100 protein-coding genes and 5 tRNA genes (1 of these 105 cut by a window edge) are annotated in these 115343 nt (G+C 38.9%); 45 read left to right on the top strand and 60 right to left on the bottom strand.

Annotated elements, in window-relative coordinates; genetic code table 11:
• The 8 genes from HME9304_RS12250 to HME9304_RS12215 all read right to left on the bottom strand — a co-directional run.
• Positions 1–127 carry the 5' end (the start) of a type I phosphomannose isomerase catalytic subunit gene (locus HME9304_RS12250; RefSeq protein ID WP_112378867.1) on the bottom strand. Its footprint begins 842 nt before the window's first position, so the window shows 127 of its 969 coding nt (coding positions 1–127); the start codon lies at positions 125–127; its stop codon lies beyond the left edge, outside the window.
• Between the two features lies 1 nt (position 128).
• Positions 129–536: a 6-pyruvoyl trahydropterin synthase family protein gene (locus HME9304_RS12245; protein ID WP_112378866.1), complete on the bottom strand. Its 408-nt coding sequence runs from the start codon at positions 534–536 to the stop codon at positions 129–131.
• Positions 526–1065, bottom strand: coding sequence for an isopentenyl-diphosphate Delta-isomerase (gene idi / locus HME9304_RS12240; protein ID WP_112378865.1), 540 nt, complete (start codon positions 1063–1065; stop codon positions 526–528). Before idi ends, HME9304_RS12245 begins: the two co-directional genes overlap by 11 nt.
• A gap of 72 nt (positions 1066–1137) precedes the next feature.
• Positions 1138–2061: a PorP/SprF family type IX secretion system membrane protein gene (locus HME9304_RS12235; RefSeq protein WP_239023265.1), complete on the bottom strand. Its 924-nt coding sequence runs from the start codon at positions 2059–2061 to the stop codon at positions 1138–1140.
• 38 nt (positions 2062–2099) lie between these two features.
• Positions 2100–10220, bottom strand: coding sequence for an HYR domain-containing protein (locus HME9304_RS12230; RefSeq protein ID WP_112378863.1), 8121 nt, complete (start codon positions 10218–10220; stop codon positions 2100–2102).
• 280 nt (positions 10221–10500) lie between these two features.
• Positions 10501–12459 (bottom strand): OmpA family protein, encoded by a 1959-nt coding sequence (locus HME9304_RS12225; protein WP_112378862.1) that lies wholly within the window; start codon positions 12457–12459, stop codon positions 10501–10503.
• Positions 12460–12471: 12 nt separating this feature from the next.
• Positions 12472–13422, bottom strand: a complete 951-nt coding sequence (locus HME9304_RS12220) for a PorP/SprF family type IX secretion system membrane protein (RefSeq protein ID WP_112378861.1) — start codon at positions 13420–13422, stop codon at positions 12472–12474.
• Between the two features lie 14 nt (positions 13423–13436).
• Positions 13437–16223: a gliding motility-associated C-terminal domain-containing protein gene (locus HME9304_RS12215; protein WP_112379812.1), complete on the bottom strand. Its 2787-nt coding sequence runs from the start codon at positions 16221–16223 to the stop codon at positions 13437–13439.
• A gap of 1390 nt (positions 16224–17613) precedes the next feature.
• Between HME9304_RS12215 and HME9304_RS12210 the strand changes: the two genes are divergently transcribed.
• Positions 17614–19203, top strand: a complete 1590-nt coding sequence (locus tag HME9304_RS12210) for a peptide chain release factor 3 (protein WP_112378860.1) — start codon at positions 17614–17616, stop codon at positions 19201–19203.
• A gap of 31 nt (positions 19204–19234) precedes the next feature.
• Here HME9304_RS12210 and HME9304_RS12205 read toward each other — a convergent pair whose 3' ends face one another.
• The 25 genes from HME9304_RS12205 to HME9304_RS12085 form a co-directional block, all read right to left on the bottom strand.
• A complete protein-coding gene (locus HME9304_RS12205) occupies positions 19235–19720 on the bottom strand; it encodes a hypothetical protein (RefSeq protein WP_112378859.1) in 486 nt (161 codons plus the stop codon).
• 21 nt (positions 19721–19741) lie between these two features.
• Positions 19742–20053: a DUF3467 domain-containing protein gene (locus tag HME9304_RS12200; RefSeq protein ID WP_112378858.1), complete on the bottom strand. Its 312-nt coding sequence runs from the start codon at positions 20051–20053 to the stop codon at positions 19742–19744.
• A gap of 56 nt (positions 20054–20109) precedes the next feature.
• The gene (gene rpoC / locus HME9304_RS12195) at positions 20110–24408 is read right to left on the bottom strand and encodes a DNA-directed RNA polymerase subunit beta' (protein ID WP_112378857.1); all 4299 of its coding nucleotides are present in this window, start codon (positions 24406–24408) and stop codon (positions 20110–20112) included.
• 57 nt (positions 24409–24465) lie between these two features.
• A complete protein-coding gene (gene rpoB, locus HME9304_RS12190; RefSeq protein ID WP_112378856.1) occupies positions 24466–28275 on the bottom strand; it encodes a DNA-directed RNA polymerase subunit beta in 3810 nt (1269 codons plus the stop codon).
• A gap of 128 nt (positions 28276–28403) precedes the next feature.
• Positions 28404–28784: a 50S ribosomal protein L7/L12 gene (gene rplL, locus HME9304_RS12185; protein WP_112378855.1), complete on the bottom strand. Its 381-nt coding sequence runs from the start codon at positions 28782–28784 to the stop codon at positions 28404–28406.
• A 52-nt stretch (positions 28785–28836) separates the two neighbouring features.
• A complete protein-coding gene (rplJ, locus tag HME9304_RS12180; protein ID WP_112378854.1) occupies positions 28837–29352 on the bottom strand; it encodes a 50S ribosomal protein L10 in 516 nt (171 codons plus the stop codon).
• Between the two features lie 26 nt (positions 29353–29378).
• Complete coding sequence (gene rplA / locus HME9304_RS12175; RefSeq protein ID WP_112378853.1) at positions 29379–30068, bottom strand: 50S ribosomal protein L1; 690 nt, start codon at positions 30066–30068, stop codon at positions 29379–29381.
• Positions 30069–30087: 19 nt separating this feature from the next.
• Entirely contained in the window at positions 30088–30525 is a 438-nt protein-coding gene (gene rplK, locus HME9304_RS12170; protein WP_097047425.1) for a 50S ribosomal protein L11, read from the bottom strand.
• Between the two features lie 154 nt (positions 30526–30679).
• Positions 30680–31231, bottom strand: coding sequence for a transcription termination/antitermination protein NusG (gene nusG / locus HME9304_RS12165; protein ID WP_112378852.1), 552 nt, complete (start codon positions 31229–31231; stop codon positions 30680–30682).
• Positions 31232–31237: 6 nt separating this feature from the next.
• A complete protein-coding gene (gene secE / locus HME9304_RS12160) occupies positions 31238–31426 on the bottom strand; it encodes a preprotein translocase subunit SecE (RefSeq protein WP_055393636.1) in 189 nt (62 codons plus the stop codon).
• 164 nt (positions 31427–31590) lie between these two features.
• A tRNA-Trp gene (locus HME9304_RS12155) sits at positions 31591–31663 on the bottom strand.
• A 119-nt stretch (positions 31664–31782) separates the two neighbouring features.
• The gene (tuf, locus tag HME9304_RS12150; RefSeq protein WP_112378851.1) at positions 31783–32970 is read right to left on the bottom strand and encodes an elongation factor Tu; all 1188 of its coding nucleotides are present in this window, start codon (positions 32968–32970) and stop codon (positions 31783–31785) included.
• Positions 32971–33127: 157 nt separating this feature from the next.
• Positions 33128–33199: transfer RNA gene (locus tag HME9304_RS12145), tRNA-Thr, on the bottom strand.
• Between the two features lie 81 nt (positions 33200–33280).
• Positions 33281–33353: transfer RNA gene (locus HME9304_RS12140), tRNA-Gly, on the bottom strand.
• Between the two features lie 79 nt (positions 33354–33432).
• Positions 33433–33514: transfer RNA gene (locus HME9304_RS12135), tRNA-Tyr, on the bottom strand.
• Between the two features lie 22 nt (positions 33515–33536).
• A tRNA-Thr gene (locus HME9304_RS12130) sits at positions 33537–33610 on the bottom strand.
• A gap of 100 nt (positions 33611–33710) precedes the next feature.
• Positions 33711–34013, bottom strand: coding sequence for a ribosome hibernation-promoting factor, HPF/YfiA family (hpf, locus tag HME9304_RS12125; protein ID WP_112378850.1), 303 nt, complete (start codon positions 34011–34013; stop codon positions 33711–33713).
• A 57-nt stretch (positions 34014–34070) separates the two neighbouring features.
• Complete coding sequence (locus HME9304_RS12120) at positions 34071–34961, bottom strand: tyrosine-type recombinase/integrase (protein WP_112378849.1); 891 nt, start codon at positions 34959–34961, stop codon at positions 34071–34073.
• A gap of 93 nt (positions 34962–35054) precedes the next feature.
• Complete coding sequence (gene rpsU, locus HME9304_RS12115; protein WP_055393644.1) at positions 35055–35249, bottom strand: 30S ribosomal protein S21; 195 nt, start codon at positions 35247–35249, stop codon at positions 35055–35057.
• Positions 35250–35366: 117 nt separating this feature from the next.
• Positions 35367–36536, bottom strand: coding sequence for an acyl-CoA dehydrogenase family protein (locus HME9304_RS12110; RefSeq protein ID WP_112378848.1), 1170 nt, complete (start codon positions 36534–36536; stop codon positions 35367–35369).
• A gap of 9 nt (positions 36537–36545) precedes the next feature.
• A complete protein-coding gene (locus HME9304_RS12105; RefSeq protein WP_112379811.1) occupies positions 36546–37415 on the bottom strand; it encodes a ComEA family DNA-binding protein in 870 nt (289 codons plus the stop codon).
• A 10-nt stretch (positions 37416–37425) separates the two neighbouring features.
• Positions 37426–39030, bottom strand: a complete 1605-nt coding sequence (locus tag HME9304_RS12100; RefSeq protein ID WP_112378847.1) for an alanine/glycine:cation symporter family protein — start codon at positions 39028–39030, stop codon at positions 37426–37428.
• Positions 39031–39115: 85 nt separating this feature from the next.
• On the bottom strand, positions 39116–40126 hold the full coding sequence (locus tag HME9304_RS12095) for a potassium channel family protein (RefSeq protein ID WP_112378846.1): 1011 nt from the start codon (positions 40124–40126) through the stop codon (positions 39116–39118).
• Positions 40127–40128: 2 nt separating this feature from the next.
• Entirely contained in the window at positions 40129–40356 is a 228-nt protein-coding gene (locus tag HME9304_RS12090; protein WP_112378845.1) for a PspC domain-containing protein, read from the bottom strand.
• 8 nt (positions 40357–40364) lie between these two features.
• A complete protein-coding gene (locus HME9304_RS12085; RefSeq protein ID WP_112378844.1) occupies positions 40365–41645 on the bottom strand; it encodes a DUF2851 family protein in 1281 nt (426 codons plus the stop codon).
• Between the two features lie 367 nt (positions 41646–42012).
• Between HME9304_RS12085 and HME9304_RS12080 the strand changes: the two genes are divergently transcribed.
• From HME9304_RS12080 to HME9304_RS12060, 5 genes are all read left to right on the top strand, one after another.
• On the top strand, positions 42013–43287 hold the full coding sequence (locus HME9304_RS12080) for a M14 family metallopeptidase (RefSeq protein ID WP_112378843.1): 1275 nt from the start codon (positions 42013–42015) through the stop codon (positions 43285–43287).
• Positions 43288–43348: 61 nt separating this feature from the next.
• A complete protein-coding gene (locus HME9304_RS12075) occupies positions 43349–46579 on the top strand; it encodes a SusC/RagA family TonB-linked outer membrane protein (protein ID WP_112378842.1) in 3231 nt (1076 codons plus the stop codon).
• Positions 46580–46583: 4 nt separating this feature from the next.
• Complete coding sequence (locus HME9304_RS12070; RefSeq protein ID WP_112378841.1) at positions 46584–48017, top strand: SusD/RagB family nutrient-binding outer membrane lipoprotein; 1434 nt, start codon at positions 46584–46586, stop codon at positions 48015–48017.
• A gap of 56 nt (positions 48018–48073) precedes the next feature.
• Positions 48074–49666, top strand: coding sequence for an N-acyl-D-amino-acid deacylase family protein (locus HME9304_RS12065; RefSeq protein ID WP_112378840.1), 1593 nt, complete (start codon positions 48074–48076; stop codon positions 49664–49666).
• Between the two features lie 38 nt (positions 49667–49704).
• The gene (locus tag HME9304_RS12060; protein ID WP_112378839.1) at positions 49705–51213 is read left to right on the top strand and encodes a glutamate racemase; all 1509 of its coding nucleotides are present in this window, start codon (positions 49705–49707) and stop codon (positions 51211–51213) included.
• Positions 51214–51251: 38 nt separating this feature from the next.
• On the opposite strand, the gene HME9304_RS12055 is transcribed toward HME9304_RS12060, so the two are convergent.
• The 5 genes from HME9304_RS12055 to HME9304_RS12035 form a co-directional block, all read right to left on the bottom strand.
• Positions 51252–51566, bottom strand: a complete 315-nt coding sequence (locus HME9304_RS12055) for a rhodanese-like domain-containing protein (RefSeq protein WP_112378838.1) — start codon at positions 51564–51566, stop codon at positions 51252–51254.
• A 178-nt stretch (positions 51567–51744) separates the two neighbouring features.
• Complete coding sequence (locus HME9304_RS12050; RefSeq protein ID WP_112378837.1) at positions 51745–52362, bottom strand: thioredoxin family protein; 618 nt, start codon at positions 52360–52362, stop codon at positions 51745–51747.
• A gap of 7 nt (positions 52363–52369) precedes the next feature.
• A complete protein-coding gene (locus HME9304_RS12045) occupies positions 52370–52927 on the bottom strand; it encodes a TlpA disulfide reductase family protein (protein WP_112378836.1) in 558 nt (185 codons plus the stop codon).
• 91 nt (positions 52928–53018) lie between these two features.
• On the bottom strand, positions 53019–54209 hold the full coding sequence (locus HME9304_RS12040; RefSeq protein WP_112378835.1) for a DUF1501 domain-containing protein: 1191 nt from the start codon (positions 54207–54209) through the stop codon (positions 53019–53021).
• 10 nt (positions 54210–54219) lie between these two features.
• Positions 54220–55596: a DUF1800 domain-containing protein gene (locus tag HME9304_RS12035; protein WP_112378834.1), complete on the bottom strand. Its 1377-nt coding sequence runs from the start codon at positions 55594–55596 to the stop codon at positions 54220–54222.
• 175 nt (positions 55597–55771) lie between these two features.
• On the opposite strand from HME9304_RS12035, the gene HME9304_RS12030 reads away from it, so the two are divergent.
• The 13 genes from HME9304_RS12030 (at position 55772) to HME9304_RS11965 (ending at position 68624) form a co-directional block, all read left to right on the top strand.
• Positions 55772–56218: a MarR family winged helix-turn-helix transcriptional regulator gene (locus HME9304_RS12030; protein ID WP_112378833.1), complete on the top strand. Its 447-nt coding sequence runs from the start codon at positions 55772–55774 to the stop codon at positions 56216–56218.
• Position 56219: 1 nt separating this feature from the next.
• Positions 56220–56852, top strand: a complete 633-nt coding sequence (locus HME9304_RS12025) for an NAD(P)H-dependent oxidoreductase (protein WP_112378832.1) — start codon at positions 56220–56222, stop codon at positions 56850–56852.
• Positions 56853–56887: 35 nt separating this feature from the next.
• Entirely contained in the window at positions 56888–57463 is a 576-nt protein-coding gene (locus HME9304_RS12020; RefSeq protein ID WP_112378831.1) for a YceI family protein, read from the top strand.
• A 207-nt stretch (positions 57464–57670) separates the two neighbouring features.
• Complete coding sequence (locus tag HME9304_RS12015; protein WP_112378830.1) at positions 57671–59428, top strand: Ig-like domain-containing protein; 1758 nt, start codon at positions 57671–57673, stop codon at positions 59426–59428.
• 260 nt (positions 59429–59688) lie between these two features.
• Positions 59689–59898, top strand: coding sequence for a GIY-YIG nuclease family protein (locus tag HME9304_RS12010; protein ID WP_206170469.1), 210 nt, complete (start codon positions 59689–59691; stop codon positions 59896–59898).
• Positions 59899–60014: 116 nt separating this feature from the next.
• The gene (locus HME9304_RS12005; RefSeq protein WP_112378829.1) at positions 60015–61412 is read left to right on the top strand and encodes an anthranilate synthase component I family protein; all 1398 of its coding nucleotides are present in this window, start codon (positions 60015–60017) and stop codon (positions 61410–61412) included.
• A 2-nt stretch (positions 61413–61414) separates the two neighbouring features.
• Positions 61415–61984 (top strand): anthranilate synthase component II, encoded by a 570-nt coding sequence (locus tag HME9304_RS12000; RefSeq protein ID WP_112378828.1) that lies wholly within the window; start codon positions 61415–61417, stop codon positions 61982–61984.
• Positions 61985–62101: 117 nt separating this feature from the next.
• On the top strand, positions 62102–63094 hold the full coding sequence (gene trpD, locus HME9304_RS11995) for an anthranilate phosphoribosyltransferase (protein ID WP_112378827.1): 993 nt from the start codon (positions 62102–62104) through the stop codon (positions 63092–63094).
• A 149-nt stretch (positions 63095–63243) separates the two neighbouring features.
• On the top strand, positions 63244–64029 hold the full coding sequence (gene trpC / locus HME9304_RS11990; RefSeq protein ID WP_112378826.1) for an indole-3-glycerol phosphate synthase TrpC: 786 nt from the start codon (positions 63244–63246) through the stop codon (positions 64027–64029).
• Between the two features lie 205 nt (positions 64030–64234).
• Positions 64235–64957 (top strand): phosphoribosylanthranilate isomerase, encoded by a 723-nt coding sequence (locus tag HME9304_RS11980; protein WP_112378824.1) that lies wholly within the window; start codon positions 64235–64237, stop codon positions 64955–64957.
• The gene (gene trpB, locus HME9304_RS11975; RefSeq protein WP_112378823.1) at positions 64954–66135 is read left to right on the top strand and encodes a tryptophan synthase subunit beta; all 1182 of its coding nucleotides are present in this window, start codon (positions 64954–64956) and stop codon (positions 66133–66135) included. Before HME9304_RS11980 ends, trpB begins: the two co-directional genes overlap by 4 nt.
• Before the next feature lie 199 nt (positions 66136–66334).
• On the top strand, positions 66335–67096 hold the full coding sequence (gene trpA / locus HME9304_RS11970; RefSeq protein WP_112378822.1) for a tryptophan synthase subunit alpha: 762 nt from the start codon (positions 66335–66337) through the stop codon (positions 67094–67096).
• Positions 67097–67127: 31 nt separating this feature from the next.
• Complete coding sequence (locus tag HME9304_RS11965) at positions 67128–68624, top strand: M20/M25/M40 family metallo-hydrolase (RefSeq protein ID WP_112378821.1); 1497 nt, start codon at positions 67128–67130, stop codon at positions 68622–68624.
• Here HME9304_RS11965 and HME9304_RS11960 read toward each other — a convergent pair.
• From HME9304_RS11960 to HME9304_RS11940, 5 genes are all read right to left on the bottom strand, one after another.
• A complete protein-coding gene (locus tag HME9304_RS11960) occupies positions 68621–71179 on the bottom strand; it encodes a phosphoenolpyruvate carboxylase (RefSeq protein ID WP_112378820.1) in 2559 nt (852 codons plus the stop codon). The genes HME9304_RS11965 and HME9304_RS11960 overlap by 4 nt on opposite strands.
• Before the next feature lie 117 nt (positions 71180–71296).
• Positions 71297–71995, bottom strand: a complete 699-nt coding sequence (locus tag HME9304_RS11955; protein ID WP_112378819.1) for a uracil-DNA glycosylase family protein — start codon at positions 71993–71995, stop codon at positions 71297–71299.
• Between the two features lie 78 nt (positions 71996–72073).
• On the bottom strand, positions 72074–72835 hold the full coding sequence (yaaA, locus tag HME9304_RS11950; protein ID WP_112378818.1) for a peroxide stress protein YaaA: 762 nt from the start codon (positions 72833–72835) through the stop codon (positions 72074–72076).
• An 88-nt stretch (positions 72836–72923) separates the two neighbouring features.
• Complete coding sequence (locus tag HME9304_RS11945; RefSeq protein ID WP_112378817.1) at positions 72924–73952, bottom strand: RluA family pseudouridine synthase; 1029 nt, start codon at positions 73950–73952, stop codon at positions 72924–72926.
• Between the two features lie 2 nt (positions 73953–73954).
• The gene (locus HME9304_RS11940; RefSeq protein ID WP_112378816.1) at positions 73955–74542 is read right to left on the bottom strand and encodes a PASTA domain-containing protein; all 588 of its coding nucleotides are present in this window, start codon (positions 74540–74542) and stop codon (positions 73955–73957) included.
• A gap of 80 nt (positions 74543–74622) precedes the next feature.
• Between HME9304_RS11940 and HME9304_RS11935 the strand changes: the two genes are divergently transcribed.
• The 5 genes from HME9304_RS11935 (at position 74623) to HME9304_RS11915 (ending at position 80372) form a co-directional block, all read left to right on the top strand.
• Entirely contained in the window at positions 74623–75597 is a 975-nt protein-coding gene (locus HME9304_RS11935) for a D-alanine--D-alanine ligase (RefSeq protein WP_112378815.1), read from the top strand.
• 33 nt (positions 75598–75630) lie between these two features.
• Positions 75631–76101, top strand: a complete 471-nt coding sequence (coaD, locus tag HME9304_RS11930) for a pantetheine-phosphate adenylyltransferase (RefSeq protein ID WP_112378814.1) — start codon at positions 75631–75633, stop codon at positions 76099–76101.
• Positions 76102–76285: 184 nt separating this feature from the next.
• Positions 76286–78127: a PAS domain-containing sensor histidine kinase gene (locus tag HME9304_RS11925; protein WP_112378813.1), complete on the top strand. Its 1842-nt coding sequence runs from the start codon at positions 76286–76288 to the stop codon at positions 78125–78127.
• The gene (locus HME9304_RS11920) at positions 78114–78527 is read left to right on the top strand and encodes a response regulator transcription factor (protein WP_112378812.1); all 414 of its coding nucleotides are present in this window, start codon (positions 78114–78116) and stop codon (positions 78525–78527) included. Before HME9304_RS11925 ends, HME9304_RS11920 begins: the two co-directional genes overlap by 14 nt.
• A 69-nt stretch (positions 78528–78596) precedes the next feature.
• Positions 78597–80372 carry a M14 family metallopeptidase gene (locus tag HME9304_RS11915; protein ID WP_112379810.1) on the top strand — a complete coding sequence of 592 codons (1776 nt, stop codon included), beginning with the start codon at positions 78597–78599 and terminating at the stop codon, positions 80370–80372.
• A gap of 1 nt (position 80373) precedes the next feature.
• Here HME9304_RS11915 and HME9304_RS11910 read toward each other — a convergent pair whose 3' ends face one another.
• Positions 80374–80961 (bottom strand): NUDIX hydrolase, encoded by a 588-nt coding sequence (locus tag HME9304_RS11910; protein WP_112379809.1) that lies wholly within the window; start codon positions 80959–80961, stop codon positions 80374–80376.
• A gap of 7 nt (positions 80962–80968) precedes the next feature.
• Between HME9304_RS11910 and pyrE the strand changes: the two genes are divergently transcribed.
• A complete protein-coding gene (gene pyrE / locus HME9304_RS11905; RefSeq protein ID WP_112378811.1) occupies positions 80969–81610 on the top strand; it encodes an orotate phosphoribosyltransferase in 642 nt (213 codons plus the stop codon).
• Between the two features lie 6 nt (positions 81611–81616).
• The gene (locus HME9304_RS11900) at positions 81617–82012 is read left to right on the top strand and encodes an SRPBCC family protein (RefSeq protein WP_112378810.1); all 396 of its coding nucleotides are present in this window, start codon (positions 81617–81619) and stop codon (positions 82010–82012) included.
• Here the strand turns inward: HME9304_RS11900 and HME9304_RS11895 are convergent.
• The gene (locus HME9304_RS11895; protein ID WP_112378809.1) at positions 82009–82752 is read right to left on the bottom strand and encodes a biotin--[acetyl-CoA-carboxylase] ligase; all 744 of its coding nucleotides are present in this window, start codon (positions 82750–82752) and stop codon (positions 82009–82011) included. The genes HME9304_RS11900 and HME9304_RS11895 overlap by 4 nt on opposite strands.
• A gap of 81 nt (positions 82753–82833) precedes the next feature.
• On the opposite strand from HME9304_RS11895, the gene rsfS reads away from it, so the two are divergent.
• The 6 genes from rsfS to HME9304_RS11865 are packed head-to-tail and all read left to right on the top strand — an operon-like array spanning position 82834 to position 87544.
• On the top strand, positions 82834–83211 hold the full coding sequence (gene rsfS / locus HME9304_RS11890; RefSeq protein ID WP_112378808.1) for a ribosome silencing factor: 378 nt from the start codon (positions 82834–82836) through the stop codon (positions 83209–83211).
• A 4-nt stretch (positions 83212–83215) separates the two neighbouring features.
• Positions 83216–85162, top strand: coding sequence for an ATP-dependent zinc metalloprotease FtsH (gene ftsH / locus HME9304_RS11885; RefSeq protein WP_112378807.1), 1947 nt, complete (start codon positions 83216–83218; stop codon positions 85160–85162).
• 53 nt (positions 85163–85215) lie between these two features.
• Positions 85216–85824 (top strand): LUD domain-containing protein, encoded by a 609-nt coding sequence (locus tag HME9304_RS11880; protein ID WP_112378806.1) that lies wholly within the window; start codon positions 85216–85218, stop codon positions 85822–85824.
• Between the two features lie 5 nt (positions 85825–85829).
• Entirely contained in the window at positions 85830–86633 is an 804-nt protein-coding gene (locus HME9304_RS11875; protein ID WP_112378805.1) for a phosphatidate cytidylyltransferase, read from the top strand.
• On the top strand, positions 86623–87288 hold the full coding sequence (locus tag HME9304_RS11870; protein WP_112378804.1) for a phosphatidylserine decarboxylase family protein: 666 nt from the start codon (positions 86623–86625) through the stop codon (positions 87286–87288). The genes HME9304_RS11875 and HME9304_RS11870 overlap by 11 nt, the downstream gene beginning before the upstream one ends.
• Positions 87281–87544: an acyl-CoA-binding protein gene (locus HME9304_RS11865; protein WP_112378803.1), complete on the top strand. Its 264-nt coding sequence runs from the start codon at positions 87281–87283 to the stop codon at positions 87542–87544. Before HME9304_RS11870 ends, HME9304_RS11865 begins: the two co-directional genes overlap by 8 nt.
• On the opposite strand, the gene HME9304_RS11860 is transcribed toward HME9304_RS11865, so the two are convergent.
• From HME9304_RS11860 to HME9304_RS11815, 11 genes are all read right to left on the bottom strand, one after another.
• Positions 87541–88809, bottom strand: coding sequence for a sterol desaturase family protein (locus HME9304_RS11860; RefSeq protein ID WP_112378802.1), 1269 nt, complete (start codon positions 88807–88809; stop codon positions 87541–87543). The two genes, HME9304_RS11865 and HME9304_RS11860, sit on opposite strands and share 4 nt — an antisense overlap.
• Before the next feature lie 52 nt (positions 88810–88861).
• Positions 88862–89014 (bottom strand): hypothetical protein, encoded by a 153-nt coding sequence (locus tag HME9304_RS17005; RefSeq protein ID WP_164674840.1) that lies wholly within the window; start codon positions 89012–89014, stop codon positions 88862–88864.
• A gap of 88 nt (positions 89015–89102) precedes the next feature.
• Positions 89103–89432, bottom strand: a complete 330-nt coding sequence (locus tag HME9304_RS11850) for a hypothetical protein (protein WP_112378800.1) — start codon at positions 89430–89432, stop codon at positions 89103–89105.
• 239 nt (positions 89433–89671) lie between these two features.
• Positions 89672–89923, bottom strand: coding sequence for a hypothetical protein (locus HME9304_RS17100; RefSeq protein ID WP_262510364.1), 252 nt, complete (start codon positions 89921–89923; stop codon positions 89672–89674).
• A gap of 164 nt (positions 89924–90087) precedes the next feature.
• Positions 90088–90315, bottom strand: coding sequence for a hypothetical protein (locus tag HME9304_RS17095; protein WP_206170467.1), 228 nt, complete (start codon positions 90313–90315; stop codon positions 90088–90090).
• 16 nt (positions 90316–90331) lie between these two features.
• Positions 90332–90724, bottom strand: a complete 393-nt coding sequence (locus tag HME9304_RS17090; protein ID WP_206170466.1) for a GHMP family kinase ATP-binding protein — start codon at positions 90722–90724, stop codon at positions 90332–90334.
• 7 nt (positions 90725–90731) lie between these two features.
• Positions 90732–92120: a Gfo/Idh/MocA family protein gene (locus HME9304_RS11835; RefSeq protein ID WP_112378798.1), complete on the bottom strand. Its 1389-nt coding sequence runs from the start codon at positions 92118–92120 to the stop codon at positions 90732–90734.
• Between the two features lie 39 nt (positions 92121–92159).
• Positions 92160–94454 (bottom strand): FdhF/YdeP family oxidoreductase, encoded by a 2295-nt coding sequence (locus HME9304_RS11830; protein WP_112378797.1) that lies wholly within the window; start codon positions 94452–94454, stop codon positions 92160–92162.
• 83 nt (positions 94455–94537) lie between these two features.
• A complete protein-coding gene (locus HME9304_RS11825; RefSeq protein ID WP_112378796.1) occupies positions 94538–95422 on the bottom strand; it encodes an MBL fold metallo-hydrolase in 885 nt (294 codons plus the stop codon).
• A gap of 52 nt (positions 95423–95474) precedes the next feature.
• Positions 95475–95990, bottom strand: a complete 516-nt coding sequence (locus HME9304_RS11820; protein ID WP_112379808.1) for a PepSY domain-containing protein — start codon at positions 95988–95990, stop codon at positions 95475–95477.
• Positions 95991–96186: 196 nt separating this feature from the next.
• Entirely contained in the window at positions 96187–98811 is a 2625-nt protein-coding gene (locus HME9304_RS11815; RefSeq protein ID WP_112378795.1) for a valine--tRNA ligase, read from the bottom strand.
• A gap of 196 nt (positions 98812–99007) precedes the next feature.
• On the opposite strand from HME9304_RS11815, the gene HME9304_RS11810 reads away from it, so the two are divergent.
• Positions 99008–99394: a DUF1573 domain-containing protein gene (locus tag HME9304_RS11810; protein ID WP_112379807.1), complete on the top strand. Its 387-nt coding sequence runs from the start codon at positions 99008–99010 to the stop codon at positions 99392–99394.
• A 55-nt stretch (positions 99395–99449) separates the two neighbouring features.
• Here the strand turns inward: HME9304_RS11810 and HME9304_RS11805 are convergent, their stop codons facing one another.
• A complete protein-coding gene (locus HME9304_RS11805; protein WP_313789975.1) occupies positions 99450–100781 on the bottom strand; it encodes an aspartyl protease family protein in 1332 nt (443 codons plus the stop codon).
• 149 nt (positions 100782–100930) lie between these two features.
• On the opposite strand from HME9304_RS11805, the gene HME9304_RS11800 reads away from it, so the two are divergent.
• The 9 genes from HME9304_RS11800 to HME9304_RS11760 all read left to right on the top strand — a co-directional run bounded on the left by HME9304_RS11800 (position 100931) and on the right by HME9304_RS11760 (position 109732).
• The gene (locus tag HME9304_RS11800; RefSeq protein ID WP_112378793.1) at positions 100931–102121 is read left to right on the top strand and encodes a pyridoxal phosphate-dependent aminotransferase; all 1191 of its coding nucleotides are present in this window, start codon (positions 100931–100933) and stop codon (positions 102119–102121) included.
• Positions 102121–103137, top strand: coding sequence for a UDP-N-acetylmuramate dehydrogenase (murB, locus tag HME9304_RS11795; RefSeq protein WP_112378792.1), 1017 nt, complete (start codon positions 102121–102123; stop codon positions 103135–103137). The genes HME9304_RS11800 and murB overlap by 1 nt, the downstream gene beginning before the upstream one ends.
• Before the next feature lie 196 nt (positions 103138–103333).
• Positions 103334–103900 (top strand): RNA polymerase sigma factor, encoded by a 567-nt coding sequence (locus HME9304_RS11790; protein WP_112378791.1) that lies wholly within the window; start codon positions 103334–103336, stop codon positions 103898–103900.
• Positions 103897–104655, top strand: coding sequence for an anti-sigma factor (locus HME9304_RS11785; protein WP_112378790.1), 759 nt, complete (start codon positions 103897–103899; stop codon positions 104653–104655). The genes HME9304_RS11790 and HME9304_RS11785 overlap by 4 nt, the downstream gene beginning before the upstream one ends.
• A gap of 75 nt (positions 104656–104730) precedes the next feature.
• Complete coding sequence (locus tag HME9304_RS11780) at positions 104731–104940, top strand: membrane or secreted protein (RefSeq protein ID WP_112378789.1); 210 nt, start codon at positions 104731–104733, stop codon at positions 104938–104940.
• A 35-nt stretch (positions 104941–104975) separates the two neighbouring features.
• Positions 104976–105536 (top strand): RNA polymerase sigma factor, encoded by a 561-nt coding sequence (locus HME9304_RS11775; RefSeq protein WP_112378788.1) that lies wholly within the window; start codon positions 104976–104978, stop codon positions 105534–105536.
• Positions 105537–105599: 63 nt separating this feature from the next.
• Positions 105600–106475 carry a lipoyl synthase gene (lipA, locus tag HME9304_RS11770; RefSeq protein WP_112378787.1) on the top strand — a complete coding sequence of 292 codons (876 nt, stop codon included), beginning with the start codon at positions 105600–105602 and terminating at the stop codon, positions 106473–106475.
• A gap of 27 nt (positions 106476–106502) precedes the next feature.
• Entirely contained in the window at positions 106503–107513 is a 1011-nt protein-coding gene (gene gap / locus HME9304_RS11765; protein ID WP_112378786.1) for a type I glyceraldehyde-3-phosphate dehydrogenase, read from the top strand.
• A gap of 44 nt (positions 107514–107557) precedes the next feature.
• Positions 107558–109732 carry a hybrid sensor histidine kinase/response regulator gene (locus HME9304_RS11760; RefSeq protein ID WP_112378785.1) on the top strand — a complete coding sequence of 725 codons (2175 nt, stop codon included), beginning with the start codon at positions 107558–107560 and terminating at the stop codon, positions 109730–109732.
• Here HME9304_RS11760 and lpxK read toward each other — a convergent pair.
• Complete coding sequence (gene lpxK / locus HME9304_RS11755; RefSeq protein WP_112379806.1) at positions 109729–110724, bottom strand: tetraacyldisaccharide 4'-kinase; 996 nt, start codon at positions 110722–110724, stop codon at positions 109729–109731. The genes HME9304_RS11760 and lpxK overlap by 4 nt on opposite strands.
• A 48-nt stretch (positions 110725–110772) precedes the next feature.
• Between lpxK and HME9304_RS11750 the strand changes: the two genes are divergently transcribed.
• From HME9304_RS11750 to HME9304_RS11740, 3 genes are all read left to right on the top strand, one after another.
• A complete protein-coding gene (locus tag HME9304_RS11750; RefSeq protein ID WP_112378784.1) occupies positions 110773–111867 on the top strand; it encodes a Nif3-like dinuclear metal center hexameric protein in 1095 nt (364 codons plus the stop codon).
• A 3-nt stretch (positions 111868–111870) separates the two neighbouring features.
• On the top strand, positions 111871–112650 hold the full coding sequence (locus tag HME9304_RS11745; protein WP_112378783.1) for a zinc ribbon domain-containing protein: 780 nt from the start codon (positions 111871–111873) through the stop codon (positions 112648–112650).
• A gap of 66 nt (positions 112651–112716) precedes the next feature.
• Positions 112717–113097, top strand: coding sequence for a DUF4174 domain-containing protein (locus HME9304_RS11740; RefSeq protein WP_112378782.1), 381 nt, complete (start codon positions 112717–112719; stop codon positions 113095–113097).
• Here the strand turns inward: HME9304_RS11740 and HME9304_RS11735 are convergent.
• Together HME9304_RS11735 and HME9304_RS11730 are read right to left on the bottom strand one after the other, a co-directional pair.
• Positions 113094–114449, bottom strand: coding sequence for an FAD-dependent oxidoreductase (locus HME9304_RS11735; protein WP_112378781.1), 1356 nt, complete (start codon positions 114447–114449; stop codon positions 113094–113096). The genes HME9304_RS11740 and HME9304_RS11735 overlap by 4 nt on opposite strands.
• 318 nt (positions 114450–114767) lie before the next feature.
• Positions 114768–115316: a ClpP family protease gene (locus HME9304_RS11730; RefSeq protein ID WP_112378780.1), complete on the bottom strand. Its 549-nt coding sequence runs from the start codon at positions 115314–115316 to the stop codon at positions 114768–114770.
• Positions 115317–115343: the final 27 nt, after the last annotated feature.

Genomic DNA, 115343 nt, shown 5'->3' with positions numbered 1-115343 from the left:
CCGAAAGCTCCCAACTTTCTCCCGTAATATCACTTGAAATGAGCTTGTTCAAAACATTTTTTAGCTTTGTGCCGCCCCAAAGTCTTTCCTTTAATATTGGGTCAAATTTCAATGGATATAAATTCATTTTATCCTGAGTATGTTACAAAGTTTCGAGGTGTTTCGTAGAGTACTATTTCCAACTCTTTGGTCTCGGCTATATAAGGCCTGAGCTTATTCCAGATAACTACAGCGATATTTTCCGCAGTTGGATTCAATTTCTTAAATTCTGGCACATCCTCATTAAGATTTTTATGGTCCAAGGCTTCTTCCACATATTCCTTGATCAAATCTTTTAGGACTTTTAGGTCCATGACAAATCCAGTTTCCTTATCAATTTCCCCCGTTATACTAACAATGAGGTCATAATTGTGGCCATGATAATTTGGATTGTTACATTTTCCAAAAACCGCATCGTTCTTATCAAAACTCCAGTCAGGCCTATACAGTCTGTGCGCTGCATTAAAATTGGCCTTTCTACTTACTTTAACCTTCATTTCTTACTGTTTTTTCTAATAAATGATTGTAGAAACGCTCAAAAATAATCTTAAACCAAGCGGTGTAATCCTCAGGTTTCTTGGCAATATCATCTTTAATGTCTTTTGGATGCATCCACTTCCAATCCGCCACTTCATTTGGGTTTATTTTTGGAAAATCCTCATAATACCCCACCATAACATGATCAAGCTCATGTTCCGTTAAGCCATTATCAAAAGGAGCTTTGTAAATAAAGGAAAACAATTCCTTAAGATCTGTTTTAAAACCCATTTCTTCTAGTAGACGTCGTTTTCCAGCTTCAATATTGCTCTCGCCACTACGTTGATGGCTACAGCAGGTATTAGTCCAAAGTAACGGGGAATGATACTTGTTCCTGGCACGCTGCTGCAACATAGTTTCTCCTTTGCCATTCATAATAAAAACAGAGAAAGCCCTGTGCAGAACTGCTTTCTCATGAGCTTCCATTTTGGGCATTAAGCCAATAGGTTCGTCAGCCTCATTGACCAATATCACATTTTCTTCTTTCATAGAACAAAAATATGACCTTTGTCAGGAATTATCCTGATACTGGTTTCTAAAATGTTCTTAAATCAGAATAGATTAGAAGAAGCGTGGAGATTTTAGATTGCCAAGATTCTTTATAAAATCATACCTGAAGATAACTTCAATTGAGCCATCATTGAAGGTTGTTCCTCCTAAATCAGTGATTTCACGGTCATAGGCAAGACCTATAAACATCTCATCGGAAACCCTAAATCCAAACAATCCACTAAACGCTGCATCCCATCTGTAGGCTATGCCACCTATGAATTTCTCATTAAACATAAAATTAGCAGATATATCTGTTTGCAGCGGAGCTCCTTGTACCATTTTTGTCAACAGAGTTGGTTTAAACTTGAGAAAAGGATTCAAATCCCAAACATATCCTGTTATCAGATATACATTCATTCGTTCCCTTGCAGTCGAAACTGAAGATTCATCAAAATGTGTAGTCTCCAGTATTCGAGGTACAGAAAGCCCTGCATAAAATCGATTTGTATGATAATAGACTCCGGCTCCGATATTTGGTGAAAATTGGTTTTGTATATCTTGTTGCGTTTGTAGCTGAGGATCAATTTCGAATTCATCCAGTTCAGAATATCGAATATCCAGCATATGGGCACTTGCTTTTAGCCCAAAACTTAACCTCCCTTCCAAAGAAGTATAGATAGTATATGAAAAATCCGCATCAAAATAAGTTTCCGACGTAGGTCCGATCTGATCATTGACAATGGATATTCCCATGCCAACCCCGCGGTATCCAATAGGCGTATGCAAATTAAGAGTCTGGGTTTGCGGAGCTCCATCCAATCCCAACCATTGGTTCCTATATAATGCAGCAATGCTCAAATGCCCTCGAGAACCTGCATAAGCAGGATTCACACTCACAGTATTGTACATATATTGTGTATACTGGGCATCTTGTTGTGCACGTAAGGACAGACCCGTTCCAAACACAAACAGTATGATTACTACAAATTTCACTTTTCTAAATATCGTTTTATCCAAAACTTTGATTTCTTTTATCGGTTGATATATAAATAACCCGAGAGTTCTTTCATATTTCCGGTTAAATCCTCATACTCCAAAATATAAAAGTATGTCCCTACCGGAAGCTTGTTGTCCTTGTTGAGTGTAACCCTTCCTTTGGATGTGCCGTCAAAGACGTTTCCAGTTGTGTTGTATGATTTGGTTGCGTAGACCTCCACACCCCACCTATTAAAAATTTTGACCGTATTGTTTGGATAGTTTTCTATGTTTTGAATGGTCAAGAAATCGTGTATACCATCACCATTGGGAGTAATAACATTGATTACATCAACTTCTTCTTCGTCTGCTGTATTTGGTCTTATATCCGGGTCTAGATAATTTGGCAAACCATCTCCATTAGAGTCATCGTTTGCATAATTTCCATCCAGATTCAAATCCTCATCTATAGTTTCAATGCCATCATCATCATCATCAGAATCCCTGTAATTAGGAACACCATCAAAATCCGTATCCAATAAATCAGAACCGGGACTGCTAATCTCATCATTAACATCTATATCTATAACTGTGCTACCTTCGTAACCATCATCAAGTCCGTCATTATCCTTATCAGAACCGATCAATTCAACATCAGGTATACCATCTTGATTAAAATCATTTCCTTCGATACTATCAGGAACACCATCCTCATCACTGTCGTCATCAACATAATCCGGGATGCCATCTCCTTCAGAATCTTCTGGTATCAATCCTAGATTTCCGCTATTTTCATATGCATCATCCAAACCATTATTATTAATATCGATTGAACTGGGGGCAATGTAACCAGTAGTAGTTTGAGCTTCTATATTATCTGGGATGCCGTCATTATCACTATCAATATCAAGATAATCAGGTATTCCGTCACTATCAGTATCGGTAGGATCAGTGGTTGGGTCATTATCACCATCAGAATTTAAATCTTCAAAACTGTCTATAATTCCGTCATCATCACTATCAATATTAACTGGAGTTGAATCATTATCCAAAATTGTACCTATGGCTGTATCTGAAATATCCCCTACCGTACCAAAATCTACGGTGCCTAACCTTATTGTAAAATCCTCATCCACTTCATCAATTGTATCATCAATTGTTGGTACAATAACATTTGCCGATATATCTCCTGCCGGAATAATTACCTGAACGTTTGTATTTATATAATCTGAAGATTCTGCGGTTCCATCCATGAAGGTAAATGTCAACGTTAAATCCTCATCACATTTAGCCTGACTGAGTGTTATTGGAAAACTAATGTTCTCACCTTCTATTGCCGAAGCATCCCCAATTATTATATCTGGATTCACAGCCTGGACAATGATTGTTTGGTCAACATTGACGCCGTTGCCGGCCTCGTCCGTAATGCTATAGGTCCTCGTAATCGTTTCCGGATTGAAATTCCCATCACTGACATCGCCCACATGGGCCATTACAATATTTGACAATGGGCTGCAGTTGTCCGTTACCCCGGTCAGGGCAGCTATATCGACTGCTGGAATATTTGCAGAACATTCCACCGTAACGTCAGGTGGTGCACTGCCCGTGGGGGCCGTCGTATCGTCCACCGTTATCGCCTGTTCGACGTTAATGCTGTTGCCCGCGGCGTCCGTCACGCTATAGGTCCTCGTGATAATGCCCGGGTTGCTGCCCGCCAGTGCGCTGTCCCCCACAAAGGCCACCGTCACCGTGCCGCAGTTGTCCGAACCGTCGGTGACCACCGTGGTGTCCGCCGCGGGAACGTCCCCGGTGCACTCCACAGTGATGCCCGAAGGGTCGCTGGCCGTGGGGGCCTCGTTGTCCTCTATCGTCACATCAAAACTACAGGTGGCCGTAAGTCCCGATGAATCGGTCACTTCAAAGGTATTCGTCGTGGTCCCTATCGGGAACACCGAACCGGGGGCCAGTCCCGCTATCTGCACCGTGACCGCTCCCGGGGCGTTATCGGTGCCCACAGGTGCCGTATACGCGACTACTGCTTGACATGCTCCCGCATCCGTATCCTGCACTATATCAGGGGGACAGTCGATCACGGGTGCTTCACTGTCCACTACCGTCACATCAAAACTACAGGTGACCGTATTGCCCGCACCGTCCGTTACCTCAAAGGTATTCGTCGTGGTCCCCGTCGGGAACGCTGATCCCGAAGCCAGTCCCGCTATCTGGACCGTAGTGGCCGTGCCACAGTTATCGGTGCCTACAGGTGCAGTATACGCAACTACTGCCGTGGACAGTCCCGGATCTACGTTCCGGGCAATGTCCGATGGGCAAACAATTGCCGGGTCCGTCGTATCGTCCACCGTTATCGCCTGTTCGACGTTGGTGACGTTGCCGGCCTCGTCCGTTATGCTGTACGTTCTCGTTATGGTCTCAGGGTTGCTGTTCCCATCACTGACATCGCCCACATGGGCCATTACAATATTTGACAATGGGCTGCAGTTGTCCGTTACCCCGGTCAGGGCAGCTATATCGACTGCTGGGATATTTGCAGAACATTCCACCGTAACGTCAGGTGGTGCACTGCCCGTGGGGTCCGTCGTATCGTCCACCGTTATCGCCTGTTCGACGTTAATGCTGTTGCCCGCGGCGTCCGTCACGCTATAGGTCCTCGTGATAATGCCCGGGTTGCTGCCCGCCAGTGCGCTGTCCCCCACAAAGGCCACCGTCACCGTGCCGCAGTTGTCCGAACCGTCGGTGACCACCGTGGTGTCCGCCGCGGGGACGTCCCCGGTGCACTCCACAGTGATGCCCGAAGGGTCGCTGGCCGTGGGGGCCTCGTTGTCCTCTATCGTCACATCAAAACTACAGGTGGCCGTAAGTCCCGATGAATCGGTCACTTCAAAGGTATTCGTCGTGGTCCCTATCGGGAACACCGAACCGGGGGCCAGTCCCGCTATCTGCACCGTGACCGCTCCCGGGGCGTTATCGGTGCCCACAGGTGCCGTATACGCGACTACTGCTTGACATGCTCCCGCATCCGTATCCTGCACCATATCAGGGGGACAGTCGATCACGGGTGCTTCACTGTCCACTACCGTCACATCAAAACTACAGGTGATCGTATTGCCCGCACCGTCCGTTACCTCAAAGGTATTCGTCGTGGTCCCTGTCGGGAACGCTGATCCTGGGGCCAGTCCCGCTATCTGGACCGTAGTGGCCGTGCCACAGTTGTCGGTGCCTACAGGTGCCGTATACGCGACTACTGCCGTGGACAGTCCCGGATCTACGTTCCGGGCAATGTCCGATGGGCAAACGATTGCCGGGTCCGTCGTATCGTCCACCGTTATCGCCTGTTCGACGTTAATGCCGTTGCCGGCCTCGTCCGTTATGCTGTACGTTCTCGTTATGGTCTCAGGGTTGCTGTTCCCATCACTGACATCGCCCACATGGGCCATTACAATATTTGACAACGGGCTGCAGTTGTCCGTTACCCCGGTCAGGGCAGCTATATCGACTGCTGGGATATTTGCAGAACATTCCACCGTAACGTCAGGTGGTGCACTGCCCGTGGGGTCCGTCGTATCGTCCACCGTTATCGCCTGTTCGACGTTGGTGACGTTTCCCGCGGCGTCCGTCACGCTATAGGTCCTCGTGATAATGCCCGGGTTGCTGCCCGCCAGTGCGCTGTCCCCCACAAAGGCCACCGTCACCGTGCCGCAGTTGTCCGAACCGTCGGTGACCACCGTGGTGTCCGCCGCGGGGACGTCCCCGGTGCACTCCACAGTGATGCCCGAAGGGTCGCTGGCCGTGGGGGCCTCGTTGTCCTCTATCGTCACGTCAAAACTACAGGTGGCCGTAAGTCCCGATGAATCGGTCACTTCAAAGGTATTCGTCGTGGTCCCTATCGGGAACACCGAACCGGGGGCCAGTCCCGCTATCTGCACCGTGACCGCTCCCGGGGCGTTATCGGTGCCTACAGGTGCCGTATACGCGACTGCTGCTTGACATGCTCCCGCATCCGTATCCTGCACCATATCAGGGGGACAGTCGATCACGGGTGCTTCACTGTCCACTACCGTCACATCAAAACTACAGGTGATCGTATTGCCCGCACCGTCCGTTACCTCAAAGGTATTCGTCGTGGTCCCTGTTGGGAACGCTGATCCCGAAGCCAGTCCCGCTATCTGGACCGTAGTGGCCGTGCCACAGTTGTCGGTGCCTACAGGTGCCGTATACGCAACTACTGCCGTGGACAGTCCCGGATCTACGTTCCGGGCGATGTCCGATGGACAAACGATTGCCGGGTCCGTCGTATCGTCCACCGTTATCGCCTGTTCGACGTTAATGCCGTTGCCGGCCTCGTCCGTAATGCTGTACGTTCTCGTTATGGTCTCAGGGTTGCTGTTCCCATCACTGACATCGCCCACATGGGCCATTACAATATTTGACAATGGGCTGCAGTTGTCCGTTACCCCGGTCAGGGCAGCTATATCGACTGCTGGGATATTTGCAGAACATTCCACCGTAACGTCAGGTGGTGCACTGCCCGTAGGGGCCTCGTTGTCCTCTATCGTCACGTCAAAACTACAGGTGGCCGTAAGCCCCGATGAATCGGTCACTTCAAAGGTATTCGTCGTGGTCCCTATCGGGAACACCGAACCGGGGGCCAGTCCCGCTATCTGCACCGTGACCGCTCCCGGGGCGTTATCGGTGCCTACAGGTGCCGTATACGCGACTACTGCTTGACATGCTCCCGCATCCGTATCCTGCACTATATCAGGGGGACAGTCGATCACGGGTGCTTCACTGTCCACTACCGTCACATCAAAACTACAGGTGATCGTATTGCCCGCACCGTCCGTTACCTCAAAGGTATTCGTCGTGGTCCCTGTTGGGAACGCTGATCCGGAGGCCAGTCCCGCTATCTGGAACGTAGTGGCCGTGCCACAGTTGTCGGTGCCTACAGGTGCCGTATACGCGACTACTGCCGTGGACAGTCCCGGATCTACGTTCCGGGCAATGTCCGATGGACAAACAATTGTCGGGTCCGTCGTATCGTCCACCGTTATCGCCTGTTCGACATTGGTGACGTTGCCCGCGGCGTCCGTTATGCTATAGGTCCTCGTGATAATGCCCGGGTTGCTGCCCGCCAGTGCGCTGTCCCCCACAAAGGCCACCGTCACCGTGCCGCAGTTGTCCGAACCGTCGGTGACCACCGTGGTGTCCGCCGCGGGGACGTCCCCGGTGCACTCCACAGTGATGCCCGAAGGGTCGCTCGCAGTGGGGGCCTCGTTGTCCGATACCGTTATGTCAAAACTATATGTACCCGTATTACCAAAAGCATCTGTTACTTCAAAGGTATTCGTCGTCGTTCCTATTGGAAATGACCCTCCCGTTGTAAATCCTGTGTTTTGAACGACTTGAAACGAGGCTGCTGGACATGCCCCTGAACCAGAAGTATCCGCTATCTTCAATCCAGGAATTACTAAATCATCAATACGACCTCTATCTGTTGCATTACTGTTGGTATCAAAATCAATTCTAATTCTATAATTTCCTGTTATAGAAATATCTACAGCTTCTGATTGTATACTATTATTACTGTATACTTCTGTGAAAACTACGGTGGCAACATCTGCCTCATCAACCAAAGAAACTGTTATACGATTATTATTACGTGCTCTATCAATTCTATGCAAAAAAGTAAGTTGTCCTGTGCCATTCAAATATACCAGTGGACTAATCAAAGTTCTGGATGAACCCGAAATAAGATTACTGGTACGCATACTGGTAGTACCTGATAATGGATTGTTTCCCGAAACTGTAGTGCCAATAAACTGGTAACATACGTTTATCAAATCATTCCTGCTAGGAACTTCAAAATTTTCAATGACGGGGAAAGTGCCATCTCCCATAAAACAGTTGTCAGTTACTGTTGGTAATGTATAATTGACTACTGCTTCGCAACTACCGGAATCTGTTGAGACTGATATATCCGAAGGACCAGTCAAAACTGGGTCTTCATTATCTGTTACTGTTATGGTAAAACTACAGGTTGTAGAATTTCCAGCGTTATCAGTAGCAGTATATGTCACGGTCGTAATACCTGGAAAAAAATTATCTCCCGGGCTGTAGTTATTATCTGTGAGCGTTACGGTTCCACAATTATCAGACGCTACGGGTAACGTCCAATTGGCTACTGCTCCGCATGTCCCACTATCAACATTTACTATTATATTCGAAGGGCAACCTATAATAACAGGATCAGTGTTATCGTCCACCGTGATGGTCTGGGTTACATTGGTGCTGTTGCCAGCTTCATCTGTTACACTATAAGTTCTTATGATTGTCTCTGGTGATGTGGCACCGTCGCTCACATCATTTACATGCGCTACAACAATATTGGCAGCTATACTACAATTGTCCGCTTCGTCAGTAATGTCATTTATATTTACAGGTGGGATATCTGAATTACATTCCACAGCAATATTTGACAAGTTACTTGCAGTTGGGCTGGTAGTATCATTAACAGTTATTATTTGCGTAACGTTGGTGCTGTTCCCCGCACCGTCCGTTATGCTGTAGGTTCTAGTTATGGTCTCAGGATTGCTGTTCCCATCGCTAGAATCACTTACAAAAACCACTGTAGGACTGGCACTGCAGTTGTCGGCCTCGTCCGTGACCACTGTAACATCAGCAGTAGGGACGTCCCCGATGCAGTCAACAGTGATTGGAGTGGGATTACTTGCTGTAGGTGGTTCATTATCTATGTTTAGCATTGTGACGGCTGTAACATTGATTACTGGATCTCCCGTCATGCCTCCATATTCCACTACGTATCCTTGTGGTCGGTATGCTCCGCCTCCCCCCTGATTTCGTAAATCATTCCAAGAACCTGGGCCTCCTGGGCTTCTCACTACCGAATTTGCTGTTATATGCGCATAATCCTCATTACCTGATTGATTTGGTTCACCTCCATTCCAATAAGCAAAGTTAAATGGTGGTGTTGTGCTACCTGATGCATTACCACTCCAGAAAGGTGTACCTGCTTCTGGTCCTGTAACCCAACGCCAGTCTCCTTCAACAGCTGCATCACTTGCTCCAATCCATCCTACGCCTTGGGCCTGAGATCCTGAAAAATCTGCTTCTTCTTGTGATGTCAATGTTGCTAAATATCCCTGTAGTCCATAATAGGTACGTAGTGCTGCTGCATCACGTGCCTCCGTCCATCTAATGCCTACATCAGATATATACTCATAATAATGGCCAGTTGATGGTAAAAAATTTGTATCTCCTACTGTAATAGAAAAATCTCTACTTCCTGAAGGGTTCATTCCACTGGTTGAATATTGAACTGCACTGACAGCTGTCTCAAAGGCCGACAAAGTTGCTGGTCCTGTTAAGGTCAGTTTTCCTTCTGAGACGCTCCATGATGCCGTAATACTTGGATGGGAGCCTGTCAACGTCAGAAGGTCTTCTCCATTAACATAACCTGAAGATATCTGTACCGATACTTCATCGGCGGTAGTATCATCTGAGTCGGTTATGCTAATAGTCTCTACAACTGAAATTGGTATGCCAGGGCAAAATTCTTGGTTTCCCGTCGCGGTAATTGAAGGCGGATCATTAGTTGATACACCAGAACCTTCCTCAACTAAGATGTTATCTATTTCATAAAATTCATCCCCGCCAGTATTATAGAACGTTATTCTTAACTCCAATGTATTACCTGACAGACTATTAATATTATATGAAGATTGAATAGGGTCTGATGAAACACCTGATGCCTCCTCTACTTCAACATAACTTCCGCCGTCTATACGATATTCTATTCTAAAGATGTCTTGGTTCGCATCCAATGAGCCTCCTGAATTCGCATCTAAACTAATCGAGAAAAGTGCGAAACCTGATACATTTATAGTATTTGTAGTCCAATATGCTGTAGTATTTCTAGTTTGTTGACCTCTCAATACTTGTGAACCTCCTGAAGCTTGAACATTTATATCTGTGTCGTTTGTTGACCATGTAGCTGTACTGGTTCCAGTACCATTACCTGTTTGGGTTCCATTGGTATAACTTTCAAAATCTTCTGACCATATTGTAGTTTGTCCTGAGACTATAAAAGATCCTAGAAATAAAATGAGAAGAAATACATTTTTCTTATTGAGGTTTTCCATGTATTAGGGCAAATTTGAAAATAGACGTCCTGACTCAACGTCTTCTAAAACTCAATAAAAATATGTTGGATAGTTTGGGAGACCCAAAAAATGTTGTCTATGACAGGGTTTGGCCTAGTGAAGTCAGGAAATAATGCTGTGTGTTTTCCTGTTTTATTTAAAAATTGTTAAAAAAAGGGTAGTTTATCGATCAGGTCTATAAAATAGAATTGTTCAAGAGAATCCAGATTATTCTAACCGTTATGATATTTATAATCCTTCTTAAAAAAGAATTTTAAAGTTATTCAAAGATGATGAATTCCGATCTTCGGTTCAACTGATGTTTGTCTCTGGAACACGGTATACCATTGGCACAATCATTGACCAATCTTGTTTCCCCATATCCTTCTCCTTGCAATCTTTCTTTTGCTATACCTTTGGAAATCATATAAGCAACGGTAGATTCAGCTCTTTTTTGTGACAACCATAAATTGTAAGCATCATTTCCCCTGCTATCCGTATGGGAGTTTACTTTTATTTTTAGGCTGGGGTATTTTTCCATTGCAACGATGACTTTCTGGATTTCTATTTCTGCATCTGGACGGATGTTATATTTATTCAAATCAAAATAAATAGTGCTCAATTGAAGTAGCTTGGCCAAATCGTCGCCAAAACCACCAGTTACTATATCACGTTCTAAATAAAAATCCACAATTCTAGGCTTTCCATACGACTTGTTGAGATACTCTTCCGCTGGCACATAACCATCCCTTGATGCTCTTACAAAGTTTCCTTTGGCACAATCCAATCCCAGAACATAGTTTCCTTTTGAATCGGTTATCGTAGAAGATACTTCATTGTTTTCTTCATCGATAACCTTTACCGTAGCACCCACTAAGACTTCATTGGATATTCGATCTCTTACCGTGCCGGTGACATCTTGTAAGCAATCCAAAACCAAAGGTTCTTTTTCCAAAAATCCGTATATGTCATCTTCTCCTAGACCATCTATTCGATTGGATGAAAAATAGCCTGTTTTGGACTCACTATCCATGATAAAAGCAAAATCGTCGTATTTTCCATTCACGGGCTTACCCACATTGACGATTGGTTCGTCATAATTCCCAAATGCTATTTTAGTGGCAAATATATCTAATCCCCCCAGACCTTGATGGCCATCCGATGAAAAGTAAAGAATGCCATCTTTTGTAATGAAAGGGAAAGTTTCGCGTGCTTGTGTATTTATATTATTTCCTAAATTTATCATAGGTCCATAAGTTCCGTCACCTATTATTTCTGTCATAAATATATCAGACTCACCTCTAGTTTCGGGCATATCCGATACAAAGTAAAGTCTTTTTTCGTCTGGACTCAATATAGGGTGTGCAATGGAATACGAATCGCTATTAAAAGGTAATTCAAGAATATTTGTCCACTCTCCATCTATTAATTCAGCACTGTATATTTTTAAGCGAATGACTCCATTTTGATCTTTATATTTTTTCCCATCCAAGAAGTTATTTCTGGTAAAAAACATTTTGGTGCCATCTTTAGATACTACAGAAGTTGATTCATGAAGTCTTGTATTTATATCGCCTTCCAACTTAATGACGGTATTCATCGATGCACTGTCCACATCTACTTTGTACAAATCCAAAAAATCCTTAGAATTCCATGTATGTCTATATCTAGCTAAATTCCCCGTATCCCTGTCAGATGAGAATATGAGTCCTTTTTTATAAAAGGATGCGGCAAAATCTGAATATTTGCTATTGTATTTAAAGGGTTTAATATCGTATCTTCCAGAATTCTCCTCTATTTTGGCCAAATAATCCTCATCAGAAGTTTGTATGCCCTCTTCGTTTGATGTCATGCTTTTAAATTTTGACATCATTTCCGATGATTTATCATAATCACCCAATGTTTTTAAACTTTGAGCATATCTGAAATAATAGTCTGGCTCAGTCTTTTTTGGATAAGTCTCAATAAGGTTTTTGTAGATGTTGGCAGCTTCTATGTATTCTGCATTGAAATAGTAGGAGTTTCCTAAACGCTTCAATAAATCCATGGATACAAATCCCTTATCAAGAACCTTTTTATATATATCTATAGCTGGACTGAATGAATATTGCTCATATCTTTCATCGGCTTTTGCTTTTACCTTTGCCTGTTGTTTGTCCTCTATTTCTTCTTGACCGATTGCATTATCGATAGTGCATCCTAAAAAAACGATAAGAAGTACAAGTAATCTTTTTGGCATTTTAAATCGGGATTAAAAGAATCTAGGTGATACTGTTCTTTGAAATGCTTTTAACAACTCTAATCTCAAGAAAATCTCAAAAGAGCCGTCATTGAATTGTGTTCCGCCCAACTCTGTTGTTTCTCTATCATATGCGAGACCTATCATTATCTGGTCTGTTACTTGAAATCCTGCCAATGCGCTTATCGCGGCATCAAATCTGTATGCTGCGCCAAAACTAAACTTTTCTGCATATAGAAAGCTTGCTGAGAGATCTACTTGTAACGGTGCTCCCCCAACTGCTTTTGTTAATAGCGCAGGTTTAAATTTTAAATCTGCATTCAAATCGAATACGTAGCCTGTGATCAAATAGAAATTTATACGTTCTGTTGCAAGAAAACTAACGGATTCCGGGTCATTATCCCCATTGTCAAAATATTCTGTTTCCAAAATATTCGGTGCGGATACTCCAGCATAAAACTTATCTGAATGATAGTATATTCCCAGACCAAAATTGGGAGAAAACTGATTATCAATATTATCTTGGTTTACAACTTCTTGGTCAAAATTTCGCAGACCATTAAAATCCAGATTCAGCATACTCCCTCCTGCCTTTAATCCGAAGGAGAGTTTAGCATCCAAAGAAACATCTATTGTATATGATAATACTGCATCAAAATATGTTTCTTGAACAACGCCGTCACCTATATTGTCGTTTACTACTGAAACTCCGTAACCCAACCTACTATTTCGAATAGGTGAATGCAGGTTAATGGTAAAAGTTTCTGGAGCACCGTCCAAACCTACCCATTGGGACCGGTAAAGCCCAGCAAAACTCAGTTGACCTCTTGAGCCCGCGTAAGCTGGATTTACACTCAATGTGTTGAACATATACTGCGTATACTGTGCATCTTGTTGGGCCGTAAGACTCTGAAATACAATTCCAATAAATAAAAACGGAACTAAAAAATGTTTTTTGACCATTTTACTTTAATATGTTATCTACTTATGTATATGTATTCGGAATCCGTGAAGTTTCCTTCGTCCGTTTCATAGTCAAATATATAAAAATATACGCCGGCGGGAAGATAATCGTTCACGCTCAAAGTAGATCTACCCCTTGAACGGCCATCAAAAACGTTTGTTACATTATCGTAGTCATTCCCTTCATAAACCGCTACACCCCAGCGATTGAAAATTCTCAGTGTACTGGATTTAATAAACCTAACTCCTCTTATAAAAAGGAAATCATTTTTTAAATCACCGTTGGGCGTAAGCATTTGATTAATCACCACTTCTTCATCTTCAACCGGTGGCTTAGGATCATCTATGGGGTCGAGGTAGTCGGGCGTGCCGTCGCCGTCCGTATCGTCGTTGGTCGGGTCCCCGTCGCCGTCCGCGTCCTCGTCGGGCGTGTCGATGCCGTCGCCGTCATCGTCAAAATCGCGGTAGTTCACGTCCTCCGTCCCGTCCGTGTCGGGAAGGTCACTGGCGGGGTCGTCGATCTCGTCGTTCACATCGTAGCCGTCGTCCACATCGCTCCCCTCGTAGCCGTCGTCCAGGCCGTCGTTGTCCGTGTCGGTGCCGGTGGACGCCTGGTCGGGGACGCCGTCGAAGTCGAAGTCGTTGCCCTCGTTGTTGTCCATCACCAGGTCGTTGTCGCTGTCGTCGTCAAGATAGTCCGGCTCGTCCGTGCCGTCCGTGTTCTCGGGCACAAGGCCGCCGATATAGGCGCTGTTCACGCCCTGGTTGGCAGCGTACGTAGCCGCATCGTCATCGTTCGGCGGAACGTAACCGTTCGTGGGCTGTGCCTCGACATTGTCCGGGATGCCGTCGTCGTCGCTGTCTATGTCCAGGTGGTCCGGGCGGCCGTCGCCGTCACTGTCCAGAGCGTCCGTCAAGGGGTCGTTGTCGTTATCGAGGTTCGGGTCCTCCGTTGTATCGAGTATGCCGTCGTTGTCGTCGTCAAGGTCCACCATATCGGGCACGCCGTCACCGTCCGTGTCCGTTCCGTCGCCATCGGGGTCGAGGTAGTCGGGCGTGCCGTCGCCGTCCGTATCGTCGTTGGTCGGGTCCCCGTCGCCGTCCGCGTCCTCGTCGGGCGTGTCGATGCCGTCGCCGTCATCGTCAAAATCGCGGTAGTTCACGTCCTCCGTCCCGTCCGTGTCGGGAAGGTCGTTCGCGGGGTCGTCGATCTCGTCGTTCACATCGTAGCCGTCGTCCACGTCGCTCCCCTCGTAGCCGTCGTCCAGGCCGTCGTTGTCCGTGTCGGTGCCGGTGTACGCCTGGTCGGGAACGCCGTCGAAGTCGAAGTCGTTGCCCTCGTTGTTGTCCATCACCAGGTCGTTGTCGCTGTCGTCGTCAAGATAGTCCGGCTCGTCCCCCCCGTCCGTGTTCTCGGGCACAAGGCCGCCGATGTAGGCGCTGTTCACGCCCTGGTTGGCAGCGTACGTAGCCGCATCGTCATCGTTCGGCGGAACGTAACCGTTCGTGGGCTGTGCCTCGACGTTGTCCGGGATGCCGTCATCGTCGCTGTCTATGTCCAGGTGGTCCGGGCCGCCGTCGCCGTCACTGTCAAGCGGGTCCGTCAAGGGGTCGTTGTCGTTATCGAGGTTCGGGTCCTCCGTTGTATCGAGTATGCCGTCGTTGTCGTCGTCAAGGTCCACCATATCGGGCACGCCGTCACCGTCCGTGTCCGTACCGTCGCCATCGGGGTCGAGGTAGTCGGGCGTGCCGTCGCCGTCCGTATCGTCGTTGGTCGGGTCCCCGTCGCCGTCCGCGTCCTCGTCGGGCGTGTCGATGCCGTCGCCGTCATCGTCAAAATCGCGGTAGTTCACGTCCTCCGTCCCGTCCGTGTCGGGAAGGTCACTGGCGGGGTCGTCGATCTCGTCGTTCACATCGTAGCCGTCGTCCACATCGCTCCCCTCGTAGCCGTCGTCCAGGCCGTCGTTGTCCGTGTCGGTGCCGGTGGACGCCTGGTCGGGGACGCCGTCGAAGTCGAAGTCGTTGCCCTCGTTGTTGTCCATCACCAGGTCGTTGTCGCTGTCGTCGTCAAGATAGTCCGGCTCGTCCGTGCCGTCCGTGTTCTCGGGCACAAGGCCGCCGATATAGGCGCTGTTCACGCCCTGGTTGGCAGCGTACGTAGCCGCATCGTCATCGTTCGGCGGAACGTAACCGTTCGTGGGCTGTGCCTCGACATTGTCCGGGATGCCGTCGTCGTCGCTGTCTATGTCCAGGTGGTCCGGGCGGCCGTCGCCGTCACTGTCCAGAGCGTCCGTCAAGGGGTCGTTGTCGTTATCGAGGTTCGGGTCCTCCGTTGTATCGAGTATGCCGTCGTTGTCGTCGTCAAGGTCCACCATATCGGGCACGCCGTCACCGTCCGTGTCCGTTCCGTCGCCATCGGGGTCGAGGTAGTCGGGCGTGCCGTCGCCGTCCGTATCGTCGTTGGTCGGGTCCCCGTCGCCGTCCGCGTCCTCGTCGGGCGTGTCGATGCCGTCGCCGTCATCGTCAAAATCGCGGTAGTTCACGTCCTCCGTCCCGTCCGTGTCGGGAAGGTCGTTCGCGGGGTCGTCGATCTCGTCGTTCACATCGTAGCCGTCGTCCACGTCGCTCCCCTCGTAGCCGTCGTCCAGGCCGTCGTTGTCCGTGTCGGTGCCGGTGTACGCCTGGTCGGGAACGCCGTCGAAGTCGAAGTCGTTGCCCTCGTTGTTGTCCATCACCAGGTCGTTGTCGCTGTCGTCGTCAAGATAGTCCGGCTCGTCCCCCCCGTCCGTGTTCTCGGGCATTATTCCTTCATCACCGCTACCTTCGTAAGCATTATCCAATCCATCCTTATCATCATCATTTCCGCTTGGAGGAATATACCCAGCAGTAGACTGTCCTTCAACATTATCAGGTATACCATCGTCATCACTATCGATATCCCTGAAATTAGGTAATGGGTCGTTATCACTATTAATAGGAGTGACTCCTTCCCCACCGCCTGGGTGTGACTCATAATGATCATCCAAACCATTTTGGTCTTTATCTTTTCCGCAAGGTTCTTGAAAATGATTAGGATCTTGCGCTTCAATATTATCAATGATTCCATCATTGTCAGAATCTATATCACGAAAGTCTGGGTGATGGTCACCATCAGTATCCAAAGGAGTTATGCCTTCTCCGCCACCAGGACAACTTTCATAATGGTCGTCCAAACCGTTGCCATCAGAATCAATTCCGCACGGAGCTTGGTAGTCGTTCGATGTTTGTGATTCAACGTTGTCCAAAATACCGTCATCATCAGAATCTATATCCAAATAGTCCGGAATATTGTCTCCATCTGTATCTATTGGCAATAATCCATCACAACTGCCCGGGGTCTCTTCATAGGCATCATCCAATCCATTTTGATCGATATCCTTTCCCGATGGTGGTATATAACCAGATGTTGTCTGTGCTTCAATATTATCGATGATTCCGTCATCATCGGAATCGATATCCAAATAATCAGGCACACCATCACCATCAGTATCGGTTGGATCGGTCCAATAGCAATTATCCCCATCTTCATTGCTATCTTCCACTGTATTGATTATTCCATCACCATCAATATCCAAATCATTCTTATCTGGAACACCATCACCATCGGTATCCTTTAGTTTTGATTCCTCAAAAGCAATGTAGTCTGATATCGTATTGAATGAAGTAATGGTAAGGTAGAACGTAAAACCTAAAATCAAGAAGAAACATTGTAAAAGCTTCTTCTTAAAGTCTAAGAAAGTATTTTTATCCATAAATGACAGTTTTGGTCAACTAATCACCATGGCATGTTGGTTCTCGTACGTTTTAAGAAAATGGGGCTTTTCTTATTTGTCAAACTTTGTCCGAACTTAAAATGATTCGAACTTCATTTGGTGGCATAATTAATGCAATTAAATATTATGACCTATTTTAATCGATAAAAGGTTTAATCTTAGTTATAATTTACCACATAAAGTTATACGTAGAAATTCAGTAAAAAGATTATGTATTATTTATAAACGCAACATTATACATCTTGGAAAATTACTTTACTTTTTACTTTTACCAATTATTTTTAATCAAATTTTCTTCTTTTTATATTAACAATTTCTTATGACACCATAAATCAATTAAAAGAGGGATAATTACATTATTTTTGCCGAAATTTTAGAGATGGATTTTGATAAGGAGATAGCTAGGCGAAGAACTTTTGGAATTATTTCGCATCCTGATGCCGGCAAGACTACCTTGACAGAAAAATTACTTTTGTTTGGTGGTGCAATACAGGAAGCAGGTGCCGTCAAAAACAATAAAATTAAAAAGTCAGCGACAAGTGATTTCATGGAAATTGAACGGCAAAGGGGCATATCTGTTGCCACGTCCGTCTTAGCTTTCATCTATAATGATAAAAAAATAAATATTCTGGACACGCCCGGCCACAAGGATTTTGCCGAGGATACTTTTAGGACCTTGACCGCGGTAGATAGTGTAATTGTAGTAATCGATGTCGCAAAGGGTGTTGAAGAGCAGACCGAAAAATTGGTTGAGGTCTGTAGAATGCGCAACATTCCAATGATTGTTTTTATCAACAAATTGGATAGGGAAGGAAAAGATGCTTTTGATTTATTGGACGAAGTAGAGCAAAAATTAGGGTTATCCGTAACTCCACTCAGCTTCCCCATTGGTATGGGATATGACTTTAAGGGCATCTACAATATCTATGAAAAGAACATTAACTTGTTCAGTGGCAATAGCAAAAAAAATATAGAAGAAACCATTGCTTTTACGGACATTGAAAGTACCGAGCTAGAAAATATTATTGGTGAATCGGCAGCACAAGAGCTTAGGGACAATCTGGAATTAGTAGATGGTGTTTATCCCAAATTCGACAAGGATTCATATTTAAAAGGGGCGCAACAACCTGTTTTCTTTGGCTCTGCGCTTAATAATTTTGGGGTTCGTGAACTTTTGGACTGTTTTATCAATATTGCACCTTCACCTAGGCCTAAAATGGCAGAAGAGCGATTGGTGAATGCGGATGAGAAGGATTTTTCAGGTTTTGTATTCAAAATACATGCTAATATGGACCCCAAACATAGAGATCGTTTGGCTTTTATAAAAATCGTATCGGGTACTTTTGAGCGCAATAAACCATACTTGCATGTAAGACACGACAAAAAATTAAAGTTTTCCAGTCCTAATGCATTTTTTGCAGAGAAAAAAGAAATCGTAGATATTTCTTATCCCGGGGATATTGTTGGCCTTCATGACACGGGGAATTTTAAAATTGGTGATACTCTCACCAGCGGTGAAAAATTGAACTACAAAGGAATTCCCAGTTTTTCTCCAGAGCATTTTAGGTATATCAACAACGCCGATCCCATGAAGGCAAAGCAGTTGTATAAAGGTATCGACCAACTTATGGATGAAGGGGTTGCTCAACTTTTTACACTTGAATTGAACGGCAGAAAAGTAATAGGTACCGTTGGTGCATTACAATATGAGGTAATTCAATACCGACTGGAACATGAGTACGGTGCTAAATGTACCTATGAAAATTTTCCTGTACATAAAGCATGTTGGGTAGAAGCTGAAGACCCTTCCAACGACGAGTTCAAAGAATTTAAAAGGGTAAAACAAAAGTTTCTTGCCACAGATAAACAGGGGCAATTGGTTTTTTTAGCCGATTCCCAATTTTCATTGCAGATGACGCAGCAAAAATATCCTACAGTGAAGCTCCATTTTACTTCGGAGTTTGAATAATTCTTAATACTAGAATGTTTCTTATTACGAGCTAATTGTTCTCTTCACTTTTAGGAAAAAGAATGTTTCTATATTCCTTACCTTCCAAAATATAGATATGAAATTCAGATAAACCGTATTCTTTATTTAAAAACAATTCTAAGGTTACTGGGTTTTTAACTTTAGTGGTTACAAGTGAATAATGAAAGCTATAAACGAGTCCTTTATCAATTATTTTTTCAAGTTTGTAGCTCAAAATTTTTCCTAGTTCATCTTCAATAATTTGACAAGTGTTTGCGTACGGACCCCATACTCCCATTATGGATGAATGTATCTTGGGAGTTATATAACTTTCATCCAACAAACCTCGCAATGAATTTTCTTTTGTACAATACTCTATTAAATCAGCTGGGATTTCTTTGTACAAAGCGGTGTAATATCTGTGAAGTGACTCTAGTTCAACTATTTTTTCTTCTTTTTTAGAAGTACATGAAATCAGTGTAAAAAAAATAATACTACAAGATAGATACCGAAACATCCTATTTATTTTGCAATGGGATTATGCTTCACCCGTAGGTCCAAAATTTAAAGGAATCGGAGGTTGCTCGTAATCCTTTATCGTGCCATGGGCTTTCTCAAATCTAGTCACATTGTCGTTTAATGCTTTTAAGAATTTCTTGGCGTGTTGAGGCGTTAGTACTATTCTACTTTTAACCTTTGCCTTTGGGGCACCGGGCATCATACTTATAAAATCCACCACAAATTCCGATACTGAGTGATTAATGATAGCCAAATTGGAATAAATTCCTTCGGCAGTTTTTTCATCCAATTCAATATTGATTTGTTTTTGGTTTTGGTTTTTATCGGCCATTATTTTCTATAATTTTTAAAAAAAGAAACCCTGACGCTGACGTCAGGGTTTGTATATTAGAATTTGAATTCTTCCTTTCGGGCCATGATTTCATCGTATTCCTCTTTGGAGCCTACAATGATGCTATCATAATCCCTCATACCGGTACCGGCAGGAATCTTGTGTCCTACGATAACATTTTCTTTCAATCCTTCCAATGTATCTATTTTACCACTTACAGCGGCTTCGTTCAACACTTTGGTCGTTTCTTGGAAAGATGCTGCCGAGATGAATGATTTTGTTTGTAACGAAGCTCTCGTAATACCTTGTAATATTGGAGTTGCAGTAGCAGCTACAGCATCCCTAGCACTTACCAAGGCCTTATCCGCTCTTCGTAAAACAGAATTTTCATCTCTCAAGGCACGGGCAGAAATAATCTGTCCAGCTTTAAGATTCTCAGAATCCCCAGCTTCCTCGACAACCTTCATACCAAAGATTTCGTCATTCTCACGAATAAAGTCGTCTTTATGTACCAATTGATTTTCCAAGAAGGTAGTATCACCTGAATCTTCAATACGTACTTTACGCATCATCTGTCTTACAACAACTTCAAAGTGTTTATCGTTGATTTTCACCCCTTGCAAACGGTATACTTCCTGTACTTCATTCACCAAGTATTGTTGTACCGCAGATGGTCCTTTTATTGCCAAAATATCCTCTGGAGTAATAGAACCATCTGATAAAGGCATTCCGGCACGAACGTAATCGTTCTCCTGAACCAATATCTGATTGGAAAGTTTTACCAAGTACTTCTTAATCTCTCCCAATTTGGATTCGATGATGATTTCACGGTTACCCCTTTTGATCTTACCAAACGAAACAACACCGTCAATTTCTGAAACCACAGCTGGGTTAGATGGGTTACGTGCTTCAAAAAGCTCTGTAACCCTTGGAAGACCTCCCGTAATGTCGCCTGCCTTAGCAGATTTACGTGGAATCTTGACCAAAATCTTACCTTCCTTGATTTTATCTCCATCATCCACCATTATGTGGGAACCAACGGGTAAATTGTAAGAACGTATGGTTTCTCCTTTTCCATCCTTTATTAATAAGGTTGGAATCAGTTTCTTGTTTCTAGATTCAGAAATCACCTTTTCTTGGAAACCGGTCTGTTCATCAATCTCAACCTGATATGTTATTCCTTGTTCGATATTTTCATAGGCTATTTGACCTGTGAATTCAGAAACAATCACACCATTATAGGGATCCCATTGACAAACAACGGTTCCTTTTTTGATTTTTTCACCATTCTTAACGAACAGTTGGGAACCATAAGGAATGTTATTCGTACTCAAAGTGATACCTGTTGTTGCATCAACGACTTTAATTTCCGAAGTTCTAGAAATAACAATATTTGCTTTTTGGCCATCACTATTTTCTCCGACCACAGTCCTTAAATCCTCTATTTCAGCAACTCCATCAAACTTGGCTTCTAGCTTGCTATCTTCGGAAATGTTACCTGCAATCCCTCCAACGTGGAATGTCCTCAATGTTAATTGTGTTCCAGGTTCTCCAATGGATTGTGCCGCAACAACACCAACTGCTTCACCGCGCTGAACCATTTTATTGGTTGCCAGGTTTCTTCCGTAACATTTACCGCAGATACCTTTTGGTGCTTCGCATGTTAATGCTGAGCGAACTTCTATACTCTCTACTGGAGATGCTTCCACACGCTTCACATCAGCTTCAGATATTTCCTGACCTGCAGATAATACCAATTCTTCTGTTAATGGATTGTATACGTCGTGCAATGATACCCTTCCCAAGATTCTTTCCCCAAGGGTTTCTACCACTTCTTCATTCTTTTTCAAGGCTTTTACTTCAATTCCCCTTAATGTGCCACAATCTTCAATATTGATGATAACATCTTGAGAAACGTCTACCAAACGTCTTGTCAAATATCCTGCATCTGCAGTTTTTAATGCAGTATCCGCTAGTCCTTTACGTGCACCGTGCGTAGATATAAAGTATTCCAAAATCGATAGTCCTTCCTTAAAATTGGAAAGAATCGGGTTTTCAATAATCTCTCCACCACCTGCTGTAGATTTTTTTGGCTTGGCCATTAATCCACGCATACCCGTTAACTGACGAATTTGCTCTTTAGAACCCCTTGCACCGGAATCTAACATCATATAAACCGAGTTAAATCCTTGTTGGTCTTCTCGGATTCGCTTCATGGCCAATTCGGTCAACATTGCATTTGTAGATGTCCAGACATCGATAACTTGGTTATATCGCTCATTATTAGTGATAAGACCCATGTTATAATTTGCCATAATTCCATCAACTTGCTCATTTGCATCATTGATCATATCATGTTTTTCCGGTGGAATAATAATATCACCTAAACTGAAGGATAGTCCTCCTTTGAAAGCGAAATCATATCCCATGGACTTAATCTTATCCAAAAATGCAGCAGTTGCAGGAACATCTGTCACCGCAAGAATATCACCAATGATATTTCTAAGCGATTTTTTATTTAAAACCTCATTGATGTATCCTGCTTCTTCAGGAACAACACTATTGAACAATACTCTACCAACTGTTGTAGAAATGATTTGATCAACGAGTTCTCCTTCTTCATTGAAATCCTTAGCCCTGACCTTTATCCCTGCATTCAAATCAACTTTTCCTTCGTTGAAAGCAATCTCAACTTCCTCTGCAGAGTAGAAGGTTATGCCCTCTCCCATGATCGGAACTTCTTTTGTAGATTTTCTTTCTTTGGTCATATAATAAAGACCCAAGACCATATCCTGTGAAGGAACGGTGATTGGTGAACCATTTGCAGGGTTCAAGATATTCTGGGAAGCCAACATCAACAATTGCGCTTCTAAGATAGCTTCTGGACCCAGTGGCAAGTGAACCGCCATCTGGTCACCATCGAAATCCGCGTTAAATGCAGTACATGCCAGTGGGTGCAAACGAATTGCCTTACCTTCGATAAGTTTTGGCTGGAATGCTTGAATACCCAACCTGTGCAACGTAGGAGCACGGTTTAATAATACTGGATGCCCTTTCAGAACATTCTCAAGAATGTCCCAAACTACGGGCTCTTTCTTATCTATAATCTTTTTTGCAGATTTTACGGTTTTTACAATTCCTCTTTCAATCAATTTTCTAATGACAAAAGGTTTGTAAAGTTCCGCAGCCATATCTTTTGGAAGTCCACATTCGTAAAGGTTCATCTCTGGACCAACGACGATTACGGAGCGAGCGGAATAATCCACACGTTTACCCAAAAGATTTTGACGAAAACGACCTTGTTTACCTTTCAATGAATCTGAAAGTGATTTTAAAGGTCTGTTTGATTCTGTTTTTACCGCTGAGGCTTTTCTTGTATTATCAAAAAGAGAGTCCACTGCTTCTTGAAGCATCCGTTTCTCATTTCTCAAAATTACTTCGGGAGCTTTTATTTCCATCAATCGCTTTAAACGATTGTTACGGATAATCACTCTTCGGTATAAATCGTTCAAATCCGAAGTAGCAAATCGGCCTCCATCCAAAGGAACCAATGGACGTAATTCCGGTGGAATCACAGGAACTACTTTCATGATCATCCATTCTGGATTGTTCTCCCTGTTATCTTGCGATTCACGCAAAGCCTCAACAACCTGCAGTCTTTTTAATGCTTCTGTTTTACGCTGTTTAGAAGTTTCAGTGTTTGCCTTGTGCCTTAATTGATATGAAAGTTCTTCCAAATCGATTCTTGACAACAAATCAATCAAACATTCCGCACCCATTTTAGCAACGAATTTATTGGGGTCCGTATCTTCCAGGTATTGATTTTCTGCTGGTATGGATTCCAAAATATTTAAGTACTCCTCTTCGGTCAAGAAATCCATTTTGTTGATTTCTTCACCTTCAGGTCCTTTGGCGATACCTGGTTGGATTACTACGTATCTTTCATAGTAGATAATCATATCCAATTTCTTGGAAGGTAATCCCAATAAGTAACCTATTTTATTTGGAAGCGAACGGAAGTACCAAATATGCGCTACGGGAACTACCAAATTGATATGTCCTACGCGATCTCTACGCACTTTCTTTTCTGTTACTTCCACACCACAACGGTCACAAACGATTCCACGGTAACGGATACGTTTGTACTTTCCACAGGCACATTCGTAATCCTTTACAGGACCAAAAATACGCTCGCAGAACAACCCGTCACGTTCTGGTTTGTGCGTTCTATAGTTAATAGTTTCAGGTTTTAAAACTTCCCCACGGGATTCTGCCAAGATAGACTCAGGAGAAGCCAATCCGATGGAAATTTTGTCAAACCTTTTTGGTGCGTTATTATCTTTTATTCTAGCCATAATATTATGGTGATGGTATAATTAAAAAAACTTTTTTCCAATAGTGTCAACTATCTACTACTCTTCCAATCTAATGTCCAAGCCCAATCCTTTAAGCTCGTGCATCAATACGTTGAAAGATTCTGGCAATCCAGGTTCTGGCATGGTCTCCCCTTTTACAATGGACTCATAGGTCTTGGCCCTACCGACAACATCATCCGATTTAACGGTCAATATTTCCCGTAGTGTAGCTGAAGCTCCATAGGCTTCAAGAGCCCAAACCTCCATCTCACCAAAACGCTGACCACCAAACTGTGCTTTACCACCCAATGGTTGTTGCGTAATCAATGAGTATGGCCCAATTGATCTAGCGTGCATTTTATCGTCTACCATGTGTCCTAGTTTCAACATGTAAATCACTCCGACCGTTGCTGGTTGATCAAAACGCTTTCCTGTTCCACCATCATAAAGATAGGTATGTCCAAATCTTGGCACTCCAGCTTCATCTGTAAGTTCGTTGATTTGATCTAAGGTAGCTCCGTCAAAGATTGGGGTTCCGTACTTTCTTCCCAATTTAAGACCTGCCCAACCTAGAACAGTTTCATAAATCTGACCAATGTTCATACGAGATGGTACTCCAAGTGGATTCAATACAATATCCACAGGTGTTCCGTCTTCCAAGAACGGCATATCTTCTTGACGGACGATACGAGCAACAATACCTTTGTTACCGTGACGCCCTGCCATTTTATCCCCAACTTTCAGCTTACGCTTTTTGGCGATATATACCTTGGCCAACTTCATGATTCCTGCAGGAAGTTCATCTCCTACCGAAATTGTGAATTTGTCTCTTCTAAGATTTCCTTGAATGTCGTTCAATTTAATCTTGTAGTTGTGTAACAAATCAGCAACTTGTGCATTGGTTTTATCATCTGTAGTCCAACTTCCACCAATCAAGTGGGCAAAGTCATCAACAGAATTCAACATTTTTATGGTGTATTTCTTTCCTTTTGGAAGTACTTCTTCACCAAGATCGTTCATTACACCCTGTGAAGTCTTACCATTGATCATCGCAAAGAGTTTTTCGATCAAAACGTCTTTGAGTTGCTCAAATTTTACTTCATAGTCCATCTCCAATCTAGAAATGGCCTCTTTATCTTCAGAGCGTTTTCTCTTATCTTTTATAGAACGTGAGAACAATTTCTTATCAATGACAACACCTCTTAAAGACGGGGAAGCTTTCAGTGAAGCATCTTTTACGTCTCCAGCTTTATCTCCAAAAATGGCACGTAGTAATTTTTCTTCAGGTGTTGGATCAGATTCTCCTTTAGGAGTAATCTTACCAATTAGAATATCACCAGGTTTTACTTCGGCACCAATCCTTATCATTCCATATTCATCCAAATCCTTGGTAGCTTCCTCAGAAACGTTGGGTATATCATTGGTAAGTTCTTCTGCACCTAATTTGGTGTCCCTTACTTCCAATGCATACTCATCAATATGAATAGAGGTAAATATATCTTCGCGAACTACTTTTTCAGATATTACGATGGCATCCTCAAAGTTATACCCTTTCCATGGCATAAATGCCACTTTTAGGTTTCTACCTAATGCCAATTCACCTTTTTCTGTTGCATAGCCCTCACAAAGTACTTCTCCTTTTTTAACCTTATCACCTTTTTGAACAATCGGTTTTAGGTTGATGCTCGTTCCTTGGTTTGTTTTTCTAAACTTGACCAAATTGTATGTTTTGGAATCTTCTTCAAAACTTACCAATCGCTCATCTTCGGATCTGCTATATTTTATGGTTATTTTTTGCGCATCCACATATTCTATGACACCATCTCCTTCAGCATTGATCAATACTCTGGAGTCAGTGGCTACTTGTCTTTCCAAACCTGTACCTACAATTGGGGATTGTGGTTTTAGCAATGGTACTGCCTGACGCATCATGTTAGATCCCATCAAAGCCCTGTTTGCATCATCATGTTCCAAAAAGGGAATCAAAGATGCAGAAATGGAGGCGATTTGATTTGGAGCAACATCCGTATAATTAACTTCTGATGGATCAACAACCGGGAAATCACCTTCTTCACGAGCAATTACTTTATCTTCCTGAATCTTTCCTTTTTCATCCATTGGGATATTTGCTTGGGAAATCTTCATTCCTTCCTCCTCCTCGGCACTCAAATATCTGAATTCCTTAGTATCCACAACACCATTTTCAACTTTACGATATGGTGTTTCCAAAAAGCCCATTGGATTTACTTTAGCAAAAACCGAGAGTGAAGAAATCAAACCAATATTTGGTCCCTCTGGAGTTTCAATAGGACATAACCTTCCGTAGTGCGTATAGTGAACATCACGTACTTCGAATCCTGCCCTTTCTCTTGAAAGTCCACCTGGCCCAAGTGCCGATAATCTTCTTTTGTGCGTGATCTCTGCCAATGGATTGGTCTGATCCATGAACTGAGATAACTGGTTCGTTCCAAAGAATGAGTTGATCACGGAAGACAACGTCTTTGCATTGATCAAATCGATAGGTGTAAATACTTCGTTATCACGAACATTCATCCGTTCCCGAATCGTACGTGCCATACGCGCCAAACCAACACCAAATTGAGAGGATAACTGCTCCCCTACTGTTCTAACACGACGGTTGGACAAGTGATCGATATCATCGATCTCTGCTTTTGAATTGATTAATTCAATCAAATACTTGATAATCGTTATGATATCTTCTTTGGTCAGGACCTGCTTGTCCATTCCAATATCCAACTGTAATTTTTTGTTCATTCTGTAACGACCAACTTCACCTAAATTGTATCGTTGATCAGAGAAGAACAATTTGTCGATAATACCACGAGCTGTCTCCTCATCTGGTGGCTCGGCATTACGCAATTGTCTATAAATATGTTCTACCGCCTCTTTTTCGGAATTGGTAGGGTCTTTTTGTAGTGTATTGTGAATAATGGCATAGTCCGATTGCGCATTGTTCTCTTTATGAAGCAAGATGGTTTTTACATCTGCCTCTATAATTTCATTGATGTGGTCTTTTTCAAGAATAGTATCACGATCTAGTATAATCTCGTTTCTTTCTATAGAAACAACCTCACCTGTATCCTCGTCAACAAAATCTTCGTGCCATGTATTCAAGACCCTGGCTGCCAATTTACGGCCAAGTACTTTCTTAAGTCCTGCATTTGAAACTTTTACTTCTTCCGAAAGATCAAAAATCTCAAGAATATCCTTATCCCTTTCGAAACCGATTGCACGGAAAAGTGTCGTTACAGGTAATTTTTTCTTTCTATCGATATAGGCGTACATTACCCCATTAATATCGGTAGCGAACTCGATCCAAGATCCTTTAAATGGTATGACCCTTGCAGAATATAATTTTGTTCCATTGGCATGGAACGACTGTCCAAAGAAAACCCCTGGTGATCTATGCAATTGGGATACCACAACTCTTTCTGCTCCATTGATAACGAACGTACCGCTTGGAGTCATGTATGGGATTGTCCCCAAATACACATCTTGAACTATGGTTTCAAAATCTTCGTGTTCTGGATCGGTACAATATAATTTTAAGCGCGCCTTTAAAGGTACGCTGTATGTAAGACCACGCTCAATACATTCTTGGATGGAATACCTTGGTGGGTCTATAAAGTAATCAAGAAACTCTAGTACAAATTGGTTTCTTGTATCAGTAATTGGAAAATTTTCCATGAAGGTATTGTAAAGACCTTCATTTCCTCTTTCGTCAGATTTAGTTTCAAGTTGAAAAAAGTCTTGAAAGGATTTAATCTGAATGTCCAAGAAATCCGGATATTCCGGTATGTTCTTAGCGGATGCGAAATTTACTCTTTCGGTATTATTTGTGAACATCAGTGGACAAATTTTGATCGTGAATACTATTGGGTATGTGTATGCCTTTATACACTACGTATTAAAATAGGGGAAGGTCCAACCATTAAAATGGAAAGACCTTAACCCAGTTTGTATGGTAAAAGCAATTATTTAAGCTCAACTTCTGCTCCTGCTTCTTCCAATGATTTTTTGATACCTTCTGCCTCATCTTTGGCGATACCTTCCTTAACTGCTTTTGGAGCACTGTCAACAATGTCCTTAGCATCTTTAAGTCCAAGACCGGTTAATTCCTTAACCAATTTAACGACTGCCAATTTAGAACCACCGGCTGCTGTAAGGATTACATCGAATTCTGATTTCTCCTCAGCGGCCTCAGCTTCACCACCGCCAGCTCCGCCAGCAGCAACAGCTACTGCAGCTGCAGCAGGCTCGATACCGTATTCTTCTTTTAATATGTCGGCCAATTCATTTACCTCTTTTACTGTAAGGTTTACCAACTGTTCTGCAAAATCTTTTAAATCTGCCATTTTTCTATCGTTTAATCAAATTTTTAAAATATACTTAGTTATTGTGCGCGAATTATTTTTCAGATAATGTTTTAAGGATACCGGCCAATTTACCGCCACCGGATTTAAGACCAGAAATAACGTTCTTGGCCGGTGATTGCAACAATCCGATGATATCTCCTATAACCTCTTCTTTTGACTTGATATTTACAAGTTTCTCAAGGTTATCATCCCCTACGTAGACAGCTTCTTCAATAAAGGCTCCCTTGAGTAAAGGTTTATCTGATTTTTTTCTAAAATTTTTGATAAGCTTTGCCGGAGCATTTCCCGTTTCGGACAACATCAATGATGTATTTCCTTTTAAAACATCGGGAAGTTCTCCAAATTCCTTATCAGAAGCTTCCATTGCTTTTGCAAGCAAGGTGTTCTTAACAACTGCGAGTTTAATATTAGCCTTAAAGCATGCCCTTCTTAAATTAGAAGTGGCAACAGCATCCAATCCTGATATATCAGCTAAATAAATAATAGCATTATCGGCCAACTGCGCAGTCAAATCTTCTATTACGATTGCTTTTTCTTCTCTTGTCATAGTTAAAATATTGAACTACCAGTTCTTTAAACCGCTTTTGGATCTAGTTGAAGACTTGGACTCATTGTGCTTGATAAATATATACTTTTCATATAAATACCTTTGGCCGCTGCTGGTTTCATCTTCACCAAAGTATCTATAAGCTCTTTAGCGTTATCTGCTATTTTATCTGCTGAAAAAGATGCTTTACCTATTGCTGCGTGAACGATTCCTGTCTTATCTACTTTAAAATCAATCTTACCGGCCTTAACCTCTGATACTGCTTTTGCAACATCCATGGTTACCGTACCGGTTTTTGGATTGGGCATTAAACCTCTAGGTCCTAAAACTCTACCCAAGGGGCCTAATTTCCCCATAACGCTTGGCATCGTGATGATAACATCAACATCTGTCCAACCGCCTTTTATTTTATCCAAATATTCATCCAACCCTACAAAGTCAGCGCCAGCTTCTTTAGCTTCTGCTTCTTTATCTGGGGTCACCAATGCTAAAACTTTGACATCTTTTCCTGTACCATGAGGTAAGGTAACGACACCACGCACCATTTGATTTGCTTTTCGCGGATCTACACCCAAACGAATTGCAAGATCAATGGAGGCATCAAATTTTACATTGGTTATTTCTTTTACCAAATTTGAGGCCTCCTCCAAAGAATAGAGTTTATTTCTATCTATTTTGGATTGAGCTTCTTTTTGATTTTTTGTCAATCTTGCCATTATTAGTTACTTTAAGATTTTAAAAAGGTCTTTTCCCAGCCACTTTCAGCCCCATAGATCTTGCTGTACCAGCAACCATGCTCATAGCGGACTCAACAGTAAATGCATTTAAATCAACCATTTTATCCTCAGCGATCTGTTTTACTTGATCCCATGATACTGAACCGTTTTTGACCCTGTTAGGTTCGCCAGATCCTTTTTTAATCTTAGCTGCTTCCATCAATTGAACTGCCGCCGGTGGTGTTTTTACAACAAACTCGAAAGATTTGTCTTTGTAAACGGTGATAACAACAGGTAATACTTTACCTGGTTTGTCCTGTGTACGCGCATTAAACTGCTTACAGAACTCCATAATGTTAACACCGGCAGCACCTAAGGCGGGTCCGACCGGTGGCGACGGATTCGCAGCACCTCCCCTAACTTGTAATTTAACTACCTTATCTACTTCTTTTGCCATTGTTTTAAATTAAAATGAAATTGTGTCAATTGGAAGCAACACAACTTAATACATGTAACAGTTCTTTTTATTCTAGATATGAGATTTTAGATAATAGATTCATATTAATCCAATCTATCAATCTCATGTCTCATATCTATTATCTCATATCTTGTTATACTTTTTCAACCTGCATATAGCTTAGTTCCAATGGTGTCTTTCTGCCGAAAATTTTAACCATGACCTCAAGCTTGCGTTTTTCTTCATTGATTTTTTCAACTGTTCCATTGAACCCGTTGAAAGGGCCATCGATTACCTTTATAGTTTCACCCAATACGAAAGGAATTGCAACATTGTCAGTATTTACGGCTAACTCATCAACTTTCCCTAGCATTCGATTGACCTCGGTTTTTCGCAAAGGAACAGGGTCACCACCTTTGGTTTCCCCTAGGAATCCGATTACGTTTGTTATGGAACGGATGATGTGTACCATTTCTCCTCCCAAATTGGCCTTTATCATTATGTATCCAGGGAAATAGACTCTTTCTTTGTTAATTTTCTTTCCATTACGGATCTGTACCACTTTTTCAGTAGGCACTAGAACATCTTCCAGATAATCGCCAAATCCATTTCGCTCTACCTCACTTTCAATATAGCCTTTGATTTTATTCTCTTGGCCACTGACCGCCCTTACTACATACCACTTTTTCTCCAGAACCTCAGACATATCCAACTACCCTATTACGTTATCAAAATACAATCGAATCAACTTACTGAAAAGAGAATCCACCCCCCACGTAGCCAATGCAAACAGAATTGAGAAAACAGCTACAACGACCATTAAATTGGAAGCTTTTTCCCTATCCAACCAAGTTACGTTATTCTTTAACTCTTCAAATGATTCCTTAATGTAAGTGAACATATTTAATCGTATTTTCCAGCATTTGAAGAGCGGTAACCTTTGATTTCCCTCAGGATAAAGTTCTTACCTCACTACTATGCTTTTCGTCTAATCTATTTTTGCACGGGCGGAGAGGCTACCTTCGACTACGCTCAAGATACACTTCTCGCACTCCTTGTGCTTTGCACGGGCGGAGAGGCTCGAACTCCCGACACCTGGTTTTGGAGACCAGTGCTCTACCAACTGAGCTACGCCCGTAAATATGGCGTCTTACTATCTCAAATTTTAGAGATGAACTACACCCGCTTCTATTTACGTCGAAAGGTATCCGTCAAATGACGGACACCCTCTTACGTAAACTTATGATTTTACAATAACTAATCTAAAATCTTAGTGACCTGACCAGCACCTACCGTTCTACCTCCCTCACGGATAGCGAAACGTAGACCTACACTAAGTGCAATTGGCTGAATCAACTCTACTGTAATAGTTAAGTTATCTCCGGGCATCACCATCTCAACTCCACTTGGAAGGGCGATGTTACCTGTTACGTCTGTAGTTCTTACATAGAACTGTGGACGGTAGTTATTATGGAAAGGAGTGTGACGACCACCTTCTTCTTTCTTAAGGATATAAACCTCAGCTTCAAATTTAGCATGTGGCTTAACAGAACCTGGCTTACAGATTACCATTCCGCGGCTGATCTGAGTTTTTTCGATACCTCTCAACAAGATACCTACGTTATCTCCAGCTTCACCTCTATCCAATATTTTACGGAACATTTCAACACCCGTAATGGTAGAAGCCAATTTCTCAGCACCCATACCGATGATATCAACAGCATCACCCGTATTTGCGATACCAGTTTCAATACGACCGGTAGCAACTGTTCCACGACCTGTAATAGTGAATACGTCTTCAACTGGCATTAAGAAATCTTTTTCAACATCTCTTTTTGGAAGCTCGATCCATTCATCAACGGCATTCATCAATTCCATAACCGTGTCTACCCATTTTTGCTCACCGTTCAATGCACCAAGTGCAGAACCGGAAATGACAGGTCCATTGTCACCATCATACTCGTAAAAAGAAAGTAATTCCCTTACTTCCATTTCAACAAGCTCTAAAAGCTCCTCATCATCGACCATGTCAACCTTGTTCAAGAAGACAACAATTCTTGGGATACCAACTTGGCGCCCAAGAAGGATATGCTCACGAGTTTGTGGCATAGGCCCATCAGTTGCAGCAACAACCAATATTGCACCGTCCATTTGAGCAGCACCAGTAACCATGTTCTTTACGTAATCCGCGTGACCAGGACAATCAACGTGAGCGTAGTGACGGTTTTCTGTTTGATACTCTACGTGAGATGTGTTAATTGTAATACCCCTTTCTTTCTCTTCTGGTGCATTATCAATAGAATCAAAGCTTCTAAGCTCTGACAACCCCGCATTTGCCAATACAGTAGTAATAGCAGCAGTCAATGTTGTTTTACCATGATCCACGTGTCCAATAGTACCAATATTTAAGTGCGGTTTGGAACGATCAAAAGTTTCCTTTGCCATTTTAAATAATTTTAATCTTAGTTTATATTAGTGTACAAATCGTTTTGAGTTAATAACTGGAATTGAACTTCTCGAAGCAAGTCCGAGACAGGTGCTACCCAATCACTCTTTTTTATCAATATTTCAAAGACGTCATAACCTACGTCTATTATTTTTGAGCCAATGACGGGAATTGAACCCGTGACCTCTTCCTTACCAAGGAAACGCTCTACCCCTGAGCTACACCGGCGTAAAGTGTTGAACCAACTACTTTAAAATAGTCCTCCCATTACATTGGAAGAGATTCCTGTCTAGACAGAAATGACTTTAGAGCGGGAGACCGGGTTCGAACCGGCGACATTCAGCTTGGAAGGCTGACGCTCTACCAACTGAGCTACTCCCGCATTTTTTTGGGAATACCCCAAAAATATTTCAACATTTCAAAAAACTCCATTCTACCAACCGACTAACGGAAAGCTTTTGTGGGGAGAGCAGGATTCGAACCTGCGAAGACATAGTCAGCAGATTTACAGTCTGCCCTCGTTGGCCGCTTGAGTATCTCCCCGCCTTATTTTCAATAACTTACGAGCCGATGGAGGGACTCGAACCCACGACCTGCTGATTACAAATCAGCTGCTCTAGCCAGCTGAGCTACATCGGCATTTCTCAACTTTTTTAACACAAAAAAGTCCGCTATTTCTAACGGACTGCAAATGTATATATTTATTTATTTAATCAAAATAAATTTGCAAAAATTTTAATCATGCCTTTGCCCTCATCTTTTCTTTCTTTTTTACTAATTTTCTCTCTAAGGAATCGCAAGCGGAATCAACAGCTTCCTCAAAAGATTTGCATTGTTTTTTTACAATGAGCTTGTCCCTGGGAATCAATAATTTTATTTCTACTATCTTATTTTCTTTTGCACTTGTGTTCTCAACCTTTAAATGGACATCAGAACCAATGACCTTATCATAAAATGTTTCTAGCTTATCCATTCTTTTTTGAACAAAATCGATGAGCTTCGCATCTGCAACAAAATTTACTGATTGTGCATTTACTTTCATAAAATGTAGTTTTTAGCGCTACCATGGGCAGCTAGGTTAAACAATTTGGGAAATCCGCTATTTCCCGTTTCGGGGGTGTGCTCTTTGGTGAACCTTTTTAAGTTCGGCTATACTATTGTGCGTATACACTTGTGTAGAAGCCAAACTGGAATGTCCCAATAACTCTTTTACCGAATTTAAATCAGCTCCTCTGTTGAGCATGTGGGTGGCAAAGGTATGTCTTACTATGTGTGGACTTTTTTTAACCTTCGTCGATACCAAACTAAAGTACTTATTTATAGTACGATAAACAAGTGTTTCATAAATTTTAAAACCGCTTTTGGTCAAAAAAAGATATGTGGAATCTTTAATTACTTCGAGTTTTTGTCTTAATTCCAAATATTCTTGAAGAATTGAGTCTGTGGAAGACAACAAAGGAAGAATTCGTTCTTTGTTACGTTTTCCCAAAACCTTTATCGTACCACTGGTACTATTTAAATCTACCAATTTTAAATTGACCAATTCTGCCCTACGTATACCTGTTGCGTACAATAGCTCAATAATCAATTTATCCCTTTTACCTTCAAAATTATTTTCAAAAGGAATTTCTGATAGGATTTCTTCCATTTCTTTTTCAGAAAAAGGTACTTCAATCTTTTTGTTGGTTTTTAATGCTTTGTGCTTTGCCAGGGGGGTTTCTGTTATTTGGTTTATCTTTTGTAAAAACTTGTAGTAAGCACGTAAAGAAGAAATTTTTCTATTTATGCTTCTATTACTGATTCCTTTATCTACTAAGGATACTATCCAATTTCTTACAAGGTTATAATCCACATTATCAATTGATCGTACATCATATTGGACAGAACAAAATTCGGTAAAGGTGTTTACATCTGTTTCATATGCGTTTATGGTATGCCGGGAATAATTTTTTTCCAATTCTAAATACGATATGAAAGCAATTAGGTGCATGTTCCAAAGGTATCTAAATTAAAGTATGGATGAACCAAAAAAAATCCCGTTTCAAAAAATTGAAACGGGATTATTATATTTTAATAGAGGTCTTTAAATTTCTTCTTGATCTCTTAAGCCTTGTATATATTCGGCTTTCTGTATTTCTGCTCTGCGCTTTACTGAAGGCTTGGTGAACTGCTGCCTTTTACGTAGCTGGCGCATAGTGCCGGTTTTATCAAACTTACGCTTGAAACGCTTTAAAGCTCTGTCGATGTTTTCTCCTTCTTTTACTGGTATTATTAACATTGGCTACAACCTCCTTTCTTTAAAATTATATCTCGTTCGAGAACGAGGGTGCAAATATACAAATGAAATCAATCCAAAAAAGTATAATTGCAAAATATTTTATATATCAAATATTTGTTATTCGCTTGGCGCTCGGTACTCTTTCTTATCTATGATTATCTTCGCAATTATCTCGCGCAAGATTTCAGAAGTTCCTCCACCAATTGGACCGAGCCTACTGTCCCTTAGCATACGTGCTAAAGGATAATCCTCAATATATCCATAGCCTCCTAAAAATTGAAGGCAATTATAAATAACTTCATCTGCCATTTTGGTGGACTTAAGTTTTGAAATCGTAGCCTCTCGCACTACATAATCGCCCTTATCCATTTTAGCGGTAACGGCATAATTATATTCTCTACAAACATCCATATCGGCATGTAGGTCCACTAATCTGTGACGCAAGGCTTGGTATTGATCTATGGTTTTTCCAAATGTCTCCCTTTCAGACATGTATTGTAATGTATAATCCAACGCGTGCTCAGCTCTTGCGTGCGCATTTATTCCCATAATTAGACGCTCTAGAGCGAAAGCTTCCATAATAAAAGTAAATCCTTTTCCTTCTTCGCCCATTAAGTTTGATGCTGGAACCACTACGTTATCAAATGCGAGCTCAGCTGTATCGGAAGCCCGCCATCCAAGTTTGTTAAGCTTATTGGCCGATACTCCTTCGCTGTCCAGATCAACAATAAATATACTGATGCCCTTATTGCCTGCAGAAGGTTCGGTTTTGGCGGCGAGAATAATGTAATCTCCATAAACACCATTGGTAATGAATGTTTTAGAGCCATTAATGATGTATGAGTCCCCTTCACGTGTTGCCGTGGTTCTCATTCCCGCAACATCGCTACCGCCAAATGGTTCTGTCACTCCCAAGCTTCCTATTTTTTCACCATGAACACTTGGGATGAGATATGCTTTTTTTTGAATATCGTTTCCATTTTTATTTAAATGGGTCATCGCCAGATATACGTGCGCCCAAATTGCTGCCGCAAAGCCTCCGGAATTTATCTTCTGTAGTTCTTCCAATAAAATTACGGTATAGAATAGATCAAGTCCCAATCCATCGAAAGATTCAGGAGTCGCAAGACCAAAATAGCCCATATCAGCGAATTTCTTCCAGATAAACCTTTCAATAGTTCCGGTTTCTTCCCATTTTTCTATATGGGGTACCACTTCTTTTTGTAAAAAATCCTTTAGGCTTTCCCTAAAAAGTTGATGTTCTTCGGTGAAGTACATACTGTTCATAGCAAATTTTTAAAGTGACAAATATAGCGTTATTCTATCTAGTTTATTCGAAGGAAAACCTTCAATACCGGTCAATTCGTCAAAGGTGTTGATTCTTCCGTTGACCCTACGATACTCCACTATTCTTTCTGCTACTTGATAAGTGATATACACCAAACTAGATATTTCTGAGCTTGTAGCATTATTAACATTAATTTTCTTGATCGAAGGTGGTTTCAATACTTGATATTTTCGTAAAACCCGATTGGCCACCTCCATATTAAGCCCATAAACATCGTATAATTGTTCGTTTGTTAAAAAGCCACCCAATCTATCCCTAAATTTTATAATTCTTGCGGAGAGTTTATTACCAATTCCATTGATTTCTTTTAAATCTTCAATGGATGCGGAATTTATGTCCAAGGTCTTGGATGTCTCTGTACTTTTTTGAAGCTTGCTCTTTTTTGAGCCATAGTTGGATTTTTTCTGTGTCCAATCAGGAAATTTGAAGAACGGTGACAATACATTCAGCATAGAATCAGAAACCTTGGTAACCTGTTGAAACTGCTCCGCTGAATTTATAAACCGGTCTGACGCCCTAAACGCATGCAATCTGTCTATTTCATTTATGGACATGCCCAAAGTATAGCCTTTATAATCTGTTATATAATTTGGATTGAAAGAATAGCTGATTTTAGGGTCTTTCTGTAATGAAAGCCTTTTAAGACTATCCAGTTTGAATTCCATTGAAGCGTCTACAACAACTTGTGAATTTCCATTAAACGGATTGCTCTTTAGATAGAAAAACACGCCTTGTAAAATGATGATAATCAAAAGCAAAAAGAAAATCCCACTCCGTTCTTGCTTATTGAACCTAAAGTGGGATTTGAAATTTTTCAAATAAGGCAATTTAGTGGTACGCTTGTTTTATGGCATCTAAATATCTTCTCAATTGTTTTTTAACTTCTGGGAATAAGAAGTATAGCCCAACCATATTTGGGAATACCATCGCAAAAATCATTGCATCTGAAAATGCCCAAATAGAATCCATACTTGCGGCCGCACCAATTATTACAAAAATGCAGAACAAAAATTTATAGGTCAGATCCATTGCCATGCCTCTACCGAAAAGGTATTTCCATGACTGAAGTCCATAATATGACCAAGAAATCATAGTTGAAACCGCAAAAAGCACTACTGCAATTGTCAAGAATACATCGGAATAAGGTATATACTGTGCAAATGCTTGTGATGTGATACCAGCTCCTTCGTATGAAACACCATCAATCAAAACTGCTCCCGTACCATCACCTCCGTAATCAAAAACACCTCCAAAGTTGAAGATAACGATTACCAAAGCAGTCATCGTACAGATGACAACGGTATCAATAAAAGGTTCAAGCAATGCCACCAAACCTTCCGAAGCAGAATATTTTGTTTTAACCGCTGAATGTGCAATAGAAGCTGATCCTGCACCAGCTTCATTTGAGAAGGCTGCACGTCTAAAGCCAACAAGTAAAACACCTATCATTCCTCCAACGCCTATTGCCGTAGGATTGAAAGCTTCGGTAACGATCAAGGATATTGCATCATCGATCAAACTGAAATTACCAAATATGATATAAAGACAGGCAACAATATAAAGTACGGCCATAAAAGGCACTACTTTCTCCGTAACCTGTGCTATTCTTTTAATTCCACCAATGATAATGATACCAACCAAAACTGCCAGTACAAATCCAATTATAGTTCCTGCCATAGCGCTGTCCCAACCAAAAAGCTCTTTGACCACAATGGTTGCTTGGTTGGATTGTGCTGCATTACCACCACCAAATGATCCTCCAATACAGAAAACAGCGAACAGTGCAGCTGCTATTTTTCCCAAAGTTTTAAATCCTTTATTTTTGAGGCCTCTACTAATGTAATACATAGGGCCTCCATGAACTACTCCATTTTCATCAACATCCCTGTATTGAACACCCAGTGTGCACTCTACAAACTTGGTTGACATACCGAGCAATCCGCAAATAATCATCCAAAATGTTGCTCCTGGTCCACCCAGTGCTATTGCGAGCGCAACACCAGCTATATTTCCATTCCCAACTGTACCAGAAACTGCAGTCGCCAGAGCCTGAAAGTGACTTACTTCACCCTCTTCACTCTCATTCCTAATTGTATCAGGAATATCTCCATCTTCAGTCATGTGCTGTTCTACCTTCTCAAGACCATACTTTTCAACTTCAACATACTTTCCCCGTACTACATTGATTGCTGTCCAGTAGTATCTTACATTGGGAAAACCAAAATAAACTGTGAAAAACAATGCACTGCCCACTAATAGTATCAGTACAAATGGTGTTCCCATTATCTCAAAAAATATGACGGTATTGAAGAAATCCGATACCGGGGCAAATGCTTGGTCAATTTTTTTGTCCAAGCCAATTTCAGCAGTTTCTTGAGAAAATGATAAAACGGGAATCAACATTGCTATAAGGGCAAGAAGTCTATACTTCATAATTTGTTATTTGGTTGTGTTAAATATTTGTAAAGGGAACAATATCCTAAAAAAATTCAACGGAATCAAATTAAATGATCTTTTACTACCCCAGTTGAAACATTTCATTAAGTTTTCTGATTTGCTCAGGCCTTCCCAAAACAATGACTTTTCCTTTGGGCTGGAGTTCAAGATCGGCTTCAGGATTAATAATATAATTACCGTCCGGTTCTATATATCCTATTATGGTACAGCCCGTTTTTCTGCGCAAATCCAAATCCCGAATTGAATTGCAATCTATCAATTGTGTAAAATCCTCGATTTCGACCTCCTCCAAATTTGTAGTATGCTCCCCTTCCATTGAAAGTTTATCCATAAATGTAATTAGATCGGGCATCACCACTAAAGATGCCATATGATCTCCGCCTATTTTGTCGGGCATAATTACTTTATCTGCACCTGCCAACCTCAGTTTTGATTGGGATGTTACTTGTGATGCTCTACTGATTATAAAAAGTTCCTTGTTCAATTGGCGGGCGGAGAGTACTATAAATAGATTTGCGGCATCATCAGGCAATGCTGTAATAAGATATTGCGCGCGGTCAATACCGGCTTTTAACAAGACGTCGTCATCATTCGCATCTCCTTCTATAAAAAGTATCGCCGTTTCCTCATGATGCTCAATAACATCCTTGTCCTTTTCTATAACAACGAATGGTCTCTTATATTCCTTTAATCTTTCTGCTGCTTGGATTCCATTTCTCCCAAAGCCACAAACTACAATATGATTTGATAAATTGTCTATTTTTTTCTTCACTTTTTTCTTTTTTAGAACCTGTAGCGCGTTCCTTTCCAATAAATACTCAGTTATTACAGATATCGCAAAACCAAAGATAAAGACACTGGTAACGATTAAAAATACAGTAAAAACCTTTGCATCGGCATCTAAGGGCTTAACTTCTGAAAATCCGACAGTGGTGACCGTTATAATGGTCATGTACACCGCCTCAATCCATGTAAAGCCAGAAATGAATTTGTACCCCACTACGCCAAATGATAATACGAGTAGCATTAAGAAAAGGGCCAATACTATTTTGGAACGGAACAATCGCATCATACTCAAAGGTCAAAAACGGAGGTTCTTTTGGTGTAGATCAAATCCTTTATTCTTAACCAAAATGCAATAAAAAGATAAAGGGCAAAGCCAAAGCCTAAGGTTGCAAAGGTCAAATATATGAAAGTAGTACGTACCACTCTTGCCCGTATACCTAAGCGTTCCGCTATGCGTCTACAAACTTCAAAACCCCTTTTTTGGAAGTAATAGAGCGTATCATAAAATAAACTCATGCCTAAAATTATGTATTTCTGTTCAATAAATGCACACCCAAAGCACACTGTAAGCATTTATTTTTTGAACAGTAGTTGGTATACAATTGAATTTTTGATTGACTTTCAAAAGCATTTACTGTTCTGGAGCCCAAATCATCAAAACTTTTTATGATTGAATTATCTTCTTTCTTAACTTTTGAAATCAACCTCAATACATCGGTATTCCAATCTTTTCCAACATATCTAGCGTAACAAAATTTTAACGGCACAATGGTGTTGATAATCAATAAATCCATAAAATTTTTGGAAAGCCGCTTTTTCCCTTTTTTTGAAACCTTTCCAAAAGTGAAATGATTATCCCAATAACTGCTTGCATTTACTTGAAGAAGGTCATAAATATCCCCTAGCTGGTTTAGTTTCATTAGTTCTGCAAAAAGATTTTGATGTTCTATATATAAACTTGCCAACTGTGATAGCCTAATTGTAGGGAAATTAGGTGGGCGCAATCCGAAGAATTCCGGCTTTCCAAAGTTATGCGAGAGTCCAAACTTTTTCATCAGATACCCATATTCTTCTTTGAGTTGAATATAGTATAAATCTTGGCAATCTTTCTTTTGCAATAATCCAAAATGACCAAGCAATAGACTTTCCAATTGGATTTTATCATTTCTGGTTCTACGGATTTTGGAAAATCCCAATTGTTTTGCCTTATCCAAAAAGAAATGTCCGTTAACCTTTGAGCCAAAGTTCTTGGCCAATAGTATGAAAAGGACTTCTTCCCAATCATTTTTTGTTTCTTTAAGCAGCGTATTTATCAAAATCGACTTTTGTTCCAGCCTTTCAATATAAAGTCGCTCAAGCCAATTAGCTTTTAAAAACGCATCGATTTCCAAGAAATTGGTTTCACAATTGATGAATGTCGATTTTTGATTTTGTAAAAGTTTCTGATATTTTTCCAATATTTCTTTTGGAACATAGCGCTTCAATTCTAAGGTTGGTATTTTAGAACCATCCTTTCTAAAAATGGAAATATCATCTTCCCAAACTACATGAAGAATTACATTATCATAGTTTGTATCTGTCTCATGATGATGTGCGTACCAATCCGAGGATTTAACGTGAATTTCAACATTACCTGCCCAGAGTTGTTCATCTATAAAGATTTTGGCATTGAAAAAATCGGGGCCGGAAAATTTATTCAAGATACCCGAATTTTGGATTTTCAGCGCTTCCTTATCGGTCGTAAATAATTTCTTGGTTCGAAACTTATTGTTTCTCCATATAAAGGAAAGTAGGTCTTCTCGCATTGATTTGGACAGTGTCTATTGGATTTAATCAAGAATTCACAAAGGGATGGGGTCTTCTATTTGCAAAAGTAGACTTGACTTTAGAATATTACAAAAAAACAAAATCAACGGAGTTATTTTACAATTATTACTGACTTAAATATTAATAGACATCCCTATTCATATATACAGCAATACCTGTTATCGATTAAATATTAAGGAGAAAGTAATTTTTTTGTAGTTTAGTCGCTCCCATACAAATATTAAAGCATTTCCAATTTCAATCTCCTCGCTTTGAAATGCTATTAATGTTCAGCTTTAAAAGATGATACTACTTCGAGCAAAAAGTAGTTTCAGTTTAGTTTCAAACTGTTATTAAAGCGGAACAATGTATTTTTCATTCATCTATTTTTTAAAAAAGATTTATTTTTTATTTGGTTTACTTTTTCTTCTTTCCTGCTCCCCTTCAGAGATAGTTGCTCAGTCAGCACTAAAAGAAGTTTATTTTCCTAAAAATGTAAGCACAACTTCCAGAACCATAAATTTTCAGAACAAACAGATGTTCAAACTGAGTGATATTGGCGTATATGCCAGTAATGAATTTCAAGGAGCTCGTTTAAATGCATTTGAAAAACTCAACGATAGTACCATCACAGTTTCCATAGAACCTGAAAATGTTCCTATTAATAATAGTGCATACTATTCCTTTTTAATATGGGCCAAAGAAAAAAAGGACATTTACCTAAAATTTGAATATCCCTCAGAGTACAAGCATCGATACATTCCAAAAATTAAAACTGTAGATGGAGGTTGGCAGCAGTTAAATAAAAAAAATATAGTAAAAAATGGCAATGGAGCCATTGTAAAGCTGAATATCGACAGAACTCCTATTTTGATATCCGCTCAAGAATTGGCAACATCAAAGGATACGGAAAAATGGATAAATGGCCTAATAGCAGGAAAAGAAGATTACGCAAGAATATTATCAGCAGGAAAATCAAAATTCAACAGAAATATTCCAGTATTGGATATCTATAAAGGCTCAAAGGAGAAAAAACCCATAGTGGTTTTAATGACCAGACAGCATCCGCCGGAAGTAACAGGCTTTTTTGCGTATCAATATTTTTTGGAAACCATATTGAGCGAATCAGAACTTTCCAATACTTTTTTGGAAAATTACAGGGTTTTGGCATTTCCGATAATAAATCCGGACGGAGTGGACTTGGGGAATTGGAGACATAATGGTGGTGGTATCGATTTGAACAGGGACTGGTCCATTTACAACCAGCCCGAAACCAGGAACGTGGCAACCTTTATAACCAATTCCAAAAATAAAAGTGATGGTGAAATTATGCTGGGGCTGGATTTTCACTCTACCTATAAAGATGTTTTCTATACCAACAAAACAAGGTCAAAAACCACAATGCCAAATTTTGTTGGGGATTGGTTCAGCGCTTTGGAACAAAATATTCCCAACTACATCGTAAATGAAAAAAGCAGCGATAGCAGGACACCGAACACAAAAGGTTGGTTCTTGTATGGCCATGATGCAGTGGGTATAACTTATGAAATCGGTGATTCTACCCCAAAAGATAAAATAGAGCTCGTTGGAACAGTCTCTGCCAATGAAATGATGCGAATACTAACAGAATATATAAAATAAAAACCAAGAATAATTTAAACATCCCTAGTCATGACCCCAAAATCCAACCATAACCTACACTATGAATATGATAATAAGAAAAGTTTTTCTGTTGGCACTAATGCCACTATCAATCGGCATCTATGCGCAAAAAACAGTTTCTGGTACTGTAAGCGATGATTTTGACACGCTACCAGGAGCAACAGTACTCGTTAAAGGAACCACACAGGGGACCGTAACCGATTTTGATGGAAAATACAGCATTGAAGTTCCAAATAATGATGCTGTACTGGTGTTCAGTTATCTGGGATACAAAGATAAAGAGTTGATAATAGGTGACAAGGTTTTATTAAATGTGACCTTGGAAGAAGATGCTGAAGCACTTGATGAAGTTGTTGTTAATGCCCTAGGAATCGAAGTCGACAAAAAAACACTCGGGGCAACGGTTTCCAGAGTAAAAGCAGATGAACTGGCAACCTCTGGAGAAGTGAATATCATAAATGCACTGCAAGCAAAAGCATCCGGTGTTAGAATTGCACGCTCCAACGGAGACCCAGGGGCCGGAGCAATTATCCAAATTCGTGGTGCAAATACCATCTCCGGTAGCACACAACCATTAATTATATTGGACGGAGTACCAATAAGCAATGATAACCTCGCTGGGAACAGTGATACAGACGGTGGAACATCACAACAATCAAGATTAAATGACATCAACGAAGATGATGTAGAGTCGATCGATATTTTAAAAGGTGCATCTGCCGCTGCAATATGGGGCTCAGAGGCCGCTAATGGGGTAATTGTAATCACTACCAAAAGAGGTAGGGACACTGGTAAATTAAATGTAGAATACGAAACAACGATTTATGTAGATAAAATAAATAATTTTCACCCCGTACAGACCAGATATGGGCAGGGTAATAATGGAGTCTATGGCAATAGTTTTGAAAACAGCCAAGCTTGGGGGGATAGAATATCTTCACGCTCAGGAACGACAGATATATTTTTTCCAAAAAACGAAGAAGGTTTTTTTACAGATCAGAACGGCAAGGAATGGCTTTTAATTCAAACCAAAAACTCTAGGGAAACCTTTGTAGATAGCAACCTTGATGAGGTTTTTCAAGAAGCTTTTTCCCAAAAACACTATCTGAGCATAAACAATGCCAACGAAAGCGGGAGATATCGTTTCAGTGTAGGGGCTTTAAACCAAGAAGGTGTTATTAGAGAAAGTAATTACCGTAGAATAAATGTAGGCTTCAGTGGTAAATACGATTTTAACGATAAACTTAGCGTACGTTCTCGATTCAGGTATACCAATACAAAATCGCTAAGAATTCAACAAAATTCAAACTCTGCCGGACTATTGCTTGGGTTACTGAGAGGTGCTCCTGATTTTGATATATCAGGCTATACAGGAACGTATACAACTCCTGATGGAGATTTGAGGGTGAATAGACATCGTTCCTATAGAAATCCGATAGGAGCTTTGACAAATCCTGGGTACAACAATCCTTTGTGGACCTTATATAGACAAAAGAGTCCCAACCAAGTGGATAGGATAATTGCCTCTGCAGATTTCGACTACAGATACAATTCTTGGCTACGGTTCAAAATCAGGGGTAGCTATGACACCTATTTTGATGAGCGCAGGTATTTCTTTCCTGTGCATACGGCAGGGAGGGGAACTGGTAGGTTCAATCTGGACAACATCAATAATAAAATAGCCAATCTTGATTTTATTGCCAGAACCAAAACCCTTAAAATCAATAAAAGTTTTAATGGAAACCTTCTTTTGGGCTATAATTTTAACGATAGGCTTAGGAAATCAGTTTATAATGAAGGTGCCAATTTTCTAGCGGACACGGACACACAGGTGTTCTCAAATTCCACGGAGATTGAAACCACAAGACATTTTATAACACAAAGACGTAAGTACAGATTGTACTACACCGCAAGTATCAACTTTAGAAAACAACTTTTCTTGAACACAGCCGGCGCCATGGAGCAAGCTTCAACCATCAATGGAGCATTTTTTTACCCTTCCGTAGACATGTCCTGGTTATTTACAGAGTTGGATTTTTTAAAGGACAATTTGATTCTCAGCAGTGGGAAATTACGAATGGGCGTAGGTCAGGTTGGTGTTGAACCCAGAGCGCATAGAGCACAGACTACTTATGAAACCCCAACATATTCGGATTATTCCGATCCGTTGCAACTGGAAAACTTTGGAGGTGGTTTCCGTTTTAACAACAATCTTGGCAATCCAAACCTTAGACCAGAGATAAAAACAGAATATGAAGTTGGTTTGGACCTTAAATTTTTTGATAACAGAATATCATTGAGCGGGACTTATTATTACAATCAGGTAAAGGACATTTTGATTTCCCTACCAACCTCACCAAGTATAGGTTCGGACAATATTTATGCAAATGGGGCCAGTTTGGAAAACAAAGGTTTGGAACTCGATGTGGAATATGATTTTTTAAAGAACAATAAAGGCCTTAAAGCTTCTATATACGGTAACTTCAACAACAATAGAAATGAGGTTCTTTCTATTTTGGGAACTAATACCATACCCCTCACCAACAACTCAATTAGTTCAAGAGCTGTTGTGGGTTATCCTATGGGAACCCTATGGGGATCAAAAGCATTGCGCAATGCCGATGGGTCATTTGACTTGGATGAAAACGGATTCCCACAGCTAGACCCAGAGCAAGGCGTACTCGGAGACCCAAATCCTGAATGGAGAGGTGGTCTAGGTCTGCGTGTTAAATACAGAAGCTTCTTTTTCAATACACTAGTGGAGCATTCAGAAGGTGGAGTATTTGCAGAGCGAACCCGTTTCATCATGAGAAATTTTGGAACCCACAGAGATGTGGGAAACACCGTTGTTCCAACGCAAGAACTTGTAGATCGTGCAGGAGATGTTTATCCCGTAGGGATTCCCGTTAGAGGAAACATACAGGATTTTGGTGCTGGTCCTGTACTATTGAATGAATCTTACTATACCACAGTGGGTGGAGGTTTTGGTTCTTCCGTAATAAACGAATTTGCTATAAACCCAGATGCTTCTTGGACACGACTGAGCGAAGTTACCCTTGGTTACACATTGAATTCAGAAAGATTTAGGGAAAAAACAAAATTATCCTCTATTGCATTTACGCTTACTGGAAGAAATTTGGCACTTTGGACAGATATTTTGGGGGTAGATCCCCAAACCAACCAAACAGGCGTGGACAATGGGTTTGGAGTAGATTATTTTACCAACCCTGCATCAAAAACTTATTCTCTCACTTTGGAAATCAAATATTAACGACATGAAGGCACAAATCTATATAGCAATATGCTGTTTTTCTTTCATTATATCTTGTAGCGAATCTTTTGAAGAACTGAATCAAAACCCCAACGCCATAACTACGGATGAGGTACTGCCACCAAATTTGTTAATTAAAGGAACAATGTTGGCTGACATATCATTAAATATGAGCCATTTACAACGTATATCGGGAATGTGGTCGGGACAGTATAGAGGTGAAATCGCACTATACCTAGGACTTTTTAATTATGATATCTCGTCTGAGGAATCCAATAGTGCTTGGGGTTATTTGTACAATGGGATACTGAAACAAAATAGGGAAATAGCCAAATATTACGACCTCAACGGTATAGACAGCGAAGGATTTTTAATAACGGCCATTACCAGAATAATTGACGCACATGCGCTGGGAACGGCCACTGTTATCTGGGGAGATATTCCATATTCAGAAATTGATATTGCCGATGTCGAAGACCCAAAGTTTGATTCGCAAATAGAAATCTACAAAGCACTTCAAACTATTTTGGACGAAGCCATAATCTTACTGGAAAGTCCAGATACCGATAGCGGACTGGACGAGGATATTTTCTTTGAAGGAGATAAAGAAAGATGGTTACGTACCGCATATACACTAAAGGCCAGATATTATTTACAGACCAAGCAATATGGAGAAGCTTATGAAGCTGCCACGAAAGGTATTGTCGAACATGAAGGTAGCATGCGGTTCACACCTTTGGAAACGCAGATATTAGGTACCGAAAACTTGCTTTACCGATTTATGGTGGGTAGCAGAAGAGGCTATATGAGTGCAAATGATACTTTTTGCAGAGATTTGTTGAGTACCAATGAAGGAAATAGAAACAATGCCAAAACCGACGAGAAAGCAAGAAGAAACCATTTAAATGCAGGAGGCTCCACAGGAACGGGCAGGGCAAACATCATCAATGGAGAACTTACCCCAATGTATTTAGTGAGCTACCAAGAAAACTTATTGATTTTAGCAGAAAGCGCCACCAGAACGTTATCTTTCAACCAAGGCCTCAATCAATTAAACCTGGTCAGGGAATTTTTACAATCCGAAGATTCATTTGAGCTACGTTTTTCTTCGGACGATGATGATAAAACCTACGAACCCTATACAGAAGAGGATTTTGAAATTGGTGGAATGGAAAACGAGGACGGAATAGATAAAACCAGGGCATTACTCCGAGAAATTATTGAAGAACGTTATGTGACGGGGTTTGGAACATTCATTCCCTGGAACGATTTAAGGCGTTTGCGGAGCGAAACGGATATCGTAGTTCCCGTACCTTTCAACCGTTCAGATATTTCGATACATCCGCAACGTTTTATCATATCGCAAAACGAGTTGAACTCAAATCCCAACGCACCAACCGGAATATCTATCTTTGATCCCATCCCCATTTTTAAATAATGGCAAACCAATTCAAGAAAAAAGAATACATTGAGCTCGTTTTGAATATGTAAACCATGAAAAATCAATTAAAGATTTTCTCAAAGTTTGGCACAGTAATTTTTTCCGTGTCTTTTTTTATGCAGTCGTGTGCTGAACAAAAAATTATAGAAGCTGACGTCCTAATAAAAAATGGGATAGTTTATGATGGAGTATCACTTGAATCTCTAAAGAGTACAATTGCCATAAAAGACGATAAAATCGTTTACATTGGTGATTCCGAGAAAGTTGAAATCGTAGCTTCAGAAATTATAGATGCCACAGGGCTCATTGTTTCTCCTGGCTTTATTGACCCGCATACCCATGCCGACAGAGATTTGAACGTAGCCAAAACCTCCCACAATAAACCTTTTCTATATCAAGGAATTACTACCGTTGTGGTAGGTAATGATGGGAACAGTTTTTATCCTCTTAGCAAATTTAAGTCACTTTACACTTCCCAAGGAATTGGCACCAATGTGGTTCCATTGGTCGGACATGGAACGGTAAGGGAAGAGGTCATGGGAAGAAGTGATAAACTGGCATCTCCTGAAGAGCTATTGAAAATGCAACACTTGGTTCAACAAGAAATGGATTCAGGTGCTTTTGGAATTTCTACAGGTCTATTCTATGCCCCTGGAAGTTATTCCAATACGGATGAAGTTATAGCTTTAGCAAAAACAGCTGCACAAAATGGCGGGATTTATGATACGCATTTACGAGATGAGAGTTCGTATACCGTCGGCCTTCTGGCTTCCATAGAAGAAACAATACAAATTGGGAGAGAGGCAAAAATCCCCGTACATATCTCGCATATTAAATGTTTGGGAGTAGATGTTTGGAACAAAAGCAATGCAATTGTCAAAATGATCGAAAATGCACAAAAAGAAGGTCTGGAAATTACGGCAAACCAATATCCGTATGATGCATCCGCTACTGGCCTTAAAGCTGCCGTTGTGCCGCGTTGGGCAGAAAGCGGTGGAAAAGATTCATTGTTTATCCGTTACGAAGACCCGCAAACAAAAAGTAAAATTTTAACAGAAATTAAAAATAATATAGCTCGAAGGGGCGGTGCCGAAAAGCTATTGATCGTAAAGTCCAACAATGAGGAGTTCATAGGAAAAAATTTATTGGAAATATCCCAAATGCTAAATATGGAACCTCACGTAGCGGTAATCAATATCTTGAAAACGGGTTATGTTCGGATAGCATCATTCAATATGACCGATGAGGATATCTTTACGTTCATGAAGCAGGATTGGGTAGTTACCGGATCAGATGGCAACACGGGGCATCCAAGAAAATATGGTTCTTTCCCTAGAAAATTCCATACATATGTCACTAAAGAAAAAATAATTGACACTGCAGAATTTATCAATAGGAGCACTTCTAAAACTGCTGAGATTTTCAAAATAGAAAAAAGGGGCAGATTAAAAGTGGGCTATTATGCTGACATCATTATATTTGACCCTAATAGTTTTAGGGACAAAGCGGACTACACTGATGCATTTCAACTATCCGAAGGATTAATCCATAGTTTTATAAATGGAAAAACCACAATTAAAGATGGAGCTTACAATAATTCATTGAATGGAAAAGTATTGGAAAAACAGCTTCCCAAAAACGAATAATAACTCTTTACATTCCGTTGATAACCAAACTACCACTTATGAAATTCATTAATCTGCTTACAGCATCCATGGTGTTGTTTATTGTATCGTGCAAAGAAAATACCTCCAAAAGCAAAACTGATGTTGAAGTTGTATCAAAAAAAGAGAATTTTTATGATATCGATTTTGAGAATTATCCCTTGTCGGACAATTCATTGCCCATAGGGGTATTTGATTCCGGTACGGGTGGACTCACCGTACTTAAGGCTATTGTAGCACATGATGGCAATAATAATATGACTCTAAAACAAGGCGGTGATGGAAAACTGGATTTTGAAAAAGAATCTTTTATCTATTTGGCCGATCAAGCAAACATGCCGTACGGTAATTATGCTAAGGAAGGGAAAACCAATCTTTTAAAGGAACACATTATTAAAGATGCACTGTTTTTGATGGACAAGAAGTATTATTTGGACAGAAACGATGCTTCCGCAAAAATGGACAAACGACCTATTAAGGCAATGGTCATAGCTTGCAATACAGCCACGGCTTATGGTAAAGAATATCTTGAGGAATATGTAAAAAAAGCCAATTTAAATATTAAAATTATAGGTGTCATAGATGCTGGGGTACGTGGAGCTTTGGAAACTATTGGGAAAAACGAAGATGCTATAATAGGGGTTTTGGCGACTGTGGGCACAGTTGCCTCCAAAGGGTATCGCAACACTATTTTTAAAATAAAAGAAGAACAAAATTATACTGGTGACATTGAGGTGTTTTCCCAAGGCGGTCTGGGCATAGCGGAGGCCATTGATGATGATCCAGAATATTTTGATAAGAACCTAAAAAAACCACGTGGCAATTATAAAGGCCCAAGCTTGGAAGGTGATGCCAAAATAGACCATACATTGTTTGATGTATACAATTTTGATTTTGCAGATAGCAAGATGCTATGCGATTCCGAAAAATCAGATGATTGTTCAGTGCTTCAAATCAATGATGCAGAGAATTATGTACGCTATCATCTGGTGACGCTTATGGAGAAAATAAGACTTTCTGAAACTAAAAATAAACTAAAATCGATTATTCTAGGGTGTACGCATTATCCTTACATGACAAATGAAATAGCTGCTGTTTTAAAAGAACTTTATAATTATAAAGGAAAGGATGGAAAATTTTTATACCGTAGTTTTATGGTAGAAGACATTAAATTAGTTGACCCTGCCATAGGTACTGCAAAGGAACTGCATGAATATTTGAAAAAAGAAGATTTGTTCAATCCTGAAGGTAACATTTTGGACAGTGAATTTTATATCAGCGTACCGAACAAAGATAATCCAAAAAACATAATTGATGAAAACGGCCGCTTCCCCTACGATTATAAATATGGAAGAAATGCCAACGAATTTCAGGAATATGTTAAAGTGGTCCCTTTTAGTAGGGATAATATTTCTGAGGACATTTTAATTCGTTTTCAAAAACAAATTCCCTATGTGTATAGTTTGATGCAAACTTTCAATGAGAAGAGCGACAAAACTAAGGGGCTTTCACCAAAGGACAAGATATAGAAGTCGATGATATTAAATAAGATAAAATCTTTGAGAAACTAGGATTCCACTACCTCACCTTCCCAATTCATAAAACCACCTTCTAGGTTATAGGCATTTTCTATACCTACACTGTTCATAATTGCACAGGCCTGGGCACTTCGGTTTCCAGAACGACAGTATACGTAGTAGTTCTTTGACTTGTCCAATTTTTCAATTTCATTCAGAAAATCCTGTCCCAAGTATATATCAATATTGGTAGCAGCAGGAATAAAACCTTCTTCAAGTTCTTCTGGAGTGCGTACATCGAGAACAAAAGCGTTATCGTCATTTTCAAGTTGACTTGCCCATTCTTCTTGTGATAAATCTGCCATCTTAGTTCATTTTATATTTTGCAAATATAAAAGAGGCTGTCTAAAAAGTAAGTATTAAATCATTTTGAGTATGTAGAAAATTTAACCAACAAGTATCCAACATCGGTTTAAGTAAGCTCAATATGACAAATCCTGTAATCGTAGACTTTTTAGACAGCCTCTTACAAAAAAAATTATTTTAAACTTTTATAGTGCATCCTATAGCACGTGTTGTGGTCACTTCAATATCTTTTCCCGCTAACATGGCATCCACAGCATTTTCAACATATTTTTCCTCAACTTTTGAAGCATCTTGGTAATTATCGTCAATGGCTCCTATATACTTTACAATATTTCCTTCTGAAGTCTTTTCCAACAAATACACATGCGGAGTTCTGGTCGCTCCATATTGTGGATAGATCTTCTGTCCTTCATCCAACAAATAGGGAAACGTAAATCCTTTTTCCGACGCCCTTTTTTTCATGGCTTCCAAATTATCCCCGGGTTTTGTTTCTGGATTATTAGGGTTGACCGCTATTACGTGAACTCCCTTTGATTTATATTTTTTATCCAGCGCTATTATTCTATCCTCGTAGGCAACAGCATAAGGACAAGTGTTACAGGTAAAGATTACCAAAAACCCTTTGGCGTCCTTAAAATCTGAGAGTGAGACTGTTTTTCCATCAATATTTTTTAAAGAAAAATCTGTAGCTGTATCCCCTATAGCATATCCGTTTTCAATGGAGTCAAATTTGTTCGTAAATGCACCCAATGCAAATACAATTGCAAATAGGCCTAAAATTTTAATTATTTTCATGATACTATTAGTTTATGAATTTGTTCAGTTCTTCGTTCAGTTCTTTATAGGTGAAGCCACGCTCGTAAAAACCACGTTTTACTTTATTGTAAATTAACGTAGCAGGTATACCCCCGCCCCACTCTTCCGATACTTTGGGAATCCAATCATTTTGTTTTGGGTCATCTAGAATGACAACTTTTGATTTCAGATCATTTTTTTCAACATAGGGCTCTAATCTTGATTTCCACATAGATGGCATATCCAAGCTCACTAAAATAACCTCAACATTGTTGTCCTTCATTTCGGCGTTTACCTTTTCAAAATAGGGAAGTTCTTCAATGCATGGTTTGCACCAAGTCGCCCAAAAATTTATGATATAGGTTTTGCCATCATCTTTATTGAGCAAAGGCTCAAGACCATTATAATCGTAAACTGGAAATTTTACATTTTGGCCTTTAGTATCGGCATTGATCGTAGTTTCGCTGATAGCTGTTGTATCAGGTTCAATTTTTTTTTCTTTTGTGCCACATGAGAGCAATAAAAAAAATAAGAGTGTAGCAATGATTGGTACAAAGCGGAACATGTAACATATTTTACCCCTAAAATAATCATTGTAAATACCTAAGTTTTGGTTTTTAACAAAACTTTATTGTGAATACTGTAAGATATGGGCTTCAGACTAAATTCAACGGTTCAAAATTACCTGATATTATCTCGGTAGTGTTGGTCTGCAACCATTTATCAAGTAACGAAGAATAAATCTGCCTAAAATCTATTTCATATGTAATATCCCCATTCTCATCCAAATCCATAAGTGAGGGAGGGGCGTTGTACATACCTGGACTCTTAAGATTTTCACCCATTAAAAATACCGCATTTGCAGCGCCATGATCCGTACCGTTGGCCGCGTTTTGTTTGACACGCCTCCCAAATTCTGAAAATGTCAGTATCACCGTATCTTTAAAAGTTCCCATATGCTTCAAATCGTTCACAAAAGCGGATATTGCTTCAGAATAGGTGCTCAGCAATCTTTTTTGGGCATTTATTTGATTTGCGTGTGTGTCAAATCCACTAAGGGAAGTGTAATAAATCTGAGTTTTAAGTCCAGAATTGATAAATTCAGAAACTGTCTTGAGTTGTTTTCCAAAAGCATTTTTTGGGTATTCCCATGTGCTTTTGTAGACTTTGGTCTTTTCAAAAATATAGGCTGCGGAAGATTTGGCATCGATTGCAGTTTTATACAGATAACCAAGATTGTGCTCGTTCAGATGTTTATCCTGAGAACTTTCAAGAACCTTTGCAAAGTAGGGTTCTCTTGTTGTATTGTAGAGCAGTTTTGCATTTTTAGTTGCAATACCATTGATTTTTTCACCTTTCAGCATCATCGAGAGCATATCATCCACTTCTATGGCACCCACCGGGTCTTTTGCCACACTATCAAGATAGCGACCCACCCATCCGGTTTTTAGTATTTCTTTGGAAGAGGATGCTGTTTGCCATATATCCGTGGACCTAAAGTGCGATCTAACGGGATTTGGATAACCAACGCTGTTCATAATAGTAACATAACCATCATCGAACAGATTTTTGAACTTGGACAGCGAAGCATGAAAACCGATTTCATCATTTAATAATAGTAAATCCTGTTTTTTCTGGGCAATTGAAACCCTGTTCTTAAAATACACGTCATTGGTATATGGAACAATTGTGTTAAGACCATCATTTCCGCCGGCCAATTGAATTATAACCAGTTTTTTATGTCCTAAAATGCTTGGCCATAATTGGTCATGGGCCTTTAGGAAGTTTGGGACAAACAACACACCGCTTGCCAGACCGCTGCTTTTTATAAATGTTCTTCTCTTCATTTCGATACGATTAGCACAATTGGTATTCTGGCATGGACATTAGCTGAATGCAGTAATCCGCTTTGCTCTCTTTTTCAAAGCTGTCGATAAACGCTTCTGTATCTTCATGTAAATTGGCACCCAGAACAATCATATTTAGTTCTGCGTAGGAAGATTTTTTAAATTGAGCATTAAAAAAATTCCAATCACTTTCAACGTCCAACTTTTTTCCCACATTTTTCTTTTTGTTGAATTCGCTGAGACTGTCTTCAAACTCACCTTTTACATCAAAAGAAATGATTCCGTTATTCAAAAGAACGGATGGCAACTTAAGACGGACCAACATTGTATTTGAATCTATCCATTTTCTGCCGCCCGGCCATCCAGCTACGTTTGGTGGATTTAACAACTGTTGCCCCAACAGCTTTTGTACGTATGCCAGTTCTTTGGTTTTCTTAAATTTAAAAGGAACGATTTGCATCATCCCAACCAATAGATCCGTGGGAGATTTTATTTTGTTGCCCATGATTTTTTTATCGTAAAACCATTCAGCCGAGAACATATAATGCATGATCTCGGCTATGTCATAATTTTTACGGAAGACGCTGGCAAGTTCCTCTATATGATTTTTATCAATTTTTTCGGACACGAAATACGAGTATATTTTTTTGGAAATAAAATAAGCGCACTGGGACTGTTCCAAAATGATGTCCAAAATATCTTCTCCATTAAAATTCCCGGTTCTTCCCATGAAGGTTTTACTTCCAAAGTCATGGATTTTTTTATTGAAAACGAAGTCTCCTTTAAAATTATGGCGCCACCCTGTAAAAGCACGTGCAGCTTCTTGAATATCTTTTTCTGAATAGTGACCCTCACCGAGCGTAAACAATTCCATAAGCTCTCGTGCAAAATTCTCATTAGGTTTCTTTTTGCGATTTTGCTGATTATTGAGATAATTGAGCATCGCCGCTTCTTTTGCCACTGCAATAACAATTTCACGAAAATTTCCCAGAGCATTTTGCCGGAGCATATTATTAAAGGATTGGAAATAAATAATATTGCGTTCACGTACTACAAAATGGTTCGTCCAAAATAACGTCATTCGTTCCCGGAGGGCTTCATCTGTTTCGCCCATGCGATACAACCACTTTCTATTAAACTCAAGTAGCTTTCTTCTACTTATTTTACGTAAATGCATCTTGTTATCCTTGGATAACTTACCTGGATTATTTTTAAAGAGAGTTTTGATTTCATCTATAGGCACATTCAATGGAGAAGTTTGGGAGGAAGAATTGAATAAATTGTTAATGACCTGTTTTTTATTTTCTGAAGACTGTTTTTTAGCCTCGGAATAGGTGATTCCAAAACCCGCCCTTTTATATAAATGGTAAATTCTTTCAAGTTCCATCAATGAAGTAATTCAGTATGCTATTGTAAATGTTGGACATTTAAAATAACGCATAGTTTAATCTTAAGCCCCAAAAAATGTTATTTGTTATTCTTTTAACAAAATTTTATTGGTGTAGTATGAGATTTTATAAACTTATTTTATATACATTTGTATATACAAATATTGTTTACACATGAATGTGGAAGAAATTATAAGGACAACTAAAAAAATTCCTCTGGAAACCAGAACCATTATCCACATGCAGTTGGTGAACAATAAAATTATGGAAGCTATCAGTAATGCCCTAAAGCCTTATGGTGTATCCCTTCAACAATTTAATGTACTTCGAATTTTGAGAGGTCAGAAAGGCCAACCTGCAAATCTTTCCACACTCAATGAACGAATGGTCACCAAAATGAGCAATACTACACGTTTGGTGGACAAGTTATTGAACAAAGGATATGTCAACAGGTGTGTTTGTGAGTCGAACAGGCGAAAAGTGGAGATTGGAATTACAGACCAAGGCATGAAAGCACTCATAAAAATGGACAATGCTGTTTCCAGTGCTGAAAAAAATGTTGTAAGCAACCTTACTCAAAAAGAATTGAGAATATTAAATCAATTATTGGATAAATTTTAAAATGAAAAACATCTTAGAAAACAGGACTTGGCGCTATGCCACCAAAAAATTCGACCATACAAAGAAAGTATCTGACCATGATCTGGAATTATTGCTCGAGGCTACACGCTTAAGTGCATCTTCATACGGATTGCAGCCCTATCATATATTCGTAATTACCGACCAAGAGACAAAGGAAAAACTGAGACCTGCTTCTTGGGGGCAGTCACAAATAACTGATGCTTCGCACATTATCGTTTTTGCAAATGTTACTGATTTTGGAGAGGAGTTGGTTGATGATTATCTGGAAAACGTAAGCACAACACGAAACATTCCAGAAGAAGGATTAAAAGGCTATGGGGATTTCATGAAGTCCAAATTATTGGACTTGCCCGCTCAAACCAAAAGTGCTTGGACTAGCAGACAAGTATACATTGCATTAGGTAATTTGATGCAGGCCGCTGCAGAATTGAAAATTGATACGTGCCCAATGGAAGGCATAGAAAACGAAGTGTACAATGAAATTCTTGGTCTTACGGATAAAAATCTGAATACCGCAGTGGTATTGGCTGTCGGTTATCGTTCTGAAAAAGATGAAACGCAGCATTATTCAAAAGTAAGGAAAACAAGAGAAGAATTATTCTCACATATATAAATAATAATTAGTAACCCAGAAATTTAAACACAATCATGAAAAAAGGAATTTTAAGTTTAGCATTGACAGCGGTATTTGGATTAACCGCAACCGCCAACCCCATTGATGGCGAAAAGAAAGAGATAAAAACAAGCGAAAGTACCGTTACTTGGAAGGCCTATAAGGTTACCGGTTCCCATACGGGGACTATTGCACTAAAATCAGGAGCTTTGGAATTTGACGGCGACAAGCTTACAGGCGGTGAATTTGTAGTGGATATGACCACCATCAATACTACAGATCTAGAAGGGGAATACAAGCAGAAACTGGACGGTCACCTTAATTCGGACGATTTCTTCTCTACAGCCTCAAACCCAACATCAAAATTGGTATTCACCAATGTAAAGTCAACTGGCAAAAATGCTTATGAAGTTACCGGAGATTTGACAATCAAGGGGATTACCAAACCTATAACTTTTGACGTTTCCATTTATGGAAGCAAAGCGACCGCCACGTTAAAGGTGGATAGAACAAACTATGATGTAAAATATGGTTCTGGAAGTTTCTTTGACAATTTAGGGGACAAGACCATCTATGATGAATTCGATTTAGTGGTCGATTTACAGATGTAATCAAAAAATAGCTTTGTGCTGAAAATCCCGCCTTACAATTTTGTAGGCGGGATTTTTTATTATAAGATTACGGACATTTAATTTCAATATCCTATACTACTGATTTCGTGAATTTTCCTTGTGTTTTATACTGAAATATGTATCTTCACAAAACCTATTAATGCTAGTATATTTTCCGCCCCAAAAATATCCTATTAAAATTTTACCATGAAACGAATAGCAAAAAATTATTTGCCATACTTTGTTGTGGCATTAACACTATTACTGGGGTCCTGTAGCGAAGAAGCTAGCGAAAACATCACCTCGGAAATCAAATTGAACAAATCGGTTATTGGAATCTCCATTGGGGAAACGGATACTTTGGCTGTCATCTCAAAAACAAGTGGTGATGTTATTTCTTGGACCAGCAATAAAAGTGATATTGCCTCGGTAAACTCGAAAGGTATCGTTACAGGGGTTGCACCTGGAACCGCCGTAGTGACTTCAAAAGTAGGAGATTCCAAAGCTATCTGTACAGTTGTAATAACCGAAAAAGAACTCCTACTCGAACTTAACAAAGAAAGTTTGACCCTCTTTTCATTTCCTTCTTTTAAAGAAACGCTTCAAGTCATTTCGGATGTAGGGGAGAACACAGTTTTATGGGAAAGTAGTGATGAAACTATTGCCACCGTGGACGAAAATGGGGAAGTGGTTCCCTTAGCTGTTGGCGAAACGATTATTAGTGCCAGTGTAGGTGACATTGCAGCAATTTGTATAGTTACCGTAATTGAAGGGCCAGTGACTCTGCTCGAATTGGACAATACCGAATTGGAGATGGATAAATTTGATACGGCCAAACTTAACATTATATCATTTGAAACTCAGGCAGAAGAGACAGGACCTCAAATTTGGCAGAGCAGTAACGAAGAATTAGTGACAGTAGATGATGAAGGAAATCTTACTTCCTATGGGTTAGAGGGCTCGGCTATAATAACATTGACAATAGACAACCTGACCGTAGAGAGTTTGGTAACCGTAGGACCAACAGTATATGTAGCCGGAGACGATGGTGATATAGTCAAACTATGGCGAAATGGAATCCTTACCGATATCACAAGTGAAACAACTGACTCCAATGGGAATTTTATTTACGTTGATAACGGTGATATTTATATTGCTGGTTACATCAACAATGGTGCTGAGAGAATTGCAGCAGTTTGGAAGAACGGAGAAATTCTATATGAGTTGACCGATGGAACCACAGATTCCAAAGCCAAAGCTGTTATTACGGACGGGGAAGATATCTACATTACTGGATATGAAGATAACGACCAGAGCAAAAAAATTGCCAAGGTCTGGAAAAACGGAACCATTTTATATGAGTTGACCGATGGTAGCAATGATGCGTTGGCGTATGCCACCTACATAGAATCCGGAGATATTTACACCGTAGGGTATGATAAAAATATGGACGATACACTGGTAAGTAAGGTATGGAGAAATGGAGTGTTGCTCTACACCTTGACCAATGGCGATTTTGATTCCATAGCCTATTCAGTAGCTGTTAATGCAAATGATGTATATGTTACAGGATACGAAAGAAACGAAGACAATACGCTTGTTGCCAAAGTATGGAGAAATGATATTGAACTTTATGCGCTGACCGATGGCCAAGATAGCGCAAATGCATACTCACTTTTTGCAAATGGAAACGATATTTATGTTGCAGGTTATGCCAATAATAATCAAGGAGGAAGGATTGCCAAGGTTTGGCTGAACGGCGATACACTTTATGATTTGACAAGTGCAACTGGTCAAGCCCGCGCATATTCCGTTTATTTTTCCGAAGGAAATATTTATGCCGCCGGTTATGAAGAAAACGATGAAGGAATAGAAGTGGCAAAAGTTTGGAAAAATGGTGAAGAACTCTATGAACTAAGTGATGGTACAATAGACGTAACGGCATACTCCGTTCATGTAAACTAGTTGGATTAAAAAAAAGAAAATGAATACAGTCAATTTTTAAGAAAAAACAAATTTGCAGGTTCCGATTTCATTTCTATCTTTGGAGCAATGAATTTAAAAACAGTAAATACTTGGTGGTGGATAAATTTACGTCGAATGTCGTGAACCTGTCCCCATTGTAATCATATAGAGGCTTGTCATCACGACAAGCCTTTTTTAGTTTAAGGAATTTTATTTTTCCACGAAGGTGGAAATCCTTAAATCAAGTCCTTTTAAATAGAATGAGTTTTTATGTCTACATAATTTCAAATAATAAACTAGGAACTATTTATATAGGCTATATCAATAAATTGAAAAAGCGTATGTGTAGACACAAAAAATGTGTTGGAAGTGAATTTGCTAAAAGGTATAATCTAAAAACTTTGGTTTACTATAAAGAGTTCACATTCCCAATGCCTGCTATCAGAAGAGAAAAACAATTGAAAAAATAGAATAGAAATTGGAAAATCAACTTGATTAATGACTTTAATCCTAATTGGGATGATTTAACTTATTTCTTTGAATAACTAAAATAGATTTCCGTCTACACGAAAATAGAAATGAAAAAATGACATATAAACTTCAAACACATTACAAGAAAATACTTGCTGATACAATCACTCCGGTTAGTGTGTACTTGAAAATCAGGGACAAATTTCCCAATAGCATTCTTTTGGAAAGTAGCGATTATCATGCCAATGACAATAGTTTCTCTTACATCTGTTGCAACCCCATAGCATCGATTAAGGTCCAGCATGAAATTATCACACAGGTTTTTCCAGATGGCATGAAAGAAGAATTTCCTATTTCATCGGATACGGATGTAACCAAGGTCATTCATGAATTTGGACAAAAATTTTCAGCCTCGAACAATGGCTTCAAATTTATAAACAACGGATTGTTCGGTTACATGTCATACGATGCCGTCCGTTATTTTGAAGATGTTGCTATTTCAAGAAAAGAGGATTCCATCAGCATACCTGACATTTACTATGCCGTATACAAAAATATTATCGCCATAAATCACTTTAAAAATGAAGCCTATCTTTTTGCACATTGTTTTGAAAGTGAAAGTAACGTAGATGAAATAGCTCGCTTGTTCAATGTGAGAAACTTTGCTTCCTACAATTTTGTGAAAGAGGGAAATCCAAAATCCAATTTAAAGGACGAAGAATTTAAAGAGCAAGTAGTATTGGCAAAAAAGCACTGCAAACGGGGAGATGTGTTTCAATTGGTCTTGTCCCGAAGATTTTCCCAAGATTTTAAGGGAGATGAATTTAACGTTTACAGGGCATTGCGCTCCGTAAACCCATCCCCTTACCTATTTTATTTTGATTATGGGGATTTTAAAATATTCGGAAGTTCACCAGAAGCACAATTGATCGTTAAAGATGGCAAAGCCGAAATACATCCTATCGCCGGCACTTATAAAAGAACGGGAAACGATGAGCAAGATGCAGAACTCGCAAAAAAGTTGGCACAAGATGATAAAGAAAACAGTGAACATGTAATGCTAGTGGATTTGGCCAGAAACGACCTTAGTAGGAACGGAAATACGGTAAACGTGGAAACCTATCGCGAAGTACAGTATTTCTCCCATGTCATTCACTTAGTCTCTAAAGTTACAGGACAGAAGAAAGAAGACAGCACGACCATGAAAGTTGTTGCCGATACGTTCCCAGCGGGAACTTTAAGCGGAGCACCAAAACATAGGGCCATGCAATTGATTGAAAAATATGAGAAAACTAGTCGCGCATATTATGGGGGCGCTATAGGTTTTATGGATTTTGAGGGCAACTTCAATCATGCCATTATGATTCGAACGTTTCTTAGTAAAAACCATCAACTGCATTATCAAGCAGGAGCTGGTCTTGTTGCCGCATCGGACCCGGAAATGGAATTACAGGAAACCTACAACAAATTAGGAGCTTTGACCAAAGCACTCAAAATAGCAGAAACTATTTAGATATGGGAAGAGAGCTATTAATGATAGACAATTACGATAGTTTCACGTACAACCTAGTGCACTATTTAGAGGATTTGGATTGTGATGTCACCGTAAAACGTAACGACCAATTGACGTTGGACGAAGTAGACAATTTTGAAGAAATTATTTTGTCACCGGGACCAGGAATTCCAGATGAGGCGGGATTGCTAAAGGATATTATTAGGAAATATGCCCCTACAAAGCGAATTTTTGGAGTCTGTCTTGGACAACAGGCCATTGGAGAAGTCTTTGGAGGGAAGTTGGTAAATCTTGAACAGGTATACCATGGAATTGCGACAACGATCAATATCACCAAAAAAGATATCATTTTTGAAGGTATGCCAGACCAGATCGAGGTTGGCCGTTATCATTCATGGGTCGTGCACCCAGATTTACCTGATAGTTTGGAAGCCACTTCGTTTGATGAAAACGGACAGGTAATGTCGCTACGACATAAAAGTTACGATGTAACAGCTGTACAATTTCATCCAGAATCCGTGTTAACACCCGAAGGAAAACAAATGCTTAAAAATTGGCTTGGAAATAAGTAGTTAGTAGTTAGAATAATGCAAAAAATGTTAAACAGATAAGATATGAAATCAACAAAGGCTAAAGTACCAAAACTCATATCTCAATACTCATATCTAATATCTCATTTCTAAATTAAAATGAAAAAAACACTAAATAGACTTATAAACCACGAAATCCTTTCCAAAAGCGATGCCAAGCAAATCTTGGTCAATATTGCAAAAGGGGATTACAATACCTCGCAAATTGCAGCTTTTCTCACGGTATATATGATGCGAAGTATTACCATAGAGGAATTGGAAGGTTTCAGGGATGCACTTTTAGAATTGTGTTTGGCGGTAGATTTATCCGAATACAACCCCATAGATTTGTGCGGTACAGGTGGTGATGGAAAAGACACCTTCAATATTTCCACACTGGCATCATTTGTTACCGCAGGAGCCGGAATAAAAGTGACCAAGCATGGCAACTACGGGGTTTCATCTAAATGTGGCAGTAGTAATGTCATGGAGTTTCTGGGCATCAAGTTCAGTAATGAAGCGGACTTTCTGAAAAAATCGATCGATGAGGCGGGAATCTGTGTTTTACATGCACCATTGTTTCATCCAGCTATGAAAAATGTGGCACCCATTCGTAGGGAACTTGCTGTAAAAACCTTTTTTAATATGTTGGGGCCAATGGTAAACCCGGCATTCCCAAAAAATCAGATGGTCGGGGTTTTCAACTTGGAACTAGCAAGAATGTACGGATACCTTTATCAAAACACGGATAAAAATTTCACCGTACTCCACGCCTTGGATGGTTATGATGAAATTTCATTAACTGGGGCTACTAAAACAATTTCCAATGAATCAGAAGCGATACTGACACCTGAAGATTTTGGAGTAAAGTCCATTTTACAGGAAGAAATAACAGGTGGTGACGATGTTTCCGAATCAGCACAGATTTTCTTGAACATCCTTAATGGAAAAGGAACAGAAGCCCAAAATAATGTGGTATGTGCCAATGCCGGAATTGCTATCTCGACAGTTGAAGGCATAACCCCAAAAGAAGGTTTTGAAAAAGCAAAGGAATCTTTATTGGGTGGAAAAGGGTTGGAAGCATTGAAGAAATTACAGGAGATTAGTGGATGATGGTTTAGAGTTTAGAAACGTATGAATCCTACAGACAAAAGCAATGAGAAAAAATAACAACTGAAAACCAAAAACTAACATCTGACATCTGACATCTGAAAATTGAAAACCAACAACCGACAACCGACAACCGACAACCGACAAAAAAAATGAATATCCTAGATAAAATAGTAGCGGACAAGCGCAAAGAGGTAGATTTAAAAAAATCCTTGATTCCCGTTTCCCAACTGGAACAATCTGTTCTTATGGATAGAGAAACTGCTTCGTTGGCACAAGCGCTCAAAAATAGTGGTTCAGGAATTATTGCCGAACACAAACGGCGTTCGCCTTCAAAATCCATAATCAATCAAGATTTGAATGTTCAAGATGTGGCTATGGGATATGAAAAAGCAGGGGTATGTGGTATGTCAGTATTGACCGATGGCAAATATTTTGGTGGCTCTCTAGATGATCTAGTGCTGGCAAGAGCTGCTGTTCACATGCCATTGTTGCGCAAAGAATTTATTATAGATGAATATCAAATCTTGGAGGCAAAGGCCTATGGAGCCGATGTAATTCTATTGATTGCGGCCGTACTTTCCAGAGCGGAAATCAAGAGTCTCTCAGAAGCTGCTAAAAAATTAAATTTAGATGTGCTATTGGAAGTGCATAACGAAGAAGAGATACACAAATCCATAATGCCCAGTTTGGATATGCTCGGTGTAAACAACCGGAACCTAAAAACATTCGAAGTTAGCTTAGAGACCAGCAAAAATCTTTCAAAATTAATTCCCGATGAATTCATAAAAGTCTCGGAAAGCGGAATAAGTTCCATCGATGCGATAACGGATTTAAAACCATATGGCTATCAAGGCTTTCTAATTGGAGAGAATTTCATGAAGACGGATAATCCTGGACAATACGCAACTGAATTTATAAAAACGTTGGAATCATGAAATTTGAGCTCTTAACCATAGACTATAGCTCATACAGAAAAGTGATGTTATTTAAACTGAAAGAAGAACAAATGTTTGCACATAAATATCAGCAAGAGTCATATAAAGTACTACGTCATGCTGAACTTGATTCAGCATCTCATCAGAATGTGTTTCCGAAACAAGTTCGGAATGACGATTTGGAACATCTAAAACTACAAAAATCATGAAACTCAAAGTTTGTGGCATGAAATATAATCCAGAAGAAGTTGCACAATTGCAACCGGATTATTTGGGCTTTATATTCTGGACACCTTCTTCGCGTTTTTATGATAGTGACAGCATAGCTGACGTACCAAAAAATATAAAGAAAGTTGGAGTTTTTGTAGATGCTTCGATTGAAGGGGTATTTGAAAAAATAGAAACCTATGAACTGGATGGGGTACAATTGCATGGCAATGAGTCTCCAGAGTTTTGTAGAACCTTGAAAGAAGAATTCATTCCATTTCGAGCGCAGTCGAGAAAAAAGATAGCTACAAACTCTAAAGAGGTCTCGACTGCGCCCGACCTGACAAAATTAGAAATCATCAAAGTGTTTTCCATCAAAAATGATTTCGATTTCTCAGTTCTGTCCAAATACGAAAATGTTTGCGATTATTTTCTTTTTGATACGAAGGGAAGACTTCCCGGAGGCAACGGATATATTTTTGACTGGAATATTCTAACGGATTATCCATCCACCAAACCCTACTTTCTAAGCGGAGGTATTGGATTGGATGAAGTGAATTCCCTTCGATCATTTCTAGATAGTCCAGCATCCAAAATGTGCTATGCTATCGATGTAAACAGTAAATTTGAGTCCGAACCCGGGCTGAAAAAAATTCAACAACTAAAAGAATTCAAAAAGTTGTTATCCAATAACTTTCAACTTAAATCTGACAATTCATGAGTTATAATGCCGATGAAAAAGGGTATTACGGAGAATTTGGGGGAGCTTTTATACCAGAAATGCTCTATCCCAACACAGAAGAACTTCGTCAAAACTATATTTGTATTATGGAAGAAGCTTCTTTTAAAGAAGAATTCCAACAATTGCTCAAGGATTATGTTGGGCGACCTACTCCCCTCTATTTTGCGAAACGGCTTTCCAAAAAATATCAAACCAAGATTTATTTGAAACGTGAGGATTTATGCCACACCGGCGCGCACAAGGTCAATAATACCATTGGCCAGATTTTAATGGCAAAAAAACTCGGAAAAAATAGAATCATTGCTGAAACGGGAGCCGGTCAACATGGGGTTGCCACAGCTACGGTTTGTGCCTTGATGGGTATAGCATGTGTAGTGTATATGGGAGAAATCGATATTGCGCGCCAAGCTCCAAATGTGGCACGAATGAAAATGTTAGGTGCCGAAGTAAGACCCGCACTATCCGGTAGCAGAACCTTGAAGGATGCCACTAACGAAGCCATACGGGATTGGATAAATAATCCGGTCGACACACATTACATTATAGGTTCGGTCGTGGGGCCACATCCCTATCCGGATATGGTGGCACGGTTTCAATCTGTAATTTCGGAAGAAATAAAGATACAGTTGTTGGAAAAAGAAGGCAGGGAAAATCCAGATTACGTGGTAGCCTGTGTCGGTGGTGGTAGTAACGCAGCGGGAGCCTATTATCACTATTTAGATACCCCAGAAGTGGGGATTATAGCTGTAGAAGCAGCTGGGAAAGGAGTAAACTCAGGTGAAAGTGCCGCTACCTCGGCTTTGGGCAAAGTGGGCATTATACACGGGAGCAAAACCTTGTTAATGCAAACCAATGATGGACAGATTACAGAACCCTATTCCATTTCGGCAGGATTGGATTATCCGGGCGTGGGTCCTATGCATGCACATCTGTTCAAATCGGGACGTGGGAAATTTATCTCGATTACCGACGATGAAGCAATGACGGCAGGGCTTGAAGTTTCTCAACTTGAAGGAATAATCCCGGCGATAGAAACCTCACATGCGTTCGCCATTTTTGATTATAAAACCTTTAAAAAAGATGATATTGTGGTTTTCAACCTTTCTGGACGCGGTGATAAGGATTTACAGACCTATATTGATTATTTTAAATTGTAGATAGTAGTAACTAGTATTGAGTATTGAGTATAGAGTTTAATCGCTAAATCTATATCAAGTCTCCGTACTCATTGCGAAGCGGAATAAAAAAATATAAAGAATCTAAGACCTATATCAGTTATCTCAAAATTATTAAAATATAAACCAATTTAACTCATATCTCAATACTCATATCTAACATCTCAATACTATAAATTAAATGAATAGAATAAAACAAAAGCTACAAGAAGATAAAAAACTTCTTTCCATATACTTTACCGCGGGTTACCCTAATTTAAACGATACCGTAAAAATCATTCAGGATTTGGAAAAGCATGGGGTCGATATGATTGAAATTGGTCTCCCCTTTAGTGACCCGCTGGCGGATGGGCCAACAATTCAGGAAAGCTCTACCGCAGCACTCAAGAATGGAATGCATACAGAACTACTCTTTAAGCAACTAAAAAATATTCGGGAAAGCGTTTCCATCCCATTGATTTTAATGGGTTATTTCAATCCTATGTTTCAATATGGTGTAGCGTCTTTTTGTGAAAAATGCCATAAAATCGGGATTGATGGACTCATTATGCCAGACCTCCCCTTAGATGTTTATAAAAATGAATATGAGGCAATCTATAAAAAATATGACCTTATCAATGTTTTTCTTATAACACCACAAACGAGTGATGAACGCATCAAAGCCATCGACGATGCATCTGATGGTTTTATCTATATGGTAAGCTCCGCAAGTACCACAGGGGCTAAACAAGGATTTAGCAACGATACTGAGCTGTATTTTGAACGAATCTCCAAAATGAACTTAAAAAATCCTCAAATTGTTGGTTTTGGAATTAGCAATTCCGAAACTTTTGAACAAGCTATCGAAAAGACCAAAGGCGCTATAATAGGTTCGGCATTTATAAAATACCTGACTAAAAATGGAGTTGAAAACATTGGTGATTTTGTGAAAGTAATTCGCTAAATTAGGCTTTCAAACAAACCTGACACCTTTCATGAAGAAGTCATTTCTTTTACTTTTCTCGATTTCCTTTTTTTCAATTTTTTCCCAAGATTCCACTGGTATCAAATCCCAAGTGGCACATGCGATAAATGAACTGAAAGATTTTGTCGCTATCCCTAACGATGCCCTTAATGCCGATGATATCGATGACAATATCATTTGGTTAAAAAAGAAGTTTGGGGAACGAGGTTTCAATACAGCGGAATTGAAAACGGATAATCTGCCCTTGTTTTTTGCTGCATTACCCATGGAGGACTCCAAACCAACAATGTTGATCTATATGCATTTTGATGGCCAATCCGTTGATCCTTCCAAATGGGACCAACCCAATCCCTATCAAACTGTTTTAAAAAAACCCATTGAGAATGGTTTTGAAACTGTCTCATTCGATGCCCTGGATGAGGATATCAATTATGACTGGCGACTTTTTGGCCGTTCCACCTCCGACGATAAAGGACCTATCGTCATGTTCCTGAATGCAATCGACCTGTTAAAACAAGATGGCAAGGAAATTCCCTATAACATTAAGATTATTTTGGACGGGGAAGAAGAAAAAAGTAGCAAACCATTGCCAGCTGCCGTAAAAGAATATCGAGAACTGTTAAAAGCTGACTTTCTGGTCATAAACGATGGTCCGGTACACCCATCCGGAAACCCAACCGTTATTTATGGCTGCCGCGGTATCACTTCCATGACCTTGACAACCCATGGTCCTGTAAAACCACAACACAGTGGACATTATGGGAATTACGCACCAAATCCAGGTTTTCAATTGGCCCACTTGTTGGCAACTATGAAAGATGCCGATGGAAGAGTCATTATACCAGGATATTACGAAGGTATTCTCATAGATGATTCCGCTATGAAAGTCCTCAAAAGTGTACCTGATAATGATGCAGTCATTTCAGAAAAGTTACAATTTAAATCTGCTGAAAAAGTGGGGAGTTTTTATCAAGAAGCTCTACAATATCCTTCACTTAATATACGGGGATTAAATTCTGGCTGGGTTGGAAAAAAAGCAAGGACCATTATACCTGAAAGTGCTACAGCGGAACTCGACTTACGTTTGGTCCCTGAAAGTGATGGAACACGTTTGAAGAAATTGGTAAAAGACCATATAAAAAAACAGGGATATTATATTTTGGACCACATGCCTTCTAAAGAAGAGCGTATGGCACATAACAAAATTATTAGCATTACCGAAGGAAGTGTTACGGATGCCTTTCGCACAGATTTGGACAACTCCTATGGGAATTTTTTAGTTGAAACCTTAAAAACTACCTTTGAAAAAGATGTGGTACAAATCCGTATTATGGGGGGAACGGTTCCAATCGCTCCTTTCATCAATGAATTGCAAATACCTGCTTTTATTGTGCCCATGGTAAATTCCGACAACAACCAACACAGTCCCAATGAGAATTTAAAAATTGGACAGTTGGCGTATGGGATCAAGGCTTTTTATGGAATATTATCAAATAAAAATGATTAAGCCGAATTTCTACTGGCATTGATATTTCCATACATTGATCGCGTAACTATCTTTTCATAAAGTTCCTTAAATTTTGAGTCTTTAGTGATACGATATAAAGCGTTCTGCTGAATGACCAACAATGGCAAGACTATCTTCTCCCGAATCTTGACCGATTCGCGCGAGACCGCTTCATCTTCCATTAAAATTTTATGTCCGGAAATCTCCAATAGCATTTTTTTGGAAAGTTGATATTCATCGTGCAAAATATTCCAAAATTCACCAAATTCTTCATCTTCGCTCATATAACTGGTCAATTCAAAATTGGTTTTGGCCAGAGACATCATACTATTGTGCATCAAGGCCCTAAAAAAAGGAACGTCTTTGAAAAGTTTTTTTATTTCTCCCAATCTGCCTTGCTCTTTAAATGCTTCAATCGCAGTACCCAATCCAAAATAACCGGGAACGTTCTGCTTTAACTGGCTCCACGATCCCACAAATGAAATTGCTCTTAAATCAGAAAGTTCCAATTGCTTTTTAGAACCACGTTTGCCGGGCCGGCTCCCTATGTTGGCTTTGGTATAGTATTTTAGTGTACTACGATGTTCCAGATAAGGGATAAATTTTTCATGCTTTTTAAGTGCATCGTATTTGGTAAAGCTCAATTCGGATAATTCTTCGATCAGCTTGCGCTGTGCCGATGAAATTACATGTTCTTTTCCATATAAATTGTTGCTCAAACCAGCCGTAAGCAGTTGTTCCGAATTATGAATGAACTGTGCTTTTGTGCCATAAGTACTGGTTATGGTCTGGCCCTGAATAGTTAACTGAATCTCGTGATTTGCAACATCTTTTGTTTGTGCCGCATAAAAACGGTGTGTTTTTCCGCCTCCACGAGCTGGTGGTCCTCCCCTACCATCAAAAAACATAGCCTTTATACCATTTTTTTTGCACACTTTGCTCAAAACTTCCTTGGTCTTTAAAATGGACCAGTTAGCTTTTAAATATCCTCCATCCTTGGTGCCGTCCGAAAAACCGAGCATTATGGTATGCGCATTTCCGCGTCGCTCTAGATGTTTTTGATAGATAGGGTTCCCGAACAGGGTCTGCATAACATCTTCTGCAGCATCCATGCCCTTCATGGTTTCAAAAAGAGGAACAATATCAAAAGTGATATCCTCTTTGTTCCATCCACACCATCTAAAAAGTCCATAGACAAACAAAACAGAATAAATATCTTCTGAATTACTTATGATATAACGATTACATCCATCTTCGCCGTTACTGGATTGAATGCCCTTCAATTGTTGAATATTGGTTATGGTATCCTTTACAATTTCTGAATCGAAATCTTTGGAATTCAATGACAAATCTTTATTTAATAACCAATCAATCAAATCCTTTTCGCTCAGTTCATCCAAGCATTCTTTGATGGCACCTTGTTTTTTTAGAACGGATTCGATCACTTCGGAATGTTTGCTGTGATCTTGTCGAATGTCCAACGTGGCAAAATGTGTTTTAAAAATATGTACTTTGTCTATCAGTTTATTTAAATCGTCCAAGTACAGTCCATGGTAATTGATGGCCAATTCTTGTTTAATTCCATTGAGCACCTTTATCATTTCATCATATCCAATAAGAGAATTAACGTCAAACATAGCCTGGTACAATTTACCGCTCAAATTGTTCAGCACTTCTTGGAGTCCTTTGAAGGTCAATTTTTTACGTAGCTCTTTCAATTCGTTATAGTAGCACTTCATTAAGGTGACCCTAAGTTCATCCGCTACCTGTTTGGTAATTTTGGCAGTCACAAAAGGGTTTCCATCTCTATCACCTCCTGGCCAAAATCCAAGTTTCATGATGTCATAGTTCGAAAAATCCTCATCCCTTATATTGCTTTTGATGTATTGGAACAGTTCCCCTATTGCATCATAATACTTATGCCTAAGAATGTAGATGATGTTCTTTGCCTCGTCAAGTGGAGTTGGTTTTTTAAAATTTATCAGTGAGGTAAGGCCCAACTGCTGCATGGTGATGTCAATGTCATTTATCCTGTTCTCATTGATCAATAATTGTAATTCTGATATGATGTTCAATATCGCGGGTGTATAGAATTGGGTTGGGTGTGCGGTAAGTACGATCCTTGCACTAAAAGTTGATAGTTTTTTTGCAATTTTATCCCAATTTTTACTCTGGTTCACCAACTGAAAATAATCTTTTATGGAGAGTGAGTTACTATATTTCTGCAATCTTGAAAACGCGGCATCCTCAACACTGTCATAGAGCACTACCTGTCTTTCCACATATTGTATTATCTTGAACATAAAGTCCAAACGTTCCTTTTCGTCCTTAAAATCAGTATAACTTTCAAAGAAATCTTCTAAAATGTCCTGAGGGGTTTTTCCTGATTTCAAACCTTTTTCGCATTGCTCGAACAATAGTGGTACCAACATGGCCACATTCTCAATGTTGCGATAGGGCAAGGTCAAGAAAAGACTATTATATATATTGAATTTGTTCGTGACCGACTTTTTAAACTCGTCCAAACGTTTTTCTTGTAATAAGGAATTATTCATCGATGTAATAAGTTTTATCCTGAATATCAAAGATCGTGATAAAAGCCTAACATTTTAAGTTATTTTATTGACTTCACAATTTGGAACATCATTGGCGAATTCCTAACAGGATGCCCCCTAAAAAAATCTTTCGTATTGCAATACCCTAAAATCGAAAGTGGTAAAATTAGGATTGCTTTGTTTTAGTGTTTTATAAGATTCCAAGCTGCCAATAGCCCTGTTTGCCGCACCCGAAGGAGCCGTCAACGATACAGTCTTAATGATTCTTGGTAAATTACCTTGAGATCGTATTTCAGAAAAATCGGAAAAATTGAATTGATGTATTCTAGGAACTATGTTTGATATAACCTCCAAGTACAATCCATTTTCTTTTAACTGTCTCCTAAAAAAATATTCTGGGCCATTTTTACTGTTCCCGCCTGTAAATAAAAGTGTATGTATTTTCGGGTATTCCTGCAGGCACTTCAAAATATTGCGAAGCTGAATATTTTGCATTCCCAAATCTGAAGCGTCGACTTTTTCTCTTTCGGCAGATTCAACAATATCGCAAATACCGATATTACGGTTCCGTAAAAACTTTTTTCGTTCTACTACTGCTTCACTTGTGGTTTCAAAGTTTAAGTTCAATTCAAAAATTTTGTTTAAAATGGGCCACAATTGGCCGTCCCTGCTACCATAACAAAAATCAACATCACCTTCTTTTAACTCTTTTGTTGTAAATCTTGGAGGGGGCAACGTTCCTACAATAAGCTTAGTTGTCTCGGGAAAGAGAAAAGGACTATAGGGGTGAAAATGTTTAAAAAGTTTTTGTTTCAAGATGCCAACTACTTTGTGGGTGATTTGATAGGATGAAGCAAATCAAACATATTGAACTCATTATATAAATTCCAAAATTTATCTTACAAAAACAGGTTGATTCTCTTTTAAAGTATGTTCTTGACTGAAGGTATAGCCATCGTAGTCAAACCCTTTTATATCGTTGAGCGTTTTTGCGTTTTTGTCCAAAACATAGCGGACCATTGAGCCCCTGGCTTTCTTGGCAAAGAAACTGATTACTTTGAGTTTATCGTTTTTCCAGTCCTTAAAAATTGGGGTAATTACAGGAACTTTAAGTTTCTTTTCATCTATAGCTCCAAAATATTCATTGCTTGCCAAATTTATGAACAGCTCTCCATCTTCCATTTCGTTGTTCAGGTGTTCGGTCAATTGGTCTTTCCAGAATTCATAAAGGTTCTTTTTGCGGGCAACTTTTAATTGGGTTCCCATTTCCAATCGATATGGTTGCATTAAATCCAAAGGTCTTAAAAAACCATAAAGTCCTGACAGTATACGGAGTGTATTTTGAAGGTTTTCCAATTTTTCTTCTGAAATCGTGTATGCATCAAGTCCTTGGTATACATCACCGTTAAAAGCGTATATGGCAGGTCTTGCATTTTCTTTTGTAAAGGGAATTGAAAATTGTTGATTTCTTTCCCAATTCAATTGTGCCAGATTATCAGAAATAGACATTAATTCTGATAAAGCCTTTGGTTTTTTCTTTACCAAAATTGCATTTAGCTTTTTTGATTTTTCCAAAAACTGCGGTTGCGTGAATTTGGATGTGGGCAACGCCGTTTCAAAATCAAGAGACTTTGCGGGTGAGATAACAATTTTCATGAGAAGTGCTTTTACGTAAAAATAAAAATGAATTTGGTTTTTTGAGCCATAGGGCAAAAGGTGTTCTCAATATTTGGATTGATGAAAACTATTGTTCACTATGCTTTGCATAGTTTCTCCACTTTTCGATGCAATCCATCATATCTTGGGGCAACTCGGAATCAAATTTTAAAAACTGTCCTGTTTCTGGGTGTTCAAACCCCAATGTTTTGGCATGTAATGCCTGCCGTGGTAGAATTTTAAAGGCATTTTCTACAAATTGCTTGTATTTGGTGAATGTGGTCCCTTTCAAAATCTTGTTGCCACCATACCGCTCATCGTTGAATAAAGTATGCCCTATATATTTCATGTGAACCCGAATTTGATGCGTTCTTCCTGTTTCCAATTTGCACGAAACCAAAGTAACGTAGCCCAATCGTTCTATCACTTTGTAATGTGTTACTGCATCTTTTCCATGGTCGCCTTCTGGGAACACAATCATTTGCAAACGATTTTTTGGGTTTCTGGCAAGATGCCCTTCAATGGTACCTTCATCGTCAGAAATATTGCCCCAGACCAATGCCAAATATTCCCGTTCGCTGCTTTTATCAAAAAATTGTTTAGCCAAATGGGTCATGGCCTTTTCCGTTTTGGCGATGACCAGCAATCCAGAGGTATCTTTATCTATTCTATGCACCAAACCGGGTCGTTCTGAGCTATTGTTCGGTAAATTATCAAAATGGTGCACCAGTGCGTTGATCAAAGTTCCCGAGTAATTTCCATGTCCGGGATGTACTACCATTCCAGCAGCTTTGTTCACTACCAAAAGTGTTTCGTCCTCATAGACAATATCCAGCGGAATGTCCTCGGGAGTCAATAAAAACTCATAGGGAGGATGCTCGAACATGACTTTGACATCATCTCCTGCTTTTACTTTATAGTTTTGTTTTACAATAGTATTATTTACCCAAATATGGCCTTGTTTGGCTGCTTGCTGTATTTTATTCCGTGTGGCATTTTCAATAAAGTTCATTAAAAATTTATCCACCCGAAGCGGCTCCTGCCCTTTGGATGCAGTAAATCTATGGTGCTCAAAAAGTTCGTCTTGCGATAGTTCAGCATTTTCCGTAATATCCATAATCAGTTGGAATCTGCCTGTACTCTTGCACTGCCGGGAATAGTCCCATTACCACAGATCAATTCTATTTTAGAGGTTTTTGGAAGCTTGTCTCCTGGCTTTAGGTATTTTCCTTTATATTTCATTCGATAGACCATATCTTTTCCCAATTCATCTATGTATGTAACGCGCTGTACGTCCAATCCTACGGCTCTAAGCATAGAGGTCGCATTCCTTTGGGTCACTTGAATGATATCTGGCACCGTAACTTGTTTATAGCCCGATGGATTTACCGTAAAATAAATTTTTCTGTTGGACTTTACCTTATTACCGGCAGGTGGATCTTGTTCCAGTATGGAAAATCTGGGGTACTCCGGATTATAGTTTGAAGAATCCAAAACTTGGAATCGTAATCCTTCTTCCTCAACGGCTTTTCTCATTTCCATAACGGACATTTTTGAAAAATCAGGAACCTCAACAAATTCACCATGATTAGTAGAACCTTTGAGCCATTTTAGTGCCAAAAAACATATTAGCACAACTGCAACCAAAGCCAAACCCAATTGAATCAAAAAAACTTTACTCTTTAAAAAGCTCAAAAAATGTTTCATGCCTATTGCCTTATCTAAACAAATATAGGAAAGACAGTCCTTTTTTTCTTTACTTTGGCACTTTGATATTCTACAAGCTGATGAAAAAAAATATCGCCATCATTATGGGTGGTTATTCAAGCGAACGAGATATTTCTATAAAGAGCGGTACTGTGGTACATCAGTATTTGGATAAAGAAATATTTAATCCTTACCGTGTTTTGATCTCAAGAGATAAATGGGTCTGCTTGGATGACGATGATAGAGAGCTTCTTATTGATAAATCAGATTTCAGTGTTTATATCTCTGAAAAAAAAATAAATTTTGATTGTGTTTTCAACGCTATTCATGGATCACCTGGGGAAGATGGTCTTATGCAGGCTTATTTTGAACTCCTGCGGATTCCACAAACAGCATGTGAACATTATGAAGCAGCATTAACCTTTAATAAAAGAGATTTGTTGAGCACGTTGAAACCTTATGGTATCCATTGTGCGGAATCTTATTATATTAATTCCGGCGATATTGTTTCCGAAGAAAAAATAATAAGTAAAGTAGGACTTCCATGTTTTGTTAAGGCAAATAGGGCTGGGAGCAGTTACGGTATTTCCAAGGTTTATAGGAAAGAGAATCTAAAAACGGCCATTGCAAAAGCATTCTCTGAAGATAGCGAAGTTATTATAGAATCTTTTTTGGATGGCACGGAAGTATCTGTTGGAGTAATTACTTACAAGGGTGTAGTGACCGTATTGCCGATTACAGAAATTGTCACCGAAAATGATTTTTTCGATTACGAAGCAAAGTACGAAGGAAAATCCACTGAAATTACACCCGCCCGTATTACCAAAACCCAGCTTGAAAATGTGACAAAATGGGCAAAATACATCTACACAACTCTTGGATTAAAGGGCTACACTAGGAGCGAATTTATATTTATCAAAGATATTCCTTATCTGTTAGAGGTAAATACAACTCCTGGGCTAACGGAAGAAAGTATTTTGCCACAACAGGCAAAGAAAGCGGGAATTTCTTTGAAAGCTTTGTTTGGCAGTGCCATTGAGGAAGCCATGCGCTAGAAAAACTGTATTTTTAAGAAAAACTTTCCAATTATGAGGCGTGCCGTTTTCCCTGGTTCATTTGACCCACTTACTTTGGGACATTATGATATTATTTTGAGAGGAATTACGTTATTCGATGAACTGCTTATCGCAATTGGAATAAACGCCGAGAAAAACTATATGTTTTCTCTTGAGCAACGGACCAAATTCATTGAGGAAGCGTTCAGGGAACAGCCTAAGGTAAAAGTTGTAACCTATGAAGGTCTCACTGTTGACTTTTGTAAAAAAGTGGGTGCTGATTTTATTCTACGTGGGCTTAGAAATCCCGGTGATTTTGAGTTTGAGAAAGCTATTGCACATACCAATAGAAAACTTTCAGAAATAGAAACAGTTTTTTTACTGACATCTTCGGGCAAGTCATATATCAGTTCTTCTATTGTTAGGGATGTTATAAGGAATGGGGGGGATTATACAGGTCTTGTGCCAAAAACGGTTATTGTAAATCCGGAATTGCCCAATTAAAGTTTACTGTCTTTTTTAAAAAATTGTTTTTCAAGCGCACCAATTGGAATGTAGACTTCCACTTTTTTCTTTAGAAACAACAGATTTTGCCCTGTTCACAACAATAAATGAGGTTAGAAAGCCAATACTCATATTTTAGTATGAAAATTCTTATATACTATAATCCCTAATCTAACTCTACAATTTGAAAACAATTGAAAAAATTCATAGTAATTATCTTCTTAAACAGCTTCCCAAAGCAACTGCGGTAGTAGATACAAACTATATTTTAATTGATTTTTCCGATTCTTGGCTTTCAATTTTTGGCAAGAATTCAAGGCATACAGCTAAAAATAAGATTTTTGATTTTTTCGATGGACATGAGAGTCAGTGCGGTAAACCTCTTAAAAAATGTTTTTTAGAGAATGGAACTCAAACCATACGGCACAAAATGATCAAAGGTCAGTCTGAAGAATGGTATGAAAGTTCTTTAACTCCTTGGTTTGATGAAAAAGAGAATATTATAGGAACTATCATCCAGACCGAGAATATAAGTGATATTGTTGAAAAAGAAGTTGAGTTGGAGAGAATTACCACGCTATTAAAAGCAAAATCCGAAGTCGCGAAAGTAGGAAGCTGGGAATATACCATTGGTTCCGAAAGACTTTCATGGTGCGAGGTAACAAAGGAAATTCATGAAGTAGCTGCTGATTTTGAACCTTTTGTTAATGAGGGTATAGACTTTTACAAACATGGTTATAGTAGGAATAAAATATCTATGCTTTTTCATAAGGCACTTGAGGATGGAACACCTTTTAATGAACGTTTGGTGATCATAACTGCCAAGGGCAACGAAAGGTGGATTGCTGCTGGTGGAAAAGCTATGTGGAAAAACGGAAAGATTGTGAAGGTTTTTGGAACTTTTCAAGATATACATGACCAAGTATTGGCAGAAACGAAAACCAAAGAAAGTGAACAACTTTTAACCACATTGATTGACAATCTTCCCATAAACGTTTTTATAAAAGATAAGGACTCTAAAAAAATATTAGTCAATAAAGCAGAAAGTGATTATCTGGGCTTAAGTAAAAGTAAACTTATTGGAAAAACCGATTTTGACCTCTACGATAAAAAAACGGCACAAATATCAAGAGATGAAGATTTAGAGGTAATGAGAACCCTAAAACCGATCTTGAAAAAAGAAACCATTGGGATAAAGAAAGATGGTACCGTAACTAACTTTTTGACCTCTAAAATCCCACTTTTAAATTTGCAGGGCAATGCCTACGGACTCATAGGCATGAGTATGGATATAACAAATATTAAAAAGAAAGAGGATAAGTTACGGGATTTGATAAATGTAACGGCCATACAAAATAAAAAGCTTGTCAATTTTGCACATATTGTTTCTCATAATCTAAGATCGCATTCGGCCAATTTTTCAATGTTACTTGATTTTCTTAACGAAGAGCACAATGAAAAAGAGAAAGAACGTATCTTAAAAATGCTGTCAAATGCTTCAGACAATCTCTTGGGAACACTTGAAGACCTAAATGAGGTAGTGGATATCAATACAAATGTCAACATAGACAAAAAATCCTTGAATCTTAACAACAGTATCGTAAAGGTGCAACACGGCCTATCTGCCTTTTTCAAAAAGAATAAAGTAAAATTCATCAACAAGGTACCAAAAGACATCAATGTACTTTGTGTACCTGCCTACCTAGAAAGCATTATTCTAAACCTGATCAACAATGCTGTAAAATATAAAGACCCAAATAGGAATCCCAACATAAAGCTAAGTGCAAAAAAACAAGGTGGACATATAATTTTAACCGTTACCGATAATGGGCTTGGCATCGATCTAAAGAAACATGGGGAGAAAATTTTTGGTATGTATAAAACCTTTCATAACAATAAAGATGCAAAAGGCTTGGGGCTTTATATTATAAAAAACCAAATTGAGGCCATGAACGGAAGAATAACGGTAAATAGCAAATTAGGAACGGGGAGCACCTTTAGTGTTTATTTCAATGAAGAAGATTGATTGTATATATATAGTTGATGACGATCCCATTACCGTCTTCGGTATTAAAAAAATGCTGAAGTCTATAGTGATATGTAAGGATATCAATACATTCAAAAATGGAAAGCTTGCCTTGGACGATTTAAAAAAGCGTATTGATAAAGGTAGCATTTTACCTGAGGTCATCTTTCTTGACATTAATATGCCCATTATGGATGGATGGGAGTTTTTGGAGGAATTTGTATCATTAAAACTTGAAGAAAAAATTATTATAAATGTTATTACTTCTTCAATAGACCCTCTAGATTATCAAAAATGGAACAGCTATAGACTGAAATGTCTACATTACATAAGCTATAAAAATAAACCGCTCTATAAAATAGATGGAACTGATTTGGAGAGGATAAATCTAGCTTCGTAAATATATTATTTGCTACTTTTAAAACGTGAAAGAAAAATTCTTTCGCTCCATTTAACCTATTTCCCAACCTTGAAATACTTCTTTATACTGATATCGTTCATATTTTGCATCTCTTGCGAAACTAAAGTAGAGGGTAAAGAAGCATCGTATCTCACAATATACGAAGCCTCCGAAACAAAGGAAACCGCCACTTACGAGGAAACTATTTCTTTCTATATTCAACTTGCAAAGGATTTTCCGGAAATCAATATCCAGACCATTGGAGAAACTGATAGCGGCTATCCGCTTCATGTGGTCACCTTCAATCCAGAAGGGGATTTCAATTTTGAAAATTTAAGAGAAGATAAAATAATAGTTCTCATAAACAATGGCATACATCCTGGGGAAAGTGACGGCATCGATGCAACCATGCTCCTTTATAGGGATTTAGCAATTGGGAACCTTCCACTTCCAAGCAAAACGGTTTTGGTCACGATTCCCATATATAATATTGGGGGAGCTTTGAAAAGAAATTCTACAACAAGGGCCAATCAGAATGGTCCTTTGGAATATGGTTTTAGGGGTAATGCCCAAAATTATGACCTAAATCGGGATTTTATTAAAATGGATACTAAAAACGCAGAAACTTTTACAAAAATTTTCCATTTAGTAAAACCGGATATATTTATAGATAACCATGTAAGTAATGGTGCCGATTATCAATATATATTGACACATTTATTTACACAACATAACAAATTGGGTGGAAAACTTGGCACATACCTACGTGAGGATTTTATGCCAAAAATAGAAAGCTCACTGAAAGAAAAAAATTGGGACATCACTCCCTATATCAATGTTTTTAACAGACCGCCAGAGATGGGATTCAGCCAATTCATGGACTATCCGCGGTACTCTACAGGCTACACTACACTTTGGAACACACTTGGTTTGATGGTAGAGACACATATGTTAAAAACCTATGAACAAAGGGTAAAAGGCACCTATCAATTAATGCACAGCGTAATATCCGTTGCAGAAGCAGATCATGACAATATAAAATCCATACGAAAAGAGGCTATGGATGACAACCGCCAACTTTTAGAATACCACTTAAACTGGGAGTTGGATACAACAAGGACTTCGACCCTTGATTTTAAAGGATTTGAAGCTGAACTTATGATAAGTGATGTAACAGATTTACCTAGGATAAAGTACAATCATGATAAGCCCTTTACAAAAAAAACTGATTACTACGATTATTATAATCCAGCCGATACGGTTAAAGTTCCAGCGGCCTACATAATAAGAAAAGGATGGCATCGTATTATGGAAAGACTACGGGCAAACAACATTCAATATTTTGATATTGAAGAAGATACGGTCCTCAATGTCGAATCGTACAAAATACTTAACTACAATACAAGAAAAACACCCTATGAAGGTCACTATTTCCATTTTGATACCGAAGTGGAAAAAAATATCAAAAATGTTCAATTTAATTCGGGTGATTTGGTGGTTCCAACAGACCAGCCCGGAATAAGGTATATTCTGGAAACACTTGAACCACAGGCTCCCGATTCTTTTTTTAATTGGAATTTTTTTGATACGGTCCTACAACGAAAAGAAGACTTCTCCCCTTACGTTTTTGAGGAGATAGCACTGGAACTCCTAAAAAAGGACTCAACTCTGCGCAGTACTTTTTTGATGAAAAAAGAGTTGGATAATGAATTTTCAGAAGATTGGTATGCACAATTGGATTGGATTTATGAGCGATCGGAAAATTTGGAAGAATCCTATATGTCATATCCCGTATACCGTATTATAAAAAATAGTGAAAGTTCCAAGATTCTAACCAGGGATTAACTTAATCTTCAAATAGCACTTTTATATTAAAATAGGAATTCTTAAGTGCTTTCTCTATTTTCCTTGGACCCTTCCATTTCACTTTTTCAATACCTTCAGATTTTTGCCCTTTCAATTTTCCGGAAAAATCTGTTGACATGGCAAACCAATGGACCTGTTTTAATCTGTATTCACCGTTCCTCTTAAAAATGTGATAGGTGGTACGCAAAAACTTATCGATTTGTAAATTTTTTACACCTGTTTCCTCTTCCACCTCGCGCATTGCTGCATTTTCAATAGACTCCCCCTTATCTACCTTTCCCTTGGGCAAGTCCCATTTATTGTTCCTGTAAATAAAAAGTACTTTTCCTTTTTTATTGGTCACAAAACCTCCACCGGCAACGACAACGGGAATCTTATGCATGAAAATGTCCAAGAGTTTCTCTTCATCAGGATGATAGATATATGCTTTTTTAAGTCTTCCCTTGGCTAAAGAAGTTATGGCCATTACCATGGAATCGCCGTCTAATGAAAATAAATTTCCGTTGGAATTATCTTGTCGCTCGTTTGTTAAAATCAGTGGAGACTCATTAACAAAAACTTTATACATTTGCGCAATGGTTTTAAACAAGGATACTGCAAAGAAAACTGCTGAACTACTGTTGCAAATTAATGCAATTAAGTTGGAACCAGAAAATCCTTTTACGTGGGCTTCTGGGTGGAAATCTCCTATATATTGCGACAATAGAATATTACTTTCGTATCCAGAGATACGGAACTATATTCGTGGAGAAATGGCAAAACAGGTAGAAACCCTCTATGGAAAACCTGATGTTATTGCGGGCGTTGCAACAGGAGCCATAGGAATTGGAATATTGGTGGCAGAAGCACTTGGTCTTCCTTTTGTATATGTGAGGCCAGAACCAAAATCCCACGGTAGACAAAATCAAATTGAAGGATATTTGGAAGCGAATCAGAATGTAGTGGTCATCGAAGATCTGATCAGTACTGGCAAAAGTAGTTTAAATGCCGTGAAAGCGTTAAAATCCCAAAAAGTGAACGTGAAAGGCATGATAGCCATTTTCACCTATGGATTTGATACAGCAGCAAAAAACTTTGAACAGGAAAATGTTGCATTACATACATTGTCCGACTATGACTACCTGATAGAACAAGCTTCCGAGACCAATTATATCAAAGAATCACATCTACAAACCTTGTTGCAGTGGAAATCAAATCCGAAGCAATGGAAATACTAACATTGAATGTATATTGAAGCACCCAAGAAGAAGATAGCTAAAAGTAATAAAGAAGTTTTTGAATTTTTGATCGATGTCAAGAATTTTGAGACCTTAATGCCTCAGAACATAGATAAGTTTGAAGTTTTGGATGCAGAAACTTTCAAATTTGCACTTAAAGGAATGCCGGAAATAATTCTTAGATTAAAAGAACAATTTCCTAACCACAAAGTGATTTTAGGTGCAGCAAGCGATAAATTGCCTTTCACGTTAACAGCTAACATAGAAGCGATAAGCGATGTTGAAAGCGAGGTAGGATTAAGTTTTGAGGGAAAGTTCAATGCGATGATGGCCATGATGATCAAAACACCCATTACCAATTTTATGGAAACCCTTTCATCCAATTTGCACAAGATAGACTAGTATAGTAGGGACACTTCTTTTAATCCAAAGGATTTAAAAATAGTGTCCTCGAGCTCCAAAACCAATTTACCTTCCGGTGAGATACCACGGATAAATCCCATAAATAACTCCCCATCAGAATTTTTAAAGGTTGATGGCTTATCTTTTCTAAAAAGAAGTTCTGTGTAAGAAGGCAATAGTTCTGCTACGGTTTTATTTTCAACATCGGATAAATGGAATTGAAGTTTTTTTAAGATTTTATGAAGCAGCTCCTCTAAATCAAAAAACCGGCCGCTTGCAGATTTAAGTGAGGTCACTTTTTCAAGATTCCCATAAGAAGTTTGATTAACATTTAACCCAATTCCTATAATTGAGCTTTGAATAGTATGCCCTTTAAGTACATTTTCAATTAGAATACCACATATTTTTGAAGAACCTGACATAATGTCGTTGGGCCATTTTACCATTAGATTGGGAATGGCGAGCTCTTTTAAGATATCATAAACAGCCAAAGAAACACATATGTTCAACGCAAACTGGTGATTTACCTGCATAGAACTATATTTTTTTAAAAGGCTAAAAGTCAGATTCTTACCTTCCTCAGCCTGCCATGAAGTACCCATTTGCCCCCTACCTTTCTCCTGTTTCTTCGCCACAACAGCAGTATAATCATTCAAGGTATTGGAGAATAATAACTGTTTTAAGTAAAGATTTGTGGAGTCCGTGGCATCAAGTTTGATTATTTGTGGTAGTTCGTCCAAAATGGTCTGTCTAATGATATGTTAAAATCTAGGGCTAAGAAAACAAAAAAAATATAACTTTGTAGAATCTAAAATTTTTGAATGCAGAAAACGAAAGCGAGCGCAGATGAATTGATTACCTTAATTTTACACGGGATAGAAGAAGTTAAAGGAGTTGATGTAAATCTACTTGATCTTAGGGAAATTGAAAATACGGTCTGTGACTACTTTATTATCTGCAATGGTACTTCCAATACGCATGTAAACGCAATTGTTTCATCCATTCAGAAGACCGTCAGCAAGGCTATTAAAGATAAACCTTGGCATGTTGAAGGTTCTGAAAATGCTGAATGGGTCTTAATGGACTATGTCAACGTAGTAGTTCATGTATTTCAAAAACATATTAGGGAATTCTACGACATAGAAGGACTTTGGGGTGATGCCAAAGTGACCATGGTGGAGAGCAGCTACAATTCTTAAAAAAATGGCAAAAGAAAACAATTCCAATACCCCAAAAAAACCTCGTTTTAGTTCTTGGTGGATTTATGGCGTAGTAATCGCATTAATCATTGGTTTCCAATTTTTTGGTGGAAACAGTTTCTCCAGTACAGAGAAAACAACTACTTCAGAGCTTCAAGAATATTTGAGGAACGGGGACATCTCTGAAATCTTGATAATTACAAATACCAGACAGGCCAAGGTATTTTTAACGGAAGAGGCACTTCAGAAGGATGTCCACAAAAATGTTGCGGATAAACCTTTCAATTTTTCAGCAGGTAAAATTCCCCAGTATGTTCTTGATTATGGAGACCTTCAAAATTTTGAAGATGAAATTAAAAGCATCAAGAAGGAAAATAATCTTGATACTATCGTTGATTTTGATACAGAATCCAACGTTTTGGGAGAACTACTGCTTTCATTGTTGCCTTTTGCCTTGATTATAGGAATCTGGATCTATTTAATGCGAAGAATGTCCGGAGGAGCTGGAGGCGGGGCTGGAGGCCAGATTTTCAATATTGGAAAATCCAAAGCAAAACTTTTTGATGAAAAAACGGATACAAGGACATCGTTCAAGGATGTTGCTGGGCTTGAAGGAGCAAAAGAAGAAGTAGAGGAAATCGTCGAATTTCTTAAAAATCCTGATAAATATACTTCCTTGGGTGGAAAAATACCCAAAGGTGCTTTACTGGTAGGACCTCCGGGAACAGGTAAGACGTTGTTGGCAAAGGCGGTTGCGGGAGAGGCAAAGGTTCCATTTTTCTCACTTTCAGGTTCGGATTTTGTAGAAATGTTCGTAGGCGTTGGTGCCTCACGGGTTCGTGACCTTTTTAAACAAGCAAAAGATAAATCACCGGCAATTATTTTCATCGATGAAATTGATGCCATTGGTCGGGCAAGAGGAAAAAATAACTTTACAGGTTCAAATGATGAGCGAGAAAATACACTGAACCAATTGTTGACCGAAATGGATGGATTTGGCACTAATACCAATGTAATCGTATTGGCAGCAACAAACCGTGCAGATGTATTGGATAAAGCATTAATGCGTGCAGGTCGTTTTGATCGACAAATTTATGTGGACTTGCCCGATATTAGAGAAAGAAAAGAAATTTTTGAAGTACATCTACGCCCAATAAAAACTGCCGAAACCCTAGATATGGAATTTTTGGCAAAGCAAACCCCAGGTTTTTCGGGAGCAGACATTGCCAACGTATGTAATGAAGCTGCATTGATTGCTGCGCGAAAGGAAAAAAAGGCTGTTACCAAACAAGACTTTTTAGATGCCGTGGATAGAATAGTTGGTGGTCTTGAGAAGAAAAATAAAATTATTACGCCAGAGGAAAAGAAAACCATCGCTTATCATGAAGCAGGTCATGCTACTGTAAGTTGGATGTTGGAACACGCAGCACCATTAGTTAAGGTGACGATAGTACCCAGAGGACAATCACTGGGAGCTGCTTGGTATTTACCGGAAGAGCGTTTAATAGTCCGCCCAGAACAAATGTTGGATGAAATGTGCGCCACAATGGGTGGTAGAGCTGCCGAACGGGTAATCTTCGATAAAATCTCTACAGGTGCTCTTAGCGATCTGGAAAAAGTTACCAAGCAAGCACGAGCCATGGTAACGATTTACGGACTCAACGATAAACTTGGCAATATTACATATTACGATTCTTCTGGAAACAATGAATATGGTTTTACCAAACCCTATAGCGAAGAAACCGCCCAAAAGATAGATTTGGAAATATCAAAAATGATAGAGGAACAATACCAGCGCGCTATAAAATTACTGGCAGACAATAAGGACAAACTTACTGAACTAGCAGATAGATTGTTGGAGAAAGAAGTCATCTTTAAGGATGATCTTGAGAAGATTTTTGGTAGAAGGCCTTTTGAGAAAGAAGAATTAGAGACTGAAATAACTGAATAATTAACGTTCTTTTTACAATATTTTTATTCTATAAATTGTTCTTGATACAATAGATGGGAATTTTTGATAAAATTTTTGGAGGTGGTAAAAAGGTTTCAAAGGAAACTGTGGAAACCCGTGGTGAACATATGCCCGATTTAAAAATTCCTGTTGATGAAAAATTCACGATTTATTTTAAGAAAAACGGAGGTAAGTTTATTTATTGCGAAGACGATTCTGAATTGTCCGATGCATTAAAAAATATAATTTCTGAAAACAATTGGCAGAACCAATCCTTCTATTTTCTTGATGATCGTTTGGAAAATCGCTTCTCTTCTGAGAAAATCCATTTTACAAAAAATAGAAAAGATAGTGATGTCTTCTTCACAACTTGTGAACATTTGATAGCGCACAATGGCTCCATTCTGGTCTGCTCCAATCAAATAAAGGAAAAAAAATTAGATGAATTGCCTTCAAACCTTATTGTCTATGCGACTACGAGCCAATTGGTAGATTCTATAAGCGAGGGATTGAAGGTTATAAAAGAAAAATACAGAAAAAATTTTCCCAACAATATAACAACGCTCAAACACTTTGAATCGACCCCAGAAAACAAAAATGATTTCCTATCGTACGGTAGTGCTTCAAAAAATGTATATCTTTTACTTTTAGAAGACTACTAAATTAAATGAAAGAAATATTAAAGCGCTCCATTACAGGGGTCATCTATGTAGTACTGCTTCTGGGTACCGTTTTTTTGAGTTCGGATGCTTTTGATTTTCTTTTCATGGTGTTTGGACTTGCCTGCCTTTATGAGTTCAAAAAAATTGTACGGTTGAGGGGTTACTATATCTTTATTGCCTATCTGGCGCTTTGGTGGGCTTTTATTTATCTTATTCATGATACCGAAGTAATCAACATTTTAATGTTGTTGACCATAACAGTGGATTTAGCACTGCTGGTTTTTCTTTTCTCCAACAAAAAAAAGGAATTCACGAATATCCAGAAATTCATTATTGGCGTATTTTACATAGGTGGAGGCTGTATTTTTTTAACAATGATTCCTTATAAACAAGATGACTTTGCACAAATCTTGATTATGGGGATTTTTATTTTGATTTGGGTAAATGATACTTTTGCATACTTGGTAGGACGTACAATGGGTAGAACTAAACTTTATTCTGCAATTTCTCCCAAAAAAACTGTTGAAGGTTCTTTAGGAGGTCTTATTTTTGCATTGGTAGCGGCATACTTTTTAGCAAGATATGAGACTAAACTGGCACTGTCCGAATGGTTCGTCCTTGCTACCGTTATAGTGATAGCAGGGGGTCTGGGTGATTTGTTGGAATCCAAATTTAAACGCGTTGCAGGTATAAAGGACAGTGGAGCCATTTTACCTGGACACGGTGGAGTTTGGGATAGGTTGGACAGTTTGGTATTTGCAGCACCATTTGCATATTTAGTACTTAATATATTTTCTTATGTTTCATAAAGAAGGGCAAAAAATAATCATCATAACTTTTTTGATAGTAAGTGCCATCATTCTTTCCGCACAATTTTATGTTGATTTGAAATGGATGAGATTCTTGTTGCAAGTAACGGCAATTATACTTTTAATATCAATATTGCAGTTCTTTAGAAATCCAAGAAGGCTGGTTACCCCAAACTTTGATGAAATTTTAGCTCCGGTGGATGGAAAGGTCGTAGTGATTGAAGAGGTGGAAGAAACAGAATATTTTAAGGACAAGAGAAAGCAGGTCTCAATATTTATGTCTCCACTGAATGTACATGTAACACGCTATGCCGCTAGCGGTACGGTAACCTATTCTAAATATCACCCTGGTAAATATTTGGTCGCTTGGCACCCTAAATCAAGTACAGAAAATGAGCGTACAACTGTTGTACTTCACACCCCTAAATTTGGAGAAATTGGATACAGACAAATAGCTGGTGCAATGGCAAGACGTATTGTAAACTACGCAGAAGAAGGAGAACAAGTAACTCAAGGACAAGATGCAGGTTTTATAAAGTTTGGGTCAAGAGTGGATTTATTATTGCCTTTGGACTGTGATATAGCAGTAAAGTTGGGCCAAAAGGTTGTGGGGGCAAAAACTTGTATTGCCGCTATCCGACAAAAAGATGACTGATGAAAATTTACATAAAAAATTTGAAGAGGCCGTTGCGTACGTTAGCAACTATGATGAGCCGTTACCAGCAGACCTTTTGCTAAAACTTTATGCCTATTTCAAAATAGCCAATAAAAATTATAACAACCCTGGCAGTAAAACCCCGCTCATTAATGCTTTTAAGGCCAATGCACTTATACAGGCACAGAATATTTCTGACGAAGATGCCATGAAAGGTTATATAGACCTTGTAAATATTGAGCTAAAAAAAACTTAGGAAACAAAATCTGGAGCAATATAACTCCTTTCAAAAAAAGTAAAGTAAATGCTTCCCAATACGGTGATACCAAAATAAAGACCCACCAAATAACTGCCTACTGAAATATATTCATTTAATCCGAACCAATCCCCAGTAATTAAAATGAGTGCCAAACCACCAATTCCCCTAAAAATCTCTATCCATATTGCGTAAGTAGCTTTGTCCATTAGACTGGTATACCCATAGATACCAATAAATAGAAAAGCTCCGAACAATAATAGGCCACTAAAGCCAATTTCTGAATAGTTAAAGAACATGAACAACATCAGAATCGTGGTTACTATCAATTGAAAAATAGCATATCCCTTTAAAGTTCTTGAAGTTTTGGGTTGGTATTTTTTAAAATTATATACATCTTCTATAATTTGAATCGGATATTTTTTCTTAACATCTCTAGGGCGCCAACCGGTTGGCATAAACCAAATTCTAATCTTGTCCCAATAGCTTTTGGTGTGCCATGCATCTTTTATCAATCTCCATAAATGCTGAAAATTGATTAAAATGGGATTCCAGGTGTTGGCGGGTTTTAACACACCGTACTGTGCAGGAACTTCGTCCAATTCTTCTTGAAAAGTACCAAATATTCTGTCCCAAAAACTAAAAATCTGTCCAAGGTTCTTGTCCACATACTCAGGATTTATAGCATGGTGCACCCTATGTTGTGATGGAGTGATAATAATATATTCCAACCAACCCAATTTACCAATATGTCTTGTATGGTACCAAAACTGTGCAAATAAATGGATTGGGGCCAGAATTGCAATGACCTTATGGGGAACGCCAACCAATGCTGCAGGAATCAATAGTAAAGAAAAGTAGCCAAGTAGATTGGAAATCGATTGGCGCAACGCACAGGCCAAATTGAATTCTTCACTGCTGTGATGTATAACATGTTGATTCCAAAAAAAATTGATATGGTGACTTAGACGATGGTTCCAATAACCTGCAAAATCAAGAACCAAAAAAGCTATTATCCATACCAACCAAGTAGCCTTAATTTCTGTCAGTGCCAAATGCTCCAACAAAAAAGGGTATGTAACAATTATAAGTCCAATCCCTAGCGAATCCTTAACAACATTCGTAAGACCTGAGCTTAAACTGCTAACGGTATCCATGACATTGTGCATTTGTTTTTTGACAAAATGCCCATAAAGAACCTCAAATAGCACCAATCCTGTAAAAAAAGGAGTGGCATACAATAGTGCCTGAGCATATGTTTCCATGGCTTAGTTAATTGATTTATATGTTTTTGGGGTTAAAAAATCTGCCCTTAATTTACTCTAAATTTTTGAATACCTTAATATCAGCCGTAGCGATTAAAGCCAAGATGTGTTCAGAACGAGGGATACAAAGCATATTTCTGGGGTATTCCTTTATTAAATTGCCCTCTGCTTTTGGAAGCTCTTTCTTTCCCCTGATCTCATCCAAAGGACAATTTTTTGAGAAACGGATACAATTGTAATCATAAAAGAATGAAAATATTCATATTGACTCTTAACTCATTGTTTTCGTCCTTCTATTTCTCAATTTCATCAAATTTAGGTTTTTCAATGATTTCACGTAAAAAATCCTCAACGGAAATATCCATGACAGCGAACTTAGATAAACGCCCATCCGTGAATTTAAATCCAGAACTACCATAACTTATCAAGGCATTGGGTACATTCCTTTCAACTTTTAAATCTTTCAACGCACCTACTGAATATAGATTATAACCATTACAGACCGTAAAAAAACCTTCTTTTAGCTCTGGGTATTGGTTTAGACATTGTTTCTGTGCGTCCGCAGTACCTAATGGCTTTTCTCTTTCTTTTGGAATGTCCTGAATGGTAAAATGAATACACAAAACATGGAAAGCTTTATTTTCTGGTGAAGTAATCAGGAATATTTTTTATAGCCTGCGTTGGCAGAGTTTGAAATCAGATAATACAAAAATGGTTTTTTCCACCAACGAAAATCAAACGCTTATGCTGAGTAGCTGCAATTTTCTTGATACCGCCATCAATACTATACTTCCAAGACTTTTTTTGATATGGGAAGAGGCCCCTCCTAACATGATGACCAAACTTTCATTTTTCATATTTGTCAATTGATGGGTTCAATCTCATATACCGCTATAGCACCAGCTTCCATGAAAGCTTGTTTCACTTTATATTTGTTTTCGTCATCGACCATTGTTACCATAAAGCCACCACCACAGGACCCGATAATTTTTGAACCAAGCGCTCCGGACTCCTTGGCTGTATCCATCATACTTGCCATTTTAAAAAGGATATTCTGTATTTGGTCTTGAAGAATATCCTGATGGTTGTTCATTAATGCGCCCAGCTGATTCAAATCTGGATTACTTTCTTGCAATATTGCCTTCGCTCGTAGCGTAATGTTATAGTTATGAACAGTTGCAAACCAATGTTCCCTGAATTTATACGGTACAAAACCTTTATACTTTTGGTAATCAGTCAGTATGGCATCTTCAAGATTAAATTCTGGATTTTTGGGCTTTAGGGCGTCAACAGTATTTTTAGCAGATTCCCTCGCGTTTTGAGGACGCTGAGTGTTTTTTTTGATATGCCGGATGCTGCTACAATGAGCTTTCCCAAATTACCGATAAGTGATGTTGTATTTCCCTTTTTTGTGTCTATGTAGCGTAATCCTCTTTGGGCAATGGTATATTGATCCATTAAACCACCAGGTTGTCCAAAAAATTGTACCTCAGCTTTGTAGGCCAAATTTCTAACTTGAAAATCATTTATTTCTCCAAGATATTGCTGTGTCTTCCCCAAAAAAAAGTATCCATGCTACTACAAGCGCCGATGAGCTGGATAACACTGCGGTAATTGGAATATTTCCTGAAATCTCAATATCATATCCTTGTATAAAACGAAAACCATCTTCTTTTAAAACAGCTATTGAAGACCTGAAATAGTTATCCTTTTCTATTGTCATTAAATCGTCATCAATCGAAATAGAGATTGTTGATTTCAAATCCAACAACTTTATATAAAACGTCTTTTGTGAATTTGGCTTAGCTTTTAAATGGACAAATCTATTTATTGTTCCGGCAATTACCGGAAGTCCTAAATAATCTTGATGATCGCCGAAAAAACAAATCCGTGCGGGAACCTTTACTTGAACCATACCACGTTTAGCTTATAATAGCCAAAGGAGCTGTATTCTTCCAATTTCCCCTAGTAAAGTCAGGGAATTTTTGCGGAGCTCCATCATTTTCAACGGAACGCTCGCTTAAAGGTGCTACAGCACTCCAAAAACAACCTTCGTAAACATTTTGATCAAGGGGAAGTCCTTTTTGCAGGCATTCCACAATACGATACACCATAATTCCGTCCATACCGCCATGGCCGCTCCCTTTTGCTGCTTCATTGAGTCTAGTGTAAAGTGGATGGTCATATTTTTCATAGAGTGCTTGCAATTGTTCGCCTTGTACCCATGAATGGTGATCTTTTGTGATTCCTTCGACACCACCCTCCAATGCTACCCGTGTTGGATACCCTGCCAATGTACCTTTTGTGCCCTGAATAAGATTTAAACGTGAGTAGGGTCTTGGACTTGTTTCATCCCATTGCACCATGATGGTCCTCCCCAAATTAGTTTTTACAATGGATGTATTTAAATCACCTCCATTAAAATCCAGTTGGTTCCATTTATGGTCCGTAGGATAATTTTTCTTTGCATAGGCAGCTCTACCAAGTGAGGGTGTAGAAAAAGAGACCAGACTTTTAAAGTTATCCACGCTCCTTGCCAAATTCATATACTGTGCCACGGGACCTAGGCCGTGTGTGGGGTAAAGATTACCATTACGGTTGGCATAATGGTGTGTTCTCCATGAACCTGTGCCTCTCTCCTGCTCTTCCATCTGCCAACGCAATTCATGAATATAGGCAGCTTCACCGTGCAATATTTCACCAATAACACCCTGTCTGCACATGTTCAAAAACATGAGTTCGTCTCTACTGTAGTTCACATTTTCGAGCATCATACAATGCTTTTGGGTGCGCTCGCTCGTATCAATGATGTCCCACATTTCCTCTATTCTCAAGGCTATCGGCACTTCAACAAAGGCATGTGCTCCTTGGTTCATCGATTCAATGGCCATGGGAGCATGGTTTTTCCAATTTGTGGCAATAAAAACTACATCTGGTTTTACTTCTGATAGCATCTGCTTCCAAATATCTTCGTTCCCTGAGTATTGTTTAATATTTTTATGTCTATCCAGTGTAGATACTTCTTTTACCCAACCTACTTTTTGTTTGACCAAATCTTCATAAATATCACAAATGGCAACCACTTCGGTATTGAGCAATGCCGCTAAAAATTTTAAATGATCTCCCCCACGGGCACCTACCCCAATAAAAGCAGCCCTAACATTTTCCAACTTTGGTGCGGCATACCCGCCCATATATTTGGATTGGTAAGGGCGTTCACTGTTCGCTCTTAGATAACTAGGGGCTATGGATACCGCTGCCGCTGATAGAGAAGTTTTTTTTATAAAATTACGTCTGTTGATGTTTTTCATTTATGGTTTGGCTGATGGATTCTTATTTATCGTTTGTAACTATATATAATTTTTCGAATCTATTTTAACGGTCAAGGATTTACTTACCGGGGTATTGCTCTTATCCGCATATAGATTATTTGGAACCAAAACATTGGTTTCTGGAAAATATGCACAGAGATTGCCAGGGGGAATATTGTAAGGAATGATTTTAAATTTTTCCGCCCTTCGTTCTTTATTGGAATAATTACTGGTCAAATCCACTACTTGCTCAGCTTTTAATCGTAAGTTCTCCATATCTTTTGAATTCATAAAAATTACCCTTCGCTCTCCGTGAATTCCTCTATATCTGTCATTCATTCCATAAATCGTCGTATTGAACTGATCGTGGCTACGCACCGTCATCAATATAAATTCGTCCTTTTCCAGAAAATGTTCTGGGAGTTTACAAACTGAAAATTGTGCTCTTCCGTCTGGCAGTTTTGAAAAATCCGCTTCCCTCACATTATTCGGGAGATAGAATCCAGACCCTTCTGATTTTTTAGAGTAATTCTGGTACCCTGTCAACACTTCTGACATCTTTTCCCGCAAAAGGTTATAATCTTCGCCAAGGGCTTTCCAATCAACAGTGGTCTCTGTATCAAAATATGTGCTGGCAATATTCGCAACAATTTCAGGTTCGCTCATTAGGTGTTCACTAGCGGGTTCCAACCTACCTTGGCTTTGGTGTACCTTGCCCATACTGTTTTCTACGGTAACAAAACGTTCCCTGTCCATCTCGGACCTTCCAAGAGTAGGTAAGATCAATGCTGTTTTGCCTGCCGTGAGATGCGTGCGATTAAGTTTGGTACTTACTGAAACCGTTAAATCACAATTTTGAAATGCTCTTGCGGTATACTCGGTATCCGAAGCTGCAGATACAAGATTTCCGCCCAAAGCCATAAATACTTTTGCCTTGCCTTCATACATTGCTTTTATGCCTTTAACGGTGTCATAACCTTCTTCCTCTGGCGGGTCAAAATTAAAAGCCTCCTTAATGGATTTGTTCAAGGATTTTGAAACATAGTGCATAATCCCTACGCTTCGGTCTCCCTGTACATTGCTATGCCCTCTAACGGGGCATGTTCCTGCACCTTCTTTGCCGAGACTCCCCTTTAATAATAATAAGTTTACACATTCTTTAATGTTCTCCACCCCATTTTTATGCTGTGTCAATCCCATGGCCCAGCAAATAATGATTTTGGATTTTTTGGCCAACAATGCTACAGCTTCATCAATTTGGGCGGAATCGACTCCAGATAATTCCAGTAATTTATCTTCGTCATACCGCTTCAAATCGTCTAAAAGTGATTGGTGACCGTTGGTTTTTTCTTTTATAAATTCGTGATCGAATACTTTCTCACCCTTTTCTTCCAAGGTTACCAAGCGTTTCATGATAAGCTTGAGCAAGGAAACATCTTGATTTATTTTCACTTGTAGAAAAACATCGGTCAGATGCGTTCCTGTGCCTAATATGCCATTTACTTGCTGTGGATTTTTAAACCGATTGAGACCACTTTCCATAAGCGGATTAACGGTAATGATCTTTCCCCCATTTTCTTTGCACTTTTGAAGAGCGGTCAGCATTCTTGGATGGTTGGTACCCGGGTTTTGTCCTAGAATCATCACTACCTCGGCACTATAAAAATCTTCCAATACCACAGAGCCCTTCCCAATCCCCAAAGTTTCTGAAAGTGCCACACCACTGGATTCATGGCACATATTGGAACAATCTGGCATATTATTGGTACCAAAAGCACGTGAAAACAGACCATATAGAAAGGCTGCTTCATTACTGGAGCGGCCTGATGTATAGAATATAGCTTCGTCCGGGGAATTTAAGCTGTGTAAATTTTCAGCTATAACCTGAAATGCATCGGACCATGTAACCGGCTCATAATGAACAGAACCAGGTCTTAGAATAAAAGGCTCAGTGATACGACCACTTTTTCCAATCTGATAATCCGTCCATTTTGAGATTTCTTCAACGGAAAACTTTTTGAAAAACTCACGGTCTACCCGCTCAAAAGTGGTTTCCTCTGCAATTGCTTTGGCACCGTTCTCACAATATTCTCCAAGTTTTGAAGGTTTTTCAGGGTCGGGCCATGCACAACCTGGGCAATCAAAACCATCTTTTTGATTCATTTGGGAAAGCGTCTTCAATGACCTGAACAGTCCAGATTCTTTACTTACATGTTCCAAGGCCGCTTTTATTCCCGGCACACCGGCAGCATAATCACTGGGTTCGGTAATTTTTAAGTCTGAAAATTCAATATTTCCTGTAACCGAGATATTCCTTTTTTTTTGGTCTCCCATATATAATGCAGCTAAAATCAAGTGTATTTAACTACAAGGTAAGGTTTGAATCCAAAAAAATCTATATCATTGGGAAATTTATTTTAATCAGCAGATTTGTAGATAAATTCAATGATTCTGTCCGCGTTAATGTAACCTTGCCCATGGGTTGCGTCCCATTCCTTGGATAGATTCATTTTTTGTGCCTGCTCCAGCGAATTACCTTCAGCTCTAGCTTTTACTACGCGTTTCCGTAACTCTATTATGACATTCTGATAACTTTGCAAATCGCTCTTTGATGCGACTTTACCATGCCCTGGGATAATCTTGGTATCATCATCTATCATTCCCAAAGCCATCGTTATATTGCTTATCAAACCATCTATATCACCACCAGAACTTAAATCGATATAAGGGTAACGTCCCGCAAAAAAATTATCGCCCATATGCAACACATTATCTTGAGGAAAATAATAATAAGAGTCCCCATCGGTATGTGCATCATTTACGTGCATAGCGTGCATAGTGTTGCCGTTATCCAAATACAAGGTCATTTTATCGTTGAACGTAATAACGGGCAAGGCCGCTTCTGGCGATGGCTCTGAGATTCTTCCACCGCCACGGTCTTGTCTCGTGGACATTCTTTTTCTTACATTTTCATGAGCAACCAGCACAGCACCTTGATTTGCCAAATTTTCATTGCCCCCAGTATGATCACCATGCCAATGTGTATTGAGTACCCATTTTACGGGTTTATCAGTCAATGTTTTTATATGGGCAAGAATCTTTTCTGTCAAAGGTGCAAATTGGTCATCGATTATATATGCATTTTCTTTGCCCACTACCAATCCGATGTTTCCGCCTGAACCGAACAGCACATAAATATTTTCCGATAACTTTTCCGAAGTGATTTCAACTTTGCTCCAATCACGTTGACCGTGCGCAATATGACATGCAAAAACAATTAGCACTGGAATAATCTTTCTCATTTTTCAGTTTGAAAATTAACACGTTGTTAAGTTACGTATTTAGGTGAAAATCTTAAACAAATAATAGAATAAGGGTAATAACAAGTCCTGCTGCTGAGAAAAGCAATCCTTTTTTGAAGATTGTCGTTTTTGGCAGAAACATCCAAAATGAGGAAATGACAAAAAATAATAGGGAAAGTCCAAAGAAAATATTCAAAAAATACAATGGGTCGGCAGATTTGGCTTTGTGTAAATGCGCCATTTTATCAAGCACATAAGGTAGCTTCTTTAAGGTGTACTCCACCGCTCCTGTTTCCAAATTATAAGTACCCTGTTTAAAAGTGGCAACTTCCCCATCCGTAGCAGTAAACTTTAGAAGTTTAATCTTTATTTCAGAACCTACTTGAGCAGCATTTAAATTGGCCTGCAGCTGTTTTTCAAAGTGATATTCCCTTTTAAGGAAATCGGTATCCCTAAAAATAAGTACAATGCCACTTAGTGCATAGACTGCCATAATACCAGCCAAGAAAAAGCCTAAATATCTATGATAGGTTCGTATTTTATTTGAAAAATCACGCTGTTTGGACATGGTTTGGGAAGATTTTTTAAAAGCACGCAATTTGCAACTTTTTTAGGTATTTTTAAAAAAGAAAATAAGCCAAATCAGCCAAAATCTTACCAATAATTGTAAGCAGGACTGCTCTACAAAAGAGAATCAGGGTACAAGACCTTTTCTTGACCCTTATCGTTATGAATTCTTGGCCCTTGGTCCTCTATAAAACAAATCATGATAAACTAGCCAAACTCTTTTCCAAGGTTTCAATTTTAGCTTCAGCGTCATCTGCTTTCTTCTTTTCGGTAGCTACTACCTGTTCTGGGGCATTATTTACAAAACGTTCATTGGCCAATTTCTTTTGGACCGATTTTAAAAAACCTCTGGTATAGTTCAGCTCTTCTGTAATTTTTTTTATCTCTTCCCCAATATTTATGGCACTTGCTATTGGAATGAAATATTCGTTGCTCTTTACCCTAAAGCTCAAAGCTCCGTCCAAACTGTTTTCAATTGTTCTCAATGTAGAGATATTACCTAATTTGGTGATGATAGGATTCATTGAAGCATTCACGCCTTCGTTGTTTAAGACCGATAGTTCTAGGGTTTCTTTTTGAGGAACGTTTTTATCCTTTCGAATGTTACGGATACCAGATACTATATCAGCCGCAAAATTGAATTCATCAATCAACTTGGAATCAACTTTTGCGGTTTTTGGCCAGTTGGAAACAATAAGTGCCTCCTCTGGTGTTCTTTTGCTAATATGCTGCCAAACTTCCTCAGTTAAAAATGGCATGAAGGGATGTAATAACTTAAGGTTTTGTTCAAACAAATGAATCACTGCATCAAATGTAGTTTCGTCCACTGGTTGTTGGTATGCAGGTTTCACTATTTCCAATAGCCAAGAACAAAAATCGTCCCAGACCAATTTGTATGTTGCCATTAATGCATCTGAAATTCGATATTTGGAAAAGTGGTCCTCTATTTCGATAAGAATTTGGTTGAATTTGGCAGTATACCAATCTATACCAATTTTGGATGCTTCTGGTTGTGGTAAATCAGCAACTTCCCATCCTTTTACCAATCTAAAGGCATTCCAAATCTTATTGGAGAAGTTTTTCCCTTGTTGGCAAAGTGATTCATCGAACATTAAATCATTGCCAGCTGCAGAACTCAATAAAAGCCCAACACGAACTCCATCAGCTCCAAAATTTTCAATCAATTTCAATGCATCTGGTGAATTGCCCAATTGCTTGGACATTTTTCGGCGCTGTTTATCCCTTACCAATCCCGTTAAATATACATTTTTAAAAGGTGGCTTTTCACGGTACTCGTACCCTGCAACAATCATTCTGGCGACCCAAAAGAAAAGGATGTCCGGGCCAGTTACCAAATCACTTGTAGGATAATAATAATTTACCTCATCATTCTCTGGTTCTAAAATACCTCCAAAAACGCTTATGGGCCATAACCATGATGAAAACCAAGTATCCAATACATCTGGGTCTTGCCGTAAATCCGATTCTTGAATTTTAGGATTTTTGGATCTTGCCTTCTCGAGAGCTTCGCTTTTTGTTTCAGCTACTACAAAATCCTCCTTACCATCGCCATAATAGTATGCCGGAATCTGTTGTCCCCACCATAACTGACGGGATATGTTCCAATCGCGAATGTTCTCCATCCAATGACGGTAGGTGTTTTCAAATTTTTTGGGATATAATTTTACGTCGCCCGTTTTCAGAACACTGTTCAAAGCGGGTTTGGCCAAATCTTCCATCTTAAGAAACCACTGATCCGAAAGTCTGGGTTCAATTACCGCTTTGGTGCGTTCTGAGGTACCTACTTTATTTAAGTGCTGTTCTGTTTTTACCAAATATCCTTTGTCCTCAAGCTCTTTTGAGATTTCTTTTCGGACTATGAACCTGTCTTTTCCCTGATAGTGTAGCCCATAAGAATTGAGTGTAGCATCTTCATTAAAAATATCCACTACATCCAAACCATGCTTATCTCCTAAATTCTTGTCATTTTCATCATGTGCAGGAGTTACTTTAAGACAACCCGTTCCAAATTCAATATCGACATAGTCATCTTCGATTATGGGTATAATACGGTTACAAATGGGTACTATTGCCTTTTTACCTTTTAAATGGTGGTATCTATCATCATTTGGATTAATGCAAATAGCGGTATCCCCTAAAATTGTCTCAGGTCTGGTAGTGGCGATGGTTACTTTTTCATTCGATCCTTCAATGTCATAGACCAAGTAATACAATGTCCCTTGTCTTTCTTCATAAACCACTTCTTCATCTGACAGGGTCGTTTTGGCTTCTGGGTCCCAATTGACCATTCGATATCCTCTATAAATCAGGCCTTTTTCATATAAATCGACAAAAACTTTCAGTACCGAGGCTGACATATCGTCATCCATAGTGAATTTGGTCCTGTTCCAGTCACAGGAACAACCCAGTTTCTTCAATTGCTGAAGAATTACACCCCCATATTCATTGGTCCAGTCCCAAGCGTGTTTCATAAATTCCGACCTGGATAAATCTTCTTTAGAAATGCCTTCATCTTTGAGCTTAGCAACAACTTTGGCCTCTGTAGCAATTGATGCGTGGTCCATACCGGGCACCCAACATGCATTTTTGCCCAAAAGCCTTGCTCTGCGAATGAGTACATCTTGTATGGTATTGTTGAGCATATGGCCCATATGCAATATACCTGTCACATTTGGTGGTGGTATAACTATAGTGTATGGTTCTCTGTTATCTGGTTTTGAACTAAAAAAATTATTCTTCATCCAGTAATAATACCACTGTTCTTCTACGTTACTGGGGTTATATTTTGATGGAATTTCCATTTTTTCGGTATAGTTTTTGTATAAAGGGTATCAGAATTGATTTTTTGAAAAGGACTAGCAATTTAAATTAACGTAACACCTTATGCAAAAACAATTCTGAAATACGAAACAAAAATAAGTAACGTTATTACATAACAAAAGAATTTTGGAAGGAGGTGTGAAAACATTTACTTTTGAAATTCACCCAAAACTAGAAATGATGAAAAAAACTGTACTCATGTTGTTCGTTGGATTTCTCTCGTTAGGAATCTACGCTCAGGAAACAGCAAAGATTGAATTTAAAAGTGAAACCGTTGATTACGGCGAAATAGAAAAAGGCAGTGATGGTGTTCGAGTCTTTGAGTTCACCAATACTGGAAGTGTTCCATTGGTAATCAGTGATGTTAAATCAAGCTGCGGATGTACAATTCCAAAAAAGCCCGAAGGTCCAATTTTACCTGGTAAAACTGGTGAAATTCAAGTGAAGTATGATACAAAAAGGGTTGGACCTATCAGAAAAGCGATAACGGTAACATCCAATGCCGATACTCCTACAAAAATCCTTAAAATAAAAGGAACCGTTAAAGGAGAAGGAGCCAAATAATAAGTGAAACAAGATGCAAGAGCCTTTCCAGTAATTATGGAAAGGCTTTTTTTATTTAAAATACTTTCTTAAGCACAAAAGAGAACAACAAATCCCTGTTGTAACGTTCTATTAAGACGCGTATTCGCTTTCCTTCCTTATCGTTCAGCATCTTTAATACTTCTTGGAGTTTATACTGATGAACCCGTTTACCGTTCACTGCCAGTATTACATCACCTTCCAGTAAGCCGGCTTCTGCGGCAGGGCTTCCCGCCCTTATACCAGAAACAATGATTTCTGGAACAAGGCTCAATCTTGTTTTGTTTTCCAGCAAAATCTGTACATTACCGAAAGAAGCATCGTCATTCCTTACTATACCGTTTGAATCTGCAAGGCTCTCGGCAATATATCTGAGTCCGTTGTGTTGTAGTTCTATACCTGCAAGATTATATTGGAACGGTGCTTTAAAATTTCCATTCTTTTTTAGTGTGAGCTGATTTCGTGAATAGTCAAAGATTATATTAAATCTTTTTAAGATCTCTCCACCCACGCTTCCATTACGGTCGCCAAAATTCTTAATATGTCCAAAAGATTTGCGATATGGGAAAGCTGCTTTGGCATCCTTGAGTTCAAAATCCCCAATCTTTATACCGTTCACTTTGGTACGTTTACCAAAAATATCGCCACTTAACCCTCTTCCCAAATAATCTTCGTAGTGTTTTTCCGGTATATCCAACCCTTTCTCAGGTTCGTGAAAGAGCCAGAGTGCATCACTACTCCCTGTATCTACGAGTAATTTAACAGGAACATCGTCCGAATCACTCATTAAAACAATGCCTTCTACATATGCCTTCCTTTTTTCTATGGACATGCGAAGTGTTTGGGATTTTGTCTTGGGATTTGAATCATAAAGTGCAGGATTGTGCAATTTTATATTTTTCCCATGATAATTGACCTCAACAATAAAATCTCTAAATAGGTCGTATCCTAAGATTCCATGAACAGGTATACCCAAAGAAGTGGAGAAATTGATGCCTTTATCCAAAACCACATAAAGATCTTGATTATAATTTTTGGCTTTTCCCAATGTAAATTTATTTCCTTTGGAACTAAGAGCTTTCATGGGTTCTCCATCTCCCAAACCCCTTATGGTTACTTCGGTAACGTTATTGATTGGTACAGAATCCCTATCGGAAAGATTAAACAATATTGGTTTGCTCACCCCAGAATCCAGTACAAAAGTAAGCTCTACCCCATTAACTTGTAAAGGAACTAATATGAGGTTATTGATCAGTTCAAATTTGATCTTTTGAAATTTTTGGTGCTTTGGCAATTTGTATCCTTGGGCAACTACCAAAAAGGGGAACAGTACCAAAAGAAGCATGGATATGTGTAGGTTTTTTTTCAATTTGCTTACTTATAACTGGTTATACCTATTCAATATACAAAATAATATGAACCCTAACGTTAATTTAACATTACGGCAACCATGGAAATAATGGCATAATCAGTTGTTTTCAAGTATAGGTTTTATCATTTTTGCTAAAATTTCAACACATGCCAAGTATATCTGAAAAAGGGACGCATATGCCAGCTTCACCAATACGAAAATTGGTTCCTTATGCTGAAGATGCTAAAAAAAGAGGCACTCATGTAATTCATCTAAATATTGGTCAACCAGATATAAAGACTCCAAAGTTGGCCTTGGATGCGGTAAGAAACCACAACATTGAAGTTCTTGCCTACAGCATGACCGAAGGTTCGGAAACATACAGAAAAAAATTAGCTGATTATTATGCCAAAAATGATATCAATGTTTCTTCTTCAGACATTATAGTTACCACTGGAGGCTCTGAAGCACTTTCCTTTGTAATGGGAACAATTATGGATGCCGATGATGAAATCATAATCCCAGAACCATTTTATGCCAACTATAATGGTTTTGCAACTGCTCTAGGTGTACGTGTGGTTCCTATTGTTTCTACTATCGAAAACAATTTTGCATTGCCTCCTATAGCCGATTTTGAAAAATTGATATCACCTAAGACCAAGGCTATCCTAATTTGCAATCCCGGGAATCCTACGGGCTACTTGTACAGTAAGGAAGAGATAAAACAATTAGCGGAATTGGTCAAAAAACACGACATTTTTCTGGTAGCGGATGAAGTCTACAGGGAATTCGCCTATGATGGACGTAAGCATTACTCCATTTTACAAGAGCCAGGTTTGGAACAACACGCAATCATTGTCGATTCGGTATCAAAAAGATATAGCATGTGCGGGGCCCGTATCGGTTGCCTGGTATCTAAAAATAAAAACGTAGTGGGAACTGCCCTAAAATTTGCACAGGCACGCCTTTCCCCTCCCACTTTTGCACAAATAGCCAGCGAAGCCGCCCTAGAGACCCCGCAGGAGTACTTTGATGATGTTATTGAAGAGTATGTTGAAAGAAGAAATATTTTGGTTTCGGAACTCCAAAAACTGGAAGGCGTTAAAGTAGCTGTTCCGCAAGGCGCATTTTATTGTATTGTTGAATTGCCCGTTTCAAATTCGGATGATTTTGCGCAATGGCTTCTTGAAAAGTTTGAAATGGACGGAAAAACCGTAATGGTTGCGCCAGCAGCAGGTTTTTATGCTACTGAAGGACTCGGCAAAAATCAAATTAGGATAGCCTATGTTCTTGAAAGAGAACAACTTGTGACTGCAGTAAAACTGTTGGGAATCGCATTGAAAACCTATAAAGCTTAGTGAATATAAAGGAAAACATATCCCTTAAGCCCTACAATACTTTTGGTATTGATGTAATAGCACGTTTTTTTATAGAGATAATTGGTCTGGCACAATTACAGAAAGTACTTGAGCTGGAAGCGTATCCAAAAAAGTTCATTATAAGTGGTGGAAGCAATATGTTGCTCACAAAAGATATTGATGCCCTTGTTCTGTACATAAATTTAAAAGGCATATCTATTATTGAAGAAACCAATGATGATGTAATCATAAAGGTTATGGCCGGTGAAAATTGGCATGAACTGGTATTATGGAGTTTGGAAAATGGTTACGGCGGATTGGAGAACCTTTCGCTAATTCCCGGTAACACAGGAACTGCGCCCATACAAAATATAGGTGCTTATGGAGTTGAGCTCAGAGATGTATTTCAAAGTTGTACAGCAATGGAAATAGAAAGTGGGGAATTGATTGCTTTCGACAAAGATGAATGTAAGTTTGGTTACAGGGATTCCATTTTTAAAAATGAAGCAAAAGACAAGTACATCATTACTTCCGTAAGCTTTAAATTGACCAAGCAGAACCATAAATTGAATACCGGTTATGGTGCTATTGAGGAAGAACTGAAAAAACAAGGAGTAATTTATCCCACTATCCATGATATATCCAGGGCCGTAATAACCATTCGCCAAAGTAAGCTACCAGACCCAAAAGAAATCGGTAATAGTGGCAGTTTCTTTAAAAATCCAATCGTTTCAAAGAAAATTTTTGAAAAATTGAAAAGAGATAATCCAAATATCCCTTTTTACGAGATTTCCGAAGATGAATATAAAATACCTGCAGGTTGGTTAATTGAACAATGTGGTTTTAAAGGCAAGCGATTTGGAGAAACAGGGATTCATGAGAAACAGGCACTGGTACTCGTAAATTATGGAAATGCAAGTGGTGAGGAAGTATTTGAACTGGCACAAAAGATTCAAAAAGAGGTAAAAGAAAAATTTAAGATAACCATCAACGCAGAAGTAAATATCATAAAATAACCCCTGCATCAAGTAGATAACAGGGGTCGTACCAAACCAAACTAACCAAAAATTTTAAATTAATATTGTCGCTTTGCTACTGTAATTACCGCTAACACATAATCCTTTTTCTAACTTAGCGTTGTTGTAGTACATACGATATAAAAGTTGTTTTAGATTTTAAGCCCCGTAAAATCTTACCTTAATAACCCCATGAATGAGTACACTAATTGAAAAACATATTGTTTCACTACTTGCGGAAAAGGATGAAAAAGCGATATCCCTTCTATATGACCATTATGGAGACACGCTTTATGGAGTAGCATTTAAAGTGGTAAGAAATAGCGACCTTGCACAAGACGTATTGCAGGAAAGTTTCATTAAAATCTGGAAAAAAGCTGATTCTTACGATGCATCCAAAGCAAAGCTTTTTACCTGGCTGTTTCGTATCATAAGAAACACGGCGATAGATAAGCTAAGAAGTATTAACAATAAATCTGACAAAGAAGTCCAGATAGATGTTTCAGACGTATATAATTTAGGAGTAAGCGCAATAAGACCAGAGTTGATGGACGTTCAAGAAAATCTGGAGAAAATAGAACCTAAATATCAAATTGTTTTAGAAGCGCTATTTTTTCAGGGGATGACCCAACAAGAAGCAAGCGAAGAATTGGACATTCCTTTGGGAACCGTTAAATCGAGATTGAAAATTGGCCTAAGGGAACTCGGGAAAATTTATGGAACATCAATGACTTTGTTACTTTTAATACTATTACTGTTATGAAAGAAAAAATACAAAAATTCTTGGATACCGATATATTGGAAAAGTATTTATTGGGTGATTCTACAAAAGAAGAAACCCTTAAAGCAGAAAGGTATATTGCCATGTATCCCCAAGTTCGCGATGATTATAACGAGTTACAGAATAACTTGGAAACTTTTGCGAAAATGTATGCAAGAAAAACTCCTGAAGGTCTCAAGCAAATTATACTGCAAAGTGCTAAAAAAGAGCGGATAGTAAAAAGAAAGCTGTTCCGTTATGTTATTGCCGCCAGTATAGCGATAATGATTTTTGCAGGGTCCTCAGTTTTCTTTTGGAATCAAAATAAAGCGTTACAAGAAGAAAATACATTGGTTTCCAATAAAATGAAGAACCTTGAAGAAGTTATGAAGACTCAATTGGAGGATGTGAGGAACCAATTTATCGTTCTTAACAATCCTGATACAAAAAAATATACATTAAGAGGGAAAAAGGAAGCAAAGGACCTTAAGGCCGTAGCTTACATAAATCCTGTTAAAAAATTATCCTATATCAATGTGAGCAATCTCCCTGAACTTCCAGAAAATAAATGTTTTCAGATGTGGGCAGAAGTCAATGGCGAATTGGTCAATCTCGGCGTTATAAAGGAATGGGATGATAAAAACAAGCTTTTACCTTTACCCTATGCTGAAAATGCAATAGGCTACATCACCATTGAGCCCGAAGGAGGAAACTCATCCCCTACGGTCAAGAATATTGTTGCCAACATTTCTTATTAAAACCCTAAGACCAAAGTATCATTAAACTCCAATACCTTTAGGCAAGATATTCGTAACTTTGCCCAAAATCTGGATATGAAATTAGTATTATTGACCATAGGCATTCTTGCCGTCGCTTTTGCGGGCATAGCAATAAAAATATGGTCCAAAAAGGATGGTGAATTTTCAGGTACTTGCGCAAGTCAAAATCCATACCTCAACAAAGATGGTGAAGCCTGTGGATATTGCGGAAAGCTACCAGCCGAACAAGATTGTAAAAAAGACACTGTACCAGATCTACAATAAACTTTTTTTAACTTCTTTCTAGTAAAATCAAGTATTTGAGCAAAACGGAGGACTCCATTCAGGAAATTATTAAAAAAGCAAAAGATGGAAATCAAATTGCTTTTAGCAATCTCTTAGATACCTTTTGGAATGAAGTTTATGGCTTTCAAATTAAAAGGACAAAAAATGAAAATGATGCCGAGGATATAACTATCAGAACATTTTCAAAAGCATTTGATAAAATACACTCCTACGACGATTCATACGAATTTAAGACTTGGCTTATTACCATCTCAAAAAATCTTCACGTTGACCTAATTCGTAAAAGAAAAAGAAATCTTTTGAATGAGATTTCCAGTCATGGAGATATTGTTAAAAAAGTTTTGGACGAAACCCCCTCTGCTGAAGACCAACTTATCATAGAGCAGAACCTTGCCAATCTTTTGCAGGATATTAAAAAACTAAAGCCCCATTATCAAAAAGTAATTAATTTAAGATACTTTAATGAACTGAGCTACGCTGAAATTGCAAAGAAACTCAACGAACCCCTTAACAATGTCAAAGTAAAATTGTTACGGGCGAAAAAGCTTCTTTCAGAGATTATTAAAGAAAAGTGATTTCTTCCACTCTCCGAATGTTTCCTCAAGTGTTTTGTATCTTTGTAAATCAAACTTCTTTTTATGAGCACAGCTGTTATAGACAACGTTCTTCCTCCAAAAGGAAAACCAAAATGGCTTAGGGTAAAACTTCCGACAGGAAAAAAATATACACAACTAAGAGGTCTTGTTGACAAATATGATTTGCATACCATTTGCACGTCTGGCAGTTGTCCCAATATGGGTGAATGTTGGGGCGAAGGGACAGCTACGTTCATGATTCTGGGGAATCTATGTACACGTTCCTGTGGCTTTTGTGGCGTTAAAACGGGAAGACCGGAAAGCGTAGACTGGGCAGAACCTGAGAAGGTTGCGCGTTCTATAAAAATCATGGATATAAAGCATGCCGTGGTTACTTCGGTCGACAGGGATGATTTAAAAGATATGGGTTCCATTATTTGGGCCGAAACCGTAAAGGCCATTCGCAGGATGAACCCTGAAACTACGCTAGAAACACTAATCCCTGATTTTCAAGGAATTGAAACCCATTTGGATAGGATTATCCAAGTTGCTCCAGAGGTGATTTCACATAATATGGAAACTGTAAAAAGACTTACAAGGGAAGTTCGTATACAAGCTAAATACGAAAGAAGTTTAGGTGTCCTTGAATATCTCAAAAAAAATGGTGCAAATCGTACCAAATCGGGAATTATGCTCGGTCTAGGCGAGCTGGAAGAAGAGGTCATAAAAACTATGGAGGATTTACGTAGTGTAGGTGTGGACGTAATCACTATTGGACAGTACTTGCAACCCTCTAAAAAACACTTACCAGTAAAGGAGTTTATCTTGCCGGAGCAATTTAAAAATTATGAGGAACTTGGATTAAAAATGGGCTTTAGGCATGTGGAAAGTGGTGCTTTGGTTCGTTCTTCATATAAAGCGCACAAACACATTCACTAGCAATAACCAATCTTTTAATTCTATTCCATGAAACAAGTCAATATTGGCATAAATGGTTTCGGGCGTATTGGAAGAACTTTATTTCGATTGCTTCAAGCGCATGATTGTATAAATGTTGTTGCAATAAACGATTTAAGTGATGCCAAAACCTTGGCGCATCTCCTAAAATACGACAGCATACATGGAACTTCCCATGATGATATTCGCTCGAACGAGAGTAAAATTATCGTCAATAGTAAAGAAATTACCATAACAAATTTTGATAAACCTCAATTTATAGATTGGGGCATACACAATGTTGATATTGTTGTAGAAGCTTCTGGCAAGTTCAAAACAAAAGCTTCATTGGAACATCATTTAAAGAACGGTGCAAAAAAAGTCATATTATCCGTACCACCCGAGGATGACACCATTAAAATGGTTGTAATTGGCGTAAATGAAGCCATTATCGGTCCAGAAGACCACATCGTATCCAACGCATCATGTACAACCAATAATGCAGCGCCCATGATCAAGGTAATCGATGAACTTTGTGGCATTGAGCAAGCCTATATTACCACAATACATTCCTACACGTCCGATCAAAGTTTACATGATAGGCCACATAAAGATTTAAGAAGATCTAGAGCCGCGGGGCAATCCATTATACCTACAACCACTGGGGCTGCAAAAGCGCTGACAAAAGTATTTCCGCAATTGGCAGACGTTATTGGTGGCTGTGGCATACGGGTTCCAGTACCAAATGGCTCATTAACGGACATTACCTTCAATGTTAAAGAAGTAATTTCCATTGAGGAAATAAACCATACCTTTAAATATTACGCCAATAATGAGCTTAAAAACGTACTTTGCTATACTGAAGATCCTATTGTTTCTATTGATATAAACAATAGTTGTTACTCTTGTACGTTTGATTCTTTAATGACCTCCGTTATTGGAAGAATGGTGAAAATAATAGGATGGTACGATAATGAAACTGGATATTGTTCCAGAATTGTTGATTTAATAGCATTACTTATAAAGAAAAACTACGTTTGACTTCGAGCTCAATATATAAGAATATTTATAGTATAATATTGGTTATGCTCTATCTTTTTGTGCCCATCAATCTTTGTTACGGACAGAAAGACATCAGCTCAGCAGCAAAAGTACAGTCCATTTTTGACAACTTTACTACGTACCGCCACCAAAACAAAGTTGACAAAGCTCTAGAAACCTTGGATCAAGCAGCAGAAATAGCTGAAAATAACGAAGACGCCAAGCTTTTGTTGGATACCTATCACCAATATGCAAGACTTTTTTTGGAAGAAGAAAATCGTGAGACCACTATGTTCTATTGGGATAGAGCAAGTATCCTTTTAAAGGGCCTATCCTATTCTTATGGTCAAGCTTTTCACCTTTATATGGAAGCTGCCATAAGGTTTGATGAAGGAAACAACTTTCAAGCATTGAAACTGTTGGAAGAATCAAGAAAGTTGAGCAACAACAGAAACCTGAGCAACAATATACTTTTGCTGGAAGCATATATTTTTACCAATATCACAAATTATGAAGATGCCATTAAGAATTTGCATGCCCTCATCGTTAACTCTGATGATAAAGAGAGGGCATATCTAGCGACAAAGGCAAATCTACAGCTGGCAAAAATAAGCACAGATCTCAACGATTTGGAGGAAGGCATTATACACTCTAAAGCGGCACTTGAACTTGCTGAAAAACATAGCTTTTTTAAGCAAATAAAAATGGCCAATGAGATGTTATCCATTATTTATGAAAAAACAGCCAGCTATGATGAATCATTACGGTACAAGAAAGCACTTGGTAGAATCAAGGACTCCATTTTCAATATTGAAAAAGCAAAATTAGAAGCAAATACGGCAGAGGACATTAGGTTTGAACACCAAATGAACGAAATAAACAAGCTTACTGCCAAAAATGAAGAGCTGAGTGAATCCAAAAACCGTTCTGAAATTACGGCTATTCTTACATCCGCTTTTTTAACGATAATATCATTGTTGGCAGTTTCCCTTTTTAGGAATAATCAAATCAAGCTAAAAACAAACGATCTCCTCTACACAAAGAACAAAGAGCTTGAGTTGGCAAGGGACTCCGCGGTTTCCGCTATGCAGGCAAAGACAAATTTTTTATCCACGGTTACCCATGAACTACGAACTCCGTTATATGCCGTAACGGGTCTGACACACTTATTGCTTGAGGAAAACCCTGCTGAACATCAAAAAGATCATCTGAGATCTTTAAAATTTTCCGGAGATTATTTGCTGAACTTCATCAACGATATTCTTCAAATAAATAAAATTGATGCGGAGAAATTGGAACCTTTGAACATCGAGTTCAAACTACATAAAGTAATTGCAGATGTGGTAGATTCCCTACAACAAAATGCGCACGAAAAAAACACAACCCTTATTCTGGATTATGATCCCCAGATTCCACAACATCTTTTGGGAGACCCCATTAAAATATCCCAAATATTTATGAACCTTGTTGGAAACGCATTGAAATTCACCTCCAAAGGCAAAGTAGAAGTCATTGCAAAACTCCTCAATAAAAATGAGGATGAAGTAAAACTTTATTTTGAAGTAAAGGATAACGGAATAGGAATTTCAGAAGATCAGCAACAAAACATTTTTGACAGTTTTGAACAAGGCTCCGTTCAGATTAACCGGGAATATGGCGGAACTGGTTTGGGACTAACTATTGTAAAAAGTCTTTTGGGACTTTTTAACAGCAAAATTCATCTAGAGAGTGAACTTGGGCATGGAAGTTCCTTCTTTTTTGAAATGGACCTAAAATGTGATACAAATGCCATAGACCAAGTTACTTTTGAACTAAGTGCGGAGGAATTTGAATTTAAGGGATTGCATATTCTTATAGTTGAGGACAATAAAATAAACCAGGTTATCACAAAAAAGATGCTGACCAAAAAAGAAATTACCTGTGATATCGCCAACAACGGTAATGAAGCGATAGATATGGCAAAGGCAAATGACTACGATGCTATTTTAATGGACATACACATGCCGGGAATAAGTGGTGAAGAGGCCACACGCCAAATACGCAGGTTTGATCAAGATATACCCATTATTGCACTAACGGCAATATCATTGGACGATAGCCTAGAGAGTTTTTATGAGGCAGGATGCAACGATGTGGTTACAAAACCATTTAAACCAGAAGTTTTTTATCAAAAAATAGGTGAAAACATTTTTAAGAGAAGAATGGAAGGAACGGTCTAAATCAGTTCTATCATCGTTCGCCTTAGAGTCTCGTAATCATCTTCATTAAAACTATGGGCTATTTCCAAATAAAATACATTGCTCAATTTGCTCTCTAATCTTGTAAAATCTTTCTCCGTAGTAAGTACGATTTTGAAATCCTTGAATTTTTCAATCTCCTGATCGGAAAAATAATGATGGTCACCATATCTAAAATGTTGAAAATCTATTCCAAGATTTTTAAGGTGGGAAACCAATGGTTCCGGTGAAGCTATCCCTGTGACCAAAGCGGTATTCACGCCCTTTATATCTGAAGGTGCTAAACTGCTGTTGGGATTTTTAAAAACATCATTATAGACCAAACTGCAAAACAATACTTTTTGAGTGGGATTAGGTTTCAGTTTTTGTGAAACTTCCGTCTTTTTTTCAAGCGACAATCCTTCAGGACATTTGGTAACAATAATCATTTCCGCTCGCCCAGCTTCCAGTTTGCTATCCCTTAAATCTCCCGTTGGCAAATACCAATCATCAACGTATAAATTATTATATGTAGTTAACAGGATAGAATATTTTGGTTTTACTTTTCTATGCTGAAAAGCATCATCCAGAAGAATTACATCAGGTTTTACCCGTTTTTCAAGCTCTACAATTCCATTTCTTCTGTCAGCATCGACCGCAACAAAAATATCAGGAAATTTTTTGTGAAGCTGATACGGTTCATCACCCAAGTCCGTGACACTGGATTCTGGGGATGCAAGCAAAAAACCACTCGACTTACGTTTATATCCCCTACTTAAAACCGCAACGGTTCTACCTTCGTATAACCTAATCAAATACTCTATCATTGGTGTTTTACCAGTTCCGCCTACGCTTAGGTTACCAACACAAACAATAGGTGTTTTATAAGAAATAGACTTAAAAAAACCATTATCGTAAAGAAAGTTTCTAATTAAAACTACCAGAGCATAAATGAGTGAAAATGGAAACGCTATTCTACGGAGAAATTGCTGCATAAAGCGAAAATATAATATTTTATCTTTAGCATATTTAAGAAAACTCAAATGACCGTAAAGGATACCATAAAAATACTGGAAGAGATTGCCCCTTTGGCCCATGCAGAGGAGTTTGATAATGTTGGCCTTCTTGTTGGCGACCTTGCTACAGTTGTAGAAGGTATTTTAGTAACATTGGATACACTCGAAAATGTAATGGACGAAGCTATTGAGAAAAAATGTAACCTGATCATAAGTTTTCATCCTATAATTTTTAAAGGACTCAAAAAACTTACAGGTGATAATTATGTTGAGCGCACAGTATTAAAAGCCATTAAAAACGATATCGCAATTTATAGCATGCATACTGCTCTAGATAACAGCAACATGGGTGTTAATGCTAAAATTTGTGAGGTCTTGGGCATAAAACATCCTAAAATTCTTATCCCAAAAACAGGTACCATAAAAAAATTGACCACCTATGCTCCCGTAGCTAAAGCAACCACTATAAAATCCGCTCTATTCAGGGCCGGGGCAGGTGATATTGGGAATTATAGCAACTGCAGCTTTAGCACAGAAGGAGTAGGCAGTTTTAAAGCGGGCGGTGATTCAAACCCCACAATAGGGAAAATCGGTGAGATTCATTATGAAAAGGAAACGCAAATAAATGTTGTTTTCTCCTTTGAAAAGGAAAAAGAAATACTAACTGCCCTTTTTAAAGTGCATCCTTACGAAGAGGTAGCCTATGAAATCGTAAAATTGGAGAATCCCAATCAGCATATCGGTATGGGAATGGTGGGCCATCTTGAAACAGAGATGGATGAAAAACAGTTTTTGAACCTGGTCAAGGAAAAAATGAACGCATCTGTTATCCGCCATTCACAGTTTCTTGATAAAAAAGTAAAGAAAGTAGCTGTCTTAGGAGGCAGTGGCTCATTTGCAATTTCGGCAGCCAAAAAAGCATCTGCCGATGTATTTATTACCGCGGACCTAAAATATCACCAGTTTTACGAAGCAGAAAAAGAACTTCTGATAGTTGATATTGGGCACTTTGAAACTGAGCAGTTTACAAAAGATTTATTGGTTGATTATCTTATCAAAAAAATTCCTAATTTTGCAATCTCTTTATCGGAGAGCATAACAAATCCCATCAAGTATTTATAATATATGGCCAATAAGAAAGAAAACACTGTGGAAGAAAAATTAAGAGCATTGTATGACCTACAGCTTATCGATTCCAGAGTTGATGAAATACGCAATGTTAGAGGTGAATTACCATTGGAAGTACAGGACTTGGAAGATGACGTTCTCGGCCTTAAAACGCGTATGGACAAATTGAAGACCGATGTAGAAACGGTAAATTTTGAAATTACTGCCAAGAAAAATCTTATTGAAGAGTCCAAAGCACTCATTAAGAAATATGCCGAGCAGCAAAAAAATGTTAGAAACAGCCGCGAATTCAATTCTTTGAGCAAGGAAGTCGAGTTTCAGGAACTGGAAATTCAACTGGCAGAAAAAAACATTAAAGAGTTCAAAGCCCAAATAGAACAGAAGAAAGAGGTCATCGCCGAAACCAAAGAGAGGCTTACAGAAAGAGAAGGCCACCTTAAACATAAGAAAAGTGAATTGGATGCTATTCTTGCCGAGACGGAAAAGGAAGAAAAAGCACTCTTGAAAAAGTCCGAGGAATTTGAGGAAAAAATTGAAGACCGTTTGATACAGGCTTACAAGAGAATTCGCCACAATGTTAAAAATGGTTTGGCCGTTGTTCCAGTTGAAAGAGGCGCTTCAGGTGGTTCTTTCTTTACCATACCACCACAGATACAGGTAGAAATAGCTACCCGCAAAAAGATTATCACAGATGAGCATAGTGGAAGAATACTAGTAGACCCAATGCTTGCAGAAGAAGAGCAGGCAAGAATGCAAAAAATGTTTGCAAAAATCTAAACCAAAGATTTTTCATAAAAAACAGAGTCACCTTTTGGGTGGCTTTTTTATTGCTTACTTTTAAGAATGAAACTTTTGGTTGCAATAGCTGCTTTTCTGATGACATATACTATCTCTTCCCAAGACCTCGCTACATTCAAATGGCAAAAAAGATTGGTTGTTTTGGTCAGTTCCAATTGGGAATCTGAACCTGTGCAAGAACAGCTCAATCTTTTTGATTTGAACAAAAAGGAGATTGAGGAACGGGAACTATTGCTAATCAAACTTTCCCCACTTTCCAAGGAACTGAAAAATTATGGGATAGATAAAAGTTTTAAGGGTGTTCTTCTTATAGGTAAGGACGGTGAATTAAAGTCCAGATACAATATGGTCGTACAACCATCAACACTATTTGAATTGGTGGATAATATGCCAATGCGCCAAGCGGAAATACGAAATAGGCATTAGATTTGATCAACTGGGAGCAAATTCAATATTTTATTTTCCACCGCTTCAGAATCCCAATTAGACTCAATTTCGGGCATGGACATGACTCTTTGCATAATTTCTTCTTGCCTATCCCCTATCGCCAAGGCTTCGGCATAAGGTCTTTCCGAGAAAGTTACACGACTATAAACCGGTATCCATTTATCAGGGTATTTTTCCGCAAACTTTTTTTCAATTTTCTTTTGTAACAGAAATTTGGGGTCTGCGGTTTTATGGCTCATTTCCATAAAATTTCTATAACTGAGCTCCGCAATGGCATCTGCATTTGGTTTACGGTTTTTTTGATATTTGTCAAAAATCAGTTCCCAATTGTCGCCGTGGTCTTCCATCAATTCGTTCAACTCATAAATATCCTCAAAACCTGCGTTCATCCCCTGCCCGTAAAATGGAACAATGGCATGTGCCGAGTCTCCAACCAGAGCTACTTTGTTCCAGTAGGTCCAAGGATAACATTTCATGGTCACCATGGCGCTGGTTGGGTTCTTGAAGAAATCCTCTATGAGGTTTTCTATTTCTTTTCTTACGTTGGGAAAATAGGTCTTGAAAAAAGTCTTTGCCTCTTTTTTATTGGTAATTTTTTCAAAAGAAACATCTCCTTCAAACGGCAAAAACAGAGTGCAGGTAAAACTTCCATCTATATTTGGCATGGCTATCAACATAAATTTTCCCCTAGGCCAAATATGGAAGGAATTTTTATCGAGTTTATGTGTTCCATCTTCATTGGGCGGAATGGTCAGCTCTTTATATCCTACATCTATAAAGTCTTGGGAGTAATCGAACCTACTACGACGTTGCATTTTATGACGTACCCTGGAAAAAGCGCCATCGCACCCAAAAATCAAATCATATTGATATTCTTTCCATTCACTTTTTTCAGATACTCCCGTAAAGATTTTAGCCTCTGGCAGATCAACGTCCCATACTTTTTCATTGAATCGGAACTGTGCTCCTGCTTCTTCTGCCAAGTCAATCATCCTCCTGTTGAGGATACCGCGAGAAATGGACCAAATTGCCTCTCCTTCTTTACCATATTTCTGAAAATAAACAGGTTTTTCATTAACGTGCATAGCACGTTTATCGAGCGGAATGGCGATTTCCTTTATTTCATCTTCCAAACCTACTTTTCTAAGTGACCTCCATCCCCTATTGCTCATCGCAAGATTTATGGAACGACCTGAAAATTCGATGGTTCTAATATCCGGTCTTCTATCGAATACTGTTACGGAATGTCCTTTTTTCTTTAAATAAATTGCTAGAAGGGAGCCCACCAAACCTGAACCGATGATGGCTATATTTTTTGAAGTCTGTACCATACCTGCCCGAGGGCCAATTCTTATTAAGCTTTAAAATTACGGAAAATTGAAATATTTAAATGAAATCCCAGTACAAAGCTTCAAATTGACCAGCCTAAACTATTGCGCTGTTGGAACAAAGAAAAAACACTTATTATCTTGGCACATTCTTGCTCCTTAATTTCACTTTTTTTTAACGAGTTATCATAAGCTTTTGGTACTAAAGTTGACGTATATATAGAGAATATTCCGCTTAGGCGCCCATATATATGTAAAAAGTCCTTCACAAAATTTGTGAAGGACTTTTTCCCTTTAATAGGGTGTAGTACTAATTAGGGGTTATGCTAATATTCCGTCTACAATGCCATATTCCACGGATTCTTCCGCTCCCATCCAATAATCGCGATCAAAATCCTTCATGATCTTATCAAAGTCCTGTCCGCAATTTTCAGCCAAGATTCTTGCACCAAGCTCTTTGGTCTTGATAATTTCTTTTGCCTGTATTTCTATATTGGAAGCCTGACCGCCTGCACCGCCGCTTGGCTGATGAATCATTACACGAGCATGTGGTTGAATAAACCTTCTTCCCTTTTCACCTACGGACAATAGTATAGAGCCCATCGAAGCCGCTAAACCTGAACATACCGTAGATACGGGGCTCTTTATTTGCTTGATCGTATCATAAATTGTGAAACCTGAGGTAACATAACCTCCCGGACTATTGATAATAAGCTGAATTTCCTCATTATTCTGCAAATCCAAATATATGAGGCGGTCGACAACATGTTTTGCAGAATCATCATCTACTTGGCCCCACAAAAATACTTTTCGCTCGCTTAATAGTTTCTCTTGAATCAATTCTTGTACTTTTCCTTTTTTTGAACTCATTTTTTATATGTTGAAGGTTTCAAAATT

Origin of the sequence: Flagellimonas maritima, from assembly GCF_003269425.1 — a bacterium.
In the GTDB taxonomy this organism is placed as follows: domain Bacteria; phylum Bacteroidota; class Bacteroidia; order Flavobacteriales; family Flavobacteriaceae; genus Flagellimonas; species Flagellimonas maritima.
Note: the sequence above shows the minus strand (reverse complement) of the source record. Positions and strands in the feature narration are given on the sequence as shown.

Bases quoted from the DNA above. Each gene is read 5' to 3' on its own strand.
- gap (WP_112378786.1), top strand. From the start codon at position 106,503: ATGAAACAAGTCAATATTGGCATAAATGGTTTCGGGCGTATTGGAAGA.
- HME9304_RS11960 (WP_112378820.1), bottom strand. From the start codon at position 71,179: ATGAATAATTCCTTATTACAAGAAAAACGTTTGGACGAGTTTAAAAAG.
- trpD (WP_112378827.1), top strand. From the start codon at position 62,102: ATGAAAAAAACACTAAATAGACTTATAAACCACGAAATCCTTTCCAAA.
- HME9304_RS11900 (WP_112378810.1), top strand. From the start codon at position 81,617: ATGTATATTGAAGCACCCAAGAAGAAGATAGCTAAAAGTAATAAAGAA.
- trpB (WP_112378823.1), top strand. From the start codon at position 64,954: ATGAGTTATAATGCCGATGAAAAAGGGTATTACGGAGAATTTGGGGGA.
- rpoB (WP_112378856.1), bottom strand. From the start codon at position 28,275: ATGTTCACAAATAATACCGAAAGAGTAAATTTCGCATCCGCTAAGAAC.
- nusG (WP_112378852.1), bottom strand. From the start codon at position 31,231: ATGTCTGAGGTTCTGGAGAAAAAGTGGTATGTAGTAAGGGCGGTCAGT.
- HME9304_RS12035 (WP_112378834.1), bottom strand. From the start codon at position 55,596: ATGGAACTTGAAAGAATTTACCATTTATATAAAAGGGCGGGTTTTGGA.
- HME9304_RS12215 (WP_112379812.1), bottom strand. From the start codon at position 16,223: ATGCCCGAGAACACGGACGGGGGGGACGAGCCGGACTATCTTGACGAC.
- HME9304_RS12025 (WP_112378832.1), top strand. From the start codon at position 56,220: ATGAAAAACATCTTAGAAAACAGGACTTGGCGCTATGCCACCAAAAAA.
- HME9304_RS11730 (WP_112378780.1), bottom strand. From the start codon at position 115,316: ATGAGTTCAAAAAAAGGAAAAGTACAAGAATTGATTCAAGAGAAACTA.
- HME9304_RS11735 (WP_112378781.1), bottom strand. From the start codon at position 114,449: ATGGTACAGACTTCAAAAAATATAGCCATCATCGGTTCAGGTTTGGTG.
- HME9304_RS12000 (WP_112378828.1), top strand. From the start codon at position 61,415: ATGGGAAGAGAGCTATTAATGATAGACAATTACGATAGTTTCACGTAC.
- HME9304_RS11935 (WP_112378815.1), top strand. From the start codon at position 74,623: ATGAAAAAAAATATCGCCATCATTATGGGTGGTTATTCAAGCGAACGA.
- HME9304_RS12005 (WP_112378829.1), top strand. From the start codon at position 60,015: ATGACATATAAACTTCAAACACATTACAAGAAAATACTTGCTGATACA.
- HME9304_RS17090 (WP_206170466.1), bottom strand. From the start codon at position 90,724: ATGGTTCAAGTAAAGGTTCCCGCACGGATTTGTTTTTTCGGCGATCAT.
- trpA (WP_112378822.1), top strand. From the start codon at position 66,335: ATGAATAGAATAAAACAAAAGCTACAAGAAGATAAAAAACTTCTTTCC.
- HME9304_RS12065 (WP_112378840.1), top strand. From the start codon at position 48,074: ATGAAAAATCAATTAAAGATTTTCTCAAAGTTTGGCACAGTAATTTTT.
- HME9304_RS12050 (WP_112378837.1), bottom strand. From the start codon at position 52,362: ATGAAAATAATTAAAATTTTAGGCCTATTTGCAATTGTATTTGCATTG.
- HME9304_RS11785 (WP_112378790.1), top strand. From the start codon at position 103,897: ATGAAAGAAAAAATACAAAAATTCTTGGATACCGATATATTGGAAAAG.
- HME9304_RS11740 (WP_112378782.1), top strand. From the start codon at position 112,717: ATGAAACTTTTGGTTGCAATAGCTGCTTTTCTGATGACATATACTATC.
- yaaA (WP_112378818.1), bottom strand. From the start codon at position 72,835: ATGAAAATTGTTATCTCACCCGCAAAGTCTCTTGATTTTGAAACGGCG.
- HME9304_RS11965 (WP_112378821.1), top strand. From the start codon at position 67,128: ATGAAGAAGTCATTTCTTTTACTTTTCTCGATTTCCTTTTTTTCAATT.
- ftsH (WP_112378807.1), top strand. From the start codon at position 83,216: ATGGCAAAAGAAAACAATTCCAATACCCCAAAAAAACCTCGTTTTAGT.
- rplK (WP_097047425.1), bottom strand. From the start codon at position 30,525: ATGGCAAAAGAAGTAGATAAGGTAGTTAAATTACAAGTTAGGGGAGGT.
- HME9304_RS12030 (WP_112378833.1), top strand. From the start codon at position 55,772: ATGAATGTGGAAGAAATTATAAGGACAACTAAAAAAATTCCTCTGGAA.
- HME9304_RS12020 (WP_112378831.1), top strand. From the start codon at position 56,888: ATGAAAAAAGGAATTTTAAGTTTAGCATTGACAGCGGTATTTGGATTA.
- HME9304_RS11860 (WP_112378802.1), bottom strand. From the start codon at position 88,809: ATGGAAACATATGCTCAGGCACTATTGTATGCCACTCCTTTTTTTACA.
- HME9304_RS12085 (WP_112378844.1), bottom strand. From the start codon at position 41,645: ATGCGAGAAGACCTACTTTCCTTTATATGGAGAAACAATAAGTTTCGA.
- HME9304_RS11745 (WP_112378783.1), top strand. From the start codon at position 111,871: ATGGCCAATAAGAAAGAAAACACTGTGGAAGAAAAATTAAGAGCATTG.
- HME9304_RS12225 (WP_112378862.1), bottom strand. From the start codon at position 12,459: ATGCCAAAAAGATTACTTGTACTTCTTATCGTTTTTTTAGGATGCACT.
- HME9304_RS11865 (WP_112378803.1), top strand. From the start codon at position 87,281: ATGACTGATGAAAATTTACATAAAAAATTTGAAGAGGCCGTTGCGTAC.
- HME9304_RS11870 (WP_112378804.1), top strand. From the start codon at position 86,623: ATGTTTCATAAAGAAGGGCAAAAAATAATCATCATAACTTTTTTGATA.
- lipA (WP_112378787.1), top strand. From the start codon at position 105,600: ATGAGCACAGCTGTTATAGACAACGTTCTTCCTCCAAAAGGAAAACCA.
- HME9304_RS12040 (WP_112378835.1), bottom strand. From the start codon at position 54,209: ATGAAGAGAAGAACATTTATAAAAAGCAGCGGTCTGGCAAGCGGTGTG.
- rpsU (WP_055393644.1), bottom strand. From the start codon at position 35,249: ATGTTAATAATACCAGTAAAAGAAGGAGAAAACATCGACAGAGCTTTA.
- HME9304_RS12075 (WP_112378842.1), top strand. From the start codon at position 43,349: ATGAATATGATAATAAGAAAAGTTTTTCTGTTGGCACTAATGCCACTA.
- coaD (WP_112378814.1), top strand. From the start codon at position 75,631: ATGAGGCGTGCCGTTTTCCCTGGTTCATTTGACCCACTTACTTTGGGA.
- HME9304_RS12045 (WP_112378836.1), bottom strand. From the start codon at position 52,927: ATGTTCCGCTTTGTACCAATCATTGCTACACTCTTATTTTTTTTATTG.
- secE (WP_055393636.1), bottom strand. From the start codon at position 31,426: ATGTTCACTTACATTAAGGAATCATTTGAAGAGTTAAAGAATAACGTA.
- rpoC (WP_112378857.1), bottom strand. From the start codon at position 24,408: ATGGCTAGAATAAAAGATAATAACGCACCAAAAAGGTTTGACAAAATT.
- HME9304_RS11790 (WP_112378791.1), top strand. From the start codon at position 103,334: ATGAGTACACTAATTGAAAAACATATTGTTTCACTACTTGCGGAAAAG.
- HME9304_RS11820 (WP_112379808.1), bottom strand. From the start codon at position 95,990: ATGTCCAAACAGCGTGATTTTTCAAATAAAATACGAACCTATCATAGA.
- lpxK (WP_112379806.1), bottom strand. From the start codon at position 110,724: ATGCAGCAATTTCTCCGTAGAATAGCGTTTCCATTTTCACTCATTTAT.
- pyrE (WP_112378811.1), top strand. From the start codon at position 80,969: ATGGTTTTAAACAAGGATACTGCAAAGAAAACTGCTGAACTACTGTTG.
- HME9304_RS11815 (WP_112378795.1), bottom strand. From the start codon at position 98,811: ATGGAAATTCCATCAAAATATAACCCCAGTAACGTAGAAGAACAGTGG.
- HME9304_RS11980 (WP_112378824.1), top strand. From the start codon at position 64,235: ATGAAACTCAAAGTTTGTGGCATGAAATATAATCCAGAAGAAGTTGCA.
- HME9304_RS12090 (WP_112378845.1), bottom strand. From the start codon at position 40,356: ATGAGTTTATTTTATGATACGCTCTATTACTTCCAAAAAAGGGGTTTT.
- HME9304_RS12095 (WP_112378846.1), bottom strand. From the start codon at position 40,126: ATGATGCGATTGTTCCGTTCCAAAATAGTATTGGCCCTTTTCTTAATG.
- HME9304_RS11810 (WP_112379807.1), top strand. From the start codon at position 99,008: ATGATGAAAAAAACTGTACTCATGTTGTTCGTTGGATTTCTCTCGTTA.
- HME9304_RS12205 (WP_112378859.1), bottom strand. From the start codon at position 19,720: ATGTTTCGGTATCTATCTTGTAGTATTATTTTTTTTACACTGATTTCA.
- HME9304_RS12015 (WP_112378830.1), top strand. From the start codon at position 57,671: ATGAAACGAATAGCAAAAAATTATTTGCCATACTTTGTTGTGGCATTA.
- HME9304_RS11780 (WP_112378789.1), top strand. From the start codon at position 104,731: ATGAAATTAGTATTATTGACCATAGGCATTCTTGCCGTCGCTTTTGCG.
- idi (WP_112378865.1), bottom strand. From the start codon at position 1,065: ATGAAAGAAGAAAATGTGATATTGGTCAATGAGGCTGACGAACCTATT.
- tuf (WP_112378851.1), bottom strand. From the start codon at position 32,970: ATGGCAAAGGAAACTTTTGATCGTTCCAAACCGCACTTAAATATTGGT.
- HME9304_RS12220 (WP_112378861.1), bottom strand. From the start codon at position 13,422: ATGGTCAAAAAACATTTTTTAGTTCCGTTTTTATTTATTGGAATTGTA.
- HME9304_RS12070 (WP_112378841.1), top strand. From the start codon at position 46,584: ATGAAGGCACAAATCTATATAGCAATATGCTGTTTTTCTTTCATTATA.
- HME9304_RS12120 (WP_112378849.1), bottom strand. From the start codon at position 34,961: ATGCACCTAATTGCTTTCATATCGTATTTAGAATTGGAAAAAAATTAT.
- rplA (WP_112378853.1), bottom strand. From the start codon at position 30,068: ATGGCAAGATTGACAAAAAATCAAAAAGAAGCTCAATCCAAAATAGAT.
- HME9304_RS12110 (WP_112378848.1), bottom strand. From the start codon at position 36,536: ATGAACAGTATGTACTTCACCGAAGAACATCAACTTTTTAGGGAAAGC.
- HME9304_RS11760 (WP_112378785.1), top strand. From the start codon at position 107,558: ATGCTCTATCTTTTTGTGCCCATCAATCTTTGTTACGGACAGAAAGAC.
- HME9304_RS11940 (WP_112378816.1), bottom strand. From the start codon at position 74,542: ATGAAACATTTTTTGAGCTTTTTAAAGAGTAAAGTTTTTTTGATTCAA.
- HME9304_RS12060 (WP_112378839.1), top strand. From the start codon at position 49,705: ATGAAATTCATTAATCTGCTTACAGCATCCATGGTGTTGTTTATTGTA.
- rplJ (WP_112378854.1), bottom strand. From the start codon at position 29,352: ATGACAAGAGAAGAAAAAGCAATCGTAATAGAAGATTTGACTGCGCAG.
- HME9304_RS11800 (WP_112378793.1), top strand. From the start codon at position 100,931: ATGCCAAGTATATCTGAAAAAGGGACGCATATGCCAGCTTCACCAATA.
- hpf (WP_112378850.1), bottom strand. From the start codon at position 34,013: ATGAAAGTAAATGCACAATCAGTAAATTTTGTTGCAGATGCGAAGCTC.
- trpC (WP_112378826.1), top strand. From the start codon at position 63,244: ATGAATATCCTAGATAAAATAGTAGCGGACAAGCGCAAAGAGGTAGAT.
- HME9304_RS12245 (WP_112378866.1), bottom strand. From the start codon at position 536: ATGAAGGTTAAAGTAAGTAGAAAGGCCAATTTTAATGCAGCGCACAGA.
- HME9304_RS12080 (WP_112378843.1), top strand. From the start codon at position 42,013: ATGTATTTTTCATTCATCTATTTTTTAAAAAAGATTTATTTTTTATTT.
- HME9304_RS11910 (WP_112379809.1), bottom strand. From the start codon at position 80,961: ATGTATAAAGTTTTTGTTAATGAGTCTCCACTGATTTTAACAAACGAG.
- HME9304_RS11835 (WP_112378798.1), bottom strand. From the start codon at position 92,120: ATGAAAAACATCAACAGACGTAATTTTATAAAAAAAACTTCTCTATCA.
- HME9304_RS11750 (WP_112378784.1), top strand. From the start codon at position 110,773: ATGACCGTAAAGGATACCATAAAAATACTGGAAGAGATTGCCCCTTTG.
- HME9304_RS11945 (WP_112378817.1), bottom strand. From the start codon at position 73,952: ATGGATATTACGGAAAATGCTGAACTATCGCAAGACGAACTTTTTGAG.
- HME9304_RS12230 (WP_112378863.1), bottom strand. From the start codon at position 10,220: ATGGAAAACCTCAATAAGAAAAATGTATTTCTTCTCATTTTATTTCTA.
- rsfS (WP_112378808.1), top strand. From the start codon at position 82,834: ATGCAGAAAACGAAAGCGAGCGCAGATGAATTGATTACCTTAATTTTA.
- HME9304_RS11825 (WP_112378796.1), bottom strand. From the start codon at position 95,422: ATGAGAAAGATTATTCCAGTGCTAATTGTTTTTGCATGTCATATTGCG.
- HME9304_RS11875 (WP_112378805.1), top strand. From the start codon at position 85,830: ATGAAAGAAATATTAAAGCGCTCCATTACAGGGGTCATCTATGTAGTA.
- HME9304_RS11880 (WP_112378806.1), top strand. From the start codon at position 85,216: ATGGGAATTTTTGATAAAATTTTTGGAGGTGGTAAAAAGGTTTCAAAG.
- HME9304_RS12100 (WP_112378847.1), bottom strand. From the start codon at position 39,030: ATGAAGTATAGACTTCTTGCCCTTATAGCAATGTTGATTCCCGTTTTA.
- rplL (WP_112378855.1), bottom strand. From the start codon at position 28,784: ATGGCAGATTTAAAAGATTTTGCAGAACAGTTGGTAAACCTTACAGTA.
- HME9304_RS11920 (WP_112378812.1), top strand. From the start codon at position 78,114: ATGAAGAAGATTGATTGTATATATATAGTTGATGACGATCCCATTACC.
- HME9304_RS12200 (WP_112378858.1), bottom strand. From the start codon at position 20,053: ATGGCCGATAAAAACCAAAACCAAAAACAAATCAATATTGAATTGGAT.
- HME9304_RS11830 (WP_112378797.1), bottom strand. From the start codon at position 94,454: ATGGGAGACCAAAAAAAAAGGAATATCTCGGTTACAGGAAATATTGAA.
- HME9304_RS12055 (WP_112378838.1), bottom strand. From the start codon at position 51,566: ATGGCAGATTTATCACAAGAAGAATGGGCAAGTCAACTTGAAAATGAC.
- HME9304_RS12210 (WP_112378860.1), top strand. From the start codon at position 17,614: ATGGATTTTGATAAGGAGATAGCTAGGCGAAGAACTTTTGGAATTATT.
- HME9304_RS12010 (WP_206170469.1), top strand. From the start codon at position 59,689: ATGAGTTTTTATGTCTACATAATTTCAAATAATAAACTAGGAACTATT.